Origin of the sequence: Thermosulfurimonas dismutans (assembly GCF_001652585.1) — a bacterium.
GTDB lineage: Bacteria > Desulfobacterota > Thermodesulfobacteria > Thermodesulfobacteriales > Thermodesulfobacteriaceae > Thermosulfurimonas > Thermosulfurimonas dismutans.
Genome location: NZ_LWLG01000003.1, coordinates 1 through 110,906, shown reverse-complemented (window position 1 = coordinate 110,906; position 110,906 = coordinate 1). Strand labels below are relative to the sequence as shown.

Genomic DNA, 110,906 nt, shown 5'->3' with positions numbered 1-110,906 from the left:
GGTCAGATAGCCTTTGGTGGAGCCTGGCTTTCTGAGTTTCCTTATCACAGGCCACCACCCAAACCTCGTCAAAAAGCTCTTCCCAGCCGGCCTCAAAAAGGAGGGGGATTTCAGCAAAGACAAACTCCGTCCCGGAGTGAGCCTCGAAGAAGGCAAGAAGCTCGTCTTTAACTAGGGGATGAAGCAGATCCTCAAGCACACTTCGAAAGGCCACATCCTCCACAAGGCGTCTTAAAATTAGCCGACGATCGAGGGCGCCCTCAGGTCCTACGGCCCACGGACAAAGTTCTCTAATCCTTTCATGGGCTGGACCACCCGGAGCTATAAGTCTCCTTACAACCTCATCGGCCGAAAAGGTAGGATAACCGAGTTCCTTGAGGATCGCGAGGAAGGTGGTTTTTCCGGTGGCTGGGCCACCGGTTACAGCTATCTTTCGCAACCCCTGAGCTCCTCAAGGAGTTTTTGGAAATCCGGAGGCGGTGGAGCCTCAAAGGAAAGCTTCTCCCCGCTTACAGGGTGTTCAAAGGAAAGCCGCCAGGCGTGAAGCATTTGTCTTTCGGCCTTCGGCCCTTGGGGACGCCTTCCCCCGTAAAGGGAATCTCCCACGATGGGGTGCCCGATATGGGAAAGATGCACCCGTATCTGATGGGTGCGGCCGGTGAGGGGGCGAACCTCAAGGAGGGCCGCCCGCCGAAAGGTCTCCCGCACCCGGTAAAAAGTCTCGGCCTCCCGCCCCCTGAGAGCCCCGGCCATCATCTTTTTGCGATGCACCGGATGCCGTCCTATGGGCACGTTTATCCTTCCGGCCCGGGGCTCTGGCACCCCGTGGACCAGGGCCAGATACCATTTCTCCACCTCCCGGCCCTTGAACATGGCGGTAAGCCTGAGGTGAGCCCGGTCATTTTTGGCCACCACCATGAGGCCGGAAGTATCCTTGTCCAGCCGGTGCACGATCCCGGGCCGAAGCTCCCCGCCTACACCGGAGAGCCCGGAAAGCCTCTTTAAAAGCCCGTGTACTAGGGTGCCTTTTAGGTGCCCGGCCCCGGGGTGCACTACCACCCCCGGGGGCTTTACGATCACCGCAAGATCTCCGTCTTCATAGAGGATCTCAAAGGGGACCTCCTCAGGCTCAAGGGATACCTCCTCGGGCGGAGGCACCCTAACCATGATCTCCTCCCCGGTTCTCACCTTCCGGGAGGCCTTGAGCTCCCCTATCCCTTTGATCTCAATCAGACCCTCGGTCACAAGCCTTTTTATTCGGGAACGGGTAAGCTCAGGAATTTTTTCCGCAAGGAAGGCGTCCAGACGTTTACCGGCGTCCTCGGCATCAACTTTCAAAAGAAAAACTTTCTCTTCAGGCAAGGTACTCCTTGGCCGAGGGACAGAGGTCTTTAACGGGACATTTCTCGCACTTAGGTTTTCGGGCGGTACAGATCTTACGACCATGAGCCTGGAGCACATAAGGGATAACGGCCCAGTCTTCCCTCGGGATGAGGTCCATGAGGTCCTTTTCTATCTTGTTGGGGTCCTTTTCTTGAGATAAACCCAGCCGGTGGGCCAGGCGCCTCACGTGGGTGTCCACCGGAATGCCATCCACAATGCCATAGGCGTTGGCAAGCACGATGTTGGCCGTCTTTCGGGCCACTCCCGGAAGCTCAAGCAGAGCCTCCATGCTCTTAGGAACCTCGCCGCCATATTTTTCGGCCAGGATCCGACAGGCCTCCTTGATGTATTTGGCCTTCTGTTGATAGAAACCCGTGGGCCGTATGTCCTGAGCCAGTTCTTCCAGATCAGCCTCAGCAAAGGCCCTGACATCGGGATATTTTTTGAAAAGTTCCGAGGTCACCTGATTTACCCGCTCGTCCGTACACTGGGCCGAAAGGATGGTGGCCACGAGAAGTTGCAAGGGATTTTCAAATCGTAGGGCAATCTTGGCATCAGAATAGGTCTCTTTTAAAATCCTCAAGATCTCGTGAATCTTTTCTCTATCCCTCATAGCCTTTCCTCGAAGGTCTCCTTGAGGTGCTTGAAGAGTCCCTCCGAAAAGCCCGTCTTTTCCGGAAGCTCGAGCCGCGAGAATTCTCCGGGATAGGCCCTTTCTCCGGCCTCCTTGGCCTGATTGACGAGGCGAGAGCTCAAGGTGGGACGCAAGGCCTCGCTGGAGAGGAAGAAAAGTAACAACCTTCGAAAAAGAGACTCGTCATAAGGGGCAAGTAGCTTTCCCCCGGCAAGCTTATCCTCGAGCTCATAGCAGAGGTTCTTCAACTGATTCAAAAGAGGAATCTTGATCTGGGACTGGACCTGCTCCTCAAGATGGAGGTATTCTAGGGCGAGACGTCCGTACTCCCCAAGTGCGAAATCCCGCATGAGAAGATGTTCCCGGAACCATTCCGAGAACCTGGTCCGCAGATAATCTACCAGGCTCATGAAGTCCACCTGAGAGCGTTGGAAACGCAACTCTTCAAGACCCAAACCGGCAAGCTCCGCAATACGCTCTAGAGTAAAAGTACCGGTATAGATGTGAAGCAGGGCCGCGAGATAATGATTATCCGAAAAAATAACCTGTTTTCCCATGATGGTGTCCTGCGGCCTGCGCTTACGATAGCGCTCAAAGGCCTCGGTCACCCAACGCGAGGTAAAATAGGTCATCCATCTGCTCCCAGAAATTTTGCTAAAATTTTATAGCACTTTTCTTCATACCAAAAGGTCTTTAGAATTCTAAAGTTATGACCTTTTGGGAAGCTGTAGCGGCCTCAACGATGGCCTTTTGGCCTCTCATACCCCTCTTCTGGATACCCCTTCACCTGTTTCCCGGCCTAAGAAAACGCCTAGGGCTTTGCTATTACCCCCTGATCATCGCTATCTGGTTGGCCCTGGCCTATCTGATGTTTACCAAAAGGGCCCACGCCTTCCTAGGACGTTTCGAACCCCCGCTCCTAATAGCCCTTTTAGGGGCAGTCTTATTCCTGGTCGGACTCGGGCTCCAAATAGCCACCGCCCTCATTCTGGGAAGAAGGATTATCGGGCTTCCCCATTTCAAGACCACCTCCAAGGACCTCCTGGTTACCGAGGGACCCTTCGCCCTCTCGCGCCATCCCACCTATCTGGCCCACACCCTGATCTTCCTCGGGGCTTTTCTCCTTACGGGCTATTGGGTGGTGGGGCTGGTGGCCCTTTTGGATTTCTTGGTGGTGCAGCTCGTGATCATACCGCTTGAAGAAAGGGAGCTCCTTGAGCGTTTCGGTCAAACCTATAAGGCCTACCGAGAAAAAACGCCCCGCTTTCTTCCGAGGTTTCGGCGATGAGAGACTTCTATCGCAAAATGATGGTAGTGGCCCTGCTCTATCTGGCTGAAGGGCTACCCTTCGGGTTTGTTTATGTCACCCTTCCGGTCTATCTCCGAAGCGAAGGGGTCAACCTCATTGAGATCGGCCTACTATCACTGGCCGGACTCTCTTGGAGTCTAAAACCCCTCTGGGCCCCGCTGGTTGACCGCTACGGGCAGAAATACCACTGGATGGTGGGAGCCCTTCTCGGTCTTGGCCTTTCCGTAGCCCTCCTTTCCCTGGTTCCTCCGGCGGGAAAACTTTACATCCTCTTTGTTTTTTTATGCACGCTTTCTTCGGCTACCCTGGACATCGCCGTGGACGGCTACACCATAGAACTCCTCACGGAAGAGGAACTCGGCCCCGGGAACGGGGTGCGGGTTTCGGCCTACCGGGTGGCCATGATCGGCTCCGGAGGCGGTCTCGTGGCCCTCTCCCACTTCCTAGGCTTCAAACCGGCCTTCCTGGCCTTAACGGTGGTCTTCCTGGCCCTTGCCGGCCTCATCCTCATCCTCCCGGATACCAAGAAGCCATCTATTACCCAAAAGACTTACAATATATTTGAGCAGTATCTTTTACCATTAAAAGATTTTCTTAAGAGGCCCTATGCCCTGGCCATTCTCTTTTTCGTACTTTTTTTCAAGATCGGGGATGCCACCATGGGTTCCATGATCTATCCCTTCTGGGTGGATCGGGGGTTTACGAAGCTTGAGATCGGCCTCATCTCCGGCACCCTCGGAAGCATCGCCACCATCGTAGGCTCCCTCGTGGGAGGGGGGCTCATCCGGTATCTCGGGCTCTTCCGGGCCTTATGGATGCTGGGGCTAACCCAGTCCCTCTCAAACCTGGGCTACGCCTACGCCGCCCTGCCTGATAGTGCCCGCTGGACCGTCTACGGAGCCTCCATTATAGAAAGCTTCACCGGAGGGCTTGGCACGGCGGCCTTTCTGGCCTTCCTCATGCGCCTCTGCCGTAAGGACATGAGCGCCAGCCAGTACGCCCTACTCTCCACCCTTTTCAGCCTTTCCTTTACCCTTTCGCGGGCCCTCGGGGGCTTCGGGGCCGAATACCTGGGCTACGCCAGCTTCTTCTTCCTCACATTTTGGATATCGCTCCCGCCCCTCCTCCTAGTCCCCCTTGTGATAAAGGCCGTGCCGCGAGAAAAAACCGACAGGAACCACAGGGAGGGCTAGCCGGATGAAGTTCAGGGCCAACCTGGTAAACCCCGAGGAGCGGACCATCATCCCTTCTGAAATAGAGGTGGAGGGGCCAGTCATAAAAGCCATCCGGAGGATAAACGAACCCTGTCAGACTTACATCCTTCCCGGATTCGTGGACGCCCACGTTCACATCGAAAGCTCCCTGATGGTGCCCTCACAGTTTGCAAGACTTGCGGTAAGACACGGGACGGTGGCCGTGGTTTCCGATCCCCACGAGATCGCAAATGTTCTTGGTCTTGAGGGCGTCCGCTTCATGCTGGAGGACGCTCGGAGGGTGCCTTTTAAGTTCTGTTTCGGGGCCCCTTCCTGTGTGCCCGCTACTCCCTTTGAGACCAGCGGGGCCCGCCTGGGCCCGGCAGAAGTGGAGGAACTTCTGAAACTTCCGGAGATAGGCTTCCTCAGCGAGGTGATGAACTTTCCCGGGGTCCTTGCTGGTGATGAGGAACTACTTGCCAAGATAGCGCTGGCCCAAAAATACGGAAAACCCGTGGATGGACACGCCCCGGGGCTTCGCGGAGAGGCCCTTACCCACTACATCGAGGCCGGCATCTCTACGGATCACGAGGCTTCAAGCTATGAGGAGGCCCGGGAGAAGATAGAAAAGGGTATGAAAATCCTCATAAGAGAGGGCTCGGCAGCCAGAAACTTCGAAACCCTCTCCCCGCTTATTTCCGAATATCCCGAAAGTCTCATGTTCTGCACCGACGACAGCCACCCCGACGATCTCCTCAGGGGTCATATAAATTCCCTGGTGGCAAGGGCCGTAAAGGAAGGACATGATTTATTTGAAGTCCTTAAAGTCGCCTGCCTTAACCCCGTAAGGCATTATGGCCTTAAAGTGGGAACCCTGAAAGAGGGAGAGCCAGCCGACTTCATCGAGGTGAGGGATCTCACAGACTTTGAGGTCGTGAGAACCGTCATCAACGGCCAGGTAGTCTTCGAGAAGGGCGAGGTGAGGATGGCCCCTCCGCCCTGCCCCATCCCCAACCGGTTTGAGGCCAGACCCAAAAACCTCCAAGACTTTGAATTTGTTTCCGATTTCAGGGAAATAAGGGTCATAGAGGCCCTTGATGGCGAACTTTTTACCCGGGAGACAAGCTTCAGGACCCGCAGCCGGATCTTCGAGGCCGATCCCGAACACGACATCCTGAAAATAGCCATCATCAATCGGTATCAAGAGGCCCCACCGGCGGTGGCCTTCGTAAAGGGTTTCGGTCTGAAGAAAGGGGCCATCGCCTCCTCGGTGGCGCATGACTCCCACAACCTCGTGGCCGTAGGGGTTAGCGACGAGCTTATCGCCAAAGCCGTAAACCTGGTAATAGAGAACCGGGGCGGCCTTGCGGCGGTAAGCGAGGAGGCCGAAATGGTGCTGCCGCTGCCGGTGGCCGGTCTCATGAGCCCGGAGGAGGCCTTCGAGGTGGCCCGGAAATACGAGGAAATTGATCGCTTTAGCAAAGAGGTCTTGGGTTCCCGCCTTACGGCCCCCTTCATGACCCTCTCCTTCATGGCCCTTCCGGTGATCCCCGAGCTCAAGCTCACCGATCGGGGGCTATTCGATGTCCGGACCTTCCGCTTTGTCGAGGTTTTAAGATAAAAACGACGTTGTGTGGGAAGCTCGGGTCAAGCGCCTCAGTAAGCAACTCAAGGTTCGTTTACCAAAAGTTGAACTCAAAGGACTTCCAAAATCTTCCGGACGATCTCCTCCGGGGATAAGCCCTCCGAGGAGATCCGAAGATCCGCAAAGCGGGCGTAGAGCGGTTCCCGGCGGGAAAGGAGTTCCCTCACCTCCTCCTCTAGGGATTTTTCCGTCAAGGACGGGCGCTGGGTGGCAGTTTTCGGATCGCGGGAAAGACGTTCAATAATGGTCTCAACCGGGGCCGAGAGCCAGACCACCAAAGCCTCTTCCTTCAGGGCCTCCATTTCGGCCTCGTGCATCACCGCCCCGCCCCCGAGCGAAAGCACCAGGTCTCCCTTTTCTGCAAACTCCCGCATGGCCTTCCTTTCTTCCGCTCGGAAGGCCTGCCAGCCCCCTTCCTCCACCACCTCCCGGATGCTTTTACCGAGTTTCCTTTCAATATACTCATCCAGATCCACAAAAGGGTAGCCCAACCTTTTGGCCAACAACTTACCCACGGTGGTCTTACCCGTGGCTCGAAAACCGATCAATATGATTCTGGAGCACATCTTATATCCTCATAAATTAAAGCCAGTTAAAACACAGTTTACAAATTTTTAACCACAAAATTATAAATTTTAACTTGCTAACTCACCAAAGAAGCATTAGATCATTATAGCAAAAAGTTCCAAGGTATCCAAAGGATGGAAAAAATCAAACAACATAGACACAGTTATTTATCCGAATATCTATCAAAAATGAAAGGTGTAACTAAAAGCCCGCCCCGGGTAAGCCTTTCCGAAATCATTTGGTCATGGATCGGGGCGTTTCTGGGGATCGCAGCCGTATCTTACATCCATTACAACCTGCTCACAAACACGGACCTGGTCATGGTCATAGGCTCTTTTGGAGCCTCTGCGGTTTTGATATACGGTGCCATCAAAAGTCCATTGGCTCAGCCGAGAAATCTAGTTGGGGGGCATATCATATCGGCCCTCGTGGGAGTCACCTGTTATAAACTATTCCATTCTGAGATGTGGCTGGCAGCCGCTCTAGCGGTTTCCACAGCCATTGCTATTATGCATGCTACGAGGACCTTACATCCTCCGGGTGGTGCCACGGCCCTGATCGCGGTCATAGGTAGTAATAAGATTCACAATTTGGGTTACCTGTACGCTATTATACCGGCTGGCCTGGGGGCCCTTATCATGCTAATCATTGCCGTATTAGTTAACAATATACCGGCTAGTCGAAGATATCCCGAATATTGGATCTAATCAGGCGTAAACCTTACGCAGATATTCCCAGAATTCCGGAAAAGACTTGGCCACACAGGCGGGATTGCGAATGACCATGCCCGGGACTTTAAGCCCGAGAACCGCAAAAGACATGGCGATGCGATGGTCATCATAGGTCTCAATCTCGGCTCCGTGAAGTTCTCTGCCGCCTTCTATTTCTATACCATCGGGAAGTTCTCTCACCTTGACTCCGGTCTTTGAAAGTTCAGTGGCCATGGCGGCTATGCGATCGCATTCCTTGTATCTCAGATGCGGAGCCCCGTAGATCCGACTTTTGCCTTCGGCCACCGCAGCTAGCACACAGAGGGTGGGAAAGAGATCCGGAGCCTCTCGCAAATCAACCTCAAAGGCCCGGGGAGGTGTGGAGAACTCCACCTTTACACCCTGCCCTGCCCTTTCGACCCGGCCCCCGCTCTCTGAAAGTATCTTGAAAAACAGCGTGTCGGCCTGGGGGGAATCAGGGGAAAGATTTTCCACCTCCACCGAGCCTCCAAGAAGGGCCGGAAGAACAAGAAAATAAGAGGCACTTGAGGCATCCCCCTCCACCTCATAGATCCGGGCCCGATAGCCGCCCTCACTAACCCTGAAACCACCGGAAATCTTCTCCACCTCCGCCCCAAAGGCCGACATCACCGAAAGGGTGAGCTCCACGTACGGGGTGGAGACCATCTGTCCTTCGATCTCCAGTTCAAGCCCTCCGGGAAGATAAGGACCGATGAGAAGGAGAGCCGAGATATACTGGCTACTTTGAGTGGCCGGGAGCGTAATCCGACCTCCTGAAAGCCTTCCGGGAGAGACCCTTGCCGGAAGATACCCTTCTCTGGAGAGACACTCTACTTTTGCCCCCAAACTCCTGAGAGCCGTAATCAGGGGCCCCATGGGCCTTTCATGGAGCCGTGGTTTCCCATAAAGGACAGCCTCCCCATTCCGGGAAAGCGCGGCATAGGCCAGAAAAAATCTGGAACCGGTGCCGTTGTTTCCGAAAAAGATCTCCTCCCCGGAAAAGACTGGTTCTCCAGAGACTCCAGAAACCACAAAAGACCCGTCCCTGCGTTCCAGCCCGCAACCCGAAGTCCGCAGGGCTTCGGAAAGAAGCTCCGTATCTTCACTAATTAGGGGATTTTTTATAACCGACTCTCCTTTAGCCAGAGCCGCACAGAGAAGGGCCCTCTGTGTGAGGCTCTTTGACCCTGGAAGCCTTAGTTTTATTGCAATCGAGCTATTAAGGGGCTTAATCTCTTTCTTTTCCATGAAGACTCCTTAGAGCTTCCTGATACATCAATTCTACCGGAGGTTCGTACCCCGTAAAAAGTTTAAATTGCTCTGCTCCCTGATAAACCAGCATCTTGAGGCCGTCAATGGTTTGGCAGCCAGCAGCCTCCGCTTCGGAAAGAAACCTGGTCTTGAGCGGCACATACACGATGTCCATAGCCACCTGAAAATTTTCAAAGACCTCCTTCGGCACCGGACTCTTCCAGCTCTTTAACCCCACACTCGTGGTCTGAATGATGATTTCCCCAGAAGCCTTAATAATTTCGGAAAGGGCGTAGGCTCTTCCCCCGAAATCCCGCGCGAGTTTTTCGGCCTTCGGAAACGTGCGGTTGTAAATCTCAACCTCGGCCCCTAGCTCGCAGAGGGCATAGACCACCGCCCGCGCTGCTCCCCCAGCCCCCACTACCACGGCCTTCTTCCCAGAAAGTTCCACCCCGGCCTCTAGCAAACTACGTTTGACCCCGAGCCAGTCGGTGTTGGTTCCGAAAAGACATCCCTCCCGGTTCACTACGGTGTTAACCGCCCCGATCCTTTCGGCCACCGGGTCTATCTCGTCAAGCCAGGCCATTACGGCCTCCTTGTGGGGGACAGTTACCGAAAGTCCACCTATCCCGAGGGCCCGGACTCCGGAGATGGCGGCCGGAAGATCCTCGGGGCCGACCTCAAAGGCCCCGTAAACCGCTGGGATCCCGAGATGCCTTAAAGCCGCGTTGTGCATCACTGGCGAGAGGGAGTGAGACACTGGATAGCCTATAACCCCGAAGACCTTCATGAAATCTTCTCCTCAGAAAGAAGAGCAAGCGCCTTACGCAATTCCTCCGCCGTAAGCTGCCCAGGGGCGGTCGCACCACCGGGTCTTGCAGCCGCATAGGCAAAAGGGGCTCCCAAGAGCACCGAGACCACCCGAGTCCATTTCCCGAGCGGCCCCATGGCAAAGGCCATAAGCGGTATATCAAAACACTCCCTGGCCCAGGGAATAAGCCCGAGAAGCCTCAACCCGTCCTCCACCTCCTTCGCCATGCAGACCACCTTTCCGATGGCTGCCCCCATTTCAACCATTTCTTTAATTTTGTCTTTTAAGTAGTCTTCTTTCGGAGTTTTTTCGAAATTATGATACGAAAGAATGAGCTTCGTGGTCCTGGAGACTTTGAGAAGTTCCCGGATAGCCTCGGGGCCGGCGGAAAGTTCGAGGTCCACATAGTCCGCCCCGGCAGAGGCGGCCTCGCGAAGCCACGTCAGACGCTCGGAAAGAGGAACAGGACGAAAACCCCCTTCCTCTTCCGCCCGGAAAGTGAAAAGAAGGGGTTTTTTCCGAACGGAAAGGAAGGGAGCTACCGCGGGCTTCTCAAGGGCATCCAGCCTTATCTCAAAGAGATCGGCCTGCCCCTGCGCCTGCGCGAGGGCCCTGAGGACGGCCTCGACCGTAGGCTCCGCAATGGAAACACATATCATCTATTCCTCGGGAGGGGAGACCTGCGCAAGGTATTCCGCAATAGCCCGGTCGTAGCGAAAGGTAGTCTCAAAGACCTTGCGGGCCAAGTCAAACCGGGTCTTAAGCGTAGTGGCCCCGTTGTTGGCTCTCATCTCGGAAAGTACCCGTTCGTAATCTGCGGGGTCCACAATTACCGTCACATATTTGAAGTTTTTGGCCGCGGCCCGAAGAAGAGTGGGGCCGCCGATATCAATGTTCTCGATGGCGGTCTCAAGATCCGCACCGGAGGCCACCGTCTTCTCAAAGGCGTAAAGGTTTACGGCCACGAGGTCTATGGGCTTAATGCCGTGTTCCTGAATCTGGCGTACGTGCTCCTCTTTGTCCCTTATGAAAAGAAGCCCTCCGTGGATTTTGGGATGCAGAGTCTTTACTCGACCGTCAAGCATCTCCGGGAAACCGGTAACCTCTGAGACATCCGTTACCGGAACCCCGGCCTCTCTTATTACGCGGGCCGTGCCCCCGGTGGAAACGATCTCGACGCCCATCTCGTGCAGGGCCTTCGCAAACTCCGCCACCCCGGTCTTATCTGTCACACTGATAAGGGCTCTTTCTATTTTCCTCATCCCTTCTTCCTCCTTTCTTAAGCTATACCAATCTCTTCATCCGTAAGATAGCAGGCGGGATCCGGGGCCCAAACATCCCCGGTAGCAGCCTCCGCCCGCACCCTGAAATTTCCAGCACAGACCTCAAGGAAGCGGCACTTGGCACACCGCCCCTTTACATGCTTTTTTTTCTCTTTGAGCTTGGCCATGAGGGGGTCTGAGGTATCCATCCAGATCTCGCTAAAGGGCCGCTCCCGGACGTTTCCAAAGGAATAGTGCCGCCAGAACTGGTCCGCATGCACCGAACCATCCCAGGAAACACAGCCTATCCCCACCCCGGAATTGTTGCCCCCGTTCATTTTCAGCAGTTCATAGACCTCCTCGGCCCGGGGGTTGCCCTCCCGCTTCATACGGAGGTAGAGGTAGGGTCCGTCAGCATGGTTGTCCACCGTGAGGACCTCCACCTTGAGCCCCTTCTCGTGGAGTTCTTTAGTACGATCAATGATGTAATCCACCCAGCGCCGGGTCTCCTCGTGAGAGAGATCCTGTTCCATCAATTTTGATCCGCGACCGGCGTAGACCAGATGGTAGAAACAGATCCGCGGGATCTGATACTCTTCAACCAAGTCAAAGATACCCGGAATCTCCTGGGCGTTGAGTTTGTTGATAGTAAACCGCAGGCCCACCTTGATGCCTTCGGCCTTGCAGTTCTCTACCGCCTCCATTGCCTTATCGAAGGCCCCTTTTACTCCCCGAAAACGGTCGTGAACCTCTCGTAAGCCGTCCATACTGATGCCTACATAAGAAAGACCGAACTTCTTTAGTTCACGGGCCAGAGCCCGATCTATAAGGACTCCATTGGTAGAAACCACCGCCCGCAGGCCGAGAGTCACCGCCTTATGAATCAGATCTAGGATGTCCGGACGCATAAGAGGCTCACCGCCTGAAAAGAGAACCACCGGGCATCCGAACTGCGCCAGATCCTCAAGGAGGGCCATACCCTCTTCCGTGGTAAGTTCATCCGGATGAGGGGAAGGATCCGCGGAGGCGTAACAGTGAACGCACCGGAGATTACATCTCTTGGTCACGTTCCAGACCACTACCGGCCGCTTGTCCGCCGAAAACTGGAGAAGATGGGAAGGTAAATCTTTAGCTCTTCGGCCGTAACGTAAAGGGTCCGAAGCCTCAACTGTGCCACAATAGAGTTTGGAAATGCCTATCATGCCTTACCTCACCAAAAATTTTTCTAGGATTTTTTCCAGTTCTTCCTTTTCAAAAGGATAACACACATAATCGTCACACCCAGCATCCCGGGCCTTTTCGGCTTCAATGTCCGAAAGACATTTACAAATCCCTACCACCGGGATTTCCGCAGTCTTCTCATCGTTTTTTAAAAGCAAAACAGCTGCGTAACCGTCGAGTTTAGGTATCTCTTTTTCTATTATTATAAGATCGGGCAATGTTTCCCGCGAAAGGTTTATAAGGGCTTCACCATCAGGCACGCTTTCCACCCGGCAGTTAAAACCTTTGAGAATCTCCTTTACTTTTTGGGCTACACTTTCCGATAATGCTAGATAAACCAGGGGAGTTTTAGCCATGACTAACCCAGATGGTAAGAGGAACGCACCAGTTGATTGAGGTATTCTTCGGGAGACCTCACCGCCTCCTCCGGAAGTTCAAAAATCGTCTTTCCGGTTTTGTCTCCTACAAGCTTAAGCCCGTATTCAAGTACGCTCAATATCCGATCACAGAAGGCGTACACCCCTTCGTCTTTTTTAATGACCTCGGAAAGGATAAGGTCCCGGGCCCCCTCTGAAAAATAAACCTTAAGCCTCGAACGTCTCTCGAAACTCTTCTCAAAACTCCGAATCTGACGCCATAACATAAGAAGTTCTTCCAAGGCCTGTTGAAGATCCAGATCTTCCTTTCGGTGCAGGAGCAGCGCCAGCTCAAGTTTGGCCGGAGTAAAGGGCAACCTGTAATTTTCAAAAAAGCTCTTTTTGCGGGTCTCAAGGAAAGTTAGCGTGCGCCCTTCTTCATCCTTAAGGGCCTTCTCATACCAGACTCGCCAGCGTGGATTTTCTGGGGATAGCTTCATCTCAGAAAGGACTTTTTCAGGCTCAAGCACTATCTCCCGGCTTACCCCCAAAAATGAGACTCCCAGGCTGGGAAGACTTTTTTCAAAGGGAATGAGGACCCTTTCAAGGACTCGGGAAAGGGCCCTGGCCCCGGTGTTCTCTCGCGCTGCTCTTCGGGCTAACTCCCTTAAGGCCTCATCCGTAAAAGCCAAATCTATACCATAGGCCTTAAAATCGCGCTTCTTGCTCACCACGATTACACTATTGGGATTGGCTAAGATCTCGAAAAAGTCTTTCTCCTCTAAAGGATCAAAAACCGCTATCACCGGGAAACGCCCTACGAATTCGGACTCGAACCCATAGGTTATAAGGTCTTCCGGCGTCACAAAACGCAGATAATTTATAGAGACCTCTTCCCGGCCTTCAAGTTCTGAAAGGAAACCGAGTTTCTGTTTACGAAGTCGCTTTCGGATGATCTCCTCAAGACCGTTAAAGGCGCCGCTAGCAATAAAGAGGATATAACGGGTATTAATAGAATTCCGTTTACGACGGCCAGTACGACGATAATATTCGATGGCCTCCATCTGACTGATGGGATCATGAGGGACACGAAGTTCGACCTCGGTCTCCTCAAGAGGTTTCAACAGGGCCCTCTGTACACCGGTGCGTGAAACATCCGGACCAAACACATTTCCGCTGGAAGCGATCTTGTCCACCTCATCCAGATAGACGATCCCAAAACGGGCCTTTTCCAAATTGCCATCCGCCTCCTGGACCAGATCTCGAATAAGGTCTTCCACGTCCCCGCCAACATAACCGGTCTCGCTGAACTTAGTGGCATCTCCCTTAACAAAAGGCACTCCGATCTTGCGGGCAATGAGTTTTACGATAAAGGTCTTCCCCACACCAGTAGGACCAATGATGATAATGTTGTTCTTGACAAAGCCCACCTCGTCGAAACGCTCTCCCCTCTCGAGGAGGTACTTTACCCGGTGGAAATGTGTGCAGATCTTGGTGGAAAGAATACCCTTGGCCTCTCTCTGTCCTACTACGTACTCGTCCAAATAGGCCTCAAGTTCTTCCGGTTTGAGAGCAAAATTGGCAAGCGAAGATTTTTCCCTCGCCGCCCAGTTTATCCTCTGGGGATTGAAACGAGTTGCCATGGCAGAAAATTATAACAGTTCTTCGGGATCTCTATCAAGGGTAAGCCTGACTCCAGCGGGTATAAGGCTATCCCTTGCCTGCCAGAAAGCCTTGAGAGCCCTATCGAGCCCTCCTACAGTCTCGGCTTTAAGAAGGAGCTGCCAGCGATAGCGGGCCGAAAGGCGGAAAAGCGGTGCCGGCACCGGCCCTAAAACCTCAGTATTTTTAAAGGCTGAAAGGAATTCTCTGGCTTTATGGGCTGCAGACTCGGCTTTCTCGGATTTAAGGGCCGAAAAGATCAAGAGCGCCAAACGCGAAAAGGGCGGAAAACGCAAGGTCTTACGTCTTTTAAGATCCTCTTCAAAAAAAGCCTCATAGTCCTGTTTCAAAGCCGCACTTATAGCATAATGATCCCGCATGCGGGTCTGAAGGATGACCCGTCCAGGAACCCGGCCCCTCCCGGCCCGACCGGCCACCTGTACCAATAGCTGGAAAGTCCGCTCCGCAGCCCGGAAATCGGGAAAATGAAGTCCCCCTTCAGCCCAGAGCACCCCTACCAAGCTCACTCCCGGGAGATCGTGTCCCTGGGCTACCATCTGTGTGCCCACCAGAATGTCTATCTCTCCCCTCTTGAGTCTTCGGATGAGCTCAAGAAGTTTCCTTTCGGAAGTCACGGTCTCCCGATCCAGGCGAGCCACCCTAGATGAAGGAAAGATTCTCATAATCTCGGCCTCCACCCTTTCGGTGCCGAAACCCACCAGCCGAAACTCCTTTCCTTCACAGTGAGGACAAAGCGGAAAAGCCGGCCTTTCAAATCCACAGTGATGGCAGAGAAGTCGGCCTTGCGAACGATAATAGGTGAGACTCAAAGTACAGTTGGGACACATAAGAGGCTCCCCACAATCCTTGCAAAAGACTATCGGGGCGTAGCCCCTACGATTCAAAAAGAGAAGAACCTGTTGACCTTGGGAGAGGGTTTCATTTATAGCTGAAAGAAGCCTTTCGGTGAAAAGTTCTCCGGGGCGTTTGAGCCCTACCACCTCTATTTCCGGGAGAGTTTTGCCCTTCGGTCTTTGGGTAAGGGTTAGTAGGCGGTACTTTCCGGTTTTAGCCAAATAGTAGCTCTTAACGCTAGGCGTGGCGGATCCCAACACTACCGAAGCCTCCGCAAGCTTTCCACGCATAAGGGCCATATCCCTCGCCTGATAGCGCAACCCCTCCATTTGCTTGTAAGAGCTTTCGTGTTCCTCGTCCACTACGATGAGCCCCAGATCCCTCAAAGGAGCAAAGAGGGCCGAACGGGTCCCCACCACCACGCGAGCCTCCCCTCGGGCCACCCGAAACCATTCCGCAGCCCGGGCTCGGGGTGGGAGAGCACTGTGGAGAATGGCCACTTGTGTGCCGAATCTGGATACAAAATGGGTCTCTACATAAGGAGTCAAGGCGATTTCAGGCACCAGAATCAAAACGGATTTTCCCCGGCGAAGAGCCGCCTCCGCGGCGTAAAGATAGACCAGGGTTTTTCCGCTCCCCGTAATTCCATGAAGCAAAAAGACCTCAAATCCTTTATCCAAGGCCTCTTTTATAGCCTCCACGGCCTTCGTTTGCTCCAGATTGGGGACCGGAGGCTCTCCGGAATCAAGAACTACTCCCCTACGCATCCGGGGAAGCTCAATCAGCCGGACCCGGCCCGAAGAGACGAGCTTCTTAACAGGCTCTTTTCCAAAACTTTCTTCAAGGAACCTTTTAGGCCAGCGGCCTTTCTCTTTTAGAAACTCCTCTATGGGGGAGGAAACCTCCTCTGCGAGGTACTCCAGCCAAGGCTCAAACGGGGGCTTAAGCCCTGAAAGGTCCTCGGTCTCTTTAACCAGGCCCCTTTCCACCAGCACGTCAAGCTCCCGACTGAGATCTCTTCCAGCCCTGGCTATGAGGTTTTTCAAGGTGCGAGGCCTTTTGAGATGCTCGGCCCAACCTGGAAGCGCACCCTCGGAAAGAAGCCGTTTCCCCTCGGCCGTAAGGACGTACTTTTTCTTGATTTCCCGAAAGAAACCCGGCGGAAAGGCACTTCTAACCACCTCCCCCGGGGGATGAAGATAGTATTCCCAGCACCAGGCCAAAAATTCGAGGAGATCAGCGGGCAATAAGGGTTCATCATCAACTATCTCCTCGATCTCACGGACCTGAAAATCGGGGGACTCTCCCTCTGGCCATCTCCTGAACACCAACCCTACACAACGTCGCCCCCTTACCGGGACTAACACCCTAACCCCGCAGGGAATTTCTTTAGAGGAGGCGTAAATTAAAGGTGTGTACAAAGGCAGAGGCAGAACAATTTCATAAAAATACACGACTCAAACAGGAGCTATAATAAACTCTTGATATATTCTCTTAAATGAGGGCCTATCTGAGGGTGTTTCAGGGCAAAGTTCAGGGTGGCCTTTACCAAGCCCAACTTGTTGCCGGCATCATAACGGGTGCCTTCAAATTCAAAGGCATAGATCTCGTGGCCATCGGTTATCATCTTAGAGATAGCGTCCGTAAGCTGGATCTCGCCCCCGTTTCCGGGAGGGGTCTTCTCCAGATATTCAAAGATCTCGGGAAAAAAGATATAACGGCCGATGATGGCCAGATCCGAAGGCGCTTCTTCTGGACGGGGTTTTTCTAATACTCCAGTCATTCTCCAGAGACCATCTTCCACTTTTTCACCGGAAATAATTCCGTAGAGCGAAACCTGCTCTTTAGGTACCCGTTCCACCGCTATCACCGGGGCTTTGATCCTCTCGGCTACTTCTATGAGTTGCTTGAGACAAGGTTTTTCCGAGTCCACGATATCATCTCCAAGGAGCACCGCAAAGGGCTCCTTACCCACTAGGGGGGCAGCCACCAAAATAGCATGTCCCAGCCCCAAAGCCTTCTTTTGTCTTACGGCCGAAAGATTCTTAACCAATCCAGAAACCTTTTTTATCTCTTCAAGCAACGCCTTCTTTCCCCGGTTCTCAAGCTCCATTTCAAGTTCCGGAGAAAGATCGAAATGATCCAAGATGGCCTCTTTTCCCCTAGAAATCACGAAAATAAAATCTTCTATCCCGGAGCTTTGAGCCTCTTCTACGATATACTGAATGGCTGGTTTATCTAAAATGGTGAGCATCTCTTTGGGAATAGCCTTACTGGCCGGAAGCATTCTAGTCCCAAGTCCAGCTACTGGAAGAACTGCCTTTTTAATCATTTGATTCTTCCCTCCTCCAAACTCTCATAGGCTTTAAAGTATGGGGCGTAAAGTACTTTCCAATAATCACGAGCCTTGTGGTAAATCTCTTCAAACTTCTCAAGGTCTCGGGGGTTACAGACCAGATGCACCCCTGCCAAGAAGACTTCGGTGGGCTCGAGGGTTCGGTATCTGGAGGCAATCTTTATCCGAAAGATCCTCCGGTAATCTTCCATGGGGAGATCCAAAAGCATGGCCTCAAAATCGGCAACCCGCCCCTCATCTTCCGTAGCAAAGACCACCACTTCAGGGATAAAGAGTCTGAGCCAGTACTTCAGGTCTTCCTGAGCCTGAAAGTCCTTAATCACGTAGCCTTCATTTCGGAGCACCTCTTCTACCCGATCCTTACTAGCTGGCAGTGTCCAGTAAATTAGAGCCACCGGCCCGGTAATAAGAAGATCTTCAAGAAAGTCTTTCCGAGGAGTTGGGGAGATCCCTTGGGAGGAAGATGATCCTAGAGTTTGTTCTCCGTAAAGGGTTAACTTCCCCCCACACTCGGGACAGAAAAGGAGGTCTTCCCGGAGTTCCTCTGGAGAACCTCTTAGCCTATATTTCCGACCGCACCCCTCACAGACAAACTCTATCTTCTCCGCCACCGACCTTCTCCCTCAAGGTCAAGCTCCAAACCTTCAATGTCTGAGGTCTTTTCACCCCTAGAGGCCTTGATGCGATCTATCTCACGCCCTACGATATCTCTTCTCACGCAGTAAGCTAAGGCTGTTTCTTCGGTAATCAAGCCTTTTCGATATAGTTCTATAAGATGTTGATCAAAGGTTTGCATATGATAGGGACTACCTTGACGCATAATGTCATAAAAGGTCCGTCCTTCCTCTTCACCCTTAAGAATAGTTTCCTTGGCTCGAATATTGTTATAAAGAATATCGAAAACAGCTATTCGGCCTCCACCTACCTTAGGGACCAACTTTTGCCCAACGATCCAACGCAAAGTATCGGCCAGCCTGTAACGAATCTGGTGTTCTTCTTCGATCGTAAAAAACCCCAGGATACGATTAATGGTATTTCCGGCCCCTACGGTATGGAGCGTGGAGAAGACCAGATGCCCAGTCTCGGCAGCCATAAGAGCTATTTCCATGGTCTCTCGGTCGCGGATTTCTCCCACCAGGATCACCTGCGGGGCCTGTCTTAACGCCGCCCGTAACCCATGCGCAAAGGTATCAAAGTCTGTACCGAGCTCCCGTTGACTGAAGGTGGCTTTTTTTGGGAGGTGGATGTATTCCACCGGATCCTCGAGAGTAATTATGTGGACGGCCTCTTTCTCGTTTATCTCATTCAAAATAGCCGCCAGAGAGGTGGTCTTTCCCTGACCGGTAGCACCAGTAACCAAAATGATACCGTTTCTCTCTTGAGCAATACGATAGAAGGCCGACGGAAGCCCCAGTTCAGCAATAGAAGGTACCTTGGCCGAAAGTTTACGCATCACAATGTTGTAGCTTTGTTGACGGGAATAGACATTGACCCTGAAGCGGGTCCCATCCGGAAGACGATAGGAAAAATCCGCAGAGCCGGTTCGCACCAGATCCTGAAAGAGTTTGGGATTTTTTCGCATAAGATTGAAGGCTATGGTCTCGGTTTGAAGAGGAGTTAGCCTATCAATAGGCCAATCGGGCAATTTTACTTCATGTAATCTCCCATCAGCCGCCACCTGCAAGGGGCGACCAACGATAAAAAGGATATCGGTAATCCTTTCACGATGATTAGACAGAGCAGCTATTAACTCACTAATGTCTATTTCTCCGATCATCCGGGGATCTCCGTAAAGTCGGCTAGTTTAGCCTCTTTAACAAAAGGAATGAATCTGCTCTTATCTAGGGCCTTGTTTAAGGCTTCTTCCGGAGCAATGATGCCTTTTTGGAGATATTCCATAATAGCATCGTCCAAAGAAACCATACCGTATTTTCGGCCGGTCTGGATAATGGAAGGTATCTGATAGGTCTTGCCTTCCCGGATGAGGTTGCGCACCGCCGGGGTAGCAATCATGATCTCTAGGGCCACCACCCGTCCAGGCCGATCTATGCGTTTGAACATCGTCTGTGAAATTACAGCTCTAAGAGACTCTGCCAGAGAGGAACGAATTTGTGGTTGCTGGTCATGGGGAAAGATCTCGATAATTCGGTCCACGGTCTGGGAGGCGGAGATGGTATGCAAGGTTGACATTACTAAATGTCCGGTAAGAGCGGCCTCTAGAGCAAGCTGAATGGTTTCGAGATCCCGCATTTCACCTACCAGGATGATATCTGGATCCTCACGCAAGGCCGCCCTCAGAGCCGCAGCAAAAGAACGGGTGTGCACCCCCACTTCTCTCTGGTTGACCAAACAGTTTTTGGGCTTGTGCACAAATTCGATAGGATCTTCAATGGTAATAATATGATCTTTGCGCATACGGTTGGCATAGTCTATCATAGCCGCCAAAGTAGTAGATTTTCCAGAACCTGTAGGTCCGGTTACCAAAACTAGACCTTTGGGGAGGAGGGCCAACTTGTTCAAAATGGGAGGAAGTCCCAGTTCCTCCACTGTCCTAACCTGACTCGGAATCAATCGGAAGACTGCCCCTACACCTCGGTGCTGCTGGAAGAAATTCACCCTAAAACGGGCTAGTCCCGGAATCTCGAAACCAAAATCCACATCCCCGCTTTCCTCAAACTCTTTGATCTTTTCTTCAGGAGTGATTTCATAGAGCATGGACTTAAGTTCTTCATTTTCAAGGGCTTTGTATTTAACCCTTTGGAGATCTCCATGCACCCTAAGAATGGGGGGATTACCAGCCGAAAGATGAAGATCTGAGGCTCCGGTCTCCACCATCAGTTTCAGGAAGGCGTCGATTTTAGCCATGATCCCCCCCTTCTTTTCCTCAGACTATCGAGTATAATAGCCAAAAATTCGACAAAAGAAAATCTCAAAAATGAATGTCCTGATCACCTTAGAGAAGGTTTCTAAAGTTTATCCACCTTATATTAAGGCTCTGGACGAAGTTTCTCTAAAAATCACCCGTGGAGAATTCGTTTTCATTACCGGCTCGAGCGGAGCTGGGAAGACTACTCTCTTGAACCTTATCTTCGGTTTAGAAAGGCCCTCCTCTGGAAGGATATCCTTCATGGATCTGGAATACCATAATCTCAAACGCAAAGATCTTGCGAAATTGCGAAGGAAAATGGGTTTTGTTTTCCAAGATTTCAAACTCCTTTCAGAAAAAACGGTCTATGAGAACGTCTATCTCGGCTTAGAAGTTTTAGGAATATCGGAAAAAGAAGCCCGCAAACGCATAGATAGCGTGCTTTCGAGATTAGGACTAGTTGGTCGAAAAAATTTGAAAATAAAGGCTCTGTCCGGAGGCGAAAAGCAACGGGTAGCTATTGCCAGGGCCGTAGTGAGGGAACCGGAACTCATCCTAGCAGACGAACCCACCGGAAACCTCGATCCTCAAGCAAGTCGTGAAATTTTAGAAATTATGGAAGAACTGAACGCGGAGGGCATAACCATACTTTTCGCTACCCATGATGAAAGTCTATATCAAAATCGCCATCGAAAAGTTGTACATTTAGACAAAGGACGCATTATCACCAAACAATAATGTTTGAAAAATTTCTTCAGGAAATAAAAAATAACAAAAGCTCTTATTTTGTCTCATTTTTAGTTATCAATATTTCGGTAACACTCCTACTTTTCTTCGCTTTTATATATTTCAATCTTTATTTATTCTCTCAAAAAACAGCCCAAAGTTTGGCCGTAACTATCTATTTAAAACCTGATCTCGAAGAAAAAGTAAAGCTTAGCATCCAAAAGAAGATAAAAAATTTACCGGGAATAGAAAACATAAAACTAATCAAATCGGAGCAAGTATTGGCCAAACTTCAAGAAATATTTAAGGGAACTCCTGAAATCCTCGAGGAACTAGACCTGCAAAATATACCCTCCTTTATAGAGATTACTTTCAAAAATCCACTCAAGGACTTCGAAAAGGCAAAACCCTACCTGAAACTCATTGAAAAAGAAGAAGGGGTTTTGAAGGTTAGATATGAGGAGGGTTGGCTGGGAAGAATAAACAATTTTGCTAAATCGATAAAATTATTGACTATTTTAGGAATAGGATTAATGATAGTATCATTAATATTTCTGATGAGCATAACTATAACCTTAATTCTAGAAAGACAACGGGAGGAAATAGAAATCCTTTCTCTTCTAGGGGCTACACCAGGCTATATAGCGAAGCCCAAAGTATTAGTGAGTTTCTTTATAGGTATAAGTTCTTCTCTGCTATCTTTGGGCATACTTTTGGCTCTCAAAAACTATCTAGAAAGATCTCTCTCCGGATTATTGCCCTTTTATAAAACCCACCTAATATTATTCCCTTTAAAATACTTAATTTTAGGGGTAGGAGGAATAGGATTATTTTGCGCATTAGTGTCTTGGCTTTCTGTACGGCGCTATTTTTCCTAATTCTAGCGCATTACGCTCAAGCTAGTTCTCTAAAAGAGAAAATCAAAGAAAACAGAAATCTACTTCAGAAAGCTAACTTTCAAGAAAAATATATCTTAAAAGAACTTAATGATATAGCTAAACAGATAAAAAATCTATCCCTAGCCATTACCGAAATCCAAAATAAAATCAAAAACACAAAAGAAAACCTCACAAGGATTCACACAAAAATAGAAAAATTAAAACAAAAAGAACAACAACTAAAAAACAATATATCCAAAGAAATTGGTACATTAATTACCATTTCAAAAACTACATGGATAAACTTATTATTCAATCCACAAGATATAAATGATTTCTTAAGAAGAGAAGACTACTTATATGCTATTATACAAAGCGAAGCCAACAAATTATTAGAAATCAAGAAAACGAAACAACAACTAAAAAGCCTCGAGGAAAAACTGAAGAAGGAGTTCCAAGAACTAGAAAGTAACAAAGAAAAATATAAAGAAAAAGAAAAGGAATTAAAACTATTAAAACAAGAAAAGGAAACCCTATTAACCGAAATAAGGCAGAATAAAAAATTATACAAAGAAACTCTAAGTATCTTACTGACGGCCCAAAAAGAATTGGAAAAGCTGACACAAGAAATCTCTAGGACCCGAAAAATCAAACGAGCCTCCTCTGAAGTAACCTCCAAAGGTATAATCCTGCGGCCTCTCTTTGAAGTTAAGGGTTTTCTTTATCCCCCGGTAGAAGGGCGTGTCTTAAGGTTTTTTGGCCTAGATCGCGATCTTTTTACCGGCAAGGTAAGTTTCAGTCCCGGAATTTTTATCGGGGCTCCTCCCGGAAGCAAAGTCGTGGCCCCTTTCTCGGCCAAGGTAGTAAAGGTTCGCTGGATAAAGAGTCAAGGCGAAGTCGTAGTTCTGGATCACGGCTACGATTTTACTTCCATCATTGGAGGGCTAGGAGAAACTAAGGTCTTCCCCGGACAAGAAGTCCATACGGGAGAACTTTTAGGTACCGTGGGAGCCTCCCCTTATGGACCAAGTGGAGTATATTATGAATTGAGATATGGCCAAAAACCGCAAAATCCTTTAGAATGGTTAAACTTAAAGAAACTAAAGATTCTGAGGTAAAAATATGAAAAGGAAAGTCTCAGTTATCATTCTGTTGTTATGGACTTTCTTCGGATGCTCTTGCATTTACGCCAAAGAGGCCAATCGTAAGGAAGATCCTTACGAAGCCTTAAAACTCTTTTCTCAGGTTCTTGAACTGGTAGAAGAAAACTATGTCAAAGAAGTGGCCACTAAAGATCTTATCTATGGGGCCATTGAAGGCATGTTGGCCAATCTTGACCCCCACTCTTCTTTTCTCAAACCAGAAGATTATAAGGAACTCCAGATCGAAACCAAAGGCAGCTTTACAGGTATAGGCATCGAAATCACTATTAAGGATGGTGTACTTACGGTAGTAGCTCCCATTGAAGGCACTCCTGCCTGGAAAGCGGGGCTCAAATCCGGAGACAAAATCATAAAGATTAATGGTAAGCCCACCAAGGGCATATCCCTTATGGAAGCCGTCAAGCTTCTTCGGGGGCCTAAAGGCACTAAGGTAACCATCTCTATTTTCAGAGAGGGCTTCAAAGAATTAAAGGACATCACTATTGTTCGAGACGTGATTCCCATTAAAAGTGTACGTTTTCAAACCCTTGAGCCGGGTTATGGATATGTAAGGATTTCAAGCTTCCAAGAAAAAACAGCCAAAGAACTTCGGGAGGCTTTACAAAAGCTTGAAAAACAAAACAAACCTCTAAAGGGCCTGGTCCTTGATCTGCGCAACAATCCGGGAGGCCTGTTGGAGGCCGCGGTCGAAGTGGCAGATGAATTTCTAGACGAGGGCCTTATCGTCTATACCAAAGGACGCCGGAAGGATCAGAACTTCGAATTCAAGGCCCGTCCCAATCGGCACAAACATGCCTACCCCATTGTCATTTTAGTAAATGCCGGTACGGCTTCGGCTTCGGAGATCGTGGCCGGAGCTCTTCAAGATCACCACCGGGCTGTAATTCTCGGGACCAAGACCTTTGGCAAAGGTTCCGTACAGACTATTATTCCTCTACCGGATGGCTCGGCAGTAAGACTCACCACCGCTCAGTATTACACCCCGAGTGGCCGATCCATCCAGGCCGAAGGCATCGAGCCTGACCTTGAGATACCGGAAATCAAGCCGGATTGCCTCCGGAATCATCCCCTTATTCGAGAAAAGGATCTTGAAGGCCATCTTGAAAATCCAGAAAAGACCTCCGATAATGAAACTACTACCAAGGCTCAAGACCTACTAAAAAAGGATTTTCAGTTGAGAGAGGCCCTAAAGGTCTTAAAGAGTCTCAAGGCCTTCTCTCAAATCAAGTACTGATTTGCCTAAAAGCAAACGAAAAAGGTCCCGAAGATCAAAACCTGGTATTATTCCGGGGGTCTTGGCCTGGGCGTTGGTCCTTCTCTTTCTTCTTTTCACGCTCTTGGCTCTTCTGGCAGTTTTGAGACCTAGAACGCCCAAAAAAGTCTACCCAACAAGGCCCCAAATTCCTAAAGGCAAACCCTTGGCCTCATCCCAAATCAAACCTTCCAAAAGTCACAGGGCTCCTAAAAATTTCAAAAGACCAAGGGTAGCCCTCATTATTGATGACATGGGCCAACGGCCGATCCTCGAAAGGAAATTTTTTAAGCTAGGCTTAACCCTAAACTTTTCTTTTTTACCTTATGCCCCCTTCACTGAAAAACTCGCCCGGGAGGCCCACCAAAAAGGTTTTACCGTCATGATCCACATTCCTATGGAAGCCGAAAACGAAAAAAATTCCGGTCCCGGAACCTTGAAACTCTTTATGACCGAAAAAGAAATCAAAGATAAAGTCCGAGAAATGATCTCAAGAGTCCCGTTCGCTTCTGGGGCCAATCAGCACATGGGTTCACTCTTTTCACAAGACCCCCTAAAGATGAAATGGGTCTTGGAAGTATTACGAGAAAATCACCTCTTCTTTATCGATAGTCGCACTACACCTTACACGATAGCTCCTTTCGTGGCACAAAGCCTTAAAATCCCGTTTGCAGAAAGAGGGCACTTTTTAGATAATAATCTACAGGAAGTTGCCCTTGAGAAAAGTTTTGAAAATATGTTAGCTAAAGCCAGAAAGCAAGGACGTTTGATAGTTATTGCCCATCCTCATCCTCAAACCCTAAAACTCTTAAAACATCATCGGAAAGATCTCATAGATCAAGTAACCTTAGTTCCGGTTCAAAAATTGGTGGAGGTAAGGCCTTAATGGCAAAACCTATGGGAGCCAAAAAATTGGCCGAAGAAATGTGGAAGGCTCAAAAGAAATACGGCCAGCAACCTAGATGCAGCATTTGTGGAGAACCCATTCCTTCCAAGGAAGACGCCTTCCTCGGAAGGAAAGGGTGATTTAATGTCCTGGCGTGCCGGGCACACGCCATCAGCTCTATGGTAAAAAGCTGTAAATTATAGGTACTACTTTTCAACCTTTACTTTAATGGTCTTGCCTTTGGCCTCCGCCTTTTTGGGGAGGACTATTTTAAGAACTCCATTTTTATAAGTAGCTTCTACCTTATCAGCTTCCACTTCAGCCGGAAGTTCGATGGAACGCACAAAGCTTCCATAGAGCCGCTCCATACGGTAAAAGTTTTCCTTTTTCTCTTCTCGTTCCTGCTTCTTTTCCCCTTTGATGGTCAAGAAGTTTCCAGAAAGACTGATCTCCAGATCTTCCGGCTCAAGGCCCGGCACGTCCGCCCTCACTACTACGGCCTCCTCAGTCTCTGAGACATCTACCGCCGGTGCCCATTCGAATCTCTCCCACCTTTCGGGGAACTGGGTCCTTCCAAAAAATTCATCCCAAATACGGTCAATTTCTCGCCTTAATTCCTGAAGAGGACGCCAAATGGCCAGCTCAGCCATTTTATCACCTCCTTATATTATTTTCTCTAAAAAGAAAATAGGTATTAAGAAAACAAGAGTCAAGGGTCTAAAAACGTCTCTTTCTGGGATTAGTGATTTCCTGAAGGGTCTCTCCCAAGAGATTGAAAGTGAGAACGGTAAAAAGGATCGCCAGCCCCGGAAAAACCGAAAGCCACCAGGCCACCTCAAGGCAACTCTTGCCTTCAGTGAGCATGTTTCCCCAAGATGGTATGGGCGGTTGCACTCCGAGGCCGAGAAAGGAAAGAGCAGACTCTATAAGAATAGCATTTCCGATCCCCAAAGTAGCAGCGACCAAAATGGGAGGCAGGGCGTTAGGTAGAAGATGGTAAAAGATAATCCGTAGATCCGAAGCCCCAGCCAGTCTTGCTGAAAACACAAACTCTCGCTCCCTAAGACTCAGGAACTCCGCCCGCACCAATCGAGCTACCCCCATCCAGCTCGTAAGTCCGATCACAATCATGATATTGAGGATGGAGGGTTCTAGATAGGCAATTACCGCCAGAATCAGAAAAATGGAAGGGAAACAGAGCATGATATCGATGAGGCGGGAGATCACGGTGTCCACCAGTCCGCCATAGTAGCCGGCGAGGGCTCCAAGGATCGTTCCCACGACTAGTGAAATACCCACCGCCACCAGTCCGACTTCAAGGGAAACGCGGGTACCATAGATCATCCGAGAGAGGAGGTCGCGTCCGAGGAGATCCGTTCCCAAAGGGTGTTTAAGGGTAGGCGGTTCAAGGACGTGTTGAACGTCGATAGCCAGAGGATCGTAAGGGGCAATATAAGGCGCAAACAGCGCTATCAAGATGATGACCGCGGCGGCCAGAAGGGAGCGCCTTCCCCAAGGGTGACTCCAAAGTAATCTGAAAGTCTCCATCAGGATCGGCCTTCGAGTCTAATACGGGGATCCGCCAAGGCATAACTGATATCAGCCAGTAGGTTGCCCAAAAGGGTGAGCACCGAAACTAACACCAAGTTACCCATGATTACCGGATAGTCTCGAGCCATAACCGCCTGCCACATGAGTTGTCCTACCCCTGGGATGCTGAAAATGGACTCAAAAATGACACTTCCACCCACAAGACCAGGAACCGAAAGCCCCAAGATAGTAATGATGGGAAGAAGGGCATTCCGCAAGGCGTGTTTGTACACCACCTCCCGTTCCGAAAGACCTTTAGCCCGAGCGGTAAGAATGTAGTCCTGCGAAAGGGCCTCAAGCATGCTATAGCGCATGTAGCGCGATATGCCAGCCAGCCCCCCGAAAGTAGCCACAAAAACCGGAAGAATCAGGTGTTTGGCCCAATCGAGAATCTTCTCCCAGGTACCCATGGACTCATAACCCATAAGGCTGTGGAGCCCGGAAATGGGAAGCCATCCTAGTTTTATCCCAAAAAGGAGCATGAGAAGGAGGGCCAGCCAGAAACCCGGCATAGCATAACCAATAAAGACTAATATCGTAGTTGCTCGATCGAAAAGACGGCCTTCCTTTACGGCCGAAGCTACGCCAAGCGGAATACCTATGAGCAGTATCAATAGCATGGAAAGGGCATTGATGAGGATGGTTACCGGGAGACGTTCTCGGATCTTCTCCCAGACCGGTCGCCTATCAGGGGCAAAGGAGCGCCCGAAATCGAGAGTGAATAGTCCCTTAAGCCAACGTAAGTACTGCACGTAAAGGGGCTGATCCAAACCGAATTCCGCCCTCAGTCTCTCCCGCATTTCCGGAGTGAACTTGGGATTGAATTCCGCCATAGGACTCAACGGACCTCCCGGGGCCAGGTGAATGACGGCAAAACTTATGAGCGTTATGCCGAAAAAGGTGATCACCAACGATACGAGGCGCTTAGCAAGGAAGCTAAACATTCTTCAAGCCCTTCTTTCTTTCGGCCTCTGAAGGCCTCAAATATAGGGGCACCAACGTTTCCGGATCTGCAAATTCCCCGGCTTTAACCTTTCTTTCAGCAAGATAGGCTACCGATGAGGCCCTGGCCTCTCGGAGATGTCCCGGGGCCGGAATGAACTTAGGACCAAGTTTTTCTTGGAAAAAGCTCCCATAAACCCTCAAGCCCTCGCCTAAAAAAATAGTAGGGGATTCGATCCTTTCGCAGAGAACGTCGGGCGAAAGGACAGACGGAGGCATGAGAGTTTCGAGATCCTGATCCTTGAAACGATAAAGGGCGGCATAAACTTCTCCCCTTCTGGCGTCAAACACTGGACAGAGGGGGCACGAACTTTCACGGAAGAGCGCCGCCAAGGCCGCGAGACTCTCCACGGCCACTACCGGTTTCTTAAGGGCCAGAGCCAGACCCTTCACTGTGGCCAAGCCAATTCTCAAGCCGGTAAAACTCCCCGGACCTATAGAGACCGCGAGGACCGAAACCTCCGAAAGAGACAGGCCCAGATGTTCCAGAAGGAAATCTACAGCCGGAAGGAGTCTACGAGAATAGGTCTCGGCTCCAGAAAGGACGATCTCCCCTAAAAGGCGCTCCCGGTAGAGGGCTACCCCACCGGTCTCGCCCGAAGTTTCAAAAGACAGGATCAATGGGGCCTGAATTGTGGTATCCATCGAGGGAATAATCGCGCGAGATCGTTATAAAAAACCAGCACCATAAGGGCTATAAGAAGCGCTAAGCCGATCTTCTGGAGCCTCTCCTGAGTTTGAGGTGAAAGTGGACGCCCTCTTACGGCTTCAAGGGTATAGAAGAAAAGATGTCCTCCGTCAAGCATCGGAATGGGTAAAAGGTTGATAATTCCTAGATTTACGGAAAGGACACCCGAGAAAAGAAGCAGGGCCATAAACCCCTGCTTGGCCTGCTCACCGGCCATCTGAGCAATAAGCAGAGGCCCTCCAAGGCTGGAAAGGGGCAACGCCCTCTCTATCAACTTCACTAGAGCCATGAAGGTAAGCTTCGTGACCGAAAACATCTTGGCCAGCCCCTCCCAGAAGGCCGTCCAAATAGGAAGACTTTCGGTTCGAAAGCTACCCGAAGCCACTATGCCAAGCACAGGCACCCTTTCGGTCTCTCCAAAAAGATTTTTGACTTCTCTAACCTCGGGGACCACCGTAACCACCAACGTCTCTTCACCTCGTTTGATCGTGAGGCTTAAATCTCTTCCACCGCTCCGGCGAACCTCTTGGGTGAGCTCTTCCCAGGTCTTTACGGCCACGCCGTTGATCTCAAGGATCAGATCCCCGGCCTTAAGCCCGGCTTTCTCGGCCGGACTTCCCGCCATAACCTTTCCCACTTCTGGAAGCACGTAGGGTTTGCCCTTCAATACAAAAAATAAAGAAAAAATCAGCCAGGCCAAAAAGAAGTTAAAAAGAGGTCCAGCGAAAACAATGGCCGCCCGTTGCCAAAGAGGTTTCTCTGAAAAGGCATAAGGCTTCTCCGAAGGTGAGAGAACCTCTTCACCTTCTCCCAGGAGTTTGACATATCCTCCTAAAGGAATCGCCGAAATACAGAAGTCCGTATCCCCTTTCTTGAGCCCCCAGAGCCTGGGGCCAAACCCGATGGAAAATCGTTCCACTCTTACCCCAAAGAGCCTAGCCGCCAGAAAATGGCCCCATTCATGCACTAGAATGAGAAGAGAAAGGACAAATAGAGCCGCAACGATGGTGATCATTTCATCTCCTTTATTATCTGTCGAGCCTTCCTTCTAGCCTGGTCATCCGCCCTCAAGATTTCTTCTAAACTACCGGGTTTTCCCGAAAAGGAAAACCGGTTGAGGGTCTCCTCAATAACCTGCGGAATGTGGTCAAACCGTATACTTCCTGAAAGGAAGGCCGCCACCGTCTCCTCGTTGGCGGCATTGAGGACCACTGGGAAAAAACCGCCTTTCTCGCCGGCCTCATAGGCCATCCGCAAACAGGGAAATTTTTCGAAATCTGGGGCCTCGAAAGTCAGTCGCCCGACCTCGGAGAGGTTCAAACGAGGATACGGAAGAGGCAACCTTTCGGGATAGGAAAGGGCGTAGGCGATGGGAAGTCGCATATCCGGGAGGCTCATTTGAGCCAAAGTTGAACCATCCCTAAACTCTACTAGAGAGTGAACGATGCTTTCCGGATGGATCACGACCTCGATTCTCCGGTAAGGAACCCCAAAAAGCTGATGGGCCTCAATGACCTCCAGGCCCTTGTTCATCAAAGTGGCCGAGTCCACCGTGATCTTGGCGCCCATGTGCCAGCGAGGATGTTTCAGGGCCTCTTCGGGCGTGATCTCCGAAAACCGTTCTTTAGGGGTCCTGAGGAATGGCCCCCCGGAAGCCGTGAGAATCAAGCGCGAGACCTCCCGCCGACGGTGTCCCTTGAGCACCTGAAAGAGGGCCGAGTGTTCACTGTCCACCGGAAGGATTCTGGCTCCGGTCTTGAGTCTGACTCTCCGAATAAGGTCTCCGCCCACCACCAGGGCCTCCTTGTTGGCCAGGGCCACTGTCTTTCCGACACTGAGAGCCGAAAGGGTGGGTCTTAGACCGGCCATCCCCACGATGGCCGAGACCACGAGTTCAGCCTCGGGCCAGGAGGCCACCTCGCAAAGGGCCTCCTCTCCGGAAAAGACCTCAACCTCCTTAGGAAGAGCCTCACGCACAAGCGGGTAATATTCACTTTTGAGAATAACCACCGCCTGGGGGTGGAATTTTCTGGCCTGTTCTACGAGGAGTTTCCAGTTCGAGGCCGCGGTCAGTGCCAGGACCCTAAACTTCTCCGGGAAGGCGGAGACTACCTCCAGCGTCTGTCTTCCTACCGAACCGGTTGAACCCAGAACAACCAGTTTTTTCAAAAAATCCCTCCCGAGAGGTATCCGTAAAAAAGTGGGGTGATAAAAATCAAGGCATCTACCCGATCTAAGAGTCCACCATGTCCCGGAAGGATCCAACCCGAGTCTTTGACTCCGCAGGCCCTCTTAACCATAGATTCCAAAAGATCACCCAAGGGGGCCAAGACCGAAAGAACAAAACTTACCAGCAAGGCCTCCCGGGCCCCGAATAGTCCCAACTTTCGAGAAAAGATAAAGCCCAGCACCGTTGCCAGGAAAGTCCCGCTCCAGAAACCTTCCCAGGTCTTTTTAGGACTTATGGTAGGGAAAAAGGAGTGTCTTCCAAAGAGCCTTCCCCCATAATAGGCCCCGGTGTCCGCAGAAAAGATAAGGAGAAGGAGATATAGGAGATATAGCCTTCCATGAGGGTAGGTCGGGATGGAGGCCAGCGAGAAAAAACCGAGGAAGAGATAACAGAGCCCCGAAATAGCCCGACCAAATTGTGAAAGAAAGACCTCTTTTTCGAATCGCCAAAGAAAATAAAGGGCTGGCCCTAAAAAAAGGACCCAGAAAGCTAAGAACAGGCTTTTTGATCCCAAAAGAAAGGCTAGGAAATAGACCAAAGTGCCCACCCAAAAAAGTCCCCGAGGAAAGGCCGTCATTTCCCACCACTCTCTAAAGGCGTGGCCTCCACATAGGGCAGAAACTACGAAAAATGCCCATAGAGGGGCTTTGAGGACAAAGAGCACCAGAGGCGGAATCAATACCAGGGCAGTAAAGACTCTCAGAAAATGGACACTCATACCCTTCCAAAACGGCGCTCCCTTCGCTGATAGTCGCGAAGGGCCTTCAGAAACTCCTCTTCCGTAAAATCCGGCCAAAGTACCGGCGTAAAATAAAATTCGGTATAGGCGCATTGGTATAGAAGAAAGTTGGAGATCCTCTGCTCCCCACTAGTGCGGATGAGGAGATCCGGATCTGGAAGATCCGCGGTGTAAAGATAGCGGGCAAAGGTTTCCGGCGTTATGGCCTCTGGCGAGACTTTACCGGCCTTGACCTCTTCGGCTAGCAGTCTGACCGCCCGGACGATCTCCGCCCGGCCACCGTAGCTCAGGGCTAAAACTAAAGTCATACGCGAACAGGAGGCGGTCTCCTCCTCACAGCGGGCAATCATCTCCTGGATGTCCGAAGGGAACCGCTCCCTCTCCCCTATCACCTTAAACCGGATGCCCCTGGTCTTCATCTCCGGAAGCTCTTCGCGGAGATAAGTCCGCAAAAGTTCCATCAGGACCATGATCTCTTCCTGGGGACGCTCCCAGTTTTCGCGAGAGAAGGCATAAAGGGTCAGGACCGGAATGGGTATCTCGCAGGCCTTGGTGATGATGCGCTTGACAACCTTTACCCCTTCCCGGTGGCCGTAAAAACGCGGAAGACCACGACGTCTGGCCCAGCGGCCGTTGCCATCCATGATAATGGCCACATGACGGGGAAGCCTTTCGGGATCAAGTTCCGACACCGGTCCTAAACCGTAAGGATTTCCTTTTCCTTGTCTTCCAAGATCTTCTCGATCTTTCCTATGAATTCATCCGTGAGTTTTTGGACCTCATCTTGAAAACGGTGAAACTCGTCCTCAGAGATCTCGCCTTCTTTCTTCTTTTTTTTGAGATCATCCATGAGTTCCCGTCGAATGTTTCTTATGGCCACTCGAGCTTCCTCGGCCATTTTTCTTACCAGCTTAACCAACTCTTTACGCCTTTCCTCGGTAAGAGGAGGAACGTTAATCCGAATAACCTGTCCGTCACTAGTAGGCGTAAGCCCGAGCTCAGACTCCATAATGGCCTTCTCAATGCTCTTGATGGTGGAGACATCCCAGGGCTGGATCACAATATAGCGCCCTTCCGAAACCGTCACGGTGGCCATCTGGGGAATGGGCATCTTGGTGCCGTAATAATCCACCTTGATACCCTCAAGGAGGCTGACCGAGGCCCGGCCGGTACGCACCCGGGCCATTTCCTCCTTAAAGGTCTTTACCGTTTTATCCATCCGCCGTCGGCCGTCCTCGAAAAGTTCCTTCATCCTCTCACCCCCCTATAAGCGTACCCACGTTTTCTCCGCAAACGGCCCTCTTGATGTTGCCGCTTTTAAGCATATCGAATACCAAGACCGGAAGGCCGTATTCTCGAGCTAAAGAAATAGCCGTAGCGTCCATAACCTTAAGGCCGCGGCTCAAAACTTCGTCATAGGAAAGGCTATTGTATTTTTGAGCCGCGGGATTCTTTATCGGATCGTCGCTATAGACACCGTCTACCTTGGTGGCCTTAAAAAGGACTTCGGCCTTGATCTCAAGGGCCCTGAGAGCGGCGGCAGTATCAGTAGTAAAGAAAGGATTACCCGTACCACAGGCAAAAATGACCACCCTGCCCTTCTCAAGATGTCTTAGGGCCCGTCCTCGGATATAGGGCTCGGCCACGGCCCGGACCTCAAGCGCTGAAAGCACCCGCGAAGGCACCTTCTCAAGCTCCAGCGCATCCTGAAGGGCCAGGGCGTTTATCAGCGTGGCCAGCATACCCATATAGTCCGCCCGGGCCCGGTCCATGCCCTTGGCCGCCCCGGAAATCCCTCGAAAGATATTGCCACCGCCGATCACGATTCCCATCGAGACCCCTAGGGCATGAACCTCAGCAATCTCCCGGGCGATTTTAAACATCACCTCCGGGCTTATGCCATAGCCCGCCTCGCCCATCAAGGCCTCACCCGAGAGCTTTAGAAGAATTCGACGATACTTCGGTTCCACTATTCCTCACCTACCTGGAATCGAGCGAAGCGGCGAATAACGATCTTCTCGCCGGTCTTGGTGATGAGTTCATTCAAGAGATCCTGAATAGTGAGGTCCGGATTCTTGATATAAGGCTGTTCAAGGAGCACGGCCTCTTGATAGAACTTCTCAAGCTTCCCCTGAACGATCTTCTCGATCACGTTTTCGGGCTTGCCGCTCTCCCGGGCCTGCTCCTCGTAAAGCTTCTTCTCCCTCTCCAGAACCTCCTGAGGCACCTCCTCACGGCTCACAGCCACCGGATTGGTGGCCGCGATCTGCATGGCCACATTGTGGGCAAACTCCTTGAATTCGTCTGTACGGGCCACAAAGTCCGTTTCGCAGTTAATCTCGACTAACACCCCAATCTTATTGTTGGCGTGGATATAGGCTGCCACCACCCCTTCGCTGGTGGCCTTGGCCGCCCGCTTGGCCGCAATGGCCAGCCCCTTCTTCCTTAGTATATCCACGGCCTTTTCCATATCACCGCCGGCCTCTTGGAGGGCCTTTTTACAGTCCATGAAACCGGCGGCGGTGCGAGCCCGCAGTTCCTTAATCATCTCCATAGTAATCTCGGCCATTTCTCTACCTCCCTATTCCTCTTCTTTTTCTATAGCCTTGGCCTCTTCCTCAAACTCGGCCTCTCTCTCTTCTTCCTTAAGCACCTCTTCGATGATGGCCTGGGCCTTCTCCTCCTCGGAAAGTTCGGCCGCCGTCTCCTCGGCCTCCTTGTCGCTTTCGGCCGCCATCTTCTCCCGGTAGATCTCAAGACCCTCAAGGACAGCATCTGCGATCTTGGAGGTCAGAAGCTTTATGGCTCGAATGGCGTCGTCGTTCCCAGGAATGATGTAGTCTATGAGATCCGGGTCGCAATTGGTGTCGGTAATGGCCACCACCGGGATACCTAGCTTCCTAGCCTCAAGGACTGCGATCTCTTCCTTTTTGGGGTCCACCACATAGAGGGCCTGGGGTAGGCTTTCCATGTCCTTGATACCCCCTAGGTTCCGCTCAAGCTTCTGACGCAGTCGCTCAAGTTTCAACCTCTCTTTTTTTGGAAATCTTTCAATAGTTCCGTCCTCCATCCACTGCTCAATGCGTTTGAGCTTTTCCACGCTCTGCCGGATGGTCTTAAAATTGGTAAGCGTTCCTCCCAACCAGCGATGATCCACATAATACATGCCACATCGCTGGGCCTCCTCTCGAATGGTGTCTTGGGCCTGCTTTTTGGTACCCACAAAGAGGATTTTTCCACCCTCGGCCACTGTATTCACCACGAACTCATAGGCGGTCTCAAAGTATTTGAGAGTCTGCTGAAGATCAATGATGTGGATACCGTTTCTCTCCCCAAAGATAAAAGGTTTCATCTTGGGGTTCCAGCGACGGGTCTGATGACCGAAATGCACTCCGGCCTCGAGGAGTTGTTTCATGGTAAGGTGAGACATTGAACTACCTCCTTTGGGGTTTTGTCCTCCGCCCCAGGCCCTCGCCATCCGGACTAGACCGGACACCCCCGAGGGCCCAAAATTCGGGCGTGTGTTCTTAATTTGAGTCGCTTTTTTACCACCACAACCCGATTTGTGCAAGTCAAACTTGCGTTTCAAACATTTGTTTGATACATAAGAACGTATGGAAAGATCGGATTTACGGGAAAGACTCCTTGAGATAGCCGAAGAGATCTTTGCCAAGCGGGGCTTTGCGGAGGCTGGAGTTCGAGAGATCACTTCGCAGGCGGGCTGCAACGTAGCGGCGGTAAACTACCACTTCGGAGGCAAGAAGAAACTTTACCTCGCGGTGATAAAAGAAAGATGGCTTCCGAGAACCCGCAAGGTAAAGGAGGAATTTTTGAAAAATCTCAAAAGCACTCACCAAGGGCTCGAAGGAGTTATTGTAGCCCTAATCAGGGCCTTTTTCGAAAATCCTTTTTCGGAAAGAGAAAGATGGCGGCACAGGCGGCTTCTGGCTCAGGAGCTGGCCCAGCCCACCGAGGCCTTTGATCTCATGTTGGCCGAGGGCCTGAGACCTCTTCTTGAGGCCATAGGTGAGGCCTTAAAGGCCCATCTGCCGGCGGATCTCTCGGAACGGAAGGTCCGGCTTGCAGTCTTCAGCCTTATCGGGCAAATCCTCTACTTCAATTTTGCCTGGCCTATTGTTCGAGATTTTCTCAGAGAACCTTCGTCCGAAAACCTAAAAGACGAAATCATCGAACATATAAAGGCCTTCTCTTTAATGGGCCTCAAAGGACTTGCAGCATGAAAAAGGCCAAGGCCTTCCTTTTCTTACTGATATTTTTTTCGGCCTGTGCCCCGAAGGTCGAAATAAAAAGAGATCTGCCGCCTCTTCCTGAAAGCTTCGCCAATTCCCCGGCTAACTCCACTTTGCCCCAACTTCCCGAAAGATGGTGGGAGATTTTCGAGATTGAAGAGCTTAACCGTTTGGTAGAAAAGGTCCTTTCCGCAAATCACGATCTAACCAAGGCCCGCTTCCGAATAGAGGAGCTTTCGGCAAGGCTCAAAAAGGCCAGGGCCGAAAGGTTTCCAGAAGTAAACCTCGATTTTTCGGGAAGACGTTCCCGGACGCGCTTGTCGAGAGGCATCGGTCCTCCACAAGGCTTTATTTATGGAGAGTTTCAGGGGGCTGTTCTAGCCTCCTACGAGGTTGACCTCTGGCGGAGGCTTTCTTCCGCGGAAAAAGCAGCCTATTTCGAAGTTCTCTCCGCCGAGGAGTCTCGTTTGGCCCTGGCCCAGAGCCTTGCGGCTGAGGCAGTCTCCCGCTATCTCGAGGCCGCCTTTTATAACTGCGAGCTCAAGGTCCTCTCAGAGGAAGTCAAGGTCTCAGAGAAACGCCTTTCACTCCTACGAAAACGTTTTGAGGTTGGTCTTTTCCCGGCGGCCCGCCTTCTTGAGGAGGAAAAAAAATTTTCAGCTTTAAGGGCCTTACTTCCGGAGACCAGACGGGCCCTTCGCGAGGCCCTGCAAGAACTTGAGCTCCTTTCCGGTAGCTACCCCGCGGGGACTTTCCAGATCCGAGAGACCTCCTCGGTTTGCAAGTCTGAAATTTCACCGCCTCCGCCAGGCCTGCCATCGGAACTTCTTAAAAGACGACCGGACATCCGGGCCGCGGAAGCCAAACTTCGAGCTGCAGCCGAAATGGTAAAGGTCGCCCGGGCGGCCCGTTTTCCCCACTTGATGCTTACCGTCGAAGAGGGACGAGTATCCAACGCCCTTTCGGATCTTCTTTCGCGCCAAAACCGCCTCTGGACCCTTTCTTTCGATCTCACTCAACCCCTCTTTAATGCCGGCGAACTAAAAGCCGAGGAAGAAGCCTCCAGAAAAATTTTAAGGCAGGCCGAGGAGGAGTACGTCCAGACCGTGCTTGAGGCCTTTCGAGAGGTAGAATTCGGTCTCCTTTCCGAGGAAAAACTGAGAAGGGTGCTTTTAGAAACTCAAAAAGAACTTACGGCCGCAAACCTCAGGCTTTCTTTTTACGAAAATCGTTTCAAAAAGGGATTGATATCCCTTCCAGATTATCTGGATTTTAAGATCCAGACTCTTGAGGCCCAAAGAAAGGTCCTTCGGGCCCGGCGTTCGCTCATCCTCAACCGGATCTTCCTCTTTAGGGCCCTTGGAGGCGGATTCAGTCTCCCAGGAAAGGAGGCATCATGAAAAAAAGGGGGCTACTTCAGGCACTTGCAGCTTCTTTGATCCTTGCGATGGGTCTCGGTATTTCTTACCATCTCATTTCCTCTCGTCCAAAGCCTCCGGCCAAAAGGAGGGAAAAACCCGTTCTAGTGGTAAAGACTGTGGAAGTAAAGCCTCAGGCCTTCACCTACACTGTGGAGACCACCGGAACGGTGGTGGCCCCGCGTCAAATCGAGCTTTCGGCCGAGGTCTCCGGAAAGATCATCTATGTCTCCCCCAAACTCCTTCCCGGCGAAGTAGTACTTGAGGACGAGGTCCTGATAAAGATCGACCCTACGGATTACGAAGCCGCAGTGGTCCGGGCCGAGGCCGAGCTCAAACAGGCCGAAAGGGTCCTTGCCGAGCTTTCGGCCGAGGCCGAACGCTCCGTGGCCGAGTGGAGGGCCCTTCATCCCGAAAGCCCTCCTCCGCCACTGGTGGCCAAAAAGCCCCAGCTTGCCGAGGCCCGGGCCGCAGTTTCGGCCGCAAGAGCCGCCTTAAAGAAGGCCCGGACCGACCTCAAACGGACGGAAATTCGGGCTCCCTACAAAGCCCGCGTCCTTGAGGTCCACGCTGAGGTCGGAAGCTATGCCAGCCCGGGAAGGATCCTAGCCGTGCTCTACCCTCTCTCGGGACTTGAGATCTACGCCCCGGTGGCTGACCACTTCCTGCCCTACATAGCAGTCCCGGGGCTTAATGCTCCCGCCAAGGCCCCGGGGTCCCCTGCCGAAATCTTTTGGGAGGCCGGGGAAGCGGTCTTTCGATATCCCGGCCGAATCATCCGGGCCGCAGGGGCAGTGGAAGAAAAAACGAGGCTCCTTCCCCTTTATCTCCGGGCCAAAGAATCCTCCCAAACCCCTCCCCTCCTTCCGGGGGTTTTCGTCACGGTGAGAATACTGGGGAGGAGTTTTCCCGAGGTCTTTATACTTCCGAAAGAGGCCCTAAATCGGGACCTCGGGGAGACCTTCGTCTGGGTGGTCAATTCCGAAGAAAGGCTTGAGAGGCGGCCAGTTAAAGTCCTTTACGAGGACGAAAAGCGGGTGGTCGTAACCGAAGGACTTTCGGCCGGAGAAAAGGTGGTGGCTCAGCGTTTGAGAGGCGCGGTTTCCGGAATGCTCGTAAGGGAAAGGTAATGAGAGGGATTATCTCCTGGTTTGCCCAAAACCATGTGGCCGCTAATCTCCTCATGCTTTTTGTGCTTGCGGCCGGGGTGCTTACGCTTTTCAGCATCAAGGTGGAGATCTTCCCCGAGGTGGCCGCTGACCAGATCGTGATCAAGGTGGAGTACCGAGGGGCCTCCCCCCAGGAGATTGAAGAGTCGGTCATAAAACCCATCGAAGAAAGGATTGCCTCTCTTTCCGGGATTGACCGTATCCTCTCTGTGGCGCGGGAGGGCGAGGGCCGCATCACGGTGGAGGTCCTTGAGGGCTGGGATGCCCGGGAGCTTCTCGACGAGGTGAAGACCGAGGTAGACGGCATCACCACTCTTCCCGCCCAGGCCGAAAGACCCATCGTGAAAAAGGTCATTATCCGGCACGAAGTCATCAACCTCGTCCTCTCCGGCGAAGTAGACAAAGAAACTCTCAAATATTGGACCGAAAGGATAAAGGACTACCTCCTTGCCCTTCCGGGCATAACCGAGGTGGATTATTTCGGGCTTTTCCCCCGGGAGATCCACATCGAAATTCCAGAAAAAAAACTCCGGAAGTACGGCCTGAGTCTTTCCGCCATCGCCGAACTCGTTCAGAGGGGATCCCTGGATCTTCCGGCCGGGCGTCTAAAAAACCCTCACGAGGAATACCTGGTGAGGGTCCGCGGCAAGCGCTACTTCGGCGAGGAATACGAGACTTTAAGGCTCCTCGGCGGTGAAAAGGGCGGAACCCTCTATCTGCGAGACCTTTCCGAGATCCGTGAAGAACTCCGTGACAGTTTCGACTACGCCGTCCTTTACAACGGTAAACCGGCGGCGGTGATCGAGATTTTCCGGGTCGGAGAACAGAATGTGCTTGACATCGCGCGCACGGTTAAAACCCATCTTCCGGAGATACAGGCCCTCCTTCCCTCGCCCTTAAAGCTTGAGATCATGAGGGATCGCACGGACATCCTTTGGTCACGAATAAAGCTCCTCCTAAAAAATATGGCCCTCGGGATGGTCATCGTTATCGTGCTCTTATCTCTCTTTCTGCACCTCAATCTCGCCTTCTGGGTAGTCCTCGGGATTCCTATTTCCTTTGCCTTCGGTCTCTGGCTCATGCCCCATTTCGGGGTCTCTATCAACATGATCTCCCTTTTTGCCTTCATCTTGGTCCTGGGTATCGTGGTGGACGACGCTATTGTGGTGGGAGAAAACATCTTCAAACACCGGGAAGCCGGGGCAACTCGGCTTTCGGCCGCGGTGGGAGGCACCCTAGAAGTGGCGAATCCGGTCATCTTCTCCGTGCTTACCACCATCGCAGCCTTCTGGCCCCTCCTTTACGGCGTGGGCTCCATGGGAAGATTCATGCGAGTGATCCCGGTGGTAGTCATTCTGGTGCTTGCGGGTTCTCTGCTTGAAGCCCTTTTAGTGCTCCCGACCCATCTCATGGGGGCCAAAATCCCCAAAAAGAAACCGGCCCTCTCAAACAACCTTGAAAGGTTCGTCGAGAAACTGTATCGGCCCTTTCTTTTTAAGGCCCTTTCCGTTCGCTGGGTTACGCTCTCGGCCCTCACGGCTTTACTTTTGATGGTCTTTTCCCTTTGGATCGGAGGCAAACTCCGTTTCAGCTTTTTCCCAAGGGTGGAAGGTAATCGACTCAAATGCACCTTGAGGATGCCTGCCGGAACGCCTTTTGAGGAAACCCTCTCCGTGGCCAAGAAAATTGAGGCCGCAGGCCTCAAGGTCGTGGCCGAGGCCGAACGAAAGTACGAGAAAAAACTTCTCGAGTACAGTCTAATTTCCGTAGGGGCCACCATTTCAGGGCCTCACGGGGGGCCACCGGAAATGGGGAGTCATATCGCCGGAATCGAGATCCGGCTGGTGGAAGCCGAAAAGCGCTCCGGCGTAAGCGTAAAGGCGTTGGTCTCGGCCTGGAGAAAGGCGGTGGGGACGATCCCGGAGGCCGACTCGATTACCTTCTCCGGAGAACTCTTTTCTTTCGGGAAACCCATAGAAGTAGCTCTTTCGCATCCTGAAGAAGAGGTGCTTTTGGCCGCGATCGAGGAGTTGAAGAGCAAACTTTCGAAGATAAAGGGTGTCTATGACGTGGAGGACAGCCATGTGGAGGGCAAAGAGGAGTTGCGTTTCCGTTTAAAACCTGGGGCCAAGAGCCTCGGGGTCACGCTGGCCGATATCGCCCGTACGGTACGCTCGAGCTTTTACGGGGCCGAGGCCCTACGATTTCAGCGGGGCGAGGACGAAATCTCGGTTTTGGTAAGACTTCCTGAGAAGGAAAGAGAGACCCTCGAAACCCTTAAAAGACTGCGTGTAAGGCTTTCTGATGGGCGGGAAATCCCCTTCCTTGAGGTCGCAGACCCTTTTTTCGCCCCTGGGTATGTGTCCCTTGAGCGCCTAAACCGTAAGCGGGTAATCTATGTGCGAGCCGAAGTGGACGAAAACGAGCTTACCGGAAGCGAAGCCCGCCGCATTCTAAAGAGCGAACTCCTCCCCGAGCTCGCCGAACGCTACCCGGGCCTCCTATATTCCTTTGAAGGTGAGGGACGGGAGGAAACCCGCACCATGCAGGAGCTCAAAAAAGAGTTCTTTCTGGCCCTCATCCTCGTTTACACCCTGATCGCCATCCCCCTGCGCTCCTTCTCTCAGCCCCTGATCATCATGCTGGCCATCCCCTTCGGCATCGTAGGGGCCTTTCTGGGGCACCTCCTCCTGGGGCACTCACTTTCCATCCTGAGTCTTTTTGGTATCGTGGGGCTTTCCGGGGTGGTGGTAAACGACGCCATCATCCTGGTTGACCTTATAAATCGCCAACGGCGTGAGGGCCTGCCGCTTCGGGAGGCCGTGGTCAACGCCTGTCTCAGGCGCTTCCGCCCGGTCATGCTAACCACCCTTACCACCTTCTTCGGTTTGACCCCCATGATCTTTGAGAAAAGTATTCAGGCCAAATTCTTAATTCCTATGGCCATAAGTCTGGCTTTCGGCGTCCTTTTCGCCACCGTGATCACCCTGGTGCTAGTGCCAACCTGCTACTTGATTTTTGAGGATCTTTCTGCCATTATAAAATCAGAGGAGCCAAGGAAATGAACATTCTGGTTTCCATAAAACAGGTCCCAGATACCACTAATATCCGTATTAATCCCGAGACCGGCACCTTAGTGCGGGAAGGCGTACCCTCCATCATAAATCCCTATGACGCCAGCGCCTTAGCCCTAGCCTCGAAATTAAAGAGACGTTACGGTGCGAAGATTACCGTTATTACCATGGGGCCTCCCCAAGCTGAAGCCGCCCTGAAAGAGGCCGTGGAGTATGGAGCTGACCGGATCATCCTCCTTTCGGACCGCAAGTTCGCCGGGGCTGACACCCTGGCCACCAGCTACACCTTGGCCGAAACTATAAAGTATTTGGCTGGTGAGGCGCCTTTTGATCTGCTTCTTTTCGGCAAACAAGCCATTGATGGGGATACCGCCCAGGTGGGTCCTGGAGTGGCCCGTAGATTAGGGGTACCCCTTATCACCTACGTAGTAAAGGTGGAAAAGCTAGATACCGAGACCCGAGAAATTGTTGTTCATCGGAAAACTGAAAGGGGCATAGAGATTTTAAAGGCCCCGCTTCCGGTGCTTATAACCTGCGACCGGGAAGTGGGAGAGCCGCCTTTCTCGCCCCTTTCGGAACTCATCCGAGCCGCCAAAAGCAAGCCAGAGGTCTTTTCCGCGGAAAATCCGGTACCTCTTGAGAGGGCCAAATTAGGACTGAAGGGCTCCCCCACCCGGGTCCACCGTGTCTTCACGCCGGAACTCAAGAGTCCTGGAGAAAGGATCTTTGTTTCCGAAGCCGGAGTTTCGACGGTGGTGGAAAAAATCATTACAGCCCTGAAAGAGAAGGGGGTACTGTGAAACCCAAAGTCTGGGTCTTTGTGGAACAGGAGGAAGGTAAAGCACATCCGGTCTCCTGGGAACTTCTGGGAAAGGCCCGAGAGCTAGCTGAAGCCCTTTCGGGAGAGGTAGAGGCCTTGGTTCTGGGCCAGGGGGTGGAACTCATCGCCAAGGAGGCCATCACTTACGGGGCCGAAAGGGTTTATATGATAGACGATCCCGTCCTTGAATATTACCGAAACGAAACTTACGCCCACGGGGTCATTAAACTCTGCGAAAAGTATCGTCCAGAGATTCTTCTTTTGGGCGCCACCACTATGGGACGGGATCTCGCGGGCTCCATCGCCACTGCGCTTGAAACCGGACTTACTGCCGATGTCACCGGGCTTGAGATTGATCCGGAGACCAAAAACCTCATCATGACCCGACCGGCTTTTGGCGGAAACATCATGGCTTCCATCCTCTGTCCTGATCATCGCCCCCAAATGTCAACCGTCCGCCCACGTACCTTCCCACTCCCTGAAAAAGACGAAACCCGTCAGGGGGAGATCGTACGCGAAGACCTCGGTCTTTCAGAGAACGAGGTTAAAGTAAAACGAGTAGGGTTTATTCCTAAGGAAAAAACCGTCAATTTGGAGTATGCAGACGTGGTGGTCTCCGGCGGCCGAGGACTTGGAGGTCCGGAGGGCTTCAAGCTCCTTCGCGAACTTGCAGAGCTTCTCGACGGTGAAGTAGGGGCCAGCCGTGCGGTAGTAGACGCCGGCTGGATCGACTACGAGTACCAGGTGGGCCAAACAGGAAAGACCGTAAGGCCCAGAGTCTATATCGCTTGTGGCATCTCCGGGGCTATTCAGCACCGGGTGGGTATGCAAAACTCGGATCTCATCATCGCGGTGAACACCGATCCTGAGGCCCCCATTTTTAGGATTGCCGATCTCGGTATCGTAGGCGATCTTTACGAAGTCCTACCGGAACTTATCGAGGCCATTAAGAAGGAAAAAAGTTATGAGCAATAGCTTCCGCTACGATGTAGTAGTGGTAGGAGGAGGGCCAGCGGGTCTTTCCGCGGCCATGACCTGCGCTCGGCATGGTCTTTCCGTCATCCTTCTTGAGAGAGGACGTTTTGCCGGGGCCAAAAATCTCTTCGGGGGTGTGGTCTACACGGAATCCGTATTAAGTCTCGCACCGGACCTCTTTTCGGAAAAAAGACTCCCCTTTGAACGTCCGGTAACGGAGGAGGGTTGGTGGCTCCTTTCCGAAGACGGGGTGGTGAAGATCACTCACACGGAAAAGGGCCTTTATGAAAAACCGCCCCGGGCTTACACGGCCTTCAGGGCCCGGTTTGATCCCTGGCTGGCCCAAAAGGCCGAAGAGGCTGGCGTACTGGTTATACCCAAGGTAAAGGTTCTAGATCTCATCTGTGCAAACGGCAAAGTCTCGGGAGTATTAGTTGATAGACCACGGGACTGGGAGAGTTCGGAGCTGGCCGAGGTGCGAGCTCCGGTGACCATTATCTCTGAGGGGGTAAATCGTCTCCTTACCCAGAAGGCCGGCCTCATTCCGCGGGATTTCACCCCGGAGGAGGTGGCGCTTTCAGTAAAAGAGGTTATCCAGCTTCCCAAGGGCGAGGTAGAAAAACGCTTCGGACTTTCCGAGGATGAAGGCCTCGCGGTGGAACTCCTAGGGGAGGCCACTCTGGGCTTTCCGGGAAGCGGATTCCTTTACACCAACACCACTTCCGTGTCCTTGGGCGTGGGGCTTTTTCTTTCGGACTTTGCCGAAAAGGGCTTAAAGCCCTATGAGCTTTTGGAAAATCTTAAAAAACATCCTGTTATGGCTAGGCTACTTTCAGGGGGAGAAACCCTGGAGTACGGGGCCCATCTCATTCCAGAATGGGGACTTGAGGGTCTTCCGAGGCTTTGCGGCGAAGGGGTCATGGTAGTAGGAGACGCCGCTGGCCTGGTGAACCCGCTCTTCAGGGAGGGTACCAATCTGGCCATCTACTCCGGTATCATGGCTGGGAAGGCCGCGGTCTTCGCCCATGAGAAAGGAGACTTTGGCCACGAGACGCTCAAACTCTATGAGGAGGCCTTCAGGGAAAGCTATATCTACCGGGATCTAAAGTATTTCCGCAGGCTCAAGAAGTTCCTACGAGAGAACCGGAGTCTATTTGCGGATTATCCGGAAATCATCAATCGGGTGCTGCATCTCTATCTTTCCGCCCAGGGACGGGCCAAGGAGGAGGTCTTCCAGGAAATCTTTGGGTTGTTTAGAAAGAGGCGTGGCCTCACCGGTCTCCTCCGGGACTTTGTAAAAACCTTCAGGTTCTTTAAGGGATGGTAAAATGAAACCGTTGCCCAAAGTAAACATTGACGACAGGATCTTTACCCTCAAGTACTATGTGGATGAAGAATACGTCCACTTAAAAATCAAAAATCCCAAAATCTGTAAGAGTTGTCTAGAGAAACCCTGTCTCTCCTTCTGTCCGGCAGGGGTTTATCGGCTTGACCGGCAGGGAGAGATCACCGTGGGTTATCAGGCCTGTGTGGAGTGTGGTTCTTGTAGGGTGGCCTGTCCTTATTTAAACATCGAGTGGGACTACCCCCGGGGTGGTTACGGCGTGGCCTACAAGTTCGGGTAATTCCAAGAGGGTCGTCGTCGCCCTCAAACTCCTCCTGGTTCTCCTGGTTATGGGCGCGGGGCTTGCCCTGCGTTTCGACGATCTACGGGTCTGGGAAAAGAGGAAAAATATCTGGTATCTTGAGGAAAATCGCCCCATTTTCACCTCCTACGACGCCTTTTACTTCGCGCGGCTTGCCCGCGACTGGCAGGAGGGCCGTTATCGGGCGGGAAAACGCGACCCCTACCGCTTCGTGCCCGACAATTACCTCACGGACAACATCACCTATCCCTTCCCGGTGCCCCTCATGAGCTTTTCCGCGGCCAAGCTCTCGGACTGGTTCGGGGTACCTCTTGAGAAGCTGGCCCTCTACTACACTCCCATAACGGCGGTGCTTTTCGTGATCCCCCTGTTTCTCTACCTTGAGAGCCTGGGCTACACTGCGGCCGGGCTTCTGGGCGGGCTTTGCGGGGTTACGGCCCTGATCTATGTGATCCGCACCAGCATCGCCCGCTTCGACACCGACTCCCTCAACCTCTTTTTCCCTTTCGCCATCGCCTGGGCTCTGGCCATGTACTTCCGCGGCCGAAGGCCGCTTCTCTGGGCAACCATAGCTTCAATTTTGCTTCTTATTTTCTTCTTCTGGTATCCCGTATCCCATCTTATGTTTGTCATGGTGTGCACTTTTATTGCGGTTCTGCTTTTCGAAAAAAAAGGCCGATTAGAAAAAAAGGACATAGTAGCCTTGATCATTCTACTTGTACCTAATATGTGGTACCTATGGAAGTCTCCCCTTAGCATGTTCAATTATTTGAAAAATCTACTGGTAAACATTGTTTCTCCCGCTCAAGAAGGATTTTTCGGGGACTTTCCCAATATTATGCAATCTATTTCAGAGCTTCAACAATCTAAAAGCATAAATCAAGTGGCTGCACTTACTCTTCATAACAGGATTCTCTTTATAATAGGGCTGTTAGGGATGTCATCCTTTTTTGTGCGTGAAAGAAAATACCTATTTTTCCTTTTGCCTTATTTTTTGATTGGACTTTTGGTATTCCGTTCCGGAAACCGGTTTGCCATGTATCTCGCCCCTTTTATAGGGATGGGCCTTGGTTTTTTGATTCACTTCCTGATCGAAAAAAGTTCACGGATCCTGAACCTTAAAGTCGCAGATTCTTTAAAAAACCTGGCTATTCTTTTGATAACCGTAATTCTGGGCGTCCTTATCTTCTGGGCTCAGAAGAACAGCCGGGCCTATGTAGCCTTACCTAAAGTAAATGCTTTTGTAGCCCGGGATATGAAGAAACTTGGTGAGATAACGCCTCCCGAGGCCTGGATATGGACTTGGTGGGATTATGGATATGCTTTTAGTTATTTTTCCAGGCGAGGAGTGTTTATTGACGGGGGCTCTCAAACCTCTCCTAAAACTTACTATGTAGCCTTGAGTTTTGCTTCCTCTTCCCCGGAAGAGGCTTATCACATTATTGCTTATCTAGCACGTGAGGGCTTAACCGGTATCAAAAAACGACTTAAAGAAGATAAACTTTCAGCTAAAGAACTCACGGAGAACATCAAACAGGGAAAATTCTATCAAAGCCTGAACCATCCCGTTTACTGGGTCTTCACCCAAGACCTCCCGCTCAAATACGGCTGGATCGGTTATTTCGGCACTTGGAATTTCGGATCTCGCAAAGGTCACTTCGGTTTTGTCTATGATCTTAATCCTTGTCGAAGAGCTTCCAAGACTGGACTTCTCTTTTGTAAAAACAGCGTATTAGACCTGAAAAAAGGAACGGTAAGGTTGGGTTCGCGTTGGTTTAATCTTTCTAAGATTCTAGTAATTTCCGGGAAGGACAAAGTTCTTCAGAAAACTTCTTTCGATTCAAGAGGTTTAATCCTTGAGGTGGTAAATTCGCGCTATGGTCAGACTTTCTATCTCGCGGACGAACGCTCCTTCAGGAGTAATTTCAACCAGATGTACATCCTTAAAAACTACGACCCTAAATTTTTCGAACTCGTACTGGACGATTTTCCCTTTATGGTAGTTTACAAAGTTAAATGGACACCATAATAATTATTCCAGCTTTTAACGAAGAAACGACAATCAAAGAAGTCATTCTTGGAATAAAGCAAATTTTAAAAGATGTGGAAATTGTAGTAATTAATGACAGAAGTACCGATGGAACTGCGAAAGAGGCTCTAAAAGCTGGAGCTACGGTTTTGGATTTACCCCTTAAACTTGGATACTGGGGGGCCCTTCAAACCGGATTTCTTTACGGTTATCGAAAAGGTTTTGAGTATTTCGTAACTATGGATGCCGACGGCCAGCATCCTCCCGAGGCAGTTTCCAAGTTACTGCCTCCCTTAAAAGAGAAAAAGGCCGAGGTAGTCATAGGTGCCTGTCTTGAAAGGGGAGGAATAGCCAAAAAGCTAGCTTGGAAGATTTTTCGGATTCTCACGGGAGTAAAAGTAAAGGATCTCACTTCGGGTTTCAGGGCTTATTCCCAAAGGGCTGTTTCCCTCTTAATCAAAGAAGATCTGGTCATCCTAGACAATGCTGATCTTGCCTCTCTGATGCTTCTTAACCATTACGGTCTTAAGATGCTCGAAGTGCCGGTAAGAATCTGTAACCGTAGAGGAGGAACTTCTAAACTTTTCTCTTCTCCTTTCAAAATCGCTCATTATCTTGCCCTTTCTCTCATTCTCTCTGTATCCAAAAGGAGGATAATATGACGGTTAACCTTTTAATAATAACCTTAGCCATCGGCACTTCTTTGGTCATATTTTTTTTGGTTAGAAAAAACCTAATTTATCTATCTTATAGCCTCTTTTGGCTTAGCATGGCTGTAATAATCTTAGTATTAGGAATCTTCCCCCAACTAAATATATGGCTAGCTTCGCGCCTGGGAGTAGAGTATTACCCTATTTTACCCGTAACTATGGCTATCCTTTTACTCTTTGTGAAAAGCTTAACTCAGGACATAGAACTTACCAAAAAAGAAAAAAAAATCAGACGTTTAATTCAGGAACTGAGCATTTTAAAGAAAAAAGAAAAAGTTGAAGATTACTAATGTGTGGCATCAATGGCATCGTGAGATTTGAGGAACGAATTGAGACAGAAGAAATTAAGTACATGAATAGAGTTATAAGACATCGGGGACCGGATGACGAAGGGATGTTTCTATGGAATTCGAATTCTTTCTCGGTAGGTCTGGGCCATGTGAGACTAGCCATCCTAGATCTTTCCGTGAGGGGCCACCAGCCCATGGGTTACAGCGTGGAGGATGACCGTGTTATTTGGGAGGAACAAGACCTCCATCGGGCCGATTTTGTCATTGTTTACAACGGGGAAGTTTACAATTACTTGGAACTTAAAGAGGAACTAGGGCTCCTTACTGAAACTGGCACTGATACTGAGGTTATTCTTAAAACTTATGCTCGGTTTGGACCTCGGTGTGTGGAGCGCTTCAATGGAATGTGGAGCTTTTGCATCCTGGATCGGCGGAAAGGCAGGCTTTTTTGCTCGAGAGACCGTCTGGGGGTCAAACCATTCTACTATTTTTGGAACGGGAAGGAATTCATCTTCTCCTCCGAGCTTAAGGGCATCCTGGCGGTAAAGCCTTTGAACAGTCTGGAAAACCTGGATTCCGAAGCCCTGGAGCTATACTTCAGTCTGGGTTTCATTCCGGCTCCCTGGAGTATTTATCGAGGGATTCAAAAGCTTGAGGCTCGCCAGAATCTCTTTCTGGATTTGGCCACTAAGAGGCTCTGGAAGAGCTATTACTGGGAACTTCCAGACTACGATCCTCTTTATGATAAGAAGGCCTTGATTGAAGAGGGAAAAGCTTTGATTCAGGATGCGGTCAGGATAAGGATGCGAAGCGATGTTCCGGTGGGGGCCTTCTTGAGTGGCGGGCTGGATAGCTCTTCGGTTGTAAGCATGATGCGGAGGTTTACCGATCTATCCAAACTTCATACCTTCTCCATAGGATTTGAAGGAAAATACGACGAAACCCCTTACATACGAGAAGGGGTTGAAGCCTTTGGGACCCGCCACCACCACTATTATTTTAAAGAGCCAGATTTCGAAAAACTATTAGAAATCTACTCTCGGGTTTACGATGAACCCTTTGGGGATTATTCGGGTTTTCCTACCTACAAAGTCTCGGAGATGGCCCGAAGACATGTGACGGTAGTTTTGAGTGGTGACGGGGGAGACGAAATATTTGGAGGATACTGGGACCACTTAAACGGTTATCGCATGGAGATCCTTTACAAACTTCCTCGATGGTTACGGAAATTGGGGGCTAAAATTCCGGCTCGTAAAAATTTAAATCCTTCGTCTAATCTGTATCTTCTGAAGGAAGCTTTTCGGCTTTCGTTGAGTCCGCCCGAGAGATTTTTTGCTGATTCTCTTCCTGAGGATGCCTATCGTCCTCCGATTTACCGGGAGTGGACCACCGAAAAACTTCGTTTTTGCCTCCCAAAAGCCGGAGGTTCTCTGGCCGAGGCCTTGCGCATTTTTGATCTCCTATACAACACCCTTCCGGACTATTTCTTGACCAAGGTTGATCGGGCCTCCATGGCTAACGCTCTTGAGGTGCGCAGCCCTTTTCTGGACTACCGCTTTGTCGAATTCAGTCAGCGCATCCCTACCTGCTGGAAGGTGGATCTCTTCAAGACCAAAAAGCTCATGCGGGAGATTATCAAGGATATTGTGCCGGAAATCATCGTTCAAAGGAGTAAACAGGGATTCATTCCTCCTATTGAAGAATGGATTTTGAGAGAGAAGTGGCTAAAAAGCTTTCTTGCTCAGGCTTTGGGTATTTTGGAAGGACTGTCATTTACATTATACAAATTTTTAAATTATCATACGTTATTTAGCAAAAAATTTGTTCTTTATCGTGTTTATTTAATCCGAACTATTTTATTCTTAGATTGGTATTTTAATTATATAGAGCATACAGGCAAAACATATGTTAATATTTTCTAATCTCTATACAATTGGTATAAAAATTTTAGATACTTATTTAAAAGTTTTGTGTTTTTTAAAAATTGGCTTACTCAAAAGAACTCTAAAAAAGAAAGGAGTCAGGTTTATTGTTCTAAGACCTAAATATTTTAATAAATTCTCTATGATATTAGATCTAAATGATGAAGGAATAACAAATGAGTTATTATTGGCTAGAATAAGAGAAGAACATAATGTGTTATTTTTTAGGAAATTCTTGGAAAATCATAAATTTGATGTAATTTTTGATATTGGAGCTAATATAGGATTTTATTGTCTCTTGGAACTCGAGAATTCACTAAGTAATATTGTTGCAGTCGAGCCTGTTCATAGAAATTTTGAATTACTTAAAGAGAATCTCTTTTTTAATAATGCTAAAGAAAATATAATAAGCAAAACTTTTTTAATTAAAAAAGCTGTTTCTTTGCGTTCCGATGAATGGGTTGAAATAAAGATCCCTAGTCAAGGTAATTGGAGTTCTTTAAAGACCTTACCTTTTTTCAAAAATTTTTACTTAGAAAAAGTTCAGACTATTAGTTTAGAGACTTTAATAAATCATTATAAAACCATTTTAAATTCTAAGAGCTTTTTAGTAAGAATGGATGTTGAAGGTTATGAATATGAACTGTTTTGCCATTTTAAAGATTTTTTCTGCAAACAAAAAAATTACGGATTGGTATTAGAGGTGCATCCACATATTATTGGAAAGAAGAACACTTTAAAGCTCTTGAATACTTTCAAAGAATTTGGAGGAAAGTTAATAAAAGTTATCTATGACTATCCTATCTTATTTTCTTTGTATTTTAAAAATAAAGTCAACCTCTTCAAAACTCTAAATCCTTTTGCCAAACAATTAGAAGAAATTAAAGATATAGACTCCTTAGCTACTTTTTTTGAACAATCCAATCGTCTTTTTTCTTTTCACATGTATTATCTTAAACCATGACTTTTCAATTCCTCATCAATTCTCTCACTACCGGAGGGGCGGAGAGGGTGGCGGCAACGCTGGTGGGAGAGCTAGCCAAAAGACACCGTATTCTTTTTTATGGACTGGAGAAGGACTGTTTTTATGATATCAGTGGAGGAGTAGCGTATCGTCCTCTCTCGAGACTTTCCTTATACACTCCCTATTGGATAAAACTCGCTATCCTGCCGTTGCTTTTTTTTAGATATTTGAATCTAACCCGAAGAAATGCCCCTGATCTTCTCCTCTCTTTCCTGGAACTGTCCAACTTTATCAACATTATGGTAGGAAAAACCCTTCGCAAGCCCGTGGTGATCTCTGTGCGAATACACCCCGGTGCGATGTATCCTAGGAGGACCCTCTATGGCATCCTCCACCGGGCCTTGATCCGATGCCTTTATCCTAAGGCTTCACGGATAGTAGTTGTCTCTGAAGGGATTAAGAGGTGTCTGGTTCGGGACTTTAAGGTGCCTTCCGAAAAGATGGAAGTGATCCCCAATCCTCATCCGCTGGAGCTCTATCGAGCCAAAGCCCGCGCTCCTTTGTCCCCGGCGGAAGAGGCCATTTTCCGAAAGGGGCCCGTTTTCATCAACATGGGACGTTTGACTTTCCAAAAGGGTCAGTGGTTTCTAATCAGGGCTTTTAGAAAGATGGTGGATGAGTGCCCAGATGCTAGGTTGGTGATTCTTGGGGATGGGGAGCTCAGAGATAAGTTGGAGGAGCTTGTTAGGAATCTTGGTCTTGAGGGGCGGGTGCATTTTTTGGGGGTTCAAAGGAATCCCTTTAAGTTTTTGGCGCGGGCGCATTGTTTTGTTTTTACCTCCCTGTGGGAGGGACTTCCGAATGTGCTCATAGAGGCGTTAGCAATAGGTGTACCAGTAATATCGGTGGACTGTCCTTCAGGACCCCGGGAGATCCTTTGCCCGGAGGTGGATATAGAAGAAAAATTAGACTATCCTTACTACGGAAGTTTTGGAATTCTCTGTTCCCCTCTCCCGCAAGAAACAATATGGGAAGGCTTGGAGGGTCGCCCCTTCTTACCACAGGAAGAAGAACTAAGCTCTTTAATGCTTGCTATTACGAAGGACAAAGGCTTGCGAACTCGCTACATGCAAGGCTTTCTGAGAAGTCAAGATTTCGAATGGCGCTCAGTTATAGACCGATGGGAAAGAGTACTTGAAAGGGCGGTATGTTAATAAAGTCTGGAGAAAAAACCTTAAAGCTTCCGGATCTCTTTATTATTGGTGCGGCTAAGTGCGGAACGACCTCTTTCTACTACTGGTTGAATCAGTCTCCGCGATTTTTTTTCCCAAACAAGTTGAAGGAGCCCCTGTTTTTTTCTCAGCCCGGAAAGCATGTGAAAAGCCTGGAAGAATATGCGCGCCTTTACGAGAAAGCAAGTAAGGAGCAAATTTTAGTGGATGCCAGTGTCATTTATTTTCATCATCCTGCCACTATTGACAATATCCGGCATGCTTACGGTAAAGCCTTCCAAGAGCTTAAGTTTATTGTAGTGCTTCGAGATCCTCTCAAACGAACCCTCTCAGAATATTTCATGGGATTGAGAGAAGGATGGGAAAAGAGGTCTCTAGAAGAGATTGTTAAGTGCTTTGAAACTGGTCATCCGGAACCGTATATTTCCCATAGTTTTTTTTGGAAACAGCTTGTTCGATGGTTAGAGAAAGTTTCGTATCAACATATTAAAATTGTAATTTTTGAAAAACTTCTTGATAAGCGATTGGTAGTTCTAAAAGATCTAGAATTATTCTTAGGTGTGTCTTTGCAAGAACTGGTAAAATTTGAAATCCCTAAATTAAATATAGGAGGAACTTTTCGCAATAAAATTTGTGAAAAAATTTACCATTTATTGTATAATCGAAAACTGATCAACCTTTCCAAAAAAGTTTTTCCGGAAACTTTGCTTTATATGTTTGATAGTTTGGCGAGAAAAATGTTATTAGATACCAATCATTCGGAAATATTTGCAGATGAAAATTCTTTAAAGGCTTTACGAAAGATACTGACTGAAGATGCTACAATCCTTGGAAAACAGTTGGGAATTTTAGATGAACTTTTGAAATATTGGCAATTTACTTTTTCGCAAGAATGATAGTAATTGCTTCTTTGGTTGCTAAGCCTAGACGTGTGCTTACAAGAATATAGATTGTTATATAGCTTATCAGTTCGATAATTGTCGAATAAGAAGTTCCTCCCAACCATTTTTTTATGATAAAAACTGGTCCCAGGCTTAAAAGCGAGATCAGAACGATTTTAAACCACTCCTTTTTTACAATATTATACTTCAAAATTGTTTTTATAAATCTGAAAACCGAGAGGTTCATAACAAAAAAACTCAGAGAGGTGGCGAGACCTGCTCCCGCGGCTCCGTACTTCGGCACTAGAAACAAATTGAGTCCTAAATTCAGAGCCGCTCCTACATAAATTGCTTTAGTAACAAGTTGAGGAGCCTCCAGGCCTTTAAGAACGGCAAAACCTATATTGTTGAGCAAAGAAAAGATCATTCCAAGAGCAAGGATTCTCAAAGGAGTTACCGCACCAAGGTAATTTTTTCCGAAGAACAGGTTTACTATTCCTTTAGAATAAAAGATAAGCAGAGTGGCTACCGGCAGAGTAAGGAGCAGAGTGTACTGAAAGACTTTGTTTAGACTCTGGATCAAAAGGTCTCGCGCTTTTCTTTCCTTTAGTTCTGAAACTATGGGAAAAAGTACCAGGCTCACCGAGGTTCCAAAGTAGTAAAGGATATTTGCTGTGGGAGTGGCCGCGTTTCTATACTCAGCCACGGCCTTAAGACCTCCAAAATAGGTAAGACATAGGCCATCGGTGTAGGTGAGAATAAAATGGCCGGCCCCGCTGGCCATGATAAAGAGTCCGTAAGGAAGAATGAGCTTGGCATGTCGGTAAAACTTTTTGGAATCAGGAATAATCCAAGAAGATGGCAATCGCGTTTTAACCTCGTGGTAGGCCCAGAATCCATACACTCCAACCAGTATCAAAGCACTTAGGGAATATGCCAGACATGGAAGGTATACATTATCTAAAAATTTGAGAAGAAGGACAGAAAAAATCAGTACCAGTAAGGTTCTTAATAACCGATAAAGACTAACCACTCCCTGACGGTGGCGGGCCTGAAAAAAAGCAACCAAAAGATCCGAAAAACTCGAAAAGGTAAAATATCCCAGCGCGAAAAGGATTAAAGCTCGTTGGGCTGTTTGACCATAGGAGGTCAATTCCCCTCTAGCGTTAAGGAAATAATGTATAATTTGAGGAGATAGTAAGATAAGAATAAAGGCTATCGTCAGAGTAGCACAGAGCTGAATAATGAGGGCAGCAAGAACCAGGGAAGGCAGATGTCTTTCCTCTTTCCGGGCAGTAAAGCGGGGGATGTAGTGTACAAGGGCCTGATCTACACCGAGGGATCTAAAAAGAGCCACCAGTAAGAAAAGATCCCACAAGGCGTAAAAAAGTCCTACTTCCACTTTGGGCAAATGATGAGCATAGAGTATCCTTACAACATAAGCCAAGGGAATCGAAAGGGCATAAGTTAAAAGGTGGTAGAATACCCCTCTAGCAGCCTTCGTATAAGTGTTCATTCCAACTCTAACCTTTCGAACTCCCTCCGGTAAAGTTCAATGGCGTTTTCCCAGCGAAATTTCTGGTAAATGAGCCGCCTGGCTTCTTTTCCCAGGTGCGACCGCTTTTCAGGCTCTTTTATCAACGCTAGTAGGCCTTTCTTGATATCTTCGGGCGAGTTGTCCTTTAGAAGAATACCGTTTACCCCGTCTCGGATGACCTCAGCGGCACCCTCATAAGGGCTGGCCACAATGCTCAACCCGCAGGCCATAGCCTGAAGGAGTGAAGCCGAAAGCCCCCCTCCCTGCGATGATGGGTGGACATAAATGTCAGAGGCTTTGATCACGCCTATAGCTTCCTCAAAGGGCAGTTTTCCTAAAAAATATATGCTCCGGTCGAGATCTTCTTCTGCCAAAGCCTTCAAGCGGGGTTCGTCCTCTCCATAGCCTACTAAAAGGAGAACGGTTTTTTCTTTGAGATCCAGAGGAAGACTTTTATAGGCAGTAATCAAATTAGCAATTCCCTTCCATTTATAAAACCGACCCACGAAGCATACTTTTATATACTGAGAAAACTTCTCCATGACCTCCAAATGTGGAGGAATCCGTTCGATTTCCTCCAATTCCAGCCCACGGTAGATAACCGGGATGGAAGCTCCGGGCAAAAAGTTTTCTTCTACGAAACGCTTTACGGCCTGGGATATGGCAATAACCCTGTCCGCTCCGCGGAAGATCATCTTACCTATTGTAAGATCATAGAAACGGGCCGCTAGGGTTTTCCAGCGGCTCTCAAGCTCCACAAAGGCACTTCCGTGCTCCACATGAATTAGCGGTAGCCTCCGCAGGCGCAACTTGGCAAAAAGAAATCCGAGAAACGAATTGAAGAAAAAACGAGTGCGGGTCATTACCATATCGAATTCCATACGATAAAGAGAAAACCATAACCGCCAGAACCTGAGGGACCAGAGTTTAGGAAAAGGATAGTTTGACACTATCTCAAAAGCCGGGTAACGATAAACCTTAACTCGCTCGTGGCGGACTTCAAACTCCGGAGCGAGAGGGATGTTAGGAGCGAAAACCGTAACCTCGAAACGGGGATCAGCTGAAAGATGTTTAGCAAACTCGTCAGTGTGGGTCTCAAGACCTCCAAGATGAGGCACATAATAACCAGGGAAAATGATAAGCTTTATAGAGGATCTTCTCATTATTTCGAATAATAGTTAGATAGCATTTTAAAACATTCTAGGGAGGTGAAGCAAGGATGGCTTACTTCTACAAGAAAGAAGATATCAAGTTTGGACCACATCCGAAGTTTGAAGGGGTGGGGTTTGCGCTTCTCATAAATCGCGAAAAAGATCCTCGTTTAAGCGTTTCCATGCTGGAAATTAAACCCGGGGTGGAAATCCCCATTCACACCCACGAAACCCAGGCGGACTCTATCTACGTCCTTTCTGGAGAGGGAGAGGCCTACCTCAACGGTAGTTGGCAGAAAATCGGCCCGGGGGACTATATTTTGATTCCCCCTGGTGAAGAACATGGAGTCAAAAACTCTGGGGATGAGCCTTTAAGGCTTTTCATCGTACATGCGCCGCCGTTATTTTAGCCCAGCTCGAAGTGATCGAAACCTTCGGGAGCGACGGGCCGTCCGTAAAGATATATTTTTTCTTTCTGGGAAATAATTTTTCCTAAACGGTAAAGGGGCCGGTCCACGCTCTCTAAGAGGAATCTCTCTTTCTCCTTGGGGACGGTGAAAATTAGGGCGTAATCTTCGCCTCCAGAGAGAGCTTCCTCCTCGGTTGCCCCTGGTGCTACCGGGACCTCCTCGATTTCGGCCCCTACTTCGCTTGTCCGGCAAAGTTTTGAAAGGTCAAGAAGCAGTCCATCAGACACATCCATCATCGCCGAAGCTAGAGCCTTTTCAGAGAGAAGCCGCCCCAAGGAGATCTCCGGTTCTGGGAAGAGATGGGCCTTCCTGAGGAATTCCGGAGGTTCCTCTCCGGAAAGGAAGTATCTCAGGGCCGCGGCCGAGGCCCCTAGGGAACGAGAAACATAAATAAGGTCCCCGGGGCTGGCCCCTTTCCTCAGGATAGGATTTTCGGTCCGACCAGAAAGAAAAAGGGCGGCCCAAAAAACGGGACTCCTTACCGTATCGCCGCCAACCAGCCTAGCCCCGAAACGTGAAAGCCCCTCGACGAGCCCACGATAAAATCCTTCTATAAAATCTCCCCTGGGAGGCTCCGGAAAGCCTAACGTAAGAAGGGCCCATTCCGGAATGCCTCCCATAGCCGCGATATCGCTTAAATTTACGGCCGCTAGCTTAAAGCCTAAGGCGTAAGGAGTAAAATAGGACCACTTAAAATGAATATCCTCGACCAGAGCGTCTACGGTATAGAGCCTGAAGGCCTGGCCCTCGGCGATTACCGCACAATCCTCATCTGCACTACTGACCAGGCCTTCTTTTTCGTAAAGGTAAGGCCTTATGCGAAGCAAAAACTCGGATTCTCTCATCTAGTACCAGAAATGAGATCTAGCTCGCTGAAAAAGAAAGCGATTTCACGGGCTGCGGATTCAGGACTATCCGAGCCATGAACGGTATTCTTTTCCTTGTCAAGCCCAAAGGTTTTTCGAATGGTGCCTTCCGCGGCCTCAGCGGGATCGGTGGCCCCCATAATTTCCCGGCAACGGGCGATAGCATTCTCGCCCTCGAGTACCATGGCCACAATGGGCCCGGAAGACATGTAATCTGTGAGACTGTCATAAAAGGGCCTTTCTTTGTGGACAATGTAAAACTGTTTGGCCTCTTCTTTGGTCAAACGGAGCATTTTCAGGGCTACGACTTTCAGGCCAGCTTTCTCGAAAAAGCGGATCACTTCTCCTATTAAATTACGTGAAACTCCATCCGGCTTAATAAGCGATAACGTGCGCTCCATCAGCTTCCTCCTTCTTAAAATTTTGGCCTTTTATTACCAGATATCCTTTCTCTTGTCATCCTAAAAATTATTTGCTAAAAGACCCCCACGGGGGGGATGTGAAAACGGATCAAAAGCGTCTCAAAGATGAGCTCTCTTTTAGAAAAAAACTCGAAGCCTGCCTTTATAACCTCGCTCGGCAGGCTAGTGAAAAATGCGTTGAAGAACTAAGTCGAGAAATCATCAAAAACCTGAAACGTCTTACCGGAAGTCCGCTTGCCCTTGTAGGAATCTGGGATGAACTCTCTCAAAGCTGGTATTTTCCAAACTTTGCAGATGCCTGCTATCGGGGTTGCAAAATAAAAAAGATAGTAAGGATTCCTTCTTTAGGAGGGGTCTTTGCCAAGGCTATAGCCGAAAAGAAGGTCTACATCAGTAATGCCCTCCTTAAAGATCCTAATCATAAAGGTCTTCCGGGGGGGCATCTTCCCATTCAAAGAATAGCTATATATCCGGTATTGAGAAACGGAAAACCTAAAGGTTTGTTAGCTATTGCTAATGCAGCCAAGCGTTACACTCGACGAGAAAAAGAGATCTTGGAAAAACTGGGGGAATTTTATGGCCTTCTTCTTGAGGCGAAGGAAAGCGAAAAAAAGAAAAGGGGAGAACAGGCCCTTCTTCGAGCTCTATCAGAAAAGGTAGGGTTCGGACTCTCTTTATGGGCCATAAACCAAAAACCTCCTCGCAAACTCTTTTCCAATAGCGATTTTGAGGTTATGTGCGAAGAATTCAAACCGACCTATTTTAATAGCCTTATTAAGACCCTTATAAAGGAAGCCCAGGATTTGTTGCCTGGCGAAAATATTTCTCGGCACTTAAAGACCGAAACCCCTCGGGAAGCGCATTTGATCTGCACTTTAAAGAAATTTGATCCTAATCTGGTAGTCATAGCAGTTCAAGACATAACCAAGGAACTAAAATTCCAAGAAGAAATAACCGAAGCCGAAAAGGCTAAAGCTATCAATATCTTGGCTGGTAACCTGGCACACAAGTTCAACAATCTCTTAAACGTGGTAATAAGCTCGCTTGAAATCCTCAGGTCCAAAAAGGGAAAAGAAACTTCCGAGATACAATTTTGGCTCCATAAAGCTGAATTTGCGGCTCAAGATCTGGCGGTTTTGGTTCGACAATTACTCCTTTATGCTCGAGGAGAAGTCCTAGGCAAAAAACTGATTGACCTTAAAAAATTTATTCCGAGAATAATAAAATTCATTAAAGCCCTACTTCCTCCCCATCTAAGACTAAGAATTCGAATAGAAGAGAATCTCCCTCTAGTAAAGATAGATCCGCTAGCCCTGGAACAGATCCTGGTCAACTTGGCAGTAAATGCCATAGAAGCTTACGGTAAAGAAGCCGGTGTCATAACCGTAAAAATTTATCTCACGGATAAACACAAACACGGTAAAAACTCAAAAAGTCCTTATAAGGCTCGATTTTGTAGTCAGAAAGAAGCCTTGCGTTGGGTAGTCCTTGAAGTCAGAGACCGAGGAAAGGGCATTCCCCCTGAATTTTTACCTAAAGTCTTGGAACCCTTTTACTCTACTAAAGGATTAGGACGAGGGCTGGGCTTGGCCGCGGTAAGAACCATGGTCTATGCCCACGAAGGTTGTATTGTCATCTCCTCAAGACCGGGAAAGGAAACCATTTTTAAAATCCTTCTGCCCGTAAACGATCATTAATTAATAGGAGGCCGTATGAATATCCTTCTGGTGGAAGATGAAGCTCTTTTGGGAGAAACCCTTAAAGAACTCCTCGAAACCTTGGGGCATCAAGTTTTTTATACCAAAGACGCCATGGAAGCCCAGGAAATCCTGAGTGCGAGAGGAATGGAGATCGATTTTGCCCTGGTGGATGTAGTGCTTCCGGGAATGTCCGGTCCTGAGCTCGTGGTATGGATTTTGGAACGCTATCCCCACATCCGCGTAGTCTGCATTACAGGTTATACCCCGCTCGTAACCGAGGAACCTTGCGGAAAGGGAGTTCCGGTCATCTTCAAACCTTTCACCATCAAAGATCTCGAACCTTACCTCAAGGTACACTAACCAAAAGGGCCCCTCCCCGGAAATCCGCAAGGAGGGGCCCTACATCCTTAGGTTATCATTTTAGATATCGAAGTAGAGGAAGAACTCGTAGGGATGCGGACGGAGACGCACCTGGTCGGCCTCGTTTTCCCGTTTGTACTTGATCCAGGTCTCAATAAGGTCTTCGGTAAAGACATCTCCCTTCATCAAGAACTCATGATCCTCCTCCAAGGCCTGAAGGGCCTCTTCTAGAGTAGCCGGGGTGGTGGGAATATTCTTGAGCTCCTCGGGAGGCAGGCTGTAAAGGTCCTTGTCCATGGGCTCTCCCGGATCAATTCGGTTTTCGATACCGTCGAGAGCAGCCATCAACATGGCGGCAAAAGCCAGGTAGCCGTTACAGGAGGGGTCCGGAGTGCGGAACTCGATCCGTTTGGCCTTGGGGCTGGCGCTATACATGGGAATACGAATAGCCGCCGAACGGTTCCGGCTGGAGTAACAGAGGTTCACCGGGGCCTCAAAACCAGGAGTAAGCCGCTTGTAGGAGTTGGTAGTGGGGTTGGTAAAGGCACAGACCGCCCGGCAGTGCTTCAGGATGCCACCGATAGCGTAAAGAGCGGTTTCAGAAAGTCCGGCATAGCGATCCCCGGCAAAAACGTTGGTGTCCCCCTTCCAGATACTCATATGGGTGTGCATACCAGAGCCGTTGTCCCCGAAAAGAGGCTTAGGCATAAAGGTTACGGTTTTACCGTGTTTGTAAGCCACGTTCTTCAAGACATACTTGAACCACATGAGATTGTCTCCCATCTTGACCAGCGGAGCAAAACGCATATCAATTTCGGCCTGACCGCCGGTAGCAACCTCGTGGTGATGACACTCGACTTCAATGCCCACCTTCTGGAGATAGAGGGTCATCTCGGTACGCAGATCCTGAGTCTTGTCAGAGGGCGGCACCGGGAAGTAGCCCTCTTTGTGTCGGGGTTTGTAACCCAGGTTGGGACACTCCTCTCGGCCTGTATTCCAGATACCCTCAATGGAGTCCACGAAATAATACGCAAAATGGGCCGCAGAGTCGTAGCGAATATCGTCAAAGATAAAGAATTCGGCCTCCGGACCAAAATAGGCCGTATCGCCAATACCGGTGCTCTTGAGGTAGGCCTCGGCCTTCTGGGCTACATAGCGCGGATCACGAGAATAAGGCTCACGAGTAATAGGATCTACTACGTTACAAATCAGAGAAAGAGTAGGCACTTCAAAAAAGGGATCTATGATGGCCGTGTTGGGATCGGGGATCACCAACATGTCGCTTTCATGAATCTCCTGCCAGCCACGAATAGAGGAACCGTCAAAACCGAACCCCTCTTCAAAGGACTCTTCGGAAAACTGCTCGATGGGCACCGTAAAGTGCTGCCAAATGCCGGGAAGGTCTAGAAACTTAAGATCAACCATACGAACACCGTTTTTCTTGGCGAATTCCATTACCTCTTTGGGTGTCATGATACAACCTCCTTTAGTTTTATTTGGAGTTTTTGAACCAGGCCTTCGACCTCCTCGGCCGAAAGCTTTTCTCCTTCTTGGGTCTGAAGATAAAAAATATCGGCCACTAGATCCTCTTTTTCAGAAAGAATAGCCTTACCAATTATAAATTTTTGTTCTGAAATGATAGAAGCTATCTCATATAGTAAACCCGGCTTATCTGGAGCATAAATTTCCAAAAGAGTATAAAAGTCAGAAGCCTCCTGGTCAATTCTAATCTCCGGAAAGGACACCAAAGGAATCTTAGGGCCCAGTCTCAAAAAGGCTTCCTTTCTCCGCTGCACAAGGTCTTCGGTATACTCCTTGCCAGCAAGGACCTTTTCAAACAGTCCCTTCCAGTTTGAAAGCTCTGCTCCTTCTACCAGAGGTTCCACCCAGAATTCGTCCACCGCTAGGCCTCCAGCCCAAGTAAAAGCCCGCGCCCTCCGGATGTCGAAACCAGAAGCGAAGAAAGTCCCTACAATATCAGAAAAAAGGCCAGTTTTATCTTTTGTTACGATAAAAACCTTAACAACTCCGTTAAGACGATGCTCCGCAAAAAGAAATAAGGCGTTCTCGGAAAGAAATCCCTGAACCAAAGAAAGTAATTCTTCGAGTTCTCCCACATCATAAATTTCGAGCTGAGGTAAAGGGATGCGATCCACTAGCTCGGGTCGAAACTTTTCATAGAGTTTGGTCCTCTTTTGAGAAAGATCCTTCAGACTCTCCCTTTCCATACGGTTTTCAAACAGCTTTTTGGCCTTTGAGAAAAGTTCTTCAAGGAGACCGGCCTTCCAGGCATTCAAAGCCCTAGGCCCGGTGGCCATAGCATCCGCAAGAGTAAGGAAGTAGAGAGCGGTAAGCCTTTCGACCCTCTCCGTCCGAAGTACCACTTCCTCAATGACCTTTTCTTCAGCTAGATCCCTTCTCAAGGCCGTGTCCATCAGCAGAAGATGCTGTTCTACCAGAAAGGCTATCTCCTTAATTTCTTCGGCTTGAAAATTAAAGCGGGAAGCTATTTTAAGAACCTTTTCGGCCCCTCGGCGGGCGTGATCAGGCTCTCCTTTGGCTAGATCGTGAAGCAGGGCTGCGAAATAAAGGATCTTCTCATTTTCGATGGACGTCCAAAGTTCCGACTTTTCTTTCTTAAGGTGGTGCAAGGCCGAGATTGTAAGAAACAAGTGTTCATCTAAGGCATACAAGTGGTAAACATCGTACTGTACCCTTCCACAAAGGTCTTTAAACTCCGGTATGAGCCGAAACAGGATAGCCGTCTCTCGCATAGTGTGCAACATGGTAAGACTATAAGGAAGGGTCAGAAGCTCAGAAAAGGCCTCCCGGAGGTCCACCAGATCCTTTTCCGACCATTTACGGCTCCGAAGATAACGCTTGAGATTGCGATCAAAGGGCCGACCTTCTCGGGCCAGAGTCTCAAAAATACGGCGAAGAAAAGGCCCGGATGGAACCGGTTGAATAAGGGTAAGACGTTTCTTTCTTTGCGAGGTAAAGAAAAGATCTTCTATTTCCTCAATAAGGTTTTCCACAGCCTCCTTGATAGTTGAAAAAGCGGTAAATAGTTTAGAGATGAAGGCTTCGGTACCGGCCCGATCACCGGATCCGAACCCCAAACGGGCCGCGATCTCAGGTTGATATTCCATAAAGAGACGATCCTCTTTGCGAGCACAAAGGATATGCAGTTCCTCCCTTACCCGTCGCAAAAATTCGGCGGCGGCCAAAATTTTCTTTTCTTCCTCCAAACTTATGAGACCGGCCTCAGTAAAATCTGAAAGTTTTTCGAAACCGAAAATGATCCTGCCTGCCCAGAGAAAAAATTGGAAGTCCCGAAGACCGCCAGGCCCATCCTTTAGGTGGGGCTCCAGAAAATAAACTTCCTCCCCTAAACGCGAAAGCCGGGCCTCCCTCAAAGCCTTTAGCCTCTCGTAGAACTCCTTTTCCCGGCCAGAAAGAAGCCCCTCAAATCCTTCCAGGAGTTCCTGGAAAAGCGCTTCTGAGCCGCAAAGAAGCCGTGCCGAAAGAAGAGAAGTGAAAAAAGTGGGATCTTCAGCCGCAAAATCCAAGGCCTCCCTGGGGGTAAAGACCCGATAGCTGACCTCGAAACGATAATCCCACAGGGGATAGACCACCTTTTCTACGAATCTTGCCAAAATGTTTTCCGAAAGCCCTTGGTGCAGAAAAAGGAGATCTACATCCGAACCCGGACAAAGAAGCCCTTCCCCATAACCCCCAAGGGCCACCAGCGAAAGATTGTCCTCCACGGTGCCCGTCTCTTTGAAAAGGGGAAGCCATAAATCTTTAACAAAACGATCCAGATATAGGCACCGCTCCCTTTGAGGACCAGAACTTTCGGAAACTACCTCCGAAAGCACTCCCTAAATGGCCTCCTCGCCTTTTTCTCCAGTACGAATACGGATGACCTCTTCCACCGGAACTACAAAAATCTTTCCATCCCCTATCTTTCCCGTCCGGGCACTCTTCAGGATAGTCTCTATCACCCTATCCACCATCTCATCTGGAACCACAATCTCGAGTTTTACTTTAGGAAGAAAATCAACCACATATTCCGCTCCCCGATAGATCTCCTGATGTCCCTTTTGCCTCCCGAAACCCTTGACCTCTGTGACTGTCATGCCCTGGATCCCAATCTCCGTAAGGGCTTCCTTAACTTCTTCCAACTTAAAAGGTTTGATTACGGCTTCGACTTTTTTCATAATCAGCCTCCTTTTATTTGCTAAATCTAAAGCAAAATGGATACCAATCCTAAAACTTCGGGGCCGCGCCCAAAATTTTTCAAATCAAGACTCAGGGAAAGACAAAAGAGAGGTTTTCTCTTCACAAATTTGTAATTTTTGTGAGGATAGCTTTACATTTGTGATAGATTTTGGGCAAAGGGGAGAAAGGCGAAGGATCAGACCTTCAAGGTAGACGCGGGAAAAATCTTCATTCCGGAAGGAAAACAGGTAGCTATTGGGTTCGAGTCTAGTTTTGAGAAAAGGGAGACAGGCTCGGCGAAAAGTCTCGGCCTTCATATATTCTTCAGCCACTAGACTTTCATTCCCAGGCCTCTTCTCTAGGAGCATCCAGGGTTCAATTTTTTCCCGGGGGACACAGCCTATCATTTTTATCCGGGAGACCTTCCTGAGAGTCTTACCTCTAGCATATTTCAGATAAAGATATCCTTCCTCATCAAACAAAAATTCCTTAAAGGGGGCTCTACGACCGAAAACCGGGAAAGGCAAATGATATTTGGTGGCAAGATCGAAGAGGTGAAGCCTCAAGTTTCGGGGCAGGGGCGAGAGGAGGTGCTCCGATTCCCTGGCTCGAGAGACAAGTTCTCCCCAAAAAGCCTCCTCCAGGATCACCTTTTCCCTGAAAAGTCTTCCGAGTTTCAGGCTTAGAGCTTCCATACGATTCCTCAAGGTCTTACGGGAAAGACGCCTAACGTAAGCCTGACGATGACGACGAAATGATTCGGGGTTTTTAGAAAGATTGAGGGCCTCAAAGGCCAAGTTCAATTCCAGGGCCTTTTCCCTAGAACCGCTCGCGAGATCCGGATGGTAAACCTGCTGAAGAGCCCGGTAGCAGGCCTTAACCAACCTGAAAAGACTCTCCTCGTCGAGCTCCTTTACGATCTTCGGAGATAAACCCAAAACTTCAAATGGATTTCGCATGTTCTTATTTTAGCCTCATTCACCTTCCAGAAAAGTCCTTAAGGGTTCAATAAGGGCTTCTCGACAGGCTCTAAGCTCTCTTGATGATACGGTTTGCCTTCCGGCCAAGGTAAGCCTATCGGAAATGAAATGACAGGCGACCACCGAAAGTTCAAGGGCCCCTCCTACGGCCAAGGCCGCCGAGGTCTCCATATCTACGGCCTCATATCGTCGGCCGTATTTTTCGAGGAAAACTTCGTCTTCTCGGTAAGGGGCATCCGTTGAAACCACAGCCCCCTCCTTAAAAGGGAGGCCCAACCGGAGGAGGTTGGCCTTAAACTTTTGAAAAAGATTCCTTTCCGGGAAAAAGACCCTTCTTCTCGGAAAATAAAGCCGAGATGTACCTTCAAGAGCCAAGGCCTTTTGGGAAAGAAAGATACTTCTGAGGGGGATCTTCGAGGTCAAGGCCCCGGCCCAACCTAAAAGGAGAATCTCCCTTACCCCCGCGGTCCGGAGATTTTCCAGAAGCATGGCCACCTGAGGAGCCCCCAGAGCAGGTCCTAAGAGGACTCCCCTTTCGTCATAAAGGACCTCCGAAAGGAATAGTCTAGTTCGGCGGGCAAATCGAAAGACCTTTCCGAAAAACCGAAAATCCGGTTCCGTAAGGACCAGGAGAGCCCTGGGGCCACAGGTAAAACCAGGCGAGGGTTTTACGAGAAATCTTTCAGCCACCTTTCTTTAAGGGCCTCTATCTCTTCCCTAAACCAAGCGGCTGGCCAGTCCCTTCCGCAGGTGAGACACCTCACCCTGGCTCCGGCTCACCGGCCGTAAAGCTCCGCCGGACCACCACATACCGGACAGATCAGGTCTTCCTGGAATCCTTCCGGAGATTCACACGGTCTATAAGATCTCATAGGATGGCCTTACAGAAGGGACAGTATTTCCGGGAATGCCGTCCTGACTTCATGGCCACAAAGGGGGCCCCGCATTCTGGACATTCCTCGGCCACCGGTTCGTCCCACAAAATAAAATCGCACTCTGGAGCCCTAAGACAGGCGTAGTAAATTTTGCCTTTTTTAGAACGCCGTTTTACGATCTCGCCATCGCAGCCTTCCTTGGGGCAAGCAATACCCGTACCCACCGGACGGGTGTAACGACACTCGGGATAACGCCCACAGGCCCAAAATTCGCCGAACCGCCCCCTTCTTAGGACCAAAGGCCCGCCGCACTCTGGACACTGACCGTTAACCTGATCTTCCTTGCGAACAAGTTTGAGGGCTCCGGTCTCGTCTCTTTCGTAATCTCCGGTCACCTTGCAATCCGGATAACGACTACAGGCCAGAAATGGCCCGGCCCGACCCACCCTTAGGAGCATCTCCGCTCCGCATTCCGGGCACTTGACTCCGCTCGGAATGCCGGCTTTCAGATCCGCCATTTCAGCCGCAGCCGAATCCAACTTCCTGGAAAAAGCTTCGTAAAAGGATCGTAAAACCTGTTCCTTTTCGGCCTTGCCCTCGGCGATCTCGTCCAGAAACTCCTCCATGCGGGCGGTGAATTCGGGCTCGATGATGTCCGGGAAAGAGGCCACCAAAAGATCGTTTACCAAAAAGCCAAGTTCCGTAGGTTTGAGACTACCCGAGACCGTCTCCACATATCCCCTTTCCTTGATGGTACTCACGATCTGGGCGTAGGTGGATGGTCGCCCGATACCCTTTTCCTCCAGGGTCCGAATAAGAGTGGCTTCGGTGTACCGGGCCGGCGGTTTAGTAAAGTGCTGTTGAGGCTCGATTTTCAAAACCTTGAGGGAAAGGCCTTCCTCAAGACGAGGAAGGCCAAATTCCTTCTCCTCCTGTAGATCATAGACGGCCAGAAAACCGGGATGCACCAGACGCCTCCCCTGGGAGATAAGAAGCCAGGAATCAGCGGTGACCTCGACCTTGGTAACCTCAAAACGTGCTGGGACCATTTGAGAAGCCAAGAACCGACGCCAGATGAGCTCATAAAGCCTATATTCGTCTGACGAGAGCACGTTCTTCAGCTTTTCCGGAGGAAGGTCAAAACGAGTAGGCCTTATGGCCTCATGGGCCTCCTGCGCGGTGCTACGGGCCTTGTATTCCGGCGGTTTGTTAGGGAGAAAATCCTTTCCAAAGGTCGAGGCAATGATCTCGCGGGCCACATTTTTGGCTTCCTCGGCCACACGCACGGAATCTGTACGCATGTAGGTGATAAGGCCCACCGGTCCCTCGCCGGGGATATCCACCCCTTCATAAAGCCTCTGGGCCAGATACATGGTCTTCTTGGCCGGAAATCGGAAACGTCTGAAGGCCTCCTGCTGAAGGGTGCTAGTAATAAAAGGAGGGGGAGGATTCCGGCGGGCTTCCTTTTTGGTCACCTTGGAAACCGAAAATCTTTCTTCCTTGGAAAGCCGGGAAAGCTCGGCCACCGCCCTTTCAGCCTCTTCCTGGTTTCGAAGTTGAACTTTCTTTCCGGCATGCTTTTCCAGCTTGGCCCTGAAAGTTTCACCTTCAGGGGTCCGAAGCTCTGCCTCGATGGTCCAGTACTCCTCTGGCCGGAAGGCCTGAATTTCCCGTTCCCTTTCACAAATAAGCCTTAGGGCTACGGACTGGACCCGACCGGCCGAAAGACCGCGTTTGACCTTTTCCCAAAGTAGCGGAGAGAGGTTATATCCCACCAGCCGATCGAGGACCCGACGAGCCTGCTGGGCTTCGTATTTGTCAGGATCAAGTTCCACCGGCTGGGAGAGAGCTTCCTTGATACCCCGGGTGGTAAGCTCATAGAAAAGCAACCGTTTGATGGGTTTCTTGAGACTTTGCAGTTCCTCAGCGATGTGCCAGGCGATGGCTTCCCCTTCCCTGTCAGGATCTGGCCCAAGGTAAATGGTTTCGGCTTGCCGGGCGAGCTTCTTGATCTCCGTAAGGACCTTCTTTTTGCCCCTTATGATCTCGTATTCGGGTTTAAAGCCGTTTTCGATCTTCACTCCGAGCCGGTTTTTGGGAAGATCCTTCACATGCCCCACCGAGGCGCAGACCTCGTAATCTCGGCCCACCACCTTTTTGATGGTCCGCACCTTGGTAGGCGATTCCACTACGATCAAGCCTTTCTTGCTCATGCTCCCTCTTTTACTCCAGAATTTGAGCCCTGCAAGGCAGGAACTTGACAGAAAATTGCACCTTTTGTTATGGTTTCCTCACCGCAAAATATGCAGTAAGGAGGGGCCCTGATGTCGGACGCACCATTAATATTATGGTTTGATGAGATCGGAATCAAGGACGTACCTTTGGTAGGGGGGAAGAATGCCTCCTTGGGTGAGATGTTTCGGAACCTTACCCCCAAGGGTGTCAAAGTGCCTGATGGGTTTGCAGTTACTGCGGAGGCCTATCGATATTTTATCCGAGAAAATAAGCTAGCGGACAAGATCAAAAAGGCCTTGGAGGGTTTGGATACCCATAACGTGAAAGATCTTCAAAAGCGGGGCAAAAAGGTCCGTAACCTCATCCTCAAGGCCAAAATGCCCCCAAAACTGGAGGAGGAAATCCGCAAGGCTTACGCCAGGCTGGAAGAAAAGTACGGGAAGAAGGTGGACGTAGCGGTGCGTTCCTCGGCCACGGCCGAGGACCTTCCGGAAGCCTCCTTTGCTGGCCAGCAGGAGACGTATCTCAACATCCGGGGGGCGGATAACGTCATTGAACATGTTAAGAAATGTTTCGCTTCTCTCTTTACTGACCGAGCTATCTCTTACCGTGAGGACAAAGGTTTTGACCACTTCAGCGTCTATCTCTCAGTGGCCGTCCAAAAAATGATCCGTAGTGACTTCGCCTCCTCAGGGGTGATGTTTACGCTTGATACCGAAAGTGGTTTTCGCGATGTAGTCTATATCACTGGAGCTTGGGGACTCGGGGAAAACGTAGTTCAGGGAAAAGTCAACCCAGATGAATTTTACGTCTTTAAACCCACTCTCAAGAAGGGTTTCCGCCCCATTCTTTCCAAGAAACTCGGTTCCAAAGAGCACAAGATGGTCTATTGCTCCAAAGGAGACTCGCCGGTAAAAGACGTAAAGACCACCCAGGCCGAGCGTCGAAGCTTCATACTTTCCGACGACGAGATCTTGAAACTGGCTGAATGGGCCATTCTCATTGAGGAATACTACGGTCGGCCCATGGATATCGAGTGGGCCAAGGATGGTGACGGGAAGAAGGTAGGCACCGGTGAGCTTTTCATCGTGCAGGCCCGTCCGGAAACCGTGCATGCCGTCAAGTCTGAAAAATTCTATGAGATCTACAAGCTTAAGGGTGAAGGTAAGGTCCTCTGCACCGGTAAGGCTGTGGGCAACAAGATCGGCCAGGGCAAAGCGCGGGTGATCCAGGATGTTTCGGGTATTCAGGAGTTCAAGCCTGGCGAGGTTCTAGTAACGGACATGACCGATCCTGATTGGGAACCCATCATGAAGGTGGCCGCGGCCATCGTGACCAACCGCGGAGGCCGTACCTGTCACGCGGCCATCGTCTCCCGGGAGCTTGGGATCCCCTGTATCGTGGGCACGGGGAACGCCACGGAAGTAGTTCAGAATGGTATGGAAGTCACGGTAGACTGTTCCCAGGGTGAAGAAGGCCGTCTCTATGAAGGCCTTATACCCTTCGAGGTCGAGCGCATAGACCTAGAAAAGCTACCCCGAACCAAGACCAGAATCATGATGAACGTGGGTATTCCCGAACAGGCCTTTGCCCAGGCCCAGATCCCCAACGACGGGGTGGGTCTAGCCCGATTGGAGTTCATCATCGGTTCGCACATCGGCATTCATCCCCTGGCCCTTTTGAACTTCGAGGAACTGAAGGCTCAGGCCGAGAAGGATCGCAAGATAAAGCGCCTGGTGCGGGAGATCGAAAAGCGCACCCCAGGCTACGAGAACAAGGCCGACTTTTATGTAGACAAACTGGCCCAGGGGGTCGCCACCATTGCGGCCGCCTTCTACCCCAACGATGTCATCGTAAGACTTTCGGATTTCAAGAGCAACGAGTACGCCAACCTTCTCGGTGGTTTCCTCTACGAGCCCGTGGAGCACAATCCCATGATTGGCTGGCGCGGGGCCTCCCGCTATTATGACCCCAATTTCGAGCCGGCCTTCGGACTGGAGTGCAAGGCCCTGAAAAAGGTGCGCGATGAGATGGGGCTTACCAACGTGAAGGTTATGATCCCCTTCTGCCGCACTCCGGAGGAAGGGAAACGAGTTATCCAAGTCATGGAAAAATACGGGCTCAAACAGGGAGAAAACGGCCTTGAAATCTACGTGATGTGCGAGATCCCGAGCAACGTGGTGCTTGCTGACCAGTTCGCCGAAATCTTCGATGGCTTCTCCATCGGCTCGAACGACCTCACCCAGCTCACCTTGGGGCTCGACCGTGACTCGGAACTGGTGTCCCACATCTATGACGAACGTAACGAAGCCGTGAAGCGCCTGGTGCGGGAGGTCATCCAAGTGGCCAAAAAACGGGGGCGCAAGATCGGTATCTGCGGCCAGGCCCCGAGCGACTTTCCAGACTTTGCAGAATTTCTGGTGGAATGCGGGATTGATTCCATGAGTTTGACCCCGGACACTGTAGCTCAAACTCGGCTCTTGGTAGCGGAAAAAGAAAAAGAATTGGGCATCAAATAAACCGGAGCTATAAGTAGCGGGTGAATTTTGAAGAACTGCGGGCCCTCCTCCAGGGCAAGTTTGAACTTTGGCCGTATCTGGAGGAGGCCCGCCGGCTTAAAGAAAGGCGTTTTGGCCGGCGGGTTGAAACCTGTGCTATTGTAAACGCCAAAAGCGGACGTTGTCCCTCGGATTGCAAGTTTTGTGCCCAGTCGGCTCGCTGGCATACGGAAGCCCCGGTATACCCCCTGCTCTCTGAGAATGAACTCCTTTCGGCGGCCGAAAGGGCCGCACAGGCCGGAATTGATCGTTTTAGCTTCGTGACCAGTGGGGTAACCCTGGAGCCGCAGGATCTTGAACGGCTCCTTCGAGTCATAGAGCGCTGCCGAAAGGAGTTTCCAGAACTCAAACTCTGCGCCTCCTTAGGGCAAATGGGGGTAGAGGAACTGCGGGCACTCAAGGAGGCCGGGCTTTCTCGATATCATCACAATTTGGAGACCGCCGGGAGCTTCTACCCCCACATCTGCACCGTCCAGGATTGGCGAGCACGACTTAAAACTGCCGAAAGGGTCAAAGAAGTGGGGCTTTCTCTTTGCTGTGGCGGGATTTTTGGCCTGGGGGAAAGTCCGGAACACGTGCTTGAGTTTGCAGAAACCCTCCGTCAACTAGAAGTTGACTCCGTGCCGGTTAACTTCCTGCATCCCATCCCGGGGACCCCTCTAGAGGAAGCCTCCTATCTAACCCCTCTCAGGTGTCTAGCCATTCTTGTGGTCTTACGCTTTATGCTCCCTGAGGCCGAGATTCGAGTTTGTGGAGGACGAGAATATAATTTACGGGACCTTCAGGCCCTTATCTTGTTTCCGGCCAATGCCCTTATGGTAGGAAACTACCTCACCACCATGGGCCGCAACCTCTCCGACGACCGACAGATGATTCTAGATCTAGGCTACACCTCCGGGCTTAGGGCCTGAGGCCCGGGGTGTTCTCAACGAAGGAGAGAAGGGCCTCAATCGAGGGTATTTCATCGGTAATATTTGGAAGTTTCAGAACCTGATCTATCTCCGCGAGGCGCTTAATGTCTTCCAAGCTTCTTTCGGCTAGGAACTCATCGGTAGCAAAATGGAGGTTATAGATCAATCCGGCCACATACAGACCACGGGCCTTTAAGGCCTTTATGGTTAATACGGTATGATTGATGGTCCCGAGTCTAGCAGCCGAGACTACTAAGACCGGACACATGAGAAGAGAAATGAAGTCCAGGACGGTGAGATCTTCGGTGAGAGGCACGTAAAGACCGCCGGCCCCCTCCACCAAAACCACTTCATAGGTCTGCGATAGTTCCCTAAGACACGCCAAAAGATGTCCGGAATCTATTTTCTGGCCTTCAAGGGAGGCCGCGGTCTCCGGAGCCGCGGGATACTTAAAGATATAGGGACAAGTAAGGGAAAGAAGCTCCGGAGGATCCGGAGGTAGGCCCATCATACGCCGATGGATCAAGATGTCTTCCGGCTCACGGGTTCCAGTCTGAACGGGTTTCTGGGTGATGACGGTCTTTCCCAGGGCCAGATAGGCCCTAGCAAGGACCCCGGTGGCATAGCTCTTGCCAACCCCAGTATCCGTTCCGGTAACGAAGATTATCCGACCTTTCGCCATATTACCAATATGGGTTCAAAGGTAAGGGGATAGCCCTTTTCCAGTTTATACCTTTCGTAAGACTGCTGCCAAGCCTTAAGGGCCCTGAGCGACCAGCGAGTGGGCAAGCCCCCCAGGGCCCCGGTTTCCCGGATATGTCGCAGGACCGCCAGGGGCTCTTCAAAATAGAGAACCTCCTGCCAGCGAAAAGCCCGAATCTCCTCCAAACCTGGAGGTTTCAGAGAGGTCAGACGAGGGAGAGACAGGAGACCCGGAGGAGGTTCCCGAGGTATTTCCCTCATGGTATCCGGTCCGAAGGTGGTAAAGGCCAAGAACCCTCCCGGAGACAGACGTTCGGCAAGGGCCAGGAGGCTTTCTCCGAGGTCTTCGAACCATTGAAAGACCGCATTTGAGACTATAAGATCAAAGGTTCCCCGAACCCACGAGGGATCCTCCCCATTGGCCACTACGAAGTGGACTCCTAAAGGTTCAAGAAAGCAAGCGCACTCCGGAAGGAGATCGCAGGCCAGGTAAAGGGACCAAGAAAACCTCTCTTTGGCGGCCCTGGTGAAAAACCCGGTCCCGGCCCCGATCTCCAGGACCCGGGGATAGAAAGAGGAGAGCTCCGCCAGGACCTCGGCGAGCCTTTCGGCCATCCTCTTCTGGACCACGGCGGCCTTCTCATAAGAGGGCATAGCACGTCTGAAGCGCCGCCTAAGCTGCTCCCGTGAGATTTTAGCCCTTTGGCCAACGGAACCGTTATACATCTTCCCTAAAAAATAACTCCTTAAGGGAAGAAAAGCGATAGAAGGGGAAATGGCCGGCCTCCAAGGTCCTCACCGGGACCCCTACCCTTTCCCAGTATCTTAATTGGGCCTCAAAGGGCACAATGCGATCCCTCAAAGTACAGACGGCCCGGACCTTACTGAAATTTGAAGGAAAGAGGGGCCCCCTCTCGGCCGCCATCTTCAGTTCCTCAACAACCTCGGAGAGGTTTCTCTGGGGTTGGTTCTCAAGGAAAATCTCCAGCCCCAGCTCTCCCGAAAACATGTTGGCGTAAAAGGCCAGCAAACTTTTCTCTCTCCTTTCCTCAAGGCCTTTAAGGGTGAGGTTCATCACGCGGGGATGGATCCCAAATTCGGGATGAGAGAAAGCGCCGGTGCCTGCAAGGAAAAGGATTTCTCCATCGAGGGAAGAAAGATTTTTCAAAGCCGCATAGACTCCAAGGGACCAGGCCAAGATATAGACCCGGCTGTATCCCTTAGGAATTTCGGGAAGCTCAAGATCCCGGTAATCGTAGAGCACAGCCACGGCGGTCTCCTCTCCACAGAGTCCGTGAAAGGGCCGTTCATCCATGGCCCAGCCGGCAAAGAAGACGATCAGTTCCTCGGCCTCAAGGTTTCCCAGGAGAGCTAGGCGCACGCCAGCGACCTCAAAGTTCCGATCAGGGGTTCAAGGTGGCTCCAGTCCATGGAGGCCGAAAGGGAAAGCCGCAGTCGGGCTGTGCCTTCTGGGACGGTGGGGGGACGGATGGCCGGGGCAAAGAAGCCGGCCTCAAAGAGCCTTTTCGAGACCTCAAGGGCCTTCCGATCTTCTCCGATAATCACCGGCACGATGGGGACCTCGTCTTGAAGCCCTCCTCGAGACAAGCGGAGTTCGCGCCGTAATTTCCGGGAAAGTTCCCGGAGCTTACGCCTTTCCCGCTCCATGTCAACGGCTCTCCTCAACCCGCTCAGAGAAGCCGCCACCACCACCGGCGGAAGGGCGGTAGTGAAGATGAAAGATCGCGCCCGCGAGATGAGGAGACGACGAATCTCCTCATGGGTGACCACAAAGGCCCCGTAACTTCCCAGGGCTTTTCCAAAGGTTCCTATCAGAACATCTATCTCCTCGAGAAGGCCCTCTTCCTCGGAAAGACCAAGCCCCCTCTTCCCGAACACCCCTACCGCATGGGCCTCGTCCACCATCAGGAAGGCCTCGTAACGCTTCTTCAGAGCCACCAAGGTTCTCAGATCCGGAAAGTCTCCATCCATGCTGAAGACGGATTCGGTTAGGATCACGGCCCGTCGGAAACGGGACCGGTGCTCCTTGAGAAGGTCCTCCAAGAGTTCGAGATTGAGATGAGGATAGCGGTAGAAGGTGGCTCCGCTGAGGCGCAGACCATCGATAAGACTGGCGTGAATCAGCTTGTCGGCGAAGACCACGTCCCGGCGACCGAGAAGCCCGGAGAGCACCCCCAGGTTTGCGAGATATCCACTTGCGAAAACCAGAGCCGGGCGCCCGTAAAGGGACCGCAGAGTCTCCTCCAGGATTTCATAGTAGAGGTGGTTTCCAGAAAGGAGTCTCGAGGCTCCGGCACCCGTTCCGAATTCACGAAGGATCTCAAGGATTTTATCCGGCTCAAGCCCAACACTTAAACCCAGATAGTCGTTCGAGGCCAGATTAAGGAGCCGCCGACCCTCGATCTCCACGAAAGGACCACGCCTCTCCGAAATCGTGCGAAGAGTCCGGAGCCGGCCTTTGTCTTCGAGGCCCGCAAGTTCCCGGCGAATGTCCTCTAGCATAGCTTTTAGCCGGCAGACAGATCCGTGACCACTTCCTCAATGACTGCCAGACTCTGGGTGAGGATCTCCTCCACCTCCTCTTTGGTAACACAGAGGGGCAGGAACCAGTAGATCACATCCCCAAGGGGACGAAGAACCAGCCCCCTCTCAAGGGAGGTCATGTAGATGCGAAAACCCACGCGCTTTTCCGGTGGGAAGGGTTTCTTGGTCTTTCGGTCCGCCACTAGTTCCACGGCCCCCACGTATCCAAGGTAGCGGATGTCTCCCACATAGGGACGATCCGAAAAGAGTTCCACGAGACGCCGATGGAAATAGTTCCGGACCTCCCTACCCTTCTCCAGGGGCTTTTCATCCTCAAAGAGTTTAAGGTTGGCTATGGCCACCGAGCAACAGATGGGATTGGCCGTAAAGGAATGGCCGTGGTAAAAGGTTTTACCCTCAAGGTAATCAGCGTAAAAGGCCTGGAAGATCCGCTCGGTGGTCACTGTAAGGGCCATAGGGAGCACTCCACCGGTAAGTCCTTTTGCCAGACAGAGGATATCCGGTACCACCCCCGCCTGTTCCATGGCGAACATGGTGCCGGTACGGCCAAACCCAGTAGCCACCTCATCGAAGATGGTGAGAACCTCGTATCGCCGAGCCAACTCTATCAAACCCCGCAGGTATTCGGCGGGATAGACAATCATACCTCCGGCTGCCAGCAACCTGGGCTCCACGATCACGGCACAGATCTCTTCATGATATTCTTTAAAAATTTTCTCTAACTCCTCAAGACATCGAAAATTACAAGAAGGTTTCGAAGCCTCCAGTGTAAAATTGCGGTCGAGATTTTCGGGACAGCGGTAGCAGTAAGGCGCCGGAGCCCGAAAGGTCTTAAAGGTCAGGGGCTTGTAGAGCTTGAAGAAGAGATCCACCCCACCCACGCTCACGGCCCCAATGGTGTCTCCGTGATAGCCGTTCTCCAGGCAAACAAAGCGGGTCCTGCGGGTAAAACCCCGGTTTTGCCAGAACTGAAAGGCCATCTTGAGGGCCACCTCCACCGCAGTGGAACCGTTGTCCGAGAAAAAGAACCGGGAAAGCTCTGGAGGAAGAAACCTCCGGAGTCTCTCGATTACTTCCACGGCGTACGGATGCGTAAAACCGGAAAAATTGACATGATCCAGTCGGGTGAGCTGTTCCCGGATAGCCTCATTTAGGAGCGGATGGAGATGCCCGTGCACATTGGTCCACCAGGAGGAGATGGTATCGTAGAGCTCACGACCCTCTATGGTTCGGAATTTCACCCCCTGGGCTTCCACGATGACCGGAGGGTCCCGGTCTTCGTAATCCTTCATCTGGGTGAAAGGATGCCAGATATGTTTCCGATCGATCTCAAGAATTTTCCTTTTATCCCATTTCATAGTCCCTCCATTCTATTCCGGAGCCTATATCCCGGCAAGCGGCTGACGGTAAGGAATCTATTCCAGATACTTCCCCTGATAGAGACCGCGGTTTAACATGGTCTCCTCAATGAGGCGGCGGGTGCCGGCTTTGTCCCGGGCCCAATCCGGGGCTACCAGTTCCTCCGGCCGCGGATCTCCAGTAAGCCTCTGAATGACTACCTTCGGAGGAAGATGAGCGATGGCCTCGGCCACGAGATCTGCGTATTCCCCCTGGGTTAAAGGCTGATACCGACCCTCTCGATAGAGTCTCTCCATCCCGGACCCCCTCACCACGTAGAGCTCATGAAATTTGATACCATCAATGGGCAACCGGGCGAGCGTCTTTACGGTCTCAAGCATCTCAAGATGCCACTCCCCTGGAAGTCCGAAGATGATGTGCACACAGACGAGAAGGCCTCGCGCCTTTAAGACTTCAAGGGCCTTCACAAAGTCCTCGAAGGTATGGCCCCGGTTTATACGGGCAAGGGTCTCGTTGTGCACGCTCTGGAGCCCGAGTTCCACCCAGACCATGAGGTCTCGATTCTTGAACTCCGCAAGAACGCCGGCCACAGCCTCATCCACGCAGTCCGGACGCGTTCCGACACAGAATCCCACCACCCGCTCATCCACCAGGGCCTCCTCATAGCGGGCGCGAAGGACCTCCAGCGGGCCGTAGGTGTTCGAGAAGGCCTGGAAATAGGCCAGGAACTTCCGGGCACCGTAGCGGCGGGCCATGTGCTCCATGCCGCGGAGCATCTGTTCCCTTATCGAAAGCCCTTCCCGGAAAGCACCGGTACCGGAACCGTAAGCGTTACAATAAAGGCACCCGCCCCGACCCTTGCTACCGTCCCGGTTAGGACAGGTGAACCCCGCATCAAGCGGCACCTTCTGGACCCGCTCTCCGAATCTCTCCTTCAGGAATTGATTTAGTGAATAGTAAAGTCCTCTCACCTTAAAACCTCGACTTTAATAATATTACTCCACTCACCAATATCTCTCCCCCCCTTTTTATTTTTAAAATCTATTTCTGTAATAGAAATGAACAAGATATAATTCTCTACTGGGGGCCGGGAGAGGGGGCTGGTGCTCCCCCGGGGCTGCAAACCCTGTGGGCACCCAGAATAGGGGTAGCTGGCCGGTTCGATTCCGACCCCGGCCTAAAGGCTGAATTATAAAGCGAAAGGGCCCGGTTTGGCCTACAAGACCAAACCGGGCCCTTTCTTCGGAGTCGAGGATAATACCTTAGAAGGAAAAGCTCACACTCACGCCGCCGAAGAAGTGGTCGTGGTGGTTGTCCCAGGAGCCGTCCTCAATGAGATCGTCGGCGTCGTCGGAAAGGGAAAAACTGTAGTAGACCTTGGGAGTCACGGTGAAGTACCGACCAACCGGGACGCTGACCTCCGCCCCAAGCTGGAGATAGAGCCAGCCGGAAAACTCATCGTTAGGATCGTCGGGATCGGGATAGGCACCCTTGTCGTCGGAGTCGAGGTACATGGCCGAGGCCGAGAGGCTCAAAGTGGCCTTGTACCAGGGTAGCCCAAAGTCCCGCCCGGCCGAGAGCTCATACCAGGTGCCGGGATAGTGGGAGAGTTCGCGATAAATCGTAAGACCAAAGTTGATCCCGGTCTTCGGACAGGTGGCCGAAAGCCCGGCAAAGAGCTCAAAGGAATCGTCGATACCATCCAGGGCGTAATAGATGCCTCCTACATCCAGACTCATTCCGTAGGGCAACTTGTCGTAGGTATATCCGAACGTGAAATCCGTCTCGTTCCAGTTGGCATCGTCACTACCCTTCTCGTCGGTGTCATAGTTACCCCAGAGGTTCACATAGGCCCCGAGGTAGGAGACCGTCATCGAGGGTTGAATCACTACCGAGTCGTCCGAAAGTCCGAAGCCCCGCCAGACATACTGCGAGAGCACATCCACCGTGAAATCCGCCGAGGGCTTGGCCTCCTCGGCCCTTACCCCTCCCGCAAGAAGCCATAACCCGAATACCACAAACCCTAACACTACCCAGATCCTTCTAGCACCTCCCATCCTACACCTCCCTTTACATTTTTGTTATTTTTTTAACATTCAATTTTGATAGTCTAAACAATTTTTTAACATTTGTCCAACAAAAAATTTAAATAGCGGCCTCTCCCCGTTCGCCGGAGCGTATCCTAAGGGCCTCGATGACCTCGTAGACGAAGATCTTTCCGTCTCCGATCTCGCCGGTGCGGGCCGCCGAAGCGATGGCCTGCATAATCTTCTCCACATCTTCGTCCTTACAGACCACCCTCACTTCCATCTTGGGCAAGAGATCCACCCGGAATTCCCGTCCCCGGAACTGTTCCACCAGGCCGGCCTGCCGCCCGTGACCCTCCACCTGATAGACCGTGACCCCGGGATGGCCCACCTTTTCCAAAGCCGCCAAAACCTCCTCCATTTTTTCTGGTCTGATGATGGCTCTTATTTCCTTCATGGTTTTACCTCCTTACGGTATAGAATTCGGGATAAGCCGGGGTACCGTGTTCAAATAGATCAAGCCCCTGAATCTCCTCCTTCGGAGAGACCCGGATGCCGACTACGAGATCGAGCACCTTGAAGAGCACAAGCCCCGCACCGAAGGCCCAGACGAAAAGCGCTACCGCCCCGATCACCTGGGCGATGAGCTGATCTACCCCGCCCCCGTAGAAGAGTCCCTTCACAAAGGGGGGTTCGATGGCGTAGTTTCCGTAAGTTCCATCGGCAAACAGACCTACGGCGATAAGACCCCATAGGCCGTTAAAACCGTGTACCGGGACGGCTCCCACCGGGTCATCAACCTTTATAGCCTCAAGGAAATAGACCCCAGCCACAAGGATGATGCCAGCGACGATACCGATCACCACCGCGGCCCAGGCCTCAACCCAGGCACAGGGAGCGGTAATGGCCACCAGGCCAGCAAGCACGCCGTTCAGGGCCATACCGAGATCAAACTTTCGGGTCTTGGCGAGCACGAGGATAAGGGCTGTAAGGGAGGCCGCCGCGGCCGCAAGGGTGGTATTCACCGCGATCACCGAGATGCGCAGGTGATGGGCAGAAAAGGTGGAACCGGGGTTAAAGCCGTACCAGCCAAACCAGAGGATGAAGACCCCGAGCGCAGCCAACGGGATGTTGTGCCCGGGAATGGCCCGGGGTTTGCCGTTTTTGTCGAACTTTCCAAAACGCGGCCCGAGAACGATGGCCCCGGCAAGCCCCACCAAACCTCCTACGGCATGCACCACACCGGAGCCCGCAAAGTCTAGGTGTCCGAGTCCGAAGCCCAGTTTTGAAAGCCAACCCCCGCCCCAGACCCAGTGGGCGTAAACCGGGTAGATGAAACCGGTAATCGCTATGGAATAAAGGAGATAGGCCTGAAACTTGATACGTTCGGCCACGGCCCCTGAGACGATGGTCGCCGCCGTGGCGGCAAAGACCATCTGCCAGAAAAAGGAAAGGTAGTTGCCGACATCGTAACCCTCACCAGAGAGGAAAAAGCCCGAAGTCCCGATGAGGCCCTTCCAGTCCGTGCCGGTAATCAGGGCATAACCCACGGCCCAGAAAACCAGTGCCCCCACCACAAAGTCCATGAGGTTCTTGGTTAAGAGATTGGTGGCATTCTTGGCCCGGCAGAAACCGGCCTCCACACAGGCAAAGCCCGCCTGCATGAACATCACCAAGAATCCGCACACCAACACCCAGACATAGTCCACCGGAAGCCCGGGGTCGGACTTCAGGGTTTCGGCCCCGGTGGGGTCCCCGGCCAGGGCCATCCCTGAGCCCAGTAAAAACACCGCCGATAAAATCGGCCCAACCCTTTTACCCGAATAAAACCTGCCACTCTCCATACCCTACCTCCTCCTTCGTTTTTACCAATCTTGAATACAAGATTTATGCCAAATATGAAAATTACTGTAACGAATAGCCCTAGAAGGATTTAATGAAAGCAGCTTAACGATTTTTATGACATTATTGTTAATAATGTAGTTTACAAAAGTGACAAAAAGTAACTTAAAAAGGCCGAAAATGATCCTTTCGAGATGGTTTTATAAGTAGGTAAGGTCTTTGGCGAGGGAACTTTTTGCGGTTCAGGTTATAGGGCTTTGAGGCGCCACACCGGAGCCCGAAGAACGCGGACCAAACTATAAACAAAATTGACAAAACCTTGATAACCGGTGTAGGGGCCGCGTCTGCGCTCTTGAGGAAAAGAGAGGGTGGGAAAACCAAGTTTTACCGCTCGCCACTGCTCTCGGGCGTTGGTGATCACGAGATCGGGCTTAAGCATAGAAAGGGCCCTTTCAAATTCGTCATCTCCGGGATCATCGGTAAGAAAACCGGAAAAGGGAGCGGCCTCTTGGTGATCTTCGGAGCTCCCGAAGACCGAAGCCGCCCCTATGACCTCAAAGCCGAGTTCTCTAAGCATTCTCCCTAAGGGTCCCAGTCTCCCGGCCCCAAGTACCACCAGTACTCTTTTTCCGGAAAAGAGTTTAAGCCAGGACCTTATCTCCCTAAAGGTCCGGGTCTCCTCCTCCCGAATCAGATCCTCCACCTTGTCAGAAGAGAGGCCCAAGGCCTCTCCTACCTTCCGAAGAGAAGCCCCCACGGCCGAAAGCCCATAAAAGGAGACCTTTAGGTAGGGAAGACCAAATCGCTCCTTCAGGGCCGAGGCAAACTCCCTAGCGGTTGAACCGCAGAAAAGGAGATTCAGATGAGCCCGGGAAAGTCGCTCTATCTCCGAAAAACGGGTATCACCGGTAAGCACCGTGTGGACCTTAACCCCAAGTTTCTCAAGAAGTCGTTTTATCTCCCGGGCCTCTCCAGCTACATTGTACTCTCCGATGAGGTTTACCGTGGGGTGCTCGGCCTTGGAAAAGGGCCGAACCAAGTTAAGTAAACTCCGGTAGGCCACAGCGTGGCCCCCGGCCTGGCTCTTTCCGGAAAACCCCGGACAGTCCACCACCACGATCCTGCGTCCAGATTCTCTCTCGATTTCGCGGGCAAGGCCTGCAAGATCTTCCCCGATAAGCCCCGTTGTGCAGGTAGCGTACAAAAAGGCCCCGCGGGCCGAGGGTCTAAGGGCAAAGGCCTCATGCAGGGCCTTCCTCAGTTTATCAAGACCTCCAAAAATAATCTCTCCGGCTGTAAGTGCGGTTCCAAAGAGGTCTTTGGCCTCCCCCCGGACCATAGCTCCATAGTAACCGCAGCCCACGGGGCCATGCACCAGATGCACCGCCTCCCGTATCGGCCCAAGCACATAGCGGGCGCCGAAATAAACGCAGCTTCGCTGGGTCATGCCCCCAGGTTCGCTCGCAAGACCGCAGGGCTTAATTCTCAAAGGCATACAGCCGTAATTTCCGCAAGACCTCATTCTATTCTCCTTTACTGATGCGTCCGGTCGTCCGGATAGTGATGATCCAGGATGGCGTTTACGATCCGGGCCAGAAAACGTTCTCCCCCCCGATAGCCCACGATGGGTTCCCGTTGATAGCCTATCCGGTCATAAACCGGAAAACCAAACCGGACAAGCGGCACCCTTATCTCTTTCGAAATATTTACACATCGCGAGTGTCCCAAGATCACATCTGGCTTGTCGTTCTTAAGGGCGTACTCCCATTCGAACTGGTCGCTACCGTTCATGATGACCGGTTTGTAATTATATTCCTCACATACTTTCCAAATCTCTTCCGCAGCCGAAGAACTCTTGGTACCCACGAGAATGTAAGTTGGAATCATACCGAGTTCGCAGACGAAGCGCGTGGCCGCTGCCGCAAAATCCGGGTCACCGCAGATGGCTACCCGTTTCATCATGGTGTAGTGCAGGGTATCGGCCATGGCGTCAAGGAGGATGCCCCGTTCCCAGCGTATAGCCTCCGGAATGGGCCGCCCCGAGACCTCACTTACCGTTTTGAGGAGCTCATCGGTATTGCCCACCCCTATAGGCATGGGAAGCACAAAGGCCGATACCTTGTGACGACGGGAAAGCCATTTCGCACCGGCTCCCCCGGCATCCGGCGAAAGAGCGAAAATAGCCTTCGCATCTCCGGCCCGCACGAACTCCTCTACCCGGGTACCTCCCGGAGGATAATAGGGGATCTTGTTGGGCATACCCACCAGCGGACAGTCGAGAGTATCACTTATATCAAAGAGGATATGATAGGATACCCCCATGAGCTCAAAGAGATGTTTTAACTCCCGCAAATCTCCGGGCATGAGAAATCCAGGGATGAAGTATAGGTCTTCGGAAGGTTGACCGCTCTTGCGTGAAAGGGCCTTGAGGAACTCATGTGCGGCCCGGTTGTAGCCCTCCACATGGGATCCGGCAAAGCTCGGAGTGTTTACCACCACAAACTTCGTAAGATCAAGCACCTCCGGTCCGAATTCTTCCTCCATAAGGTCCTGGGCCTCGGCAAGAAAACTCTGGATGTCATCTCCGATGACCTCACTTGAACAGGTGGTAACGATAGCGATGAGCTCCGGTTTATAGCGGCAGACCAAGTTCCGCACTCCGCGAATAAGGTTCTTACGGCCACCGAAGACCGCGGCATCTTCATGAAAGGAGGCCGTAGCGATAGAAGCCGGTTCACGGAAAATACGGGAAAAAGTATAGCGCACGTAAGTGGTACAACCCTGGGCTCCCTGTACAAAAGGAATAGCCCTATGTACCCCCAACGTAGCCCACATGGCCCCGAAGGGCATACAGGTGCGGCTGGGATCAATGCAAACTGCCCGTTTGGCTGCCGGCACCAGCTCCGGAGGTGGTGGAACATATTCCGGCGTCAAAGGCTTCTTTTCTATGCGGAGTTGTTTATAGGTTATCCCTTCTATGGGTATTTCCGATACGTGGTTTATCATGATTCACCTCCCCAAAAGTTTTAAATTTCGTTACGGGCGAGTCGCCATACCGGGGCACAAACCGCTTGGTAAATGTCTCGAGCAAAGTTCACAAACCCGCGGAAACCAGCGTACGGCCCGGCTTCGTAAGAATGTGAATTGAGGGTCGGCACCCCGAACTTACGCACAAGATACTTCTCCTTGAGACCGGTGAGGAAAAGATCGGGTTTACAAGTCTCGATCATCTCTTCGATCTCGAACTCGTTGGGATTATCGATAACGAGAGTTCCCGGTTTTACGCGTTGGACGATCTTCTCATAGTCCTCTTTGTGTCCAAAGGTGGTCATACAGGCCACCACCTCCATCCCTAGTTCCTCCATTACCTTTGGCCAGTGCCATACCCGTGGAGCTCCCACATAAATGGCCACCCGCTTTCCGGAAAGTCTTTCCCGATACCAGGAAAGAGCCTTCTCTATAGCCGCGGTCTCCTCCTCGATAATTTCCTCGGCCCGACGCTTCATCTTCTCTTCTCCGAACCAGGCCGCTACATCTCGAAGCGACTTTGCGGTCTGGGAGATTCCGAAGAGGCTCACACGGACAAAAGGAATCTCATAGCCCTCCTTTAGAAGTTCCGCGATGTAGGTAGCCGAACGTTGACAGTGAACAATATTCAATTTGGCATCTGGAAGTTTAAAAAGGTCCTTAAGACGGGCATTCCCCGTAAAGACATTAAGTATCCGCAGACCCAACTTCTCAAAAAGCGGCACTACCGTAACCAAGTCCCAGTCAATGTTGTAATCACCGATGAGATTAACATCGTAGGGTGTCTTCTCCTCTTCCTTCATACATACTTCCGGATGTTTCTCACGATACTTGAGGAGCCACCGGTAAAACTGAGTGTTAAATTCATGGTGTCCCTTGGACTGAGAGACTCCACAAAAACCCGGAGAGGCACAAGCAAAGACGGGTTTGCCCACCATTGCGGATACCTCTCGAGCCACCTGTTCGATGTCATCCCCGATAAGGGCGGTGGAACAGGTGTTATAGATAATGGCTCCCTGAGCACCGGGATTGATACGAAAGGCCTCAAGTAGGGCCCTCTTCAGTTTTTCCGCACCGCCGAAAATGATATCTTGCTCGGTCATGGCCGTGGTGTAACAGTGGCGGCGATGGTTGGCCTCATTTTCAAGCACTCCGGGAGCGGCCCAGTTGTAAACGTCTCCTAGATGGCGGCGCGTGCCCCAAGTGTAATAACCGCAGCCTACCGGGGCGTGTATCATCTGAATTACATCCGTAATTGGTCCGCCCACGACCCCGCGGGCCCCGGCAAAGGCTCACCCACGCTCCGTAAGATCACCCGGTACGGTAGGAGCATTACATCTGGGTATGGTCTTCCTGTCCTCATCTACGATGCAAACATGCTTTACCCTTTCAGGGATGCAGGCATCACATTTCATCTGATAGTAACCCATGGCGTCCCTCCTTTATTTTTTAAGATATGGCAGCCGCCCATAGAATTGTCTGTAAGGAATCGCCTTCACCTGGAACACCAGCGGCATCGGCCCGGCAGCGCCGACAAGAGAGAAACTGAGGCATGAACCGGGAGGCCAACCGTCTAGCCCAGCGGAGTTCGGCCTCCGTGGGTGGCCGCCGGTCACGAAAACGTCCCAGAGGAATGAGGGGGATGATGTTCATGAGATGGGCCCCGGCCTCCCATACCCTACGGGCAATTTCACCTACTTCCGCATCATTTATTCCCGGCACGAGCACGGTGTTGACCTTGATCCGGATACCCGCCTTGGCAGCCTCCCTCAAACCTTCCATCTGGCAAGAAAGAATCGCTTCTGCGGCCTCTTTTCCGGTAAGCTTCTTCCCCTGGTAACGCACCCAAAGGTAGAATTTGGAGGCGGTCTCCAGGGTGGCAGCGTTCACCGTAACGGTAAGAAACTGTACTCCAAGAGAAACCAAGTCCGGGAGTTTTTCTTTGAGTAAAAGACCGTTGGTGGAAACGCAGAACTTGAGTCTCGGAAAGGCCTCTCGCACCCGTGAGAGTGCCCGGAAAGTCTCTTCGTTAGCCAACGGATCCCCTGGGCCGGCCACACCTATCACCTCTATGCGAGGTTCAAGCGTAAGGGCCATCTCCACATAGTCTGGAGCCTCTTCAGGAGGGATTACCCGGCGCGCGGTCCCGGGCCGATTTTCACTCACGCAGGGATACCGTCGATCACAATAGGCACACTGCACATTGCACCGCGGAGCTACCGGAAGGTGAAGTCTTCCTACTGTCCGATGAGCAGTCTCATCAAAACATGGATGTCTGATCATTTGCTAACCTCCTTTTCCTATCTTAGAAAAGGGCCTCAAGGCCCTCCTCACCGGTGCGGACTCTAAAGACCCCTTCCATCGGGAGCACAAAGATCTTGCCGTCTCCGTGCTCACCGCTCTGATTTACTCGAATAATTCTTTCCACTACCTTGGGGACCATGGCCTCCGGCACCACTACCAAAAGGAGCCTTTTGGGTATGAAACCATAAGAGGAAGTCTCGAGCTTTTCGGCCACTTCAGGGCTTACCCTATAGGCGAGTTCCTTAAGCCTCCCTCCCTGTTTCCCTCGGCCAAGCACCTTAAAGGCCGTAAAGGAGGGAAATCCCATCTCCTCGAGGGCCTTCTTGGTGGCAAGCATTTTGTTGGGTCTCACAATGGCTATAATCTCCTTTAAGGCCATGATTCACCTCCTAGAGTTCGGCCTTTCCGGTGCGGATGGTATAGGCCTCTTCCACCGGCGAGACAAAGATCTTGCCATCTCCGAAGCGCCCGGTGCGGGCGGCCTCCATAATGGTGGTACAGACCCGCTCGACCTCTTCGTCCGGAACCACCAGGAGAAGGAGGCTTTTGGGGAGCTCGTCGTAAACCACCTCTCCCACCGTAAGGCCCCCCTGCTTTCCTCGTCCTACTACGTCCACCCTGGTTAGGGCCAGAAAGCCCTCCTGAGCCAGGGCCTCCACCACCTCTTCCGTCTTTTCCGGTCTTATTACGGCTTTGATCATCTTCATGATTTGCCTCCTTAGGAGATTTCCGGCCTGCTAGACCAGACCGTATTTCACCACCAAGCTTTCGAGCTCGTCCATGGAAAGCGGTTTCGGAATAACGAGGTCTCGGTTTTCCATGATGCGGCGGGCGAGCTCTTTGTAAGCCTGGGCCTGAGGATGTTCAGGTTCATATTCCACCACGGTCTTACGGTTGAATTCGGCCTTCTGGACGATGTTGTCCCGAGGAATGAACATGATCATCTTGGTGCCGAGCCGCTCGCAGAATTCCTGCATAATCTCCTCTTCGCGGTCTACCTTCCGGCTGTTACAGATAATTCCTCCGAGGCGCACTCCGGTGCGCTGGGCATACTTCACCATCCCCCGGCAAATGTTGTTGGCCGCATAGATGGCCATCATCTCTCCGGAGGCCACGATGTAAATTTCCTGAGCCTTGCCCTCACGAACCGGCATGGCAAACCCTCCGCAGACCACATCCCCTAGGACATCAAAGAAGAGAAAGTCCAGGTCTTCGGGATAACCCCCGAGCTCCTCCATGAGATTTATAGCGGTGATGACACCACGGCCGGCACACCCTACTCCCGGTTCCGGTCCTCCGGATTCCACGCACCGTATCCCCCCAAAGCCGGTCTTTACCACCTTCTCCAAGGTGAGGTTTTCTTCGCCTTCTTCGCGTAGGAGATCTAGGACCGTCTCCTGCGGCTTCCCTCCCAAGATGAGACGCGTAGCATCAGCCTTGGGATCGCAACCGTGGATCATGACCTTTTTGTTGTAGTAGTGAGCCAGAGCCGCGGCCAAATTCTGGCAAGTAGTAGATTTTCCTATGCCACCCTTTCCGTATATGCCAATCTTTCTGGTCCCTTCTCCCATAAGCCCCTCCTTCTCGGATCTTTTTTGTCCCCCCAGAGAGCAAGGAGGATGCCATAACCCGAATCCTTTGATTTTTAAGGCTTTCGCGGTGTACGGGACCTTTCACCAAAAACCGACTGGTAGGTTTTGCGAGTTTAATTTGTAGGATTTGCAAGTTTCTTAAAAAGTGGAATGTTTTTTGCATTTTATTTTTGGTGATGAGGCTCATGGACACCACCATAAGGGAGGGGACTCAGCGCTGGGGGGTGTATTTTCCGTTCAGGGTGAGGAGGGAAATTGTGAGGCGTCTTGCGGATCTGGGGGTTGAGGAAGTGGAGCTCGGAGTGGTGGGAGAGGAAAGGCTGCGGGTTCTGATCCTTTCCGCCCGTAGGGTGTCTAAGAGAGTGAGATTCAGCGTATGGTTGCGTTTAAAAAAAGAAGATATAGAGAAGGCCGCCCGGTTGCCGGAAGTGGGATTTAATCTTGGAGTACCAGTTTCGGATATCCAGCTCAAACGCCGGCTTCGTTTAGATCCCGAGGTCCTTCTTAAAAAGACGGAGGAGATGATATCGCTAGCCGCGAGATACTCTCCATGCGTCACCCTGGGGCTTGAGGACGCTTCTCGGGCTGACAGGATTTTTATTTTTCAAATTTGTAGAGTGGCCATTTCATCCGGGGCACAAAGGATAAGGATCTCGGATACCCTAGGGCTTTTCAATCCCTTGGAGGTAGCGGAACTCATCCGGGCCCTCAAGAAGGCTTTTCCAGAAACCGAAATAGGGTTTCACGGCCACAATGATTTCGGCCTAGCCACAGCCAACGCCGTCTCTGCCCTTGCCGCCGGAGCCGACTGGGTGGATGTAAGTGTTCTGGGACTAGGGGAGAGGGCCGGCATTGCCTCCCTTGAAGAGGTGCTGGCCTATCTCTATTTCCGAAAAGGTCAGAAGCACTATCGTATAGAGCTTCTTCCGAAACTTTCTCATTATGTAGCCTGGCAAGCCGGTGAGGTTATTCCAGAATTCAGGCCTGTAGTAGGCCGGAAACTCTTTTACTGCGAAAGTGGCCTTCATGTGGAAGGTCTCAAAAAGGCCCCAGAACTCTATGAACCTTTTCCCCCGGAAGCCCTGGGACTGAAGAGGGAACTATCGCTCGGGGCCAAAAGCGGACGGGCGGCCCTGAAGGCCTTGTTTAAGGAGTGGAAACTTGAATTCCCTGAAGAGCAGCTCGAAAGCCTGGTAAAAAAGGTCCGCAAACTCTCCTCTAAACTAGGCCGGCCGCTAAATAAACAGGAAGTGGAAAAGTTGGTTAGGATATACTGGTTTAACATTTGTTAGATTTTATTTAACAAAAGTGTAAAAAATGAAAAATCTAGAAGCCCTAAAATTAGAAGTTCTTTACGCCACCCATGAACTTATAGGACAGGCCCTAGAGCTTGAGGAAACCCTACGCAGGATCCTCCGTATCCTGGCGGAAAAGCTCGATATGAAAAGGGCTTCCATAGTCCTATGGGACGAGGCTTCAGGACACTTGAAGATTAAGGCTTCCTATGGCTTGAGTCCGGAAGAAGAGGCGCAGGGGATTTATGAAATCGGGGAAGGCGTGACCGGGAGGGTCTTTGCTACCGGGGAACCCTGCATAGTCTCCGATGTGAGCCAAGAGCCGCTCTTTTTAAACCGCACCGGTGCCCGGCGCCTTACCAAGGAGGTGATTTCCTTTATCGCAGTGCCCATCCGGGCCGAGCATGAAACCTTGGGTGTCCTATGGGTGGATAGGCTCTTCAGCTACCAGGTGGCCCTTGAGGAGGACGTGAAGTTCCTAGAGGTCATGGCCTTTCTGATTGCCCAGTTTGTGAAGCTCAAAAGGAGCGTGGAGGCCCGGGAGACCCACCTCCGGGAGGAAAACTTGGCCTTAAGGGACGAACTTAAGGCCCGCTTCAGTGAGTTCATGTATGGGTCTCGTAGCCCGAAGATGAAAGAGGTCTTGAGCCTGGTGAAACAGGTAGCTCCAGCTCGGGCCACGGTGTTGCTACTCGGGGAATCCGGCACAGGTAAAACCCTTACGGCCAGACTCATACATGAACTCAGCCCCAGACGCGGAAAGCCTTTCGTGAAAGTTAACTGCGCCGCCCTTCCGGAAAATCTCCTTGAGGCTGAACTTTTCGGTTACGAACGAGGGGCCTTTACCGGGGCAGATCGCAGCAAGCCCGGACGCCTGGAGCTCGCTGACGGAGGCACGGTCTTCCTAGACGAGATCGGGGAACTGCCGCTACCGCTTCAGGGCAAACTCCTGCGTTTCATTCAGGAGCGGGAATTCGAACGCTTGGGAAGCACTCGGACCCGACGGGTGGATGTGCGCATCATTGCGGCCACCAACCGGGATCTAGAAAAACTCGTCCGCGAAGGGGCCTTCAGGGAGGATCTTTTCTACCGGCTCAATGTCTTTCCCATCTATATCCCCCCTCTTCGTGAGCGACGAGAGGATATTCCGGGATTGGTCAAATTCCTCCTGCACCGCATGGAAAAGACCTATGGAAGAGGCTTGATTCTTTCCCCAGGGGCCTTGCGGAAACTGGTAGAATATCCCTGGCCTGGAAATGTGCGAGAGCTAGAGAATGTCCTTGAAAGGCTTTTTATCGTGGCTGAGGAAAACCTGGTACCTGAGGCCTTGGTTTCCCAGCTTTTGAGTCTTGAAGAAAATCTTAAGAATGGTGGAAAGAGGAGGAACCTAACCACCGAGGTCTTTTTAAAAGAACCTTCCGCTGACGAAATCTTGGAGGCCTTGCGCCGTAACAACTTTGTTATCGCCCGTGCGGCCCGGGAACTAGGGCTTACCTTCCGACAACTCCGCTACCGTATCAAGAAGCTGGCACTCGAAAACCACTTCCCCATCCGCCGTGGCCGACCACCCCTAAAATGAAGGAGGTCTATAAGGTATCTATGATTCCGGCGATATACTCCAGGGCCTCTTCGCGGGTCTTTACCCGGCCCTCAACCTGGGCCTCCTCTACGGCTTCAAGGAGTTTCCGGAAGATGGGACCAGGCGCAAGTCCGAAGATCTCTATGAGGTCACGGCCGGTAACCAGTCTCTTCCTCTCCACCTTCCGCAAGGTTTCTCGGTAAAACTCGTGGAGTTCCCTAAAAAATTCTGCAAGTTTTTCCTCTTCGTCTGGGTCCTTGTCCGGACCTCTCGCCGCCAGACCATCTGCCATGGCCACCACAAAGAGATCGGGATACTCTGGAACATCCCTCAAAAGCCTCCTCTTGGCCCTGGCTGTAAGTCGGCCTTTTTCTTTTTCAGCAAGTAAATGAAAGGGCCGCATGTGGTTCCGGATGAGATGGGCTACCCTTTTAGCGAGATCCTTCTTGAAACGCAATCGTTCCGCCATCTCAAGAAAGATCCGGGCCCCCACTTTTTCGTGTTCGTAAAAGGTGATCCGGTCCCGAACGGCAAAAGTTCTCGGTTTCCCGAGGTCGTGAAAAAGGGCGGCCAATTTGACGGCTATCCTTCGCTCGGGGTCTGAGAGAAGTTCCGCGAAGGGTTCGGGATCCCCGAAAAACTTACCCGGGGCCCGCAGGACCTCCTCGGCTCTTGCGAGGGCGAGAAGGCTGTGGCCCAGAACATCCAGGTGATGGAAGGAGGGTTGGGGCACCCCCCGGGCTTCCGCGAATTCGGGAAAGATCTCGAAGAGAACCTCGTCTTCGGCCATAAGGGAAAAGGCCTCTCCAGCCATTCGGCCGAGAATGAGCATAAGCTCATAGAGAATGCGCTCCCGGGCTACCTTCGAAAGCCTTGCCCTTTCTGCCGAAAGCCACCTCCGGGTCTCCGCCTCTATTTCTCCGAATCCCAAGGCGTAAAAACGATAGGCCCTTAAGATCCTCAAGGGATCATCTATAAGATTTTGTCGAGAGATAGCCCGGATCAGACCAGCTTTAAGATCCCGAAGCCCTTGGCAGGGATCAAGAAGAGGCCACTCCGAAGGCGATCTCTCAAGGGCTTTAGAAAGAGGAACTGCCAGGGCATTGAAGGAAAAGTCCCTCAACCGAAGATCGTCCTCAATATTCATAGCCCCGGGACGAAGGCCGGAAATATCCAGGCTAAAACTCCCGCGCGCCACCCGGAAGACTCCGAACTCCTCGTGAAGCGGAACCAGAGCCCAGGAAAGCCTCCTTGCGGCCTCCTCCGCCACCTCTCGCGGAGAGAGATCCACCACCGTGAGGTCCAGGTCTCCTACCCTATCTCCCCGCAGGATATCCCTTACCGCTCCTCCGGTGACATAAACCTCGCCCCTCCTGGCCAGCTCCTGCAAAAAGTTTTGGATTTCAGCCAGAGATTCTTTCAGCGCCAGATACGAAAGAAGCCCTCCGACCTGCCCACCGGGATCTTTACCCATGCTCGAACGCTCCGCAAAGAATTTCCTTGAAGCCTTTTTACCCCTGGGTATAGGAAGAGCCGACCCTAGGGACATTCTATTCGGGGCCGATGGCCCCTTCAACCGAAAAAAACCGGCCCTAAAGAACCCTTCAGCGATCCAGCTGACTAACCACCGCGGCCCCCCGCCGCCCTCCGTCCGCCAACCCTGCTCGTAGATTTTACGCACCCTGGCGAGTAATTTTCAAATTCCAGAACAAGCCTCTTGGGAAAAACGGTTATCCGGTCCCGATCACCCTTCCCCGAATAGACCGTTACAAGCCCTCGTTCGAGATCAAGATCTTTCACGCACAATCTTACCGCCTGGCTTCCTAGGCGACCTCCTCCGTACATCAGGACACAAACTAGATAATAGGTCTCCTCAAGCTCGGAAAGCACCACCGGAAACCTTGGCCTCTCCCGGGCCTTTACGGCCTCGATGTATGAAGCGATGTCTTTTTCGAGGACCTTACGGTAGAAAAAGAGCAAGGCATTCAAGGCCTGGTTCTGGGTAGAGGGCGCCACGTTTCTTTCCACGGCTAGATAAGTTATCCTTTTCCATTTTTGCTTACACGCCAAAGGGAATATTAGAAAATTATATTACTTCTCTCAAGTTTACATAAAAAGCTACCATCCTTTTTGGAGAGATTTAAGCTCTTTATTTAAGATATTTCTAAATAATCTTTTAAAATTTTAAAAATAAAAAATTTTTCATAAAAAATTATTGAAAAAGCTGTTTGACTTTGGCGAAGTTCTGATATATGGCCAAATTTAATATAGCCTTAGAGGGGGGCTATCCAAGAAAGCATAAAAGATATGTTAGGCAACATATAATGAAGACATTGGTATATTTTCCGCAAAATCCATCACTGGAAGCTGTATTGGCCTTTTGTGACAACTTATTTTCTATCCCACGAAATCATAAAGTTGTAATTGATTTTGCTCAAATGGGGAGAATTGAGCCATTTTCAATGATTTATGTAGCCAAAATTATTCGAGATTATTCAAAATTCAATGATCACAGATGTATTTGGTGTAAAAACCATCAAAATAAAAATTATGCAGCCCATATGGGCTTTTTTAAGGCTTTTTATCTAGATCACGGTAAAAAACCAGGTGAAGCATTTGGGAGTAGTACATATCTTCCAGTAACTTCTTGGAAGTTATCGGATATTGAAAAAGAAGCTAAAGATAATTTGGCACCAGTCCAACAAATTATAGAGTCAAAATCTGAAGAGTTAGCAATAAGATTAACTCAGCAAAAATATGGAAATTTAGCTGAAACAATAACATATTCATTGAGAGAAATACTAAGAAATATTTTAGAACATAGCGATTCCCCTGACCTATGGTACTGCGCTCAATATTGGCCACAATATCATAAAGCGGAAATAGCAATACTGGACTCAGGTAAAGGGATTAAAAAGGCCTTATCTAGTAATCCTTATCTAAAAATAGAATCTCACTCAGATGCAATTCAACAGGCCTTGCTACCTGGTATATCTGGTAAAGTTTTCAAGGGGAGAAGAATTAATAGAAATGATCCTTGGCACAATTCCGGATTTGGTTTGTACATGACAAGTCGCCTTTGTAGAAATGGAGGGGAGTTTTTTATTTGTAGTGGTGACCATGGCATTTTATTAAATGAAAATGGTAAAAAACATTTTCAGCTAAGACATTTTTTTAGTGGAACTGCTGTAAAAATGGTTTTATCAACTGATAAATTAGGGAAATTAGCAGAAATGCTTTCAACTTACAGAAATGAAGGATTTAAAATAGCAAAAAAAATTAAAGGGATATGTTTTATTAGTGCCTCTATGGCCTCGTTAATGTTGTCAAAAGATTTTAAGGTGAGCACCTAACAAATCTCTTAAGCGGACCCGCTTTACAGTGGGCCGCTGAGGTTTGGCGTTAGGATGTGGATTATGGCTTACGGAAAAATTATTTTTCAACATCCAGTTACCAAAGAAATAAAAGAGGCGCCAATAGGATTTTCATGGACTATGTTATTTTTTGAAGTTTTTGTCCCTCTTTTTAGAGGTGATTGGAAGTGGGCAATTATTAGTTTTTTGTTAGCTATTATCACTGGCGGATTATCATGGTTTGTGTTTCCTTTTATTTATAATAAATTATATATTAAAGAATTAATTAAAAAAAGATTTAAGGCTGTTGATATTAGTGGCACGAATTTTAAGATAGCTGAAGCAAAAATGGGAATTATATTACCTAAAAATGAATAAAAGTTATGGAGGCCTAAAATGCTTGATATATTGTCTTTTGTTTTCTTGATTTTAATAGGAACAATGTTTTTTTTGGGGATTCAGTATAACTCATTACAGAGAAAAGCTCATTTAGTAAAAGAAGCACATTCAAATATTTTAGTGGCAATGAAAAAGAGGTTAGATCTAATAAATAAGTTGATTGATATAGCTTCTGCTTATGGGTCACACGAAAAGCTTACATATATAACAATATCAAAAGAAGCTAATATTACAGAAATAATGACATCCTACCAAAAAGCTGATAAAATTTTGGGGCAATTAAATAATATTATGAGAAACTTTCCTGAGCTTAAGGCGAACGAAACATATCAAATGTTAATGAAACAACTAGAAAATGTGGAAAATGATTTACAGAAAAAGAGAGAAGAATATAATGCAGTAGCTAGAGAATACAATACAACTAGAAATAGTATTCCAACAGTCTTTATAGCTCATACACTAGGATTTAAAGAAGCTCCATATTTTTCTATTGAAATAGATGCAGTGGAAGCTTTAAAAGAATTTCGTACAGATGATGGAGAAATGTTGAAGGCTCTTATAAAAACCACATCTTCAAAAGTTTTAGAAGCAGCTGAAAAAGCTTCGGCTAAGGTTGAAAAAGCTTTAGAGAGTGTATCGCAAAGAGAAAAACAAGAAACCTAACAATTCGCTTCAGCGGATCCGGCTATACGCCGAGCCGTTGAGTTTGGACGTTAGCATAAGAAATGATGATAAAACCAGAAGATATATCCATTGGGATTACCGTATTTATTGATATTTTAGGATTTGGAAATAGGATTGCAAAGATTGAAACTGTTACAGAGATACAATCTATTTATAAAGAATTATGGCACGTTCAAAAACAATTTTATTATAAACCAACAGAAAAAATTATTTCTCACATAAACAAATTATATAACAAAAAAGTATTAGCTTTTTCTGATTGTTTGGTCATACATATTCCTCTCAAGTCAAAGGCTACCCAGAGTGAAGGCGATTTTGATCCACTTATGTCGGAATTCCTTAGCCTTGCTTATTCTCAAGCTGCATGTGTACTTGACTCGATTTTTCTAAGGGGAGGAATTGATATCGGATGGTGGTATAGCGATCAAGATATTATAATTAGTAAAAGTTTATTGCAAGCATATCATTTAGAACAATCCATTAGTGTGCCGGTGATTGCAATAACTAATGATGTGTTTGAATATTTCTCGAATCATCCACATAGGAAATGGTATGCTCCAGAAGTAGATCCATTAAGTATATTCAGAAAGGGAATAGTTGATAATAAAGAAATTATTTTTTTGGACTATATGACCATATGTCTTGAAGGTTTGGATTGGCGTTATTCCAAAGAACAAGTTGAACGCTATAATAATGCTAATAAAGAAGAAAGACAACGCATTATTAATGAAGGTTATCAATACAATATTGACTACTGGCTAAAAAAACATGGTAATAATATTAGAAATGCATATAATGCTACAGAAAACGATAAAATCAAGTCCAAATATTCGTGGCTAGCTACTTATCATAATAATATTGCAGAATTATTTACAGACAATGAAGAAGCTTTCATTGAATTAAAATAAAATGCTAACAATTGGGTGCACTTGACCGCCAATCCGCTGCGCTCCTTGGCGGCAAGTGACCCATGACGTTAGAAAATAATAATGAAAATAAAATTTTCTCGTCATACAAAACAAAGAGCTAAGTTAGAGAAAACATAAATTCGAGGTGGGAACATGAAAGTTACGGTAATAATATTAATGGGGTCATCAAAGAGTAGACATTTTATAGACCTCAAAACCCTTGATATTCATAGGGTTCTGGTGTCTAGCAAAAGATGCTTCCAGTAATAACAAACCTCTTCAGCGAACCTGGCAAAACCCCAGCCGCAAACGCTTTCAAATATTTGACCGGCCTACCAGCCCAACAAGACCGCATAGACCGCTAAGGAGTATACTTCACAAATGGAACGATCCGAGATAAAAAGAAAATAAGTCCTACTTCGCAAGATAAAGATTTAAGCAAGTTGGAGAAATATTATGGAAAAATTGGATATCTTAAACAAACTTGATCCTGAAGATAAAGAAAAGATTATATATTTTGCCAAAATTCTTTTAAAGCAAGAAAAATACCAAAAGCTTAAAAGAGAAATTGAAGAAAGAAAAAAAGAGATCGAAAATGGAGAGGTTTTTACTCATGAAGAAATTTGGAAAAAATTAAATGTTTAAAATAATTTATGCCAAAAGCGTATTTAAAGATTTGAAGAAAATTGATCGGAAGAACTTGAAAAAAATTAAGCAAGGAATAGAAGAGTTAGCAAATTTTCCAAACATTTCACAAATAAAACATTTAAAAACTCATCCTTTAGCAGATTACAGGTTGAGAATAGGGAATTACAGAGTCCTTTTTAATGTAGACTGGAAAAAGAAGGAGATTTATATCCTAAAAGTAGGTCATCGAAGGGAAGTATATTAAAATTCTTAACAATCCATTTCAGCCGACCGGCATGATCGCCGGACGCTGAGTTTTAGCGTCAGGAAAAAACTAATAGAAAAGGGCCCGGGAAGTTTCCGGGCCCTGGGTGATAAGTCCGAAATTTAGGACTTGGCTTCCTTGGAGGAAGTTTCGGCGGAGGGTTCGGAGCCCTCTTCGGACTCGGAAGAGGTAGAAGCCTGGGCCTCGTCCTGAGTCTTTTCCGGAGCCGCAGTTTCGGCCTCGGAGGTTTCAGCCGGGGCCGCTTCCTGGCTCCCGGACGCCTCCTCGGCAGGTTGGGTTTCCTCCGCAGGTTTCGGCTCCTCTTTCTTTAAAGCCTCGCGAATCTCTTTTTCGGCCTTCTTTTCAGCCTCGATCTTCTTCTTGGAACGCTTGTGCTGGAGCTTTTCCTCCACCAGCTCCACAATGGCCATCATGGCCGCATCCCCACGGCGGGGTCCAATCTTGATAATTCGGGTGTAGCCCCCCGGACGATCCATGTACTTCTCACGAAGTTCCGTAAAAAGCTTACGCACCACGGCCTTGTCCCGGATAACCGCCAGCGCCCGGCGCCGGGAGGCCAGATCTCCGCGCTTGGCCAGGGTGATCATTCTATCCGCCACCCGGCGTAGCTCCTTGGCCTTGGCCAGAGTAGTGGTAATCCTGCCATAACGTAAAAGGTCCGTAACCTGGTTACGCATCATGGAAATTCGGTGTTCCCACTTAGTCACTAGCCTACGACTCAACTTGCGATGTCTCATGGCCTCACCCCTTTAAGCTCCTTTTTCTTCAGGCGGTTGCCATTCTATGTCCATTCCTAAGCTCAGACCCATCTCGTTCAAACGATCTTTTATCTCTTCAAGGGACTTCCGACCAAAATTTTTGATCCGAAGCATTTCGGTTTCCGTGCGAGTTACCAAATCGCCCACATATTTTATACCGGCATTGCGCAAACAATTGATGGAGCGAGATGAAATCTCAAGCTCCTCCAAAGGCTTGTTCAAAAGTTCAGCCAAATTGGCTTTGGACTCTTCCTTCTGAGGAGGAAGGGCTTGAACTTCAACTTCTTCCCCTCCAAAGACCAAAAGCTGTTCTCTAAGAATACCTGCCGCCTGTCGCAAGGCCTCCTCAGGTTCTATGGAACCATCCGTCCAGATCTCCAGGACTAAACGGTCAAAATCACTGCTTTTGCCCACTCGAGCCTGGGTAACCGTAAAATTCACCCTAGTAATAGGAGAAAAGATGGCATCCACCGGAATAATTCCGATTTCATTCCCTTCACGAGAAAATTCCGCAGGAATGTAACCTCTTCCTCGTTCTACCTGGAGTTCCATAGAAAGAACTCCGTCTTTGGTAAGGGTAGCGATGTGATGGTCAGGATTAACCACTTCCCCTTGTCCATCGGTCTCTATATCCCCGGCTTTCACTTCCGATTCGCCCTTCTTCTCTAGCTTAAAGAGATACGGACCCTCTCCGTCAAGGCGAAAACGCACCCCTTTGAGATTCAAAACAATATCCGTCACATCCTCAATGACACCAGGCAAACTGGTAAATTCATGAGGAGCCCCTTCAATGCGTACGGCCGTAATAGCCGCCCCGGGAATGGAGGAGAGTAAAATCCTCCTCAGGGCGTTTCCAATAGTCACCCCAAACCCCCTTTCCAGAGGTTCGATAATAAACTTCCCGTAGTAAGGGGGACGAGAATCCTTGTGACTCTTAACTCCTTCCGGTCGGATCAAATTGGTGTTACCTATTTTTTCCCTTAAAACACTCATATCCTCCACCCCGGTCTTTTTTTAGCGGGAGTAGAACTCCACGATCAGGCTTTCCTGAATGGGCATGGTAATATCTTCTCTGGTGGGCAGGGCCTTGACCCTTCCACGGAAATTTTCAGCCTCAAGCTCAAGCCACTGAGGCACTCCTCGCCTTACCACAGCCTCCAGGTTTTCCTGAATATACGTATTGTTACGATACTTCTCTTTGAGCTCAATGACTTCCCCTGGATCCACGATATAAGAAGGAATATCCACGGTTCTGCCGTTTACCGTAAACCAGCCGTGAGCCACCATCTGCCGGGCCTGAGCCCGCGAGGCCGCAAAACCTAGACGATACACCACATTATCGAGCCTTCTTTCCAGGAGCTGAAGAAGGTTGTGACCGGCCTGGCCCTTCATCCGGGTGGCCTTCTCGAAATAACGACGGAACTGTTTCTCCGAAACTCCGTAAATCCTTTTGACCTTCTGCTTTTCCCTTAGACGAATTCCATAGTCCGAAAGCTTAACTCGAAGCTGCATCTGGCCATGCTGTCCCGGAGGATAACTACGCCGTTCAAAAGCGCACTTATCGGTGTAACACCGCTCTCCCTTAAGGAAAAGCTTCATCCCCTCTCGACGACAGAGACGACATCTAGGTCCAGTATACCTTGCCAAGGCTATCCCCCCTTAAGAAATTTTACACCCGCCGTCTCTTAGGCGGACGACAACCGTCATGCGGAATGGGCGTGACGTCCCGAATAAAGGTGATCTTAAGTCCCGCCGCCTGCAAAGCCCTTAGGGCCGCCTCGCGACCAGGCCCCGGGCCCTTGATGTAAACCCAAACCTTCTTCATCCCGTGTTCCATGGCCCGCTTGGCCGCCGATTGGGCTGCCAGCTGAGCGGCATAAGGCGTTCCCTTACGCGTTCCCTTGAAGCCCTCCGTGCCTCCGCTGGCCCATGCAATAGTGTTCCCCTGACGATCCGTAATAGTCACGATGGTGTTATTGAAAGTAGCATGAATGTGGGCGATGCCTTCAGGAACATTCTTTTTAACTTTCTTCTTTCTCCGAACTCTGCGTGCCATAGTGCCTCACCCCTTACTTTTTCTTCCGACCTCTTAGAGAAGACGGTCTCGGACCCTTACGAGTACGGGCATTGGAACGGGTTTTCTGACCCCGCACCGGAAGCCCCATTTTGTGCCGAAGGCCTCGGTAACATCCAATATCCATAAGACGCCGAATATTCTGGCTCACTTCCCGCCTGAGATCACCCTCAACCTTGTATTCCTTCTCCAAGATCTGACGGATCCGGGCCAGCTCCTCCTCCGAAAGCTCCCTGGTCTTTTTAAACCAATCCACCTCGGCCTTGGTAAGGATCTTCTGAGCCGAAGTTCGCCCGATGCCATAAATGTAGGTCAGAGCAATCTCAATAGGCTTGTTGTCTGGAATATCTACACCTGCAATACGAGCCACCTTCTCACCTCCTTAACCCTGGCGCTGTTTATGGCGGGGATTCTCGCAAATGACCCTTACTACCCCTTTACGCCTGATAATCCGACACTTGCGGCAACGTTTCTTTACCGAGGCCGAAACCTTCATTTTTTGCCTCCCCTATCCTTTTTGGTTCCACGATAAACGATCCTACCCCGGCTAAGATCATAAGGTGAAAGCTCGACCACCACCTTATCCCCAGGGAGGATCCTTATGTAGTGCATCCGCATCTTACCCGAGACATGGGCCAAAACTTTGTGTCCGGTCTCAAGCTCCACCCGGAACATAGCATTTGGCAATGCCTCGACTACCGTACCTTCCACCTGAATATGATCTTCTTTAGCCATGTTTCTCCTTAAATCTTGGAAAGGATTTCGGGGCCACGAGCCGTGATAGCTACCGAATGTTCAAAATGGGCCGCAAGCCCTCCATCCTCAGTAACCGCCGTCCACTTATCATCCAAGACCTTCACTTTGGGGCTACCCGTAACCACCATAGGCTCAATAGCCAATACCATCCCAGCCTGAAGCCTCGGCCCTTTGCCAGGTTTTCCAAAATTCGGAACCTCCGGCGGTTCATGAAGCTCGCGCCCTATACCGTGCCCTACAAAATCCCGGATCACCGAAAAACCGTGTCTCTCCACATGGCGCTGAATGGCCGCCGAAATATCCCCTACCCGATTCCCTACTCGGGCCTTGTCTATCCCGATATAAAGGGCCTCCTCTGTTACCTTCATCAACTTTTCCGCAAGCTCTGAGGTTTTGCCCACCGCTACCGTAAGAGCTGCATCCCCGATATAACCCTCGTATTCCACGCCAAAATCGAAACTCACGATGTCGCCTTCCTTGAGAACCTTATCTTCTCGAGGCATACCATGAATGATCTCTTCATTTATCGAAACACAAAGGGCATGGGGATACCCCCGATAGCCCTTAAAGGCCGGCCGCCCTCCGCGCTTCCGACAAAGGGTATCGGCCAATACCTCAAGATCCCAGGTCGAGACCCCGGGTTTCGATTCCTCTGCCAAACGCAACAAAACCTCCGCGACAATATTATTGGCCCGCCTGAGAAGTTCGATTTCCCAGGGGGCCTTGAGTTTTATCTTCTTGCTAGGCAAACCTTTAAAAGATATCCGCCGCACCTAAAAACTTTACCCTAGAACCTTGACTATTCGCTCAAAAATCTCATCAATGCTCCCCATACCATCAATCCGGTGAAGCACACCCTTCTTCTCGTAATAATCAATCAGGGGAGCCGTAGATTCGTGATAAACCTTGAGACGATTCCTTACCGTCTCTTCATTATCATCCGCACGCTGATACAATTCGCCTCCGCAGGCATCGCACTTATTATCCTCCTTCGGAGGCTTGAATATGATATGATACATCATACCGCAGTTTTTGCAAGTCCGACGTCCGGTAAGCCTCTTGACCAGCTCCTCATCCGGAACTTCGATGGCAATGGCATAATCAATTTTCTTTCCCCACTTGGCCAACATTTCATCCAAAGCCTCAGCCTGAGGTACCGTGCGAGGGAAACCGTCAAGAATAAAGCCTTTTTCACAATCGGGCTGTTTAAGCCGCTCCTCTACCATACCGAGCACGATTTCGTCTGGTACCAATTGGCCCTTTTCCATGTATTCCTTGGCCTTTTTCCCGAGCTCCGTACCCTTGGAAAGATGTTCCCGAAACATATCTCCAGTGGAAATCTGGGGAATACCGTACTTTTCCGTAATCCGTTTAGCTTGTGTGCCTTTACCGGCGCCCGGAGGTCCTAAAAATACAATGTTCATCTCCCTCCCTCCTTTCTCGAATTTTTAGCGACGGCGTCTTAGCCGCCCCTCCCTCACCAGGCTATCGTATCGCCTGGTCAAAAGATGGGCCTCAAGCTGGGCCATGGTGTCCATGGCCACCCCCACCACGATTAAAAGGGCCGTGCCTCCAAAATAAAAGGGCACGTTGAATTTCACGATTAAAAACGTCGGCAACACACAAATGGCCGAAATATAAAGGGCCCCAATAAGGGTTATCCTATTCAACACCCGATCCAAAAATTCCTCCGTAGCCCTTCCCGGGCGAATCCCAGGGATGAACCCCCCCCATTTCTTAAGATTATCGGCCACTTCTTGAGGATTAAAGATAATGGCCGTGTAAAAATAACAGAAAAAGATAATCAGGATTACATAGAGGATCTCATATAATATCTGCCCCGGCCTCAGATGACTGGAAAGGCTCTGAATAAAGCCCAAAGGCACAAAAGTGGCCACCGTGGCCGGAAACATCAATACTGAAGAGGCAAAAATGGGAGGAATTACACCAGCGGTGTTCACCTTGAGGGGTAAATAGGTACTCTGACCCCCAACTACCTGACGCCCCACCATCCTACGCGCATAGTGAATGGGGATCCGACGCTGAGCCATCTCCATGAAACAGGTAAAGGCCAGCACCCCTACCACTAGGAGCAATACAAAAAAGAGGATGGCTCCCGAAAGTTCGCCGGTTTTTACGAAACGAAAAGTGTTAATGATAGCTGATGGCAAACGCGCCACTATACCGGCAAAAATCAAGATGGAAATTCCATTGCCAATCCCATGCTCGGTGATCTGTTCCCCGAGCCACATGAGAAAGACCGAACCCGTGGTAAGGGTTATCATGGTAAGAAGCCTAAAGCCCCAGCCCGGAAACATCACGATGGGGTCCCCGTTGGGACCGGTCATCTTCTCGAGCCCCACCGCAATCCCAAATCCCTGAACGAGACAAATAAGAACCGTGAGATACCTAGTGTAATAGGCAATCTTGCGTCGTCCTTCGGGGCCCTCCCTCTGCATCTCCTTTAGGGAGGGATAAACCACCGTAAGTAGCTGAAGAATAATGGAAGCACTGATATAAGGCATGATCCCCAAGGCGCAAACCGAAAGTCGCCTCAGGGCCCCCCCCGAAAACATATCTACGAACCCGAGGATCGTTCCTCCGGCTCGGGAAAAAAGGGCTACCAAGGCCTCAGCGTTTATGCCCGGAGTAGGGATATGTACCGCAATCCTATAAATAGCCAGAGCTGCCAAAAGGAAAAAGACCCGCCGTCTCAGCTCCGGAATATTGGCCAGGCTCTCTACGCCCGAGGTCCTGAGCATCCCTTTAAGCCTCTAGCAGCTCCACCTTGCCCCCAGCCTTCTCGATCTTTTCTCGGGCACTCCTGGAGGCGGCATGTACCTTTACGGTTAAAGCGAAATTGATCTCACCATCTCCCAAAAGTTTCACCCTTACATTCCGACCTTTTACTAAACCGGCTTCCTTTAGGGCTTCTATATCTACTACCGCACCTTCGGAAAACCGTTTAGCCAGATCCTTAACGTTAACCACTTCATATTCTACGCGAAAAGGATTTTTGAAGCCCCTCTTGGGAAGCCGACGAATAAGAGGCATCTGTCCACCTTCAAACCAAGGTGGCACTCCGCCTCCAGAACGAGAACGCTGTCCTTTTTGTCCGCGACAGGAGGTCTTCCCATGCCCAGAACCCGGGCCACGACCTACCCGTTTTTCCCGATGTTTGGAACCCTCAAAGGGCTTCAAATTGGCAAGGGTGATCAACTCACTCATTTATTTCCTCCACCTTGACCAAATGTCTCACTTTTTCCACCATGCCTCGAATACAGGGGTTGTCTGGCCTTACAACCGTATGGCCAATTTTGCGAAGACCAAGACCAGCAATGGTAGCCCGCTGTTTCTTAGACCAGCCGTATTTACTTCTTACCAACGTAATCTTAAGCTTTTTCCCCATGGCCTATCCTCTCCATGAGTTCTTCAACATTAAAACCGCGCTTTTTAGCCACATATTCCGGACTCTGAAGATCCTCAAGGGCCTTAAAAGTGGCTTTGACTACATTGTGGGGATTGGTACTCCCTATACACTTGGTCACCACATCCCGGATGCCGGCCGCATCCATAATGGCTCGAATGGTACTTCCGGCAATCACTCCCGTTCCGGGTCGGCCGGGCTTAAGCATAACTTTGGCCGCCCCAAAATCTGAAATAATCTCGTGCGGGATGGTCCCGTTTATCACAGGAACCGTGATCATATTCTTCCGAGCTTTCTCAAGGGCCTTACGAATAGCGTCCGGTACTTCCGGCGCCTTTCCCAGACCGTAGCCTACCCGTCCCTTACCGTCACCCACTACCACAATGGCCGAAAACCGGAAACGCCGACCTCCCTTGTGAACCTTAGCTACCCGGTTTATGAAGATGATCTTTTCAATGAATTCCTCTCCACCTTTAGCCGTAGCCACGAAACCGCCTCCTTACCTTAAAATTCTAGGCCAGCACTCCTGGCCCCTTCCGCCAGGGCCTTGACCCGACCATGATATTTAAAACCACCTCGATCAAAGGCCACCTTCTTTATTCCCACCTCAACCGCCCTTTTTCCCAAGAGCTCTCCCACCGCTCGCGCAATGGCCGTCTTCCCACCTTCCTTCTTCAGCTCCTCCCATCTCTCCCTAATCTCAGGCGAAAGAGAAGAGGCTGAAACCAGGGTATGTCCCCGGGTATCGTCGATAATTTGGGCATAAATATGTTTAAGACTGCGGTAAACCGAAAGCCTGGGACGCTCTGGAGTGCCGAAAATCTTCTTGCGCACCCGTTTCTTTCGCCGAATCCTACGTTCGACCTTTCTGAATTTTTCCCTGCGAAGCATAAACTCGCCTCCTTCGGGGAGGTCTTATTCCCCCCGTTATTTACCCGCCTTTCCAGCCTTACCGGCCTTACGGATAATCTGCTCTCCGGTGTAACGAATACCCTTGCCCTTGTAAGGTTCAGGGGGACGCAATCGCTTGATACGGGCCGCAGTCTCCCCTAAAACCTCTTTATCAATGCCTTCTAAGACCACCCGAGCCTGAACATCTCCAGACCCCTTTTCCACCTTGGCCTTAACGCCCGGAGGAAGTTTGAAATTGATGGGATGCGAATACCCCAGGTGAAAGATGATCTCATCCCCTTTAACTTCCGCTCGATACCCGAGACCTACCAGATCCAGAGATCGGGTAAATCCCTGACTGACTCCCGTCACCATATTGTTGATAAGGGCCCTGGTAAGCCCCTGGAAGGCCTTGGCCTTGCGCTGGAGCTTTTTACGCACCTCCTGGGGCATCACCCGAACTTCCTCGCCCTCAATGGTCACTTCCACCATGGGCGGAAGGGGCTTTTCAAGCTTTCCTTTGGGCCCCTCCACCACGATCTTGCCTTCCTTTATCTCCACCTTAACCCCTTTGGGTATGGGTACCGGTCTTCTTCCGATCCTTGACAGCGTGGCCATGCTCTCACCCCTTTACCAGATCTCACAGAGGATCTCGCCGCCTACTCTACGGCGTCTAGCTTCATGGTCGGTCATAATTCCCCGGGAAGTAGATATGATAGCAATTCCCAGACCTCCCATTACCCGGGGGAGTTTCTTCACTCCGGCATAAATCCTCCGGCCGGGCTTACTAACCCGCTTGAGTCCTGCAATCACCGGCCGCCGATTCTCATCGTACTTTAAGGTAATAACAATCTTACCTTGAGGACCTTCTTGTACAAACTCGTAATCTTCAACATAACCCTCTTCTTTGAGGATTCTGGCAATCTCAAGCTTGAGTTTGGAAGCCGGCACTTCCACCGTTTTATGCCGGGCCATAAGAGCATTTCTTATACGAGCCAGCATATCCGCAATAGGATCCGTCATCATAACCGTTCACCCCTTACCAACTTGCTTTTCTAACCCCGGGGATCTTCCCCTCCGAGGCCAGTCTTCTAAAACATATCCGACAAAGCCCAAAACGCCGGATATACCCCCTCGGCCTTCCGCAAATAGAACAGCGATTCCGATGTCTGACCTTAAATTTGGGTTTTTTGAAGAGTTGAGCTTTGCGCGGCATCTATTACCTCCTAAAGGGCATCCCCATAAGTTTTAAGAGTTCATAAGCTTCCTCATCGGTCTCGGCCGAGGTCACAATAGTGATATTCATACCCTTAATGCGTCCCACCTTATTGGGATCAATCTCTGGAAAGATGGTATGGTCTTCAATTCCCAGGGTGTAGTTTCCTCGGCCATCAAATCCTCGCCGCGGAAGACCACGAAAATCCCTTACTCGAGGCAAGGCCACATGGATGAGCCTGGTCAGAAAATCGTACATCCGATCTTTCCTAAGGGTCACCATAACCCCAATAGGCATCCCGGCCCGGAGTTTAAAGGCCGCAATGGATTTCCGCGCCCGACAGACTTTTGGCCTCTGACCAGCAATGATAGCCAGCTCTTCAAGGGCTTCATCAATAAGCTTGGGTTCCTGTACCGCTGCCCCAAGCCCCATGTTCACACAGATTTTCTCCAGCTTCGGAACCTCAAAAAGATTCCGATAACCAAACTTTTCTCTGAGCTTCGGTACCACCGTTTCTTGATAATATTCCTTGAGCCAGGCCATATTCCTACTCCTCAGCCTCTATAATCTCGCCACATTTTTTACAAACCCGCACCTTACTACCATCCTCAAGGAATTTACGCCCAATTTTTACTCCCCGGTTACATTTGGGGCAAAAGAGCATGAGGTTAGAAACATGAATGGGTGCGGGTTTCTCCACAATCCCACCCTCACTATAGGGGGTAGGCCTCATATGCCGTTTAACGATGTTCACACCTTCCACAATGGCCCTCTGCTTCCGAGGAAAGACCTGAAGCACCTTGCCAATCTTGCCTTTGTCCTTCCCAGCGATCACCACCACCTTGTCTCCCTTGCGCACATGACACTTGGCCTTATGCGGCTTAGGCAATCTTCTTTTAGCTCTCTTGAATAACATGGCCCCTCTCCCTTAAAGAACTTCCGGTGCCAAAGAAATAATCTTCATAAACCTTTTGGCCCGCAGTTCCCTTCCCACCGGTCCGAAAATACGGGTGCCCACCGGCTCTCCATACTGATTAATGAGCACCGCCGCATTTTCCTCAAACCGAATGGTAGTTCCATCCGGCCGAGGAACTTCCTTCCTGGTGCGCACCACCACGGCTCGAACCACGTCCCCTTCCTTCACTTTGGAATTGGGAAGGGCCTCCTTAACCGAAGCCACAATCACATCCCCAATACGGGCATATCGCCTGCCGGAGCCACCCAATACCCTAATACACATGATCTTTTTGGCCCCGGAATTGTCAGCCACATTGAGATAACTCTCCTGCTGAATCATGGCTAACTGCCCTCCACCTGGTCTTCCTCGACCACCGGCTCAAGCTTCGGAGCCCGCTCAAGGATTTTCTTCACCCGCCAGCGTTTATGGCGGGAAAGGGGACGGGTTTCCTCTATCAATACCCTATCCCCAATCTCGCATTCATTATGCTCGTCATGAGCCATAAACTTCTTGCGGCGCTTGATGTACTTCTTGTAAAGCGGATGTTGTACCAAACGCTCCACCATCACCACAACGGTCTTATCCATCTTGTTGCTTACCACGGTTCCGATGTATTCCTTCCTGTTCCCCATGATCCCAACCCTTTACCGGATATTTAATTCCTTTTCCCGGATAACCGTAAGCACCCGGGCAATGTCCCGTTTGACTTGCTTTATCCGCATGGGATTCTCAAGCTGGTGAATACTTTTCTGAAACCGGAGGTTAAAGAGCTCCTCCCTCAACTCCCGCAATTTCTCTTTGAGCTCCGGAATAGCAAGTTGCCTCAGCTCCTCAGCCTTCATAGCCGATCCTCCCGAGAAACGATCTTGCACTTAAAAGGCAGCTTGTCTGCCGCAAGCCTCAAAGCCTCGCGAGCCACCTCCTCCGGTACACCTTCGATCTCGTAAATGATCTTTCCGGGCTTGATCACCGCCACCCAGCCTTCCACCGAACCCTTACCTTTACCCATACGGGTCTCAGCCGGTTTTTTGGTAATGGGCTTGTCCGGGAAAACTCGAATCCAAACCTTGGCCCCCTTACGAGCACAGCGCACGATGGCCACACGGCCAGCCTCTATCTGCTGGGCCGTAAGCCAAGCGGCCTCAAGGGCCTTAAGTCCGAATTCTCCGAATTCCACCGCCGTACCCCGGGTGGCCTTACCCCTCACCCGGCCCTTCTGCATCTTCCGATATTTGACCTTTCTCGGCTGAAGCAACATGGCTCAAACCCCTTAAATGGTTATAGTCTCTCCGGCCCCACCCTTCTCCGGTAGGACCTCTCCTTTAAAGATCCAGACCTTAACTCCAATAACTCCGTATTTGGTAAGGGCCTCCGCAAAACCGTAATCTACATCCGCCCTCAAGGTGTGAAGCGGAACCCGTCCTTCCCGGTACCACTCTTTTCTGGCGATTTCAGCTCCTCCAAGGCGGCCCTTACACTGCACCCGAATCCCTTGGGCCCCGAAGCGCAAAGCCAAAGCTACCGCCCGTTTCATAGCTCGACGAAAGGATACTCGACGCTCAAGCTGAACCGCAATATTTTCCGCCACCAACTGAGCTTCCAGCTCCGGTCGCCGCACTTCCTGAATATCGATCACGATCTCTTTGCCCTTCGTAAGCCGGATCAGATCCTCTTTGAGCTTTTCAATTTCGGCTCCCTTCTTCCCGATTACGATTCCGGGTCTGGCCGTATGAATGATCACCCGTACCCGGTTGGCCGCCCGCTCGATCTCTATCTTGGAGATACCAGCGTGTTTAAGTTTGTCCTTGATATGTTTGCGAATCTCATAATCTTCCTTAACGGCCTCCGCAAACTCCTTCCCTTTAGAGAACCATCTGGAGTCCCAGGTCCGGGTGATTCCGATCCTAAGTCCTATAGGATTTACCTTCTGGCCCAAGGTCTTCCCTCCTTATTTAAGACTTTTCTTCAACCACCACCGTAATGTGACTGGTCCGTTTAAGGATCCGGCTGGCTCGTCCCCAAGCCCGCGGCCAGATCCGCTTGAGTCTGGGCCCCTCATCCACATAGGCCCGTTTTACATAAAGCCTATCCGGATCCATATTGTAGTTGTGTTCGGCATTCGCTATCGCGCTCTCTAGCACCTTCTTTATCAAGCGCGCGGCCTTCTTGGGAGTAAATTCCAAAATATGCAAGGCTTCCTGCACATCCTTGCCCCTAATGAGATCTATAACCGGCCGCGCCTTATAAGGCGATATCCTTACATATCTCGCGGTCGCCTTGGCCTCCATGGCTATACCCCTTTACTTTTTCTTACCCTTGCCCTTGTCTCCCGCGTGTCCCCTGTAGGTCCGCGTAGGAGCAAACTCTCCCAGCTTGTGACCAACCATGTTCTCCGTCACATAGACCGGAATGAACTTGTGTCCGTTGTGGACCGCAAAAGTAAGGCCCACCATCTCCGGCACAATAGTAGAACGCCGACTCCAGGTCTTGATGACCTTTTTTTCCCCGGTCTCTTTGGCCTTGAGCACCTTCTTCATCAGATGCTCATCCACAAAAGGTCCTTTCTTCTTCGACCTCGGCATATCTATTTCACCCCCTAACCTTTCCGCCGCCGAAGTATAAACTTATCCGAAGGCTTCTTCCCCCGGGTCTTGAGTCCCTTAGCCAACTGCCCCCAGGGTGAACAGGGATGACGCCCGCCGTGGGTACGGCCTTCACCACCGCCCATAGGGTGATCTACCGGATTCATCGCCACTCCCCGTACCCTGGGCCGTCTTCCAAGCCAGCGAGAACGCCCGGCTTTACCCAAAACCACGTTTTCCCAATCGAGGTTGCCTACCTGTCCGATGGTCGCGCGACAACGCTCGTGCACCATTCGAATCTCACCCGAGGGAAGCCTCAAATGCACGTAATGGCCATCCTTACCCAATACCTGAGCAAAAGCTCCAGCCGACCGAGCCAACTGCCCACCTTTCCCCGGACGAAGCTCCACGTTATGAACCACCGTACCCACCGGGATATTTTTAAGGGGCATACAGTTTCCAACCTTAACTTCCACCTGCTCGCCGCTCATGACCTCGTCGCCCACCTTAAGCCCCACCGGCGCCAGGATATAGCGCTTCTCTCCATCCGCATAGTGAAGGAGAGCGATATTGGCCGAACGGTTAGGATCGTATTCTAAAGCCACCACCTTGGCCGGCACCCCATCCTTGTCCCGCTTGAAGTCAATGATACGATACATCCGCTTGTGCCCGCCACCGCGGTGCCGGGCCGTAACCCGACCATAACAATTACGGCCGCCGGTCTTTTTTAACGGCTCAATAAGAGATTTCTCCGGCTCCTTCTTAGAAAGCTCCGGATCCACCAAATAGGTCTGAAACCTTCTACCCGGAGATGTAGGTTTACAAGTCTTGATAGGCATGGCTTACACCCCTAAACCGTCTCGAAGAATTCTATACTTTCCCCAGGTGCCAGCCTCACGATAGCCTTTTTGCGCAAGGGACGTCGTCCCTCCCGAGGCCAGCGCCCCTTGGGTTTACCTTTCACTCTAATAGTCTGAACCTTCTCCACCTTGACCTTAAATAGATCTTCCACCGCCTTCCGAATCTCGATCTTATTGGCCTCCGGATGCACCCAGAAGGTCACCTGGTTATACTTTTCCTTGAGCCACATAGACTTTTCGGTAATCACCGGGGCCAGGATTATCTCCCGCGGATCTTTAGCCGTGCTCATCTCGCTCTCCTCAGTCTTTCTTCAATTTTGGGAAGGGCATCCTGTTTAAGGATGAGATATTCATGGTTGAGTATATCGTAAACGTTCAAACCTTCCACCGCGAGCACCTTCACTTTAGGAAGGTTCCGAGCACTCATCTCCGCCACCATATCTCGATCTGGGACCACCACCAGAACATTTTGAGTCCCGAAACGATCCAAAAACTCTACGAACTTCTTGGTCTTAGGTTTATCGTCCAGCCCCAAGTCGGTAACCACATAAAGATGGCCTGCAGCTACACGGTTACTCAGAGCCATCTTGAGGGCCAAACGCCTTACTTTCTTGTTGAGCTTAAATTCATAGCTACGAGGTTTGGGACCAAAAACCACCCCGCCACCAACCCAGTGCGGCGCACGGATGGACCCCTGACGAGCTCGGCCAGTGTGTTTCTGAGGCCAGGGCTTGCGGCCTCCACCTCGGACCTCACCCCTGGTCTTAGTACAAGCCGTACCCGCCCGCCAACGGGCCATCTGCCAACGCACGACCTCATGTAAAAGCCCCACCTTGACCGGTACGGCATAAATGTCCTCGGGAAGCTCGACCTCACCCACCTTTTCTTTCTGACTGTTATAGATATCCACCTTCGGCATAGCCCAAACCCCTTACTTGAAATACACCATTACCCAACCCGTAGGCCAACCAGGAACAGCCCCCTTAACCAAAAGGAGATTCTTCTCCGGAATCACTTCCGCTACCAGAAGATTTTTCACGGTCACGGTCTCGTTACCATAATGTCCAGGCATCTTCTTACCTTTAATGACTCGGCCCGGGAAAGTACTGGCTCCACTGGAACCGGGCTTACGATGAACCTGTTTGGCACCATGACTCATGGGCTGACGACTGAAGCCCCAACGTTTGATGGCTCCGGTAAAGCCCCGCCCCTTACTTTTACCAGTCACGTCCACCTTTATGCCTTTTTCCACCCCCAGGCTCTCCAAAGTCAATACCTGACCAGGCTTGAACTGCGAAGGATCCTCGACCCTAAACTCTCTCAATATATAGAAACCATGATCCAGCCCAGCCCTCAGGAAATGACCCCGCATGGGCTTGTTGAGCTTAGTAAGCTTCTTGGGCATGAAACCGAGCTGCACCGCGTTGTAGCCGTCCGTTTCTACGCTCTTTACCTGCACTACCGTACAAGGGCCTACTTCGAGGACTGTTACCGGAACCACCTCTCCGGCCTCGTTAAAGATCCTGGTCATACCCAGTTTTCTTCCGATGAGACCTTCAACCATCATGATTCCTACTCCTTAAAGCTTGATCTCCACTTCCACCCCAGCCGGAAGCTCAAGCTGCATCAGGGCATCTATGGTCTGCTGGGTGGGCTCAAGAATATCCAGCAGCCTCTTGTGCGTCCGGATCTCAAACTGTTCCCGGGAATTCTTGTCAATATGCGGGGACCGGAGCACCGTCCAACGGCTAATCTTGGTGGGAAGGGGAATAGGCCCCACCACCCTGGCCCCCGTATCCCGGGCTGTACGTACAATCTCCGTCACCGAACGATCGAGCACTTTATGATCGTAAGCCTTAAGTTTTATGCGTATTTTTTGCGCTGGTACCATGGTCTTCCTCGCCCACCCTTTT

At 50.4% G+C, this 110,906-nt stretch carries 125 protein-coding genes and 1 pseudogene (1 of these 126 running past the window's edge); 38 read left to right on the top strand and 88 right to left on the bottom strand.

Features of this window, described 5'->3' with window-relative positions; translation table 11 throughout:
* The 4 genes in view from coaE to TDIS_RS04100 are tightly spaced (each overlapping or abutting the next) and all read right to left on the bottom strand, a layout consistent with a single transcriptional unit that may run on beyond the window.
* A protein-coding gene (coaE, locus tag TDIS_RS04115) for a dephospho-CoA kinase (protein WP_068669596.1) crosses the window boundary here: on the bottom strand, nt 1-439 show its 5' portion. It extends 161 nt beyond the left edge of the window; only the first 439 of its 600 coding nucleotides appear in the window; the start codon lies at nt 437-439; the stop codon falls past the left edge of the window.
* Nucleotides 427-1,362, bottom strand: a complete 936-nt coding sequence (locus TDIS_RS04110; RefSeq protein WP_068669594.1) for an RluA family pseudouridine synthase — start codon at nt 1,360-1,362, stop codon at nt 427-429. The genes coaE and TDIS_RS04110 overlap by 13 nt, the downstream gene beginning before the upstream one ends.
* On the bottom strand, nt 1,355-1,996 hold the full coding sequence (nth, locus tag TDIS_RS04105; RefSeq protein ID WP_068669592.1) for an endonuclease III: 642 nt from the start codon (nt 1,994-1,996) through the stop codon (nt 1,355-1,357). The genes TDIS_RS04110 and nth overlap by 8 nt, the downstream gene beginning before the upstream one ends.
* Complete coding sequence (locus TDIS_RS04100) at nt 1,993-2,649, bottom strand: hypothetical protein (RefSeq protein WP_068669590.1); 657 nt, start codon at nt 2,647-2,649, stop codon at nt 1,993-1,995. The genes nth and TDIS_RS04100 overlap by 4 nt, the downstream gene beginning before the upstream one ends.
* A gap of 77 nt (nt 2,650-2,726) precedes the next feature.
* Between TDIS_RS04100 and TDIS_RS04095 the strand changes: the two genes are divergently transcribed.
* Genes TDIS_RS04095 through ade form a run of 3 tightly spaced genes read left to right on the top strand, consistent with a single transcriptional unit; the run spans nt 2,727 to nt 6,140 of the window.
* Nucleotides 2,727-3,305, top strand: coding sequence for a methyltransferase family protein (locus tag TDIS_RS04095; protein WP_084270951.1), 579 nt, complete (start codon nt 2,727-2,729; stop codon nt 3,303-3,305).
* Nucleotides 3,302-4,519, top strand: coding sequence for an MFS transporter (locus tag TDIS_RS04090; protein ID WP_068669588.1), 1,218 nt, complete (start codon nt 3,302-3,304; stop codon nt 4,517-4,519). The genes TDIS_RS04095 and TDIS_RS04090 overlap by 4 nt, the downstream gene beginning before the upstream one ends.
* A gap of 4 nt (nt 4,520-4,523) precedes the next feature.
* Complete coding sequence (ade, locus tag TDIS_RS04085) at nt 4,524-6,140, top strand: adenine deaminase (RefSeq protein ID WP_068669586.1); 1,617 nt, start codon at nt 4,524-4,526, stop codon at nt 6,138-6,140.
* Nucleotides 6,141-6,214: 74 nt separating this feature from the next.
* On the opposite strand, the gene TDIS_RS04080 is transcribed toward ade, so the two are convergent.
* The gene (locus tag TDIS_RS04080; protein ID WP_068669584.1) at nt 6,215-6,730 is read right to left on the bottom strand and encodes a shikimate kinase; all 516 of its coding nucleotides are present in this window, start codon (nt 6,728-6,730) and stop codon (nt 6,215-6,217) included.
* Nucleotides 6,731-6,919: 189 nt separating this feature from the next.
* Here TDIS_RS04080 and TDIS_RS04075 point away from each other — a divergent pair, with 189 nt between their 5' ends.
* Nucleotides 6,920-7,438, top strand: a complete 519-nt coding sequence (locus tag TDIS_RS04075) for an HPP family protein (RefSeq protein ID WP_208595667.1) — start codon at nt 6,920-6,922, stop codon at nt 7,436-7,438.
* On the opposite strand, the gene aroA is transcribed toward TDIS_RS04075, so the two are convergent.
* From aroA to TDIS_RS04015, 12 genes and pseudogenes are all read right to left on the bottom strand, one after another.
* On the bottom strand, nt 7,439-8,710 hold the full coding sequence (gene aroA / locus TDIS_RS04070) for a 3-phosphoshikimate 1-carboxyvinyltransferase (protein WP_068669580.1): 1,272 nt from the start codon (nt 8,708-8,710) through the stop codon (nt 7,439-7,441).
* The gene (locus TDIS_RS04065) at nt 8,691-9,503 is read right to left on the bottom strand and encodes a shikimate dehydrogenase (protein ID WP_068669578.1); all 813 of its coding nucleotides are present in this window, start codon (nt 9,501-9,503) and stop codon (nt 8,691-8,693) included. The genes aroA and TDIS_RS04065 overlap by 20 nt, the downstream gene beginning before the upstream one ends.
* Nucleotides 9,500-10,183 carry a type I 3-dehydroquinate dehydratase gene (gene aroD, locus TDIS_RS04060; protein WP_068669576.1) on the bottom strand — a complete coding sequence of 228 codons (684 nt, stop codon included), beginning with the start codon at nt 10,181-10,183 and terminating at the stop codon, nt 9,500-9,502. Before aroD ends, TDIS_RS04065 begins: the two co-directional genes overlap by 4 nt.
* Nucleotides 10,184-10,786 (bottom strand): IMP cyclohydrolase, encoded by a 603-nt coding sequence (locus TDIS_RS04055; protein ID WP_068669575.1) that lies wholly within the window; start codon nt 10,784-10,786, stop codon nt 10,184-10,186.
* A 17-nt stretch (nt 10,787-10,803) separates the two neighbouring features.
* Complete coding sequence (ahbC, locus tag TDIS_RS04050; protein WP_068669574.1) at nt 10,804-11,988, bottom strand: 12,18-didecarboxysiroheme deacetylase; 1,185 nt, start codon at nt 11,986-11,988, stop codon at nt 10,804-10,806.
* 3 nt (nt 11,989-11,991) lie between these two features.
* The gene (locus TDIS_RS04045) at nt 11,992-12,363 is read right to left on the bottom strand and encodes a response regulator (RefSeq protein ID WP_068669573.1); all 372 of its coding nucleotides are present in this window, start codon (nt 12,361-12,363) and stop codon (nt 11,992-11,994) included.
* A 2-nt stretch (nt 12,364-12,365) separates the two neighbouring features.
* A complete protein-coding gene (locus TDIS_RS04040; RefSeq protein ID WP_068669568.1) occupies nt 12,366-14,006 on the bottom strand; it encodes an AAA family ATPase in 1,641 nt (546 codons plus the stop codon).
* Nucleotides 14,007-14,015: 9 nt separating this feature from the next.
* Nucleotides 14,016-16,334: a replication restart helicase PriA gene (gene priA, locus TDIS_RS04035; protein WP_068669566.1), complete on the bottom strand. Its 2,319-nt coding sequence runs from the start codon at nt 16,332-16,334 to the stop codon at nt 14,016-14,018.
* A 14-nt stretch (nt 16,335-16,348) separates the two neighbouring features.
* A complete protein-coding gene (gene galU / locus TDIS_RS04030) occupies nt 16,349-17,212 on the bottom strand; it encodes a UTP--glucose-1-phosphate uridylyltransferase GalU (RefSeq protein WP_068669564.1) in 864 nt (287 codons plus the stop codon).
* Nucleotides 17,209-17,847: a zinc ribbon domain-containing protein gene (locus TDIS_RS04025; RefSeq protein ID WP_068669562.1), complete on the bottom strand. Its 639-nt coding sequence runs from the start codon at nt 17,845-17,847 to the stop codon at nt 17,209-17,211. The genes galU and TDIS_RS04025 overlap by 4 nt, the downstream gene beginning before the upstream one ends.
* Nucleotides 17,832-19,013: a type IV pilus twitching motility protein PilT gene (locus tag TDIS_RS04020; protein WP_068669560.1), complete on the bottom strand. Its 1,182-nt coding sequence runs from the start codon at nt 19,011-19,013 to the stop codon at nt 17,832-17,834. Before TDIS_RS04020 ends, TDIS_RS04025 begins: the two co-directional genes overlap by 16 nt.
* Nucleotides 19,010-20,107 (bottom strand): annotated as a pseudogene (locus tag TDIS_RS04015) (type IV pilus twitching motility protein PilT); the annotation flags it as partial. The gene TDIS_RS04020 and the pseudogene TDIS_RS04015, both read right to left, overlap by 4 nt.
* Nucleotides 20,108-20,171: 64 nt before the next feature.
* Between TDIS_RS04015 and ftsE the strand changes: the two are divergent.
* The 6 genes from ftsE to TDIS_RS10995 are packed head-to-tail and all read left to right on the top strand — an operon-like array spanning nt 20,172 to nt 25,147.
* Entirely contained in the window at nt 20,172-20,840 is a 669-nt protein-coding gene (ftsE, locus tag TDIS_RS04010) for a cell division ATP-binding protein FtsE (protein ID WP_084270949.1), read from the top strand.
* On the top strand, nt 20,840-21,706 hold the full coding sequence (locus tag TDIS_RS04005) for a cell division protein FtsX (RefSeq protein WP_068669556.1): 867 nt from the start codon (nt 20,840-20,842) through the stop codon (nt 21,704-21,706). Before ftsE ends, TDIS_RS04005 begins: the two co-directional genes overlap by 1 nt.
* Nucleotides 21,661-22,824: a murein hydrolase activator EnvC family protein gene (locus tag TDIS_RS04000; RefSeq protein WP_161939472.1), complete on the top strand. Its 1,164-nt coding sequence runs from the start codon at nt 21,661-21,663 to the stop codon at nt 22,822-22,824. Before TDIS_RS04005 ends, TDIS_RS04000 begins: the two co-directional genes overlap by 46 nt.
* Nucleotides 22,825-22,828: 4 nt before the next feature.
* A complete protein-coding gene (locus TDIS_RS03995; RefSeq protein WP_068669553.1) occupies nt 22,829-24,103 on the top strand; it encodes a S41 family peptidase in 1,275 nt (424 codons plus the stop codon).
* A 1-nt stretch (nt 24,104) separates the two neighbouring features.
* A complete protein-coding gene (locus TDIS_RS03990; protein WP_084270947.1) occupies nt 24,105-25,007 on the top strand; it encodes a divergent polysaccharide deacetylase family protein in 903 nt (300 codons plus the stop codon).
* Nucleotides 25,007-25,147, top strand: coding sequence for a hypothetical protein (locus TDIS_RS10995; protein WP_153303750.1), 141 nt, complete (start codon nt 25,007-25,009; stop codon nt 25,145-25,147). The genes TDIS_RS03990 and TDIS_RS10995 overlap by 1 nt, the downstream gene beginning before the upstream one ends.
* A gap of 66 nt (nt 25,148-25,213) precedes the next feature.
* Here the strand turns inward: TDIS_RS10995 and TDIS_RS03985 are convergent, their stop codons facing one another.
* From TDIS_RS03985 to rpsB, 12 genes are all read right to left on the bottom strand, one after another.
* Nucleotides 25,214-25,657: an Hsp20/alpha crystallin family protein gene (locus TDIS_RS03985; RefSeq protein WP_068669551.1), complete on the bottom strand. Its 444-nt coding sequence runs from the start codon at nt 25,655-25,657 to the stop codon at nt 25,214-25,216.
* 67 nt (nt 25,658-25,724) lie between these two features.
* Complete coding sequence (locus tag TDIS_RS03980) at nt 25,725-26,555, bottom strand: ABC transporter permease (RefSeq protein ID WP_068669549.1); 831 nt, start codon at nt 26,553-26,555, stop codon at nt 25,725-25,727.
* Complete coding sequence (locus TDIS_RS03975) at nt 26,555-27,541, bottom strand: ABC transporter permease (protein WP_068669548.1); 987 nt, start codon at nt 27,539-27,541, stop codon at nt 26,555-26,557. Before TDIS_RS03975 ends, TDIS_RS03980 begins: the two co-directional genes overlap by 1 nt.
* On the bottom strand, nt 27,534-28,244 hold the full coding sequence (tsaB, locus tag TDIS_RS03970) for a tRNA (adenosine(37)-N6)-threonylcarbamoyltransferase complex dimerization subunit type 1 TsaB (RefSeq protein WP_068669546.1): 711 nt from the start codon (nt 28,242-28,244) through the stop codon (nt 27,534-27,536). The genes TDIS_RS03975 and tsaB overlap by 8 nt, the downstream gene beginning before the upstream one ends.
* Entirely contained in the window at nt 28,217-29,302 is a 1,086-nt protein-coding gene (rseP, locus tag TDIS_RS03965) for an RIP metalloprotease RseP (RefSeq protein ID WP_068669543.1), read from the bottom strand. The genes tsaB and rseP overlap by 28 nt, the downstream gene beginning before the upstream one ends.
* Entirely contained in the window at nt 29,299-30,456 is a 1,158-nt protein-coding gene (locus tag TDIS_RS03960) for a 1-deoxy-D-xylulose-5-phosphate reductoisomerase (protein WP_068669541.1), read from the bottom strand. The genes rseP and TDIS_RS03960 overlap by 4 nt, the downstream gene beginning before the upstream one ends.
* Nucleotides 30,453-31,235 carry a phosphatidate cytidylyltransferase gene (locus TDIS_RS03955; protein ID WP_068669539.1) on the bottom strand — a complete coding sequence of 261 codons (783 nt, stop codon included), beginning with the start codon at nt 31,233-31,235 and terminating at the stop codon, nt 30,453-30,455. Before TDIS_RS03955 ends, TDIS_RS03960 begins: the two co-directional genes overlap by 4 nt.
* Nucleotides 31,232-31,948 carry an isoprenyl transferase gene (locus TDIS_RS03950; RefSeq protein ID WP_068669537.1) on the bottom strand — a complete coding sequence of 239 codons (717 nt, stop codon included), beginning with the start codon at nt 31,946-31,948 and terminating at the stop codon, nt 31,232-31,234. Before TDIS_RS03950 ends, TDIS_RS03955 begins: the two co-directional genes overlap by 4 nt.
* 5 nt (nt 31,949-31,953) lie before the next feature.
* Nucleotides 31,954-32,508 carry a ribosome recycling factor gene (frr, locus tag TDIS_RS03945; RefSeq protein ID WP_068669534.1) on the bottom strand — a complete coding sequence of 185 codons (555 nt, stop codon included), beginning with the start codon at nt 32,506-32,508 and terminating at the stop codon, nt 31,954-31,956.
* Between the two features lie 4 nt (nt 32,509-32,512).
* Nucleotides 32,513-33,229 carry a UMP kinase gene (gene pyrH / locus TDIS_RS03940; RefSeq protein WP_068669533.1) on the bottom strand — a complete coding sequence of 239 codons (717 nt, stop codon included), beginning with the start codon at nt 33,227-33,229 and terminating at the stop codon, nt 32,513-32,515.
* Entirely contained in the window at nt 33,226-33,825 is a 600-nt protein-coding gene (gene tsf, locus TDIS_RS03935; protein ID WP_068669531.1) for a translation elongation factor Ts, read from the bottom strand. Before tsf ends, pyrH begins: the two co-directional genes overlap by 4 nt.
* 12 nt (nt 33,826-33,837) lie before the next feature.
* The gene (gene rpsB, locus TDIS_RS03930) at nt 33,838-34,686 is read right to left on the bottom strand and encodes a 30S ribosomal protein S2 (RefSeq protein WP_068669529.1); all 849 of its coding nucleotides are present in this window, start codon (nt 34,684-34,686) and stop codon (nt 33,838-33,840) included.
* Between the two features lie 184 nt (nt 34,687-34,870).
* Between rpsB and TDIS_RS03925 the strand changes: the two genes are divergently transcribed.
* Genes TDIS_RS03925 through TDIS_RS03855 form a run of 15 tightly spaced genes read left to right on the top strand, consistent with a single transcriptional unit; the run spans nt 34,871 to nt 52,651 of the window.
* Nucleotides 34,871-35,497 carry a CerR family C-terminal domain-containing protein gene (locus tag TDIS_RS03925; RefSeq protein WP_068669527.1) on the top strand — a complete coding sequence of 209 codons (627 nt, stop codon included), beginning with the start codon at nt 34,871-34,873 and terminating at the stop codon, nt 35,495-35,497.
* Nucleotides 35,494-36,906 carry an efflux transporter outer membrane subunit gene (locus tag TDIS_RS03920; RefSeq protein ID WP_068669525.1) on the top strand — a complete coding sequence of 471 codons (1,413 nt, stop codon included), beginning with the start codon at nt 35,494-35,496 and terminating at the stop codon, nt 36,904-36,906. The genes TDIS_RS03925 and TDIS_RS03920 overlap by 4 nt, the downstream gene beginning before the upstream one ends.
* Nucleotides 36,903-38,054 carry an efflux RND transporter periplasmic adaptor subunit gene (locus TDIS_RS03915; protein ID WP_068669523.1) on the top strand — a complete coding sequence of 384 codons (1,152 nt, stop codon included), beginning with the start codon at nt 36,903-36,905 and terminating at the stop codon, nt 38,052-38,054. Before TDIS_RS03920 ends, TDIS_RS03915 begins: the two co-directional genes overlap by 4 nt.
* The gene (locus TDIS_RS03910) at nt 38,054-41,158 is read left to right on the top strand and encodes an efflux RND transporter permease subunit (protein ID WP_068669521.1); all 3,105 of its coding nucleotides are present in this window, start codon (nt 38,054-38,056) and stop codon (nt 41,156-41,158) included. Before TDIS_RS03915 ends, TDIS_RS03910 begins: the two co-directional genes overlap by 1 nt.
* Entirely contained in the window at nt 41,155-41,967 is an 813-nt protein-coding gene (locus tag TDIS_RS03905) for an electron transfer flavoprotein subunit beta/FixA family protein (RefSeq protein ID WP_068669520.1), read from the top strand. The genes TDIS_RS03910 and TDIS_RS03905 overlap by 4 nt, the downstream gene beginning before the upstream one ends.
* On the top strand, nt 41,964-42,962 hold the full coding sequence (locus tag TDIS_RS03900; RefSeq protein ID WP_068669514.1) for an electron transfer flavoprotein subunit alpha/FixB family protein: 999 nt from the start codon (nt 41,964-41,966) through the stop codon (nt 42,960-42,962). Before TDIS_RS03905 ends, TDIS_RS03900 begins: the two co-directional genes overlap by 4 nt.
* Nucleotides 42,952-44,289: an FAD-dependent oxidoreductase gene (locus TDIS_RS03895; RefSeq protein WP_068669512.1), complete on the top strand. Its 1,338-nt coding sequence runs from the start codon at nt 42,952-42,954 to the stop codon at nt 44,287-44,289. The genes TDIS_RS03900 and TDIS_RS03895 overlap by 11 nt, the downstream gene beginning before the upstream one ends.
* 1 nt (nt 44,290) lies before the next feature.
* Nucleotides 44,291-44,587 (top strand): ferredoxin family protein, encoded by a 297-nt coding sequence (locus TDIS_RS03890; protein WP_068669510.1) that lies wholly within the window; start codon nt 44,291-44,293, stop codon nt 44,585-44,587.
* The gene (locus TDIS_RS03885) at nt 44,556-46,637 is read left to right on the top strand and encodes an STT3 domain-containing protein (protein WP_068669507.1); all 2,082 of its coding nucleotides are present in this window, start codon (nt 44,556-44,558) and stop codon (nt 46,635-46,637) included. The genes TDIS_RS03890 and TDIS_RS03885 overlap by 32 nt, the downstream gene beginning before the upstream one ends.
* A complete protein-coding gene (locus TDIS_RS03880; protein ID WP_068669503.1) occupies nt 46,625-47,299 on the top strand; it encodes a glycosyltransferase family 2 protein in 675 nt (224 codons plus the stop codon). The genes TDIS_RS03885 and TDIS_RS03880 overlap by 13 nt, the downstream gene beginning before the upstream one ends.
* Nucleotides 47,296-47,637 (top strand): DUF2304 domain-containing protein, encoded by a 342-nt coding sequence (locus TDIS_RS03875; protein WP_068669499.1) that lies wholly within the window; start codon nt 47,296-47,298, stop codon nt 47,635-47,637. The genes TDIS_RS03880 and TDIS_RS03875 overlap by 4 nt, the downstream gene beginning before the upstream one ends.
* The gene (gene asnB / locus TDIS_RS03870; protein ID WP_068669496.1) at nt 47,637-49,559 is read left to right on the top strand and encodes an asparagine synthase (glutamine-hydrolyzing); all 1,923 of its coding nucleotides are present in this window, start codon (nt 47,637-47,639) and stop codon (nt 49,557-49,559) included. The genes TDIS_RS03875 and asnB overlap by 1 nt, the downstream gene beginning before the upstream one ends.
* Entirely contained in the window at nt 49,543-50,523 is a 981-nt protein-coding gene (locus TDIS_RS03865) for an FkbM family methyltransferase (protein ID WP_084270946.1), read from the top strand. The genes asnB and TDIS_RS03865 overlap by 17 nt, the downstream gene beginning before the upstream one ends.
* Nucleotides 50,520-51,737 carry a glycosyltransferase gene (locus TDIS_RS03860; RefSeq protein ID WP_068669492.1) on the top strand — a complete coding sequence of 406 codons (1,218 nt, stop codon included), beginning with the start codon at nt 50,520-50,522 and terminating at the stop codon, nt 51,735-51,737. The genes TDIS_RS03865 and TDIS_RS03860 overlap by 4 nt, the downstream gene beginning before the upstream one ends.
* Nucleotides 51,731-52,651 (top strand): sulfotransferase domain-containing protein, encoded by a 921-nt coding sequence (locus TDIS_RS03855; RefSeq protein ID WP_068669490.1) that lies wholly within the window; start codon nt 51,731-51,733, stop codon nt 52,649-52,651. The genes TDIS_RS03860 and TDIS_RS03855 overlap by 7 nt, the downstream gene beginning before the upstream one ends.
* Here TDIS_RS03855 and TDIS_RS03850 read toward each other — a convergent pair.
* A complete protein-coding gene (locus TDIS_RS03850; protein WP_068669488.1) occupies nt 52,632-54,152 on the bottom strand; it encodes a flippase in 1,521 nt (506 codons plus the stop codon). The genes TDIS_RS03855 and TDIS_RS03850 overlap by 20 nt on opposite strands.
* Nucleotides 54,149-55,336, bottom strand: a complete 1,188-nt coding sequence (locus tag TDIS_RS03845; RefSeq protein ID WP_068669486.1) for a glycosyltransferase family 4 protein — start codon at nt 55,334-55,336, stop codon at nt 54,149-54,151. Before TDIS_RS03845 ends, TDIS_RS03850 begins: the two co-directional genes overlap by 4 nt.
* A 56-nt stretch (nt 55,337-55,392) precedes the next feature.
* Between TDIS_RS03845 and TDIS_RS03840 the strand changes: the two genes are divergently transcribed.
* Nucleotides 55,393-55,734 carry a cupin domain-containing protein gene (locus TDIS_RS03840; RefSeq protein ID WP_068669483.1) on the top strand — a complete coding sequence of 114 codons (342 nt, stop codon included), beginning with the start codon at nt 55,393-55,395 and terminating at the stop codon, nt 55,732-55,734.
* On the opposite strand, the gene thiL is transcribed toward TDIS_RS03840, so the two are convergent.
* Both thiL and ndk read right to left on the bottom strand, forming a co-directional pair.
* On the bottom strand, nt 55,731-56,621 hold the full coding sequence (gene thiL / locus TDIS_RS03835) for a thiamine-phosphate kinase (protein WP_161939470.1): 891 nt from the start codon (nt 56,619-56,621) through the stop codon (nt 55,731-55,733). The two genes, TDIS_RS03840 and thiL, sit on opposite strands and share 4 nt — an antisense overlap.
* Before the next feature lie 14 nt (nt 56,622-56,635).
* Nucleotides 56,636-57,061, bottom strand: coding sequence for a nucleoside-diphosphate kinase (gene ndk, locus TDIS_RS03830; protein WP_068669480.1), 426 nt, complete (start codon nt 57,059-57,061; stop codon nt 56,636-56,638).
* A gap of 98 nt (nt 57,062-57,159) precedes the next feature.
* Here ndk and TDIS_RS03825 point away from each other — a divergent pair, with 98 nt between their 5' ends.
* Both TDIS_RS03825 and TDIS_RS03820 read left to right on the top strand, forming a co-directional pair.
* Nucleotides 57,160-58,779 carry an ATP-binding protein gene (locus TDIS_RS03825; RefSeq protein WP_068669477.1) on the top strand — a complete coding sequence of 540 codons (1,620 nt, stop codon included), beginning with the start codon at nt 57,160-57,162 and terminating at the stop codon, nt 58,777-58,779.
* Between the two features lie 15 nt (nt 58,780-58,794).
* Nucleotides 58,795-59,142, top strand: coding sequence for a response regulator (locus TDIS_RS03820; RefSeq protein WP_068669476.1), 348 nt, complete (start codon nt 58,795-58,797; stop codon nt 59,140-59,142).
* 60 nt (nt 59,143-59,202) lie between these two features.
* Here the strand turns inward: TDIS_RS03820 and glnA are convergent, their stop codons facing one another.
* The 6 genes from glnA to topA all read right to left on the bottom strand — a co-directional run bounded on the left by glnA (nt 59,203) and on the right by topA (nt 67,431).
* On the bottom strand, nt 59,203-60,615 hold the full coding sequence (gene glnA, locus TDIS_RS03815) for a type I glutamate--ammonia ligase (protein WP_068669474.1): 1,413 nt from the start codon (nt 60,613-60,615) through the stop codon (nt 59,203-59,205).
* Nucleotides 60,612-63,020 (bottom strand): [protein-PII] uridylyltransferase family protein, encoded by a 2,409-nt coding sequence (locus TDIS_RS03810; RefSeq protein ID WP_068669472.1) that lies wholly within the window; start codon nt 63,018-63,020, stop codon nt 60,612-60,614. Before TDIS_RS03810 ends, glnA begins: the two co-directional genes overlap by 4 nt.
* A 3-nt stretch (nt 63,021-63,023) precedes the next feature.
* Entirely contained in the window at nt 63,024-63,362 is a 339-nt protein-coding gene (locus TDIS_RS03805; protein WP_068669471.1) for a P-II family nitrogen regulator, read from the bottom strand.
* 84 nt (nt 63,363-63,446) lie between these two features.
* Nucleotides 63,447-64,322 carry a J domain-containing protein gene (locus TDIS_RS03800; RefSeq protein ID WP_068669470.1) on the bottom strand — a complete coding sequence of 292 codons (876 nt, stop codon included), beginning with the start codon at nt 64,320-64,322 and terminating at the stop codon, nt 63,447-63,449.
* 15 nt (nt 64,323-64,337) lie between these two features.
* The gene (locus tag TDIS_RS03795; protein WP_068669469.1) at nt 64,338-65,033 is read right to left on the bottom strand and encodes a phosphorylase family protein; all 696 of its coding nucleotides are present in this window, start codon (nt 65,031-65,033) and stop codon (nt 64,338-64,340) included.
* A gap of 178 nt (nt 65,034-65,211) precedes the next feature.
* On the bottom strand, nt 65,212-67,431 hold the full coding sequence (gene topA, locus TDIS_RS03790) for a type I DNA topoisomerase (protein ID WP_068669468.1): 2,220 nt from the start codon (nt 67,429-67,431) through the stop codon (nt 65,212-65,214).
* Nucleotides 67,432-67,542: 111 nt separating this feature from the next.
* Here topA and ppsA point away from each other — a divergent pair, with 111 nt between their 5' ends.
* On the top strand, nt 67,543-69,972 hold the full coding sequence (ppsA, locus tag TDIS_RS03785) for a phosphoenolpyruvate synthase (RefSeq protein ID WP_068669467.1): 2,430 nt from the start codon (nt 67,543-67,545) through the stop codon (nt 69,970-69,972).
* A 20-nt stretch (nt 69,973-69,992) separates the two neighbouring features.
* Nucleotides 69,993-70,922 (top strand): biotin synthase BioB, encoded by a 930-nt coding sequence (gene bioB, locus TDIS_RS03780; RefSeq protein ID WP_068669466.1) that lies wholly within the window; start codon nt 69,993-69,995, stop codon nt 70,920-70,922.
* Here the strand turns inward: bioB and bioD are convergent.
* From bioD to nifH, 16 genes are all read right to left on the bottom strand, one after another.
* Complete coding sequence (gene bioD / locus TDIS_RS03775) at nt 70,912-71,604, bottom strand: dethiobiotin synthase (protein WP_068669465.1); 693 nt, start codon at nt 71,602-71,604, stop codon at nt 70,912-70,914. The two genes, bioB and bioD, sit on opposite strands and share 11 nt — an antisense overlap.
* On the bottom strand, nt 71,586-72,350 hold the full coding sequence (locus TDIS_RS03770) for a methyltransferase domain-containing protein (protein WP_068669464.1): 765 nt from the start codon (nt 72,348-72,350) through the stop codon (nt 71,586-71,588). The genes bioD and TDIS_RS03770 overlap by 19 nt, the downstream gene beginning before the upstream one ends.
* A complete protein-coding gene (locus tag TDIS_RS03765; protein WP_068669462.1) occupies nt 72,343-73,005 on the bottom strand; it encodes a pimeloyl-ACP methyl esterase BioG family protein in 663 nt (220 codons plus the stop codon). The genes TDIS_RS03770 and TDIS_RS03765 overlap by 8 nt, the downstream gene beginning before the upstream one ends.
* Nucleotides 72,996-74,147: an aminotransferase class I/II-fold pyridoxal phosphate-dependent enzyme gene (locus TDIS_RS03760; RefSeq protein ID WP_068669460.1), complete on the bottom strand. Its 1,152-nt coding sequence runs from the start codon at nt 74,145-74,147 to the stop codon at nt 72,996-72,998. The genes TDIS_RS03765 and TDIS_RS03760 overlap by 10 nt, the downstream gene beginning before the upstream one ends.
* 5 nt (nt 74,148-74,152) lie before the next feature.
* Nucleotides 74,153-75,547: an adenosylmethionine--8-amino-7-oxononanoate transaminase gene (gene bioA / locus TDIS_RS03755; RefSeq protein ID WP_068669458.1), complete on the bottom strand. Its 1,395-nt coding sequence runs from the start codon at nt 75,545-75,547 to the stop codon at nt 74,153-74,155.
* A 57-nt stretch (nt 75,548-75,604) separates the two neighbouring features.
* A complete protein-coding gene (gene mnmL, locus TDIS_RS03750) occupies nt 75,605-76,519 on the bottom strand; it encodes a tRNA modification radical SAM protein MnmL/YtqA (RefSeq protein ID WP_068669456.1) in 915 nt (304 codons plus the stop codon).
* Between the two features lie 291 nt (nt 76,520-76,810).
* On the bottom strand, nt 76,811-77,605 hold the full coding sequence (locus TDIS_RS03745) for a TorF family putative porin (RefSeq protein WP_068669454.1): 795 nt from the start codon (nt 77,603-77,605) through the stop codon (nt 76,811-76,813).
* Nucleotides 77,606-77,693: 88 nt separating this feature from the next.
* Nucleotides 77,694-78,032 carry a P-II family nitrogen regulator gene (locus TDIS_RS03740; protein WP_068669451.1) on the bottom strand — a complete coding sequence of 113 codons (339 nt, stop codon included), beginning with the start codon at nt 78,030-78,032 and terminating at the stop codon, nt 77,694-77,696.
* Between the two features lie 4 nt (nt 78,033-78,036).
* Nucleotides 78,037-79,419, bottom strand: coding sequence for an ammonium transporter (locus TDIS_RS03735; RefSeq protein ID WP_068669449.1), 1,383 nt, complete (start codon nt 79,417-79,419; stop codon nt 78,037-78,039).
* A 245-nt stretch (nt 79,420-79,664) separates the two neighbouring features.
* Nucleotides 79,665-80,939 (bottom strand): nitrogenase component 1, encoded by a 1,275-nt coding sequence (locus tag TDIS_RS03730; protein WP_084270944.1) that lies wholly within the window; start codon nt 80,937-80,939, stop codon nt 79,665-79,667.
* 11 nt (nt 80,940-80,950) lie between these two features.
* Nucleotides 80,951-82,423 carry a nitrogenase component 1 gene (locus TDIS_RS03725; protein ID WP_084270943.1) on the bottom strand — a complete coding sequence of 491 codons (1,473 nt, stop codon included), beginning with the start codon at nt 82,421-82,423 and terminating at the stop codon, nt 80,951-80,953.
* A 20-nt stretch (nt 82,424-82,443) separates the two neighbouring features.
* Nucleotides 82,444-83,874 carry a nitrogenase component I subunit alpha gene (locus TDIS_RS03720; RefSeq protein WP_153303749.1) on the bottom strand — a complete coding sequence of 477 codons (1,431 nt, stop codon included), beginning with the start codon at nt 83,872-83,874 and terminating at the stop codon, nt 82,444-82,446.
* Nucleotides 83,875-83,893: 19 nt separating this feature from the next.
* Nucleotides 83,894-84,727 carry a radical SAM protein gene (locus TDIS_RS03715; protein WP_068669445.1) on the bottom strand — a complete coding sequence of 278 codons (834 nt, stop codon included), beginning with the start codon at nt 84,725-84,727 and terminating at the stop codon, nt 83,894-83,896.
* 22 nt (nt 84,728-84,749) lie between these two features.
* A complete protein-coding gene (locus TDIS_RS03710; RefSeq protein WP_068669443.1) occupies nt 84,750-85,127 on the bottom strand; it encodes a P-II family nitrogen regulator in 378 nt (125 codons plus the stop codon).
* Between the two features lie 10 nt (nt 85,128-85,137).
* On the bottom strand, nt 85,138-85,455 hold the full coding sequence (locus tag TDIS_RS03705; protein WP_068669441.1) for a P-II family nitrogen regulator: 318 nt from the start codon (nt 85,453-85,455) through the stop codon (nt 85,138-85,140).
* Nucleotides 85,456-85,485: 30 nt separating this feature from the next.
* A complete protein-coding gene (gene nifH / locus TDIS_RS03700) occupies nt 85,486-86,319 on the bottom strand; it encodes a nitrogenase iron protein (RefSeq protein ID WP_068669439.1) in 834 nt (277 codons plus the stop codon).
* A 197-nt stretch (nt 86,320-86,516) separates the two neighbouring features.
* Here nifH and TDIS_RS03695 point away from each other — a divergent pair, with 197 nt between their 5' ends.
* Nucleotides 86,517-87,632, top strand: a complete 1,116-nt coding sequence (locus TDIS_RS03695; protein WP_068669437.1) for a homocitrate synthase/isopropylmalate synthase family protein — start codon at nt 86,517-86,519, stop codon at nt 87,630-87,632.
* A gap of 25 nt (nt 87,633-87,657) precedes the next feature.
* Nucleotides 87,658-89,214, top strand: coding sequence for a sigma 54-interacting transcriptional regulator (locus TDIS_RS03690; protein ID WP_068669436.1), 1,557 nt, complete (start codon nt 87,658-87,660; stop codon nt 89,212-89,214).
* Between the two features lie 7 nt (nt 89,215-89,221).
* On the opposite strand, the gene TDIS_RS03685 is transcribed toward TDIS_RS03690, so the two are convergent.
* Entirely contained in the window at nt 89,222-90,688 is a 1,467-nt protein-coding gene (locus TDIS_RS03685; protein WP_161939468.1) for a CCA tRNA nucleotidyltransferase, read from the bottom strand.
* A gap of 146 nt (nt 90,689-90,834) precedes the next feature.
* Nucleotides 90,835-91,242: a phage integrase N-terminal SAM-like domain-containing protein gene (locus TDIS_RS03680; RefSeq protein ID WP_068669432.1), complete on the bottom strand. Its 408-nt coding sequence runs from the start codon at nt 91,240-91,242 to the stop codon at nt 90,835-90,837.
* Nucleotides 91,243-91,466: 224 nt separating this feature from the next.
* Between TDIS_RS03680 and TDIS_RS03675 the strand changes: the two genes are divergently transcribed.
* The 6 genes from TDIS_RS03675 (at nt 91,467) to TDIS_RS03650 (ending at nt 95,450) form a co-directional block, all read left to right on the top strand.
* On the top strand, nt 91,467-92,567 hold the full coding sequence (locus TDIS_RS03675) for a hypothetical protein (RefSeq protein ID WP_084270941.1): 1,101 nt from the start codon (nt 91,467-91,469) through the stop codon (nt 92,565-92,567).
* Between the two features lie 63 nt (nt 92,568-92,630).
* Nucleotides 92,631-92,945: a hypothetical protein gene (locus TDIS_RS03670; protein WP_068669430.1), complete on the top strand. Its 315-nt coding sequence runs from the start codon at nt 92,631-92,633 to the stop codon at nt 92,943-92,945.
* An 18-nt stretch (nt 92,946-92,963) separates the two neighbouring features.
* Nucleotides 92,964-93,629: a LemA family protein gene (locus tag TDIS_RS03665; RefSeq protein ID WP_068669428.1), complete on the top strand. Its 666-nt coding sequence runs from the start codon at nt 92,964-92,966 to the stop codon at nt 93,627-93,629.
* A 62-nt stretch (nt 93,630-93,691) separates the two neighbouring features.
* Nucleotides 93,692-94,558, top strand: coding sequence for a hypothetical protein (locus tag TDIS_RS03660; protein ID WP_153303747.1), 867 nt, complete (start codon nt 93,692-93,694; stop codon nt 94,556-94,558).
* Between the two features lie 456 nt (nt 94,559-95,014).
* Nucleotides 95,015-95,203: a hypothetical protein gene (locus TDIS_RS03655; protein ID WP_068669424.1), complete on the top strand. Its 189-nt coding sequence runs from the start codon at nt 95,015-95,017 to the stop codon at nt 95,201-95,203.
* The gene (locus TDIS_RS03650; RefSeq protein WP_068669423.1) at nt 95,196-95,450 is read left to right on the top strand and encodes a type II toxin-antitoxin system RelE family toxin; all 255 of its coding nucleotides are present in this window, start codon (nt 95,196-95,198) and stop codon (nt 95,448-95,450) included. Before TDIS_RS03655 ends, TDIS_RS03650 begins: the two co-directional genes overlap by 8 nt.
* A 122-nt stretch (nt 95,451-95,572) precedes the next feature.
* Here the strand turns inward: TDIS_RS03650 and rplQ are convergent, their stop codons facing one another.
* From rplQ to rpsJ, 31 genes are read right to left on the bottom strand one after another with little or no spacing between them, the layout of a single operon-like run.
* On the bottom strand, nt 95,573-96,208 hold the full coding sequence (gene rplQ / locus TDIS_RS11525; RefSeq protein ID WP_068669422.1) for a 50S ribosomal protein L17: 636 nt from the start codon (nt 96,206-96,208) through the stop codon (nt 95,573-95,575).
* Between the two features lie 12 nt (nt 96,209-96,220).
* On the bottom strand, nt 96,221-97,222 hold the full coding sequence (locus TDIS_RS03640) for a DNA-directed RNA polymerase subunit alpha (RefSeq protein ID WP_068669421.1): 1,002 nt from the start codon (nt 97,220-97,222) through the stop codon (nt 96,221-96,223).
* A gap of 21 nt (nt 97,223-97,243) precedes the next feature.
* Complete coding sequence (rpsD, locus tag TDIS_RS03635) at nt 97,244-97,876, bottom strand: 30S ribosomal protein S4 (RefSeq protein WP_068669420.1); 633 nt, start codon at nt 97,874-97,876, stop codon at nt 97,244-97,246.
* Between the two features lie 22 nt (nt 97,877-97,898).
* Nucleotides 97,899-98,285 carry a 30S ribosomal protein S11 gene (gene rpsK, locus TDIS_RS03630; RefSeq protein WP_068669419.1) on the bottom strand — a complete coding sequence of 129 codons (387 nt, stop codon included), beginning with the start codon at nt 98,283-98,285 and terminating at the stop codon, nt 97,899-97,901.
* A 13-nt stretch (nt 98,286-98,298) separates the two neighbouring features.
* Entirely contained in the window at nt 98,299-98,673 is a 375-nt protein-coding gene (gene rpsM / locus TDIS_RS03625; RefSeq protein ID WP_068669418.1) for a 30S ribosomal protein S13, read from the bottom strand.
* Between the two features lie 12 nt (nt 98,674-98,685).
* Complete coding sequence (rpmJ, locus tag TDIS_RS03620) at nt 98,686-98,799, bottom strand: 50S ribosomal protein L36 (RefSeq protein ID WP_068669417.1); 114 nt, start codon at nt 98,797-98,799, stop codon at nt 98,686-98,688.
* Nucleotides 98,796-99,038: a translation initiation factor IF-1 gene (gene infA, locus TDIS_RS03615; protein WP_068669415.1), complete on the bottom strand. Its 243-nt coding sequence runs from the start codon at nt 99,036-99,038 to the stop codon at nt 98,796-98,798. The genes rpmJ and infA overlap by 4 nt, the downstream gene beginning before the upstream one ends.
* An 8-nt stretch (nt 99,039-99,046) precedes the next feature.
* Nucleotides 99,047-99,808, bottom strand: a complete 762-nt coding sequence (gene map, locus TDIS_RS03610) for a type I methionyl aminopeptidase (RefSeq protein ID WP_068669413.1) — start codon at nt 99,806-99,808, stop codon at nt 99,047-99,049.
* Between the two features lie 33 nt (nt 99,809-99,841).
* Nucleotides 99,842-100,483: an adenylate kinase gene (locus TDIS_RS03605; protein ID WP_068669411.1), complete on the bottom strand. Its 642-nt coding sequence runs from the start codon at nt 100,481-100,483 to the stop codon at nt 99,842-99,844.
* 24 nt (nt 100,484-100,507) lie between these two features.
* Nucleotides 100,508-101,821 (bottom strand): preprotein translocase subunit SecY, encoded by a 1,314-nt coding sequence (gene secY / locus TDIS_RS03600; protein ID WP_068669409.1) that lies wholly within the window; start codon nt 101,819-101,821, stop codon nt 100,508-100,510.
* Nucleotides 101,822-101,825: 4 nt separating this feature from the next.
* Nucleotides 101,826-102,275, bottom strand: a complete 450-nt coding sequence (rplO, locus tag TDIS_RS03595) for a 50S ribosomal protein L15 (protein WP_068669646.1) — start codon at nt 102,273-102,275, stop codon at nt 101,826-101,828.
* A gap of 4 nt (nt 102,276-102,279) precedes the next feature.
* On the bottom strand, nt 102,280-102,468 hold the full coding sequence (gene rpmD / locus TDIS_RS03590; RefSeq protein ID WP_068669408.1) for a 50S ribosomal protein L30: 189 nt from the start codon (nt 102,466-102,468) through the stop codon (nt 102,280-102,282).
* The gene (gene rpsE / locus TDIS_RS03585) at nt 102,452-102,973 is read right to left on the bottom strand and encodes a 30S ribosomal protein S5 (RefSeq protein ID WP_068669406.1); all 522 of its coding nucleotides are present in this window, start codon (nt 102,971-102,973) and stop codon (nt 102,452-102,454) included. The genes rpmD and rpsE overlap by 17 nt, the downstream gene beginning before the upstream one ends.
* A gap of 17 nt (nt 102,974-102,990) precedes the next feature.
* Complete coding sequence (rplR, locus tag TDIS_RS03580; protein ID WP_068669404.1) at nt 102,991-103,377, bottom strand: 50S ribosomal protein L18; 387 nt, start codon at nt 103,375-103,377, stop codon at nt 102,991-102,993.
* A gap of 36 nt (nt 103,378-103,413) precedes the next feature.
* A complete protein-coding gene (gene rplF, locus TDIS_RS03575) occupies nt 103,414-103,986 on the bottom strand; it encodes a 50S ribosomal protein L6 (protein WP_068669642.1) in 573 nt (190 codons plus the stop codon).
* Between the two features lie 21 nt (nt 103,987-104,007).
* Entirely contained in the window at nt 104,008-104,403 is a 396-nt protein-coding gene (gene rpsH / locus TDIS_RS03570; protein ID WP_084270940.1) for a 30S ribosomal protein S8, read from the bottom strand.
* Nucleotides 104,404-104,416: 13 nt separating this feature from the next.
* The gene (locus TDIS_RS03565; protein WP_068669403.1) at nt 104,417-104,593 is read right to left on the bottom strand and encodes a type Z 30S ribosomal protein S14; all 177 of its coding nucleotides are present in this window, start codon (nt 104,591-104,593) and stop codon (nt 104,417-104,419) included.
* Between the two features lie 3 nt (nt 104,594-104,596).
* On the bottom strand, nt 104,597-105,136 hold the full coding sequence (gene rplE, locus TDIS_RS03560) for a 50S ribosomal protein L5 (RefSeq protein WP_068669401.1): 540 nt from the start codon (nt 105,134-105,136) through the stop codon (nt 104,597-104,599).
* Nucleotides 105,137-105,140: 4 nt separating this feature from the next.
* Entirely contained in the window at nt 105,141-105,509 is a 369-nt protein-coding gene (rplX, locus tag TDIS_RS03555; RefSeq protein ID WP_068669399.1) for a 50S ribosomal protein L24, read from the bottom strand.
* A gap of 12 nt (nt 105,510-105,521) precedes the next feature.
* Nucleotides 105,522-105,890, bottom strand: a complete 369-nt coding sequence (gene rplN / locus TDIS_RS03550; protein ID WP_068669397.1) for a 50S ribosomal protein L14 — start codon at nt 105,888-105,890, stop codon at nt 105,522-105,524.
* A gap of 2 nt (nt 105,891-105,892) precedes the next feature.
* Nucleotides 105,893-106,183: a 30S ribosomal protein S17 gene (rpsQ, locus tag TDIS_RS03545; protein ID WP_068669395.1), complete on the bottom strand. Its 291-nt coding sequence runs from the start codon at nt 106,181-106,183 to the stop codon at nt 105,893-105,895.
* A 12-nt stretch (nt 106,184-106,195) separates the two neighbouring features.
* Nucleotides 106,196-106,393 carry a 50S ribosomal protein L29 gene (gene rpmC / locus TDIS_RS03540; protein WP_068669393.1) on the bottom strand — a complete coding sequence of 66 codons (198 nt, stop codon included), beginning with the start codon at nt 106,391-106,393 and terminating at the stop codon, nt 106,196-106,198.
* The gene (rplP, locus tag TDIS_RS03535; RefSeq protein WP_068669638.1) at nt 106,390-106,806 is read right to left on the bottom strand and encodes a 50S ribosomal protein L16; all 417 of its coding nucleotides are present in this window, start codon (nt 106,804-106,806) and stop codon (nt 106,390-106,392) included. Before rplP ends, rpmC begins: the two co-directional genes overlap by 4 nt.
* Before the next feature lie 15 nt (nt 106,807-106,821).
* Nucleotides 106,822-107,487: a 30S ribosomal protein S3 gene (rpsC, locus tag TDIS_RS03530; protein WP_068669391.1), complete on the bottom strand. Its 666-nt coding sequence runs from the start codon at nt 107,485-107,487 to the stop codon at nt 106,822-106,824.
* Between the two features lie 16 nt (nt 107,488-107,503).
* Nucleotides 107,504-107,839 (bottom strand): 50S ribosomal protein L22, encoded by a 336-nt coding sequence (rplV, locus tag TDIS_RS03525; protein WP_068669389.1) that lies wholly within the window; start codon nt 107,837-107,839, stop codon nt 107,504-107,506.
* Between the two features lie 12 nt (nt 107,840-107,851).
* Nucleotides 107,852-108,133 carry a 30S ribosomal protein S19 gene (gene rpsS, locus TDIS_RS03520; protein WP_068669387.1) on the bottom strand — a complete coding sequence of 94 codons (282 nt, stop codon included), beginning with the start codon at nt 108,131-108,133 and terminating at the stop codon, nt 107,852-107,854.
* Between the two features lie 14 nt (nt 108,134-108,147).
* A complete protein-coding gene (gene rplB / locus TDIS_RS03515) occupies nt 108,148-108,972 on the bottom strand; it encodes a 50S ribosomal protein L2 (protein WP_068669385.1) in 825 nt (274 codons plus the stop codon).
* Between the two features lie 11 nt (nt 108,973-108,983).
* Nucleotides 108,984-109,283 (bottom strand): 50S ribosomal protein L23, encoded by a 300-nt coding sequence (rplW, locus tag TDIS_RS03510; RefSeq protein WP_068669383.1) that lies wholly within the window; start codon nt 109,281-109,283, stop codon nt 108,984-108,986.
* Nucleotides 109,280-109,912 carry a 50S ribosomal protein L4 gene (gene rplD / locus TDIS_RS03505; protein WP_068669381.1) on the bottom strand — a complete coding sequence of 211 codons (633 nt, stop codon included), beginning with the start codon at nt 109,910-109,912 and terminating at the stop codon, nt 109,280-109,282. Before rplD ends, rplW begins: the two co-directional genes overlap by 4 nt.
* Before the next feature lie 12 nt (nt 109,913-109,924).
* Nucleotides 109,925-110,557, bottom strand: a complete 633-nt coding sequence (gene rplC / locus TDIS_RS03500) for a 50S ribosomal protein L3 (protein WP_068669635.1) — start codon at nt 110,555-110,557, stop codon at nt 109,925-109,927.
* 15 nt (nt 110,558-110,572) lie between these two features.
* Complete coding sequence (rpsJ, locus tag TDIS_RS03495) at nt 110,573-110,884, bottom strand: 30S ribosomal protein S10 (RefSeq protein ID WP_068669633.1); 312 nt, start codon at nt 110,882-110,884, stop codon at nt 110,573-110,575.
* Nucleotides 110,885-110,906: the final 22 nt, after the last annotated feature.

Excerpts from the sequence above, each read along its gene's own strand:
- nth (WP_068669592.1), bottom strand. The coding sequence starts at position 1,996 with ATGAGGGATAGAGAAAAGATTCACGAGATCTTGAGGATTTTAAAAGAG.
- TDIS_RS04100 (WP_068669590.1), bottom strand. The coding sequence starts at position 2,649 with ATGACCTATTTTACCTCGCGTTGGGTGACCGAGGCCTTTGAGCGCTAT.
- TDIS_RS04095 (WP_084270951.1), top strand. The coding sequence starts at position 2,727 with ATGACCTTTTGGGAAGCTGTAGCGGCCTCAACGATGGCCTTTTGGCCT.
- TDIS_RS04090 (WP_068669588.1), top strand. The coding sequence starts at position 3,302 with ATGAGAGACTTCTATCGCAAAATGATGGTAGTGGCCCTGCTCTATCTG.
- ade (WP_068669586.1), top strand. The coding sequence starts at position 4,524 with ATGAAGTTCAGGGCCAACCTGGTAAACCCCGAGGAGCGGACCATCATC.
- TDIS_RS04080 (WP_068669584.1), bottom strand. The coding sequence starts at position 6,730 with ATGTGCTCCAGAATCATATTGATCGGTTTTCGAGCCACGGGTAAGACC.
- TDIS_RS04075 (WP_208595667.1), top strand. The coding sequence starts at position 6,920 with ATGAAAGGTGTAACTAAAAGCCCGCCCCGGGTAAGCCTTTCCGAAATC.
- aroA (WP_068669580.1), bottom strand. The coding sequence starts at position 8,710 with ATGGAAAAGAAAGAGATTAAGCCCCTTAATAGCTCGATTGCAATAAAA.
- TDIS_RS04065 (WP_068669578.1), bottom strand. The coding sequence starts at position 9,503 with ATGAAGGTCTTCGGGGTTATAGGCTATCCAGTGTCTCACTCCCTCTCG.
- aroD (WP_068669576.1), bottom strand. The coding sequence starts at position 10,183 with ATGATATGTGTTTCCATTGCGGAGCCTACGGTCGAGGCCGTCCTCAGG.
- TDIS_RS04055 (WP_068669575.1), bottom strand. The coding sequence starts at position 10,786 with ATGAGGAAAATAGAAAGAGCCCTTATCAGTGTGACAGATAAGACCGGG.
- ahbC (WP_068669574.1), bottom strand. The coding sequence starts at position 11,988 with ATGATAGGCATTTCCAAACTCTATTGTGGCACAGTTGAGGCTTCGGAC.
- TDIS_RS04045 (WP_068669573.1), bottom strand. The coding sequence starts at position 12,363 with ATGGCTAAAACTCCCCTGGTTTATCTAGCATTATCGGAAAGTGTAGCC.
- TDIS_RS04040 (WP_068669568.1), bottom strand. The coding sequence starts at position 14,006 with ATGGCAACTCGTTTCAATCCCCAGAGGATAAACTGGGCGGCGAGGGAA.
- galU (WP_068669564.1), bottom strand. The coding sequence starts at position 17,212 with ATGATTAAAAAGGCAGTTCTTCCAGTAGCTGGACTTGGGACTAGAATG.
- TDIS_RS04020 (WP_068669560.1), bottom strand. The coding sequence starts at position 19,013 with ATGATCGGAGAAATAGACATTAGTGAGTTAATAGCTGCTCTGTCTAAT.
- ftsE (WP_084270949.1), top strand. The coding sequence starts at position 20,172 with ATGAATGTCCTGATCACCTTAGAGAAGGTTTCTAAAGTTTATCCACCT.
- TDIS_RS04005 (WP_068669556.1), top strand. The coding sequence starts at position 20,840 with ATGTTTGAAAAATTTCTTCAGGAAATAAAAAATAACAAAAGCTCTTAT.
- TDIS_RS03995 (WP_068669553.1), top strand. The coding sequence starts at position 22,829 with ATGAAAAGGAAAGTCTCAGTTATCATTCTGTTGTTATGGACTTTCTTC.
- TDIS_RS10995 (WP_153303750.1), top strand. The coding sequence starts at position 25,007 with ATGGCAAAACCTATGGGAGCCAAAAAATTGGCCGAAGAAATGTGGAAG.
- TDIS_RS03985 (WP_068669551.1), bottom strand. The coding sequence starts at position 25,657 with ATGGCTGAGCTGGCCATTTGGCGTCCTCTTCAGGAATTAAGGCGAGAA.
- TDIS_RS03980 (WP_068669549.1), bottom strand. The coding sequence starts at position 26,555 with ATGGAGACTTTCAGATTACTTTGGAGTCACCCTTGGGGAAGGCGCTCC.
- TDIS_RS03975 (WP_068669548.1), bottom strand. The coding sequence starts at position 27,541 with ATGTTTAGCTTCCTTGCTAAGCGCCTCGTATCGTTGGTGATCACCTTT.
- tsaB (WP_068669546.1), bottom strand. The coding sequence starts at position 28,244 with ATGGATACCACAATTCAGGCCCCATTGATCCTGTCTTTTGAAACTTCG.
- rseP (WP_068669543.1), bottom strand. The coding sequence starts at position 29,302 with ATGATCACCATCGTTGCGGCTCTATTTGTCCTTTCTCTTCTCATTCTA.
- TDIS_RS03955 (WP_068669539.1), bottom strand. The coding sequence starts at position 31,235 with ATGAGTGTCCATTTTCTGAGAGTCTTTACTGCCCTGGTATTGATTCCG.
- frr (WP_068669534.1), bottom strand. The coding sequence starts at position 32,508 with ATGAAGGAACTTTTCGAGGACGGCCGACGGCGGATGGATAAAACGGTA.
- tsf (WP_068669531.1), bottom strand. The coding sequence starts at position 33,825 with ATGGCCGAGATTACTATGGAGATGATTAAGGAACTGCGGGCTCGCACC.
- rpsB (WP_068669529.1), bottom strand. The coding sequence starts at position 34,686 with ATGTCTCACCTTACCATGAAACAACTCCTCGAGGCCGGAGTGCATTTC.
- TDIS_RS03925 (WP_068669527.1), top strand. The coding sequence starts at position 34,871 with ATGGAAAGATCGGATTTACGGGAAAGACTCCTTGAGATAGCCGAAGAG.
- TDIS_RS03920 (WP_068669525.1), top strand. The coding sequence starts at position 35,494 with ATGAAAAAGGCCAAGGCCTTCCTTTTCTTACTGATATTTTTTTCGGCC.
- TDIS_RS03915 (WP_068669523.1), top strand. The coding sequence starts at position 36,903 with ATGAAAAAAAGGGGGCTACTTCAGGCACTTGCAGCTTCTTTGATCCTT.
- TDIS_RS03910 (WP_068669521.1), top strand. The coding sequence starts at position 38,054 with ATGAGAGGGATTATCTCCTGGTTTGCCCAAAACCATGTGGCCGCTAAT.
- TDIS_RS03905 (WP_068669520.1), top strand. The coding sequence starts at position 41,155 with ATGAACATTCTGGTTTCCATAAAACAGGTCCCAGATACCACTAATATC.
- TDIS_RS03895 (WP_068669512.1), top strand. The coding sequence starts at position 42,952 with ATGAGCAATAGCTTCCGCTACGATGTAGTAGTGGTAGGAGGAGGGCCA.
- TDIS_RS03890 (WP_068669510.1), top strand. The coding sequence starts at position 44,291 with ATGAAACCGTTGCCCAAAGTAAACATTGACGACAGGATCTTTACCCTC.
- TDIS_RS03880 (WP_068669503.1), top strand. The coding sequence starts at position 46,625 with ATGGACACCATAATAATTATTCCAGCTTTTAACGAAGAAACGACAATC.
- TDIS_RS03875 (WP_068669499.1), top strand. The coding sequence starts at position 47,296 with ATGACGGTTAACCTTTTAATAATAACCTTAGCCATCGGCACTTCTTTG.
- asnB (WP_068669496.1), top strand. The coding sequence starts at position 47,637 with ATGTGTGGCATCAATGGCATCGTGAGATTTGAGGAACGAATTGAGACA.
- TDIS_RS03865 (WP_084270946.1), top strand. The coding sequence starts at position 49,543 with ATGTTAATATTTTCTAATCTCTATACAATTGGTATAAAAATTTTAGAT.
- TDIS_RS03860 (WP_068669492.1), top strand. The coding sequence starts at position 50,520 with ATGACTTTTCAATTCCTCATCAATTCTCTCACTACCGGAGGGGCGGAG.
- TDIS_RS03855 (WP_068669490.1), top strand. The coding sequence starts at position 51,731 with ATGTTAATAAAGTCTGGAGAAAAAACCTTAAAGCTTCCGGATCTCTTT.
- TDIS_RS03850 (WP_068669488.1), bottom strand. The coding sequence starts at position 54,152 with ATGAACACTTATACGAAGGCTGCTAGAGGGGTATTCTACCACCTTTTA.
- TDIS_RS03845 (WP_068669486.1), bottom strand. The coding sequence starts at position 55,336 with ATGAGAAGATCCTCTATAAAGCTTATCATTTTCCCTGGTTATTATGTG.
- TDIS_RS03840 (WP_068669483.1), top strand. The coding sequence starts at position 55,393 with ATGGCTTACTTCTACAAGAAAGAAGATATCAAGTTTGGACCACATCCG.
- ndk (WP_068669480.1), bottom strand. The coding sequence starts at position 57,061 with ATGGAGCGCACGTTATCGCTTATTAAGCCGGATGGAGTTTCACGTAAT.
- TDIS_RS03820 (WP_068669476.1), top strand. The coding sequence starts at position 58,795 with ATGAATATCCTTCTGGTGGAAGATGAAGCTCTTTTGGGAGAAACCCTT.
- glnA (WP_068669474.1), bottom strand. The coding sequence starts at position 60,615 with ATGACACCCAAAGAGGTAATGGAATTCGCCAAGAAAAACGGTGTTCGT.
- TDIS_RS03805 (WP_068669471.1), bottom strand. The coding sequence starts at position 63,362 with ATGAAAAAAGTCGAAGCCGTAATCAAACCTTTTAAGTTGGAAGAAGTT.
- TDIS_RS03800 (WP_068669470.1), bottom strand. The coding sequence starts at position 64,322 with ATGCGAAATCCATTTGAAGTTTTGGGTTTATCTCCGAAGATCGTAAAG.
- topA (WP_068669468.1), bottom strand. The coding sequence starts at position 67,431 with ATGAGCAAGAAAGGCTTGATCGTAGTGGAATCGCCTACCAAGGTGCGG.
- ppsA (WP_068669467.1), top strand. The coding sequence starts at position 67,543 with ATGTCGGACGCACCATTAATATTATGGTTTGATGAGATCGGAATCAAG.
- bioD (WP_068669465.1), bottom strand. The coding sequence starts at position 71,604 with ATGGCGAAAGGTCGGATAATCTTCGTTACCGGAACGGATACTGGGGTT.
- TDIS_RS03770 (WP_068669464.1), bottom strand. The coding sequence starts at position 72,350 with ATGTATAACGGTTCCGTTGGCCAAAGGGCTAAAATCTCACGGGAGCAG.
- TDIS_RS03760 (WP_068669460.1), bottom strand. The coding sequence starts at position 74,147 with ATGCTAGAGGACATTCGCCGGGAACTTGCGGGCCTCGAAGACAAAGGC.
- bioA (WP_068669458.1), bottom strand. The coding sequence starts at position 75,547 with ATGAAATGGGATAAAAGGAAAATTCTTGAGATCGATCGGAAACATATC.
- TDIS_RS03745 (WP_068669454.1), bottom strand. The coding sequence starts at position 77,605 with ATGGGAGGTGCTAGAAGGATCTGGGTAGTGTTAGGGTTTGTGGTATTC.
- TDIS_RS03740 (WP_068669451.1), bottom strand. The coding sequence starts at position 78,032 with ATGAAGGAAATAAGAGCCATCATCAGACCAGAAAAAATGGAGGAGGTT.
- TDIS_RS03735 (WP_068669449.1), bottom strand. The coding sequence starts at position 79,419 with ATGGAGAGTGGCAGGTTTTATTCGGGTAAAAGGGTTGGGCCGATTTTA.
- TDIS_RS03730 (WP_084270944.1), bottom strand. The coding sequence starts at position 80,939 with ATGAGGTCTTGCGGAAATTACGGCTGTATGCCTTTGAGAATTAAGCCC.
- TDIS_RS03725 (WP_084270943.1), bottom strand. The coding sequence starts at position 82,423 with ATGATAAACCACGTATCGGAAATACCCATAGAAGGGATAACCTATAAA.
- TDIS_RS03715 (WP_068669445.1), bottom strand. The coding sequence starts at position 84,727 with ATGATCAGACATCCATGTTTTGATGAGACTGCTCATCGGACAGTAGGA.
- TDIS_RS03710 (WP_068669443.1), bottom strand. The coding sequence starts at position 85,127 with ATGGCCTTAAAGGAGATTATAGCCATTGTGAGACCCAACAAAATGCTT.
- TDIS_RS03705 (WP_068669441.1), bottom strand. The coding sequence starts at position 85,455 with ATGAAGATGATCAAAGCCGTAATAAGACCGGAAAAGACGGAAGAGGTG.
- nifH (WP_068669439.1), bottom strand. The coding sequence starts at position 86,319 with ATGGGAGAAGGGACCAGAAAGATTGGCATATACGGAAAGGGTGGCATA.
- TDIS_RS03695 (WP_068669437.1), top strand. The coding sequence starts at position 86,517 with ATGAGGCTCATGGACACCACCATAAGGGAGGGGACTCAGCGCTGGGGG.
- TDIS_RS03690 (WP_068669436.1), top strand. The coding sequence starts at position 87,658 with ATGAAAAATCTAGAAGCCCTAAAATTAGAAGTTCTTTACGCCACCCAT.
- TDIS_RS03685 (WP_161939468.1), bottom strand. The coding sequence starts at position 90,688 with ATGGGTAAAGATCCCGGTGGGCAGGTCGGAGGGCTTCTTTCGTATCTG.
- TDIS_RS03675 (WP_084270941.1), top strand. The coding sequence starts at position 91,467 with ATGGCCAAATTTAATATAGCCTTAGAGGGGGGCTATCCAAGAAAGCAT.
- TDIS_RS03670 (WP_068669430.1), top strand. The coding sequence starts at position 92,631 with ATGGCTTACGGAAAAATTATTTTTCAACATCCAGTTACCAAAGAAATA.
- TDIS_RS03665 (WP_068669428.1), top strand. The coding sequence starts at position 92,964 with ATGCTTGATATATTGTCTTTTGTTTTCTTGATTTTAATAGGAACAATG.
- TDIS_RS03660 (WP_153303747.1), top strand. The coding sequence starts at position 93,692 with ATGATGATAAAACCAGAAGATATATCCATTGGGATTACCGTATTTATT.
- TDIS_RS03655 (WP_068669424.1), top strand. The coding sequence starts at position 95,015 with ATGGAAAAATTGGATATCTTAAACAAACTTGATCCTGAAGATAAAGAA.
- TDIS_RS03650 (WP_068669423.1), top strand. The coding sequence starts at position 95,196 with ATGTTTAAAATAATTTATGCCAAAAGCGTATTTAAAGATTTGAAGAAA.
- rplQ (WP_068669422.1), bottom strand. The coding sequence starts at position 96,208 with ATGAGACATCGCAAGTTGAGTCGTAGGCTAGTGACTAAGTGGGAACAC.
- TDIS_RS03640 (WP_068669421.1), bottom strand. The coding sequence starts at position 97,222 with ATGAGTGTTTTAAGGGAAAAAATAGGTAACACCAATTTGATCCGACCG.
- rpsK (WP_068669419.1), bottom strand. The coding sequence starts at position 98,285 with ATGGCACGCAGAGTTCGGAGAAAGAAGAAAGTTAAAAAGAATGTTCCT.
- rpmJ (WP_068669417.1), bottom strand. The coding sequence starts at position 98,799 with ATGAAGGTTTCGGCCTCGGTAAAGAAACGTTGCCGCAAGTGTCGGATT.
- infA (WP_068669415.1), bottom strand. The coding sequence starts at position 99,038 with ATGGCTAAAGAAGATCATATTCAGGTGGAAGGTACGGTAGTCGAGGCA.
- TDIS_RS03605 (WP_068669411.1), bottom strand. The coding sequence starts at position 100,483 with ATGAACATTGTATTTTTAGGACCTCCGGGCGCCGGTAAAGGCACACAA.
- secY (WP_068669409.1), bottom strand. The coding sequence starts at position 101,821 with ATGCTCAGGACCTCGGGCGTAGAGAGCCTGGCCAATATTCCGGAGCTG.
- rpmD (WP_068669408.1), bottom strand. The coding sequence starts at position 102,468 with ATGGGGAAAAAGCTTAAGATTACGTTGGTAAGAAGTAAATACGGCTGG.
- rplR (WP_068669404.1), bottom strand. The coding sequence starts at position 103,377 with ATGCTTCGCAGGGAAAAATTCAGAAAGGTCGAACGTAGGATTCGGCGA.
- rpsH (WP_084270940.1), bottom strand. The coding sequence starts at position 104,403 with ATGATGACGGATCCTATTGCGGATATGCTGGCTCGTATAAGAAATGCT.
- TDIS_RS03565 (WP_068669403.1), bottom strand. The coding sequence starts at position 104,593 with ATGCCGCGCAAAGCTCAACTCTTCAAAAAACCCAAATTTAAGGTCAGA.
- rplE (WP_068669401.1), bottom strand. The coding sequence starts at position 105,136 with ATGGCCTGGCTCAAGGAATATTATCAAGAAACGGTGGTACCGAAGCTC.
- rplX (WP_068669399.1), bottom strand. The coding sequence starts at position 105,509 with ATGTTATTCAAGAGAGCTAAAAGAAGATTGCCTAAGCCGCATAAGGCC.
- rplN (WP_068669397.1), bottom strand. The coding sequence starts at position 105,890 with ATGATTCAGCAGGAGAGTTATCTCAATGTGGCTGACAATTCCGGGGCC.
- rpsQ (WP_068669395.1), bottom strand. The coding sequence starts at position 106,183 with ATGGGGAACAGGAAGGAATACATCGGAACCGTGGTAAGCAACAAGATG.
- rpmC (WP_068669393.1), bottom strand. The coding sequence starts at position 106,393 with ATGAAGGCTGAGGAGCTGAGGCAACTTGCTATTCCGGAGCTCAAAGAG.
- rplV (WP_068669389.1), bottom strand. The coding sequence starts at position 107,839 with ATGGAGGCCAAGGCGACCGCGAGATATGTAAGGATATCGCCTTATAAG.
- rpsS (WP_068669387.1), bottom strand. The coding sequence starts at position 108,133 with ATGCCGAGGTCGAAGAAGAAAGGACCTTTTGTGGATGAGCATCTGATG.
- rplB (WP_068669385.1), bottom strand. The coding sequence starts at position 108,972 with ATGCCTATCAAGACTTGTAAACCTACATCTCCGGGTAGAAGGTTTCAG.
- rplW (WP_068669383.1), bottom strand. The coding sequence starts at position 109,283 with ATGAGCACGGCTAAAGATCCGCGGGAGATAATCCTGGCCCCGGTGATT.
- rplD (WP_068669381.1), bottom strand. The coding sequence starts at position 109,912 with ATGCCGAAGGTGGATATCTATAACAGTCAGAAAGAAAAGGTGGGTGAG.
- rplC (WP_068669635.1), bottom strand. The coding sequence starts at position 110,557 with ATGGTTGAAGGTCTCATCGGAAGAAAACTGGGTATGACCAGGATCTTT.
- rpsJ (WP_068669633.1), bottom strand. The coding sequence starts at position 110,884 with ATGGTACCAGCGCAAAAAATACGCATAAAACTTAAGGCTTACGATCAT.